This is a genomic window from Vibrio sp. CUB2 (assembly GCF_001557945.1).
GTDB lineage: Bacteria > Pseudomonadota > Gammaproteobacteria > Enterobacterales > Vibrionaceae > Vibrio > Vibrio owensii.
Window position 1 is genome coordinate 115,343 of sequence record NZ_LNRB01000001.1, and the last position, 112,692, is coordinate 228,034.

At 45.6% G+C, this 112,692-nt stretch carries 117 protein-coding genes and 1 riboswitch (2 of these 118 only partly in view); of the genes, 58 read left to right on the forward strand and 59 right to left on the reverse strand.

Going from position 1 to position 112,692, the window contains the following annotated elements; genetic code table 11:
• The 3 genes from blaCARB to ATB78_RS00500 form a co-directional block, all read left to right on the forward strand.
• A protein-coding gene (blaCARB, locus tag ATB78_RS00490) for a CARB/PSE/RTG family carbenicillin-hydrolyzing class A beta-lactamase (RefSeq protein WP_061007489.1) crosses the window boundary here: on the forward strand, positions 1-26 show its 3' portion. Its footprint begins 826 nt before the window's first position; only the last 26 of its 852 coding nucleotides appear in the window; the start codon falls outside the window, past its left edge; the stop codon is at positions 24-26.
• 129 nt (positions 27-155) lie between these two features.
• Positions 156-671 carry a TetR/AcrR family transcriptional regulator gene (locus ATB78_RS00495; protein WP_061007490.1) on the forward strand — a complete coding sequence of 172 codons (516 nt, stop codon included), beginning with the start codon at positions 156-158 and terminating at the stop codon, positions 669-671.
• Positions 671-1,723, forward strand: coding sequence for an alcohol dehydrogenase family protein (locus ATB78_RS00500; protein ID WP_179946988.1), 1,053 nt, complete (start codon positions 671-673; stop codon positions 1,721-1,723). Before ATB78_RS00495 ends, ATB78_RS00500 begins: the two co-directional genes overlap by 1 nt.
• Before the next feature lie 95 nt (positions 1,724-1,818).
• Here ATB78_RS00500 and ATB78_RS00505 read toward each other — a convergent pair whose 3' ends face one another.
• Both ATB78_RS00505 and ATB78_RS00510 read right to left on the reverse strand, forming a co-directional pair.
• Positions 1,819-2,391 (reverse strand): N-acetyltransferase, encoded by a 573-nt coding sequence (locus ATB78_RS00505; RefSeq protein ID WP_061007492.1) that lies wholly within the window; start codon positions 2,389-2,391, stop codon positions 1,819-1,821.
• A gap of 7 nt (positions 2,392-2,398) precedes the next feature.
• The gene (locus ATB78_RS00510) at positions 2,399-3,562 is read right to left on the reverse strand and encodes a MerR family transcriptional regulator (RefSeq protein WP_061007493.1); all 1,164 of its coding nucleotides are present in this window, start codon (positions 3,560-3,562) and stop codon (positions 2,399-2,401) included.
• A gap of 194 nt (positions 3,563-3,756) precedes the next feature.
• Here ATB78_RS00510 and ATB78_RS00515 point away from each other — a divergent pair, with 194 nt between their 5' ends.
• Positions 3,757-4,410, forward strand: coding sequence for a DsbA family oxidoreductase (locus ATB78_RS00515; protein ID WP_061007494.1), 654 nt, complete (start codon positions 3,757-3,759; stop codon positions 4,408-4,410).
• Positions 4,411-4,480: 70 nt separating this feature from the next.
• Here the strand turns inward: ATB78_RS00515 and ATB78_RS00520 are convergent, their stop codons facing one another.
• The 5 genes from ATB78_RS00520 to ATB78_RS29230 form a co-directional block, all read right to left on the reverse strand.
• Positions 4,481-4,879: an NUDIX domain-containing protein gene (locus ATB78_RS00520; protein WP_061007495.1), complete on the reverse strand. Its 399-nt coding sequence runs from the start codon at positions 4,877-4,879 to the stop codon at positions 4,481-4,483.
• 19 nt (positions 4,880-4,898) lie between these two features.
• Entirely contained in the window at positions 4,899-5,414 is a 516-nt protein-coding gene (locus tag ATB78_RS00525) for a GNAT family N-acetyltransferase (RefSeq protein ID WP_061007496.1), read from the reverse strand.
• 127 nt (positions 5,415-5,541) lie between these two features.
• Positions 5,542-5,904: a VOC family protein gene (locus tag ATB78_RS00530; protein WP_061007497.1), complete on the reverse strand. Its 363-nt coding sequence runs from the start codon at positions 5,902-5,904 to the stop codon at positions 5,542-5,544.
• 115 nt (positions 5,905-6,019) lie between these two features.
• Positions 6,020-7,426, reverse strand: a complete 1,407-nt coding sequence (locus ATB78_RS00535; RefSeq protein WP_061007498.1) for a cytochrome-c peroxidase — start codon at positions 7,424-7,426, stop codon at positions 6,020-6,022.
• A gap of 357 nt (positions 7,427-7,783) precedes the next feature.
• Complete coding sequence (locus tag ATB78_RS29230; protein WP_005452601.1) at positions 7,784-7,936, reverse strand: hypothetical protein; 153 nt, start codon at positions 7,934-7,936, stop codon at positions 7,784-7,786.
• A gap of 271 nt (positions 7,937-8,207) precedes the next feature.
• On the opposite strand from ATB78_RS29230, the gene speG reads away from it, so the two are divergent.
• A complete protein-coding gene (gene speG / locus ATB78_RS00540; protein WP_009706233.1) occupies positions 8,208-8,732 on the forward strand; it encodes a spermidine N1-acetyltransferase in 525 nt (174 codons plus the stop codon).
• A 59-nt stretch (positions 8,733-8,791) separates the two neighbouring features.
• Here speG and ATB78_RS00545 read toward each other — a convergent pair whose 3' ends face one another.
• The 7 genes from ATB78_RS00545 to ATB78_RS00575 form a co-directional block, all read right to left on the reverse strand.
• Positions 8,792-9,589, reverse strand: a complete 798-nt coding sequence (locus ATB78_RS00545; protein WP_061007499.1) for a hypothetical protein — start codon at positions 9,587-9,589, stop codon at positions 8,792-8,794.
• Between the two features lie 162 nt (positions 9,590-9,751).
• Positions 9,752-10,873, reverse strand: a complete 1,122-nt coding sequence (locus ATB78_RS00550; protein WP_061007500.1) for an outer membrane protein transport protein — start codon at positions 10,871-10,873, stop codon at positions 9,752-9,754.
• A gap of 286 nt (positions 10,874-11,159) precedes the next feature.
• Positions 11,160-11,951 carry a hypothetical protein gene (locus tag ATB78_RS00555; protein WP_061007501.1) on the reverse strand — a complete coding sequence of 264 codons (792 nt, stop codon included), beginning with the start codon at positions 11,949-11,951 and terminating at the stop codon, positions 11,160-11,162.
• Between the two features lie 630 nt (positions 11,952-12,581).
• Entirely contained in the window at positions 12,582-14,738 is a 2,157-nt protein-coding gene (locus ATB78_RS00560; protein ID WP_061007502.1) for a prolyl oligopeptidase family serine peptidase, read from the reverse strand.
• 162 nt (positions 14,739-14,900) lie between these two features.
• On the reverse strand, positions 14,901-16,472 hold the full coding sequence (locus tag ATB78_RS00565) for an ATP-binding cassette domain-containing protein (protein WP_061007503.1): 1,572 nt from the start codon (positions 16,470-16,472) through the stop codon (positions 14,901-14,903).
• 342 nt (positions 16,473-16,814) lie between these two features.
• Positions 16,815-17,210, reverse strand: coding sequence for an SAM-dependent methyltransferase (locus ATB78_RS00570; RefSeq protein WP_061007504.1), 396 nt, complete (start codon positions 17,208-17,210; stop codon positions 16,815-16,817).
• 8 nt (positions 17,211-17,218) lie between these two features.
• The gene (locus ATB78_RS00575) at positions 17,219-18,109 is read right to left on the reverse strand and encodes a DMT family transporter (protein WP_061007505.1); all 891 of its coding nucleotides are present in this window, start codon (positions 18,107-18,109) and stop codon (positions 17,219-17,221) included.
• A gap of 114 nt (positions 18,110-18,223) precedes the next feature.
• Here ATB78_RS00575 and ATB78_RS00580 point away from each other — a divergent pair, with 114 nt between their 5' ends.
• From ATB78_RS00580 to ATB78_RS00590, 3 genes are all read left to right on the forward strand, one after another.
• Complete coding sequence (locus ATB78_RS00580) at positions 18,224-18,817, forward strand: TetR/AcrR family transcriptional regulator (protein WP_061007506.1); 594 nt, start codon at positions 18,224-18,226, stop codon at positions 18,815-18,817.
• Positions 18,818-18,876: 59 nt separating this feature from the next.
• On the forward strand, positions 18,877-19,128 hold the full coding sequence (locus ATB78_RS00585) for a DUF6482 family protein (protein ID WP_033005935.1): 252 nt from the start codon (positions 18,877-18,879) through the stop codon (positions 19,126-19,128).
• Between the two features lie 154 nt (positions 19,129-19,282).
• Entirely contained in the window at positions 19,283-19,708 is a 426-nt protein-coding gene (locus ATB78_RS00590) for a universal stress protein (RefSeq protein WP_009706243.1), read from the forward strand.
• Positions 19,709-19,773: 65 nt separating this feature from the next.
• On the opposite strand, the gene ATB78_RS00595 is transcribed toward ATB78_RS00590, so the two are convergent.
• The 3 genes from ATB78_RS00595 to ATB78_RS00605 all read right to left on the reverse strand — a co-directional run bounded on the left by ATB78_RS00595 (position 19,774) and on the right by ATB78_RS00605 (position 21,608).
• A complete protein-coding gene (locus ATB78_RS00595; RefSeq protein WP_061007507.1) occupies positions 19,774-19,992 on the reverse strand; it encodes a hypothetical protein in 219 nt (72 codons plus the stop codon).
• Between the two features lie 118 nt (positions 19,993-20,110).
• Complete coding sequence (locus ATB78_RS00600; protein WP_061007508.1) at positions 20,111-20,863, reverse strand: DeoR/GlpR family DNA-binding transcription regulator; 753 nt, start codon at positions 20,861-20,863, stop codon at positions 20,111-20,113.
• On the reverse strand, positions 20,856-21,608 hold the full coding sequence (locus tag ATB78_RS00605) for a glycerophosphoryl diester phosphodiesterase (RefSeq protein WP_061007509.1): 753 nt from the start codon (positions 21,606-21,608) through the stop codon (positions 20,856-20,858). Before ATB78_RS00605 ends, ATB78_RS00600 begins: the two co-directional genes overlap by 8 nt.
• Before the next feature lie 230 nt (positions 21,609-21,838).
• Between ATB78_RS00605 and ugpB the strand changes: the two genes are divergently transcribed.
• The 5 genes from ugpB (at position 21,839) to ATB78_RS00630 (ending at position 26,963) form a co-directional block, all read left to right on the forward strand.
• A complete protein-coding gene (ugpB, locus tag ATB78_RS00610) occupies positions 21,839-23,146 on the forward strand; it encodes a sn-glycerol-3-phosphate ABC transporter substrate-binding protein UgpB (protein WP_061007510.1) in 1,308 nt (435 codons plus the stop codon).
• A 127-nt stretch (positions 23,147-23,273) separates the two neighbouring features.
• Positions 23,274-24,155 (forward strand): sn-glycerol-3-phosphate ABC transporter permease UgpA, encoded by an 882-nt coding sequence (ugpA, locus tag ATB78_RS00615; RefSeq protein WP_038865173.1) that lies wholly within the window; start codon positions 23,274-23,276, stop codon positions 24,153-24,155.
• Entirely contained in the window at positions 24,155-25,003 is an 849-nt protein-coding gene (ugpE, locus tag ATB78_RS00620; protein ID WP_005439065.1) for a sn-glycerol-3-phosphate ABC transporter permease UgpE, read from the forward strand. Before ugpA ends, ugpE begins: the two co-directional genes overlap by 1 nt.
• The gene (locus ATB78_RS00625) at positions 25,004-26,161 is read left to right on the forward strand and encodes a sn-glycerol-3-phosphate import ATP-binding protein UgpC (protein ID WP_061007511.1); all 1,158 of its coding nucleotides are present in this window, start codon (positions 25,004-25,006) and stop codon (positions 26,159-26,161) included.
• On the forward strand, positions 26,154-26,963 hold the full coding sequence (locus ATB78_RS00630) for an HAD-IIB family hydrolase (RefSeq protein ID WP_061007512.1): 810 nt from the start codon (positions 26,154-26,156) through the stop codon (positions 26,961-26,963). Before ATB78_RS00625 ends, ATB78_RS00630 begins: the two co-directional genes overlap by 8 nt.
• A 71-nt stretch (positions 26,964-27,034) precedes the next feature.
• On the opposite strand, the gene ATB78_RS00635 is transcribed toward ATB78_RS00630, so the two are convergent.
• Positions 27,035-27,223: a hypothetical protein gene (locus tag ATB78_RS00635; RefSeq protein WP_045414561.1), complete on the reverse strand. Its 189-nt coding sequence runs from the start codon at positions 27,221-27,223 to the stop codon at positions 27,035-27,037.
• Between the two features lie 588 nt (positions 27,224-27,811).
• Here ATB78_RS00635 and ATB78_RS00640 point away from each other — a divergent pair.
• The 3 genes from ATB78_RS00640 (at position 27,812) to ATB78_RS30250 (ending at position 28,492) form a co-directional block, all read left to right on the forward strand.
• On the forward strand, positions 27,812-28,147 hold the full coding sequence (locus ATB78_RS00640) for a hypothetical protein (RefSeq protein WP_005439068.1): 336 nt from the start codon (positions 27,812-27,814) through the stop codon (positions 28,145-28,147).
• Between the two features lie 88 nt (positions 28,148-28,235).
• Entirely contained in the window at positions 28,236-28,364 is a 129-nt protein-coding gene (locus tag ATB78_RS30245) for a hypothetical protein (protein WP_009706252.1), read from the forward strand.
• A complete protein-coding gene (locus ATB78_RS30250) occupies positions 28,364-28,492 on the forward strand; it encodes a hypothetical protein (protein WP_009706253.1) in 129 nt (42 codons plus the stop codon). The genes ATB78_RS30245 and ATB78_RS30250 overlap by 1 nt, the downstream gene beginning before the upstream one ends.
• A 59-nt stretch (positions 28,493-28,551) precedes the next feature.
• Here the strand turns inward: ATB78_RS30250 and ATB78_RS00645 are convergent, their stop codons facing one another.
• From ATB78_RS00645 to ATB78_RS00680, 8 genes are all read right to left on the reverse strand, one after another.
• Positions 28,552-28,968 carry a MarR family transcriptional regulator gene (locus ATB78_RS00645; RefSeq protein ID WP_005439069.1) on the reverse strand — a complete coding sequence of 139 codons (417 nt, stop codon included), beginning with the start codon at positions 28,966-28,968 and terminating at the stop codon, positions 28,552-28,554.
• Entirely contained in the window at positions 28,968-29,882 is a 915-nt protein-coding gene (gene dmeF, locus ATB78_RS00650; RefSeq protein ID WP_061007513.1) for a CDF family Co(II)/Ni(II) efflux transporter DmeF, read from the reverse strand. The genes ATB78_RS00645 and dmeF overlap by 1 nt, the downstream gene beginning before the upstream one ends.
• A 223-nt stretch (positions 29,883-30,105) precedes the next feature.
• Positions 30,106-30,669, reverse strand: coding sequence for an HD domain-containing protein (locus ATB78_RS00655; protein ID WP_061007514.1), 564 nt, complete (start codon positions 30,667-30,669; stop codon positions 30,106-30,108).
• Positions 30,670-30,816: 147 nt separating this feature from the next.
• Positions 30,817-31,704 carry a hypothetical protein gene (locus tag ATB78_RS00660; RefSeq protein WP_061007515.1) on the reverse strand — a complete coding sequence of 296 codons (888 nt, stop codon included), beginning with the start codon at positions 31,702-31,704 and terminating at the stop codon, positions 30,817-30,819.
• A gap of 157 nt (positions 31,705-31,861) precedes the next feature.
• Positions 31,862-32,866, reverse strand: coding sequence for a GTP-binding protein (locus tag ATB78_RS00665; protein ID WP_061007516.1), 1,005 nt, complete (start codon positions 32,864-32,866; stop codon positions 31,862-31,864).
• Positions 32,856-33,416 (reverse strand): carbonate dehydratase, encoded by a 561-nt coding sequence (locus ATB78_RS00670; protein ID WP_061007517.1) that lies wholly within the window; start codon positions 33,414-33,416, stop codon positions 32,856-32,858. The genes ATB78_RS00665 and ATB78_RS00670 overlap by 11 nt, the downstream gene beginning before the upstream one ends.
• 148 nt (positions 33,417-33,564) lie before the next feature.
• Positions 33,565-34,899: a dihydroorotase gene (locus tag ATB78_RS00675; RefSeq protein WP_061007518.1), complete on the reverse strand. Its 1,335-nt coding sequence runs from the start codon at positions 34,897-34,899 to the stop codon at positions 33,565-33,567.
• A gap of 104 nt (positions 34,900-35,003) precedes the next feature.
• Complete coding sequence (locus tag ATB78_RS00680) at positions 35,004-35,462, reverse strand: transcriptional repressor (RefSeq protein WP_061007726.1); 459 nt, start codon at positions 35,460-35,462, stop codon at positions 35,004-35,006.
• A 179-nt stretch (positions 35,463-35,641) separates the two neighbouring features.
• Between ATB78_RS00680 and ATB78_RS00685 the strand changes: the two genes are divergently transcribed.
• Entirely contained in the window at positions 35,642-36,490 is an 849-nt protein-coding gene (locus ATB78_RS00685; protein ID WP_009706261.1) for a patatin family protein, read from the forward strand.
• Between the two features lie 180 nt (positions 36,491-36,670).
• Here the strand turns inward: ATB78_RS00685 and ATB78_RS00690 are convergent, their stop codons facing one another.
• Positions 36,671-37,519, reverse strand: coding sequence for a pirin family protein (locus ATB78_RS00690; protein ID WP_061007519.1), 849 nt, complete (start codon positions 37,517-37,519; stop codon positions 36,671-36,673).
• Between the two features lie 322 nt (positions 37,520-37,841).
• Here ATB78_RS00690 and ATB78_RS00695 point away from each other — a divergent pair, with 322 nt between their 5' ends.
• The 4 genes from ATB78_RS00695 to ATB78_RS00710 all read left to right on the forward strand — a co-directional run bounded on the left by ATB78_RS00695 (position 37,842) and on the right by ATB78_RS00710 (position 40,289).
• Positions 37,842-38,054, forward strand: coding sequence for a cold-shock protein (locus ATB78_RS00695; protein ID WP_005439099.1), 213 nt, complete (start codon positions 37,842-37,844; stop codon positions 38,052-38,054).
• A gap of 297 nt (positions 38,055-38,351) precedes the next feature.
• Positions 38,352-38,561: a hypothetical protein gene (locus ATB78_RS30035; RefSeq protein WP_005452681.1), complete on the forward strand. Its 210-nt coding sequence runs from the start codon at positions 38,352-38,354 to the stop codon at positions 38,559-38,561.
• 62 nt (positions 38,562-38,623) lie between these two features.
• Complete coding sequence (locus tag ATB78_RS00705; protein ID WP_009706263.1) at positions 38,624-38,764, forward strand: hypothetical protein; 141 nt, start codon at positions 38,624-38,626, stop codon at positions 38,762-38,764.
• Positions 38,765-39,089: 325 nt separating this feature from the next.
• Positions 39,090-39,189: riboswitch (purine riboswitch) on the forward strand.
• Between the two features lie 95 nt (positions 39,190-39,284).
• Positions 39,285-40,289: an adenosine deaminase gene (locus ATB78_RS00710; RefSeq protein WP_061007520.1), complete on the forward strand. Its 1,005-nt coding sequence runs from the start codon at positions 39,285-39,287 to the stop codon at positions 40,287-40,289.
• Positions 40,290-40,365: 76 nt separating this feature from the next.
• Here the strand turns inward: ATB78_RS00710 and ATB78_RS00715 are convergent, their stop codons facing one another.
• Complete coding sequence (locus ATB78_RS00715; protein ID WP_061007521.1) at positions 40,366-42,000, reverse strand: diguanylate cyclase; 1,635 nt, start codon at positions 41,998-42,000, stop codon at positions 40,366-40,368.
• A 154-nt stretch (positions 42,001-42,154) separates the two neighbouring features.
• The gene (locus tag ATB78_RS00720) at positions 42,155-43,078 is read right to left on the reverse strand and encodes a LysR family transcriptional regulator (protein ID WP_061007522.1); all 924 of its coding nucleotides are present in this window, start codon (positions 43,076-43,078) and stop codon (positions 42,155-42,157) included.
• A 167-nt stretch (positions 43,079-43,245) separates the two neighbouring features.
• Between ATB78_RS00720 and ATB78_RS00725 the strand changes: the two genes are divergently transcribed.
• The 3 genes from ATB78_RS00725 (at position 43,246) to ATB78_RS00735 (ending at position 45,344) form a co-directional block, all read left to right on the forward strand.
• A complete protein-coding gene (locus tag ATB78_RS00725) occupies positions 43,246-43,740 on the forward strand; it encodes a hypothetical protein (protein WP_009706267.1) in 495 nt (164 codons plus the stop codon).
• Positions 43,741-43,743: 3 nt separating this feature from the next.
• Entirely contained in the window at positions 43,744-44,733 is a 990-nt protein-coding gene (locus tag ATB78_RS00730; protein WP_061007523.1) for an efflux RND transporter periplasmic adaptor subunit, read from the forward strand.
• A gap of 137 nt (positions 44,734-44,870) precedes the next feature.
• On the forward strand, positions 44,871-45,344 hold the full coding sequence (locus ATB78_RS00735) for a peroxiredoxin (RefSeq protein ID WP_005531886.1): 474 nt from the start codon (positions 44,871-44,873) through the stop codon (positions 45,342-45,344).
• A 67-nt stretch (positions 45,345-45,411) separates the two neighbouring features.
• On the opposite strand, the gene ATB78_RS00740 is transcribed toward ATB78_RS00735, so the two are convergent.
• The 4 genes from ATB78_RS00740 to ATB78_RS00755 form a co-directional block, all read right to left on the reverse strand.
• Positions 45,412-46,119 carry a class I SAM-dependent methyltransferase gene (locus ATB78_RS00740; RefSeq protein ID WP_061007524.1) on the reverse strand — a complete coding sequence of 236 codons (708 nt, stop codon included), beginning with the start codon at positions 46,117-46,119 and terminating at the stop codon, positions 45,412-45,414.
• A gap of 198 nt (positions 46,120-46,317) precedes the next feature.
• A complete protein-coding gene (locus ATB78_RS00745) occupies positions 46,318-46,725 on the reverse strand; it encodes an SPOR domain-containing protein (RefSeq protein ID WP_009706270.1) in 408 nt (135 codons plus the stop codon).
• Between the two features lie 169 nt (positions 46,726-46,894).
• Positions 46,895-48,841, reverse strand: a complete 1,947-nt coding sequence (locus tag ATB78_RS00750) for a tetratricopeptide repeat-containing diguanylate cyclase (protein ID WP_061007525.1) — start codon at positions 48,839-48,841, stop codon at positions 46,895-46,897.
• A 294-nt stretch (positions 48,842-49,135) separates the two neighbouring features.
• Complete coding sequence (locus tag ATB78_RS00755) at positions 49,136-50,305, reverse strand: D-alanyl-D-alanine carboxypeptidase family protein (RefSeq protein ID WP_005439123.1); 1,170 nt, start codon at positions 50,303-50,305, stop codon at positions 49,136-49,138.
• 499 nt (positions 50,306-50,804) lie between these two features.
• On the opposite strand from ATB78_RS00755, the gene ATB78_RS00760 reads away from it, so the two are divergent.
• Positions 50,805-52,412: a BCCT family transporter gene (locus tag ATB78_RS00760; RefSeq protein ID WP_005439125.1), complete on the forward strand. Its 1,608-nt coding sequence runs from the start codon at positions 50,805-50,807 to the stop codon at positions 52,410-52,412.
• A gap of 170 nt (positions 52,413-52,582) precedes the next feature.
• Here the strand turns inward: ATB78_RS00760 and ATB78_RS00765 are convergent, their stop codons facing one another.
• A complete protein-coding gene (locus tag ATB78_RS00765) occupies positions 52,583-53,545 on the reverse strand; it encodes an NAD(P)H-dependent oxidoreductase (RefSeq protein ID WP_061007526.1) in 963 nt (320 codons plus the stop codon).
• A 132-nt stretch (positions 53,546-53,677) separates the two neighbouring features.
• Here ATB78_RS00765 and ATB78_RS00770 point away from each other — a divergent pair, with 132 nt between their 5' ends.
• Positions 53,678-54,577, forward strand: coding sequence for a LysR family transcriptional regulator (locus ATB78_RS00770; protein ID WP_061007527.1), 900 nt, complete (start codon positions 53,678-53,680; stop codon positions 54,575-54,577).
• A 54-nt stretch (positions 54,578-54,631) separates the two neighbouring features.
• Here the strand turns inward: ATB78_RS00770 and yghU are convergent, their stop codons facing one another.
• Both yghU and ATB78_RS00780 read right to left on the reverse strand, forming a co-directional pair.
• Complete coding sequence (gene yghU, locus ATB78_RS00775; RefSeq protein WP_061007528.1) at positions 54,632-55,492, reverse strand: glutathione-dependent disulfide-bond oxidoreductase; 861 nt, start codon at positions 55,490-55,492, stop codon at positions 54,632-54,634.
• Between the two features lie 216 nt (positions 55,493-55,708).
• Positions 55,709-56,275: a TetR family transcriptional regulator gene (locus tag ATB78_RS00780; RefSeq protein WP_061007529.1), complete on the reverse strand. Its 567-nt coding sequence runs from the start codon at positions 56,273-56,275 to the stop codon at positions 55,709-55,711.
• Between the two features lie 99 nt (positions 56,276-56,374).
• On the opposite strand from ATB78_RS00780, the gene ATB78_RS00785 reads away from it, so the two are divergent.
• On the forward strand, positions 56,375-56,908 hold the full coding sequence (locus ATB78_RS00785; RefSeq protein WP_061007530.1) for a dihydrofolate reductase family protein: 534 nt from the start codon (positions 56,375-56,377) through the stop codon (positions 56,906-56,908).
• Positions 56,909-57,491: 583 nt separating this feature from the next.
• Here ATB78_RS00785 and ATB78_RS00795 read toward each other — a convergent pair.
• The 3 genes from ATB78_RS00795 to ATB78_RS00810 form a co-directional block, all read right to left on the reverse strand.
• Positions 57,492-57,932 (reverse strand): hypothetical protein, encoded by a 441-nt coding sequence (locus ATB78_RS00795; protein WP_061007532.1) that lies wholly within the window; start codon positions 57,930-57,932, stop codon positions 57,492-57,494.
• A 29-nt stretch (positions 57,933-57,961) separates the two neighbouring features.
• A complete protein-coding gene (locus tag ATB78_RS00800; RefSeq protein ID WP_061007533.1) occupies positions 57,962-58,180 on the reverse strand; it encodes a hypothetical protein in 219 nt (72 codons plus the stop codon).
• Positions 58,181-58,972: 792 nt separating this feature from the next.
• Positions 58,973-59,692 carry a beta-ketoacyl-ACP reductase gene (locus tag ATB78_RS00810; protein ID WP_061007535.1) on the reverse strand — a complete coding sequence of 240 codons (720 nt, stop codon included), beginning with the start codon at positions 59,690-59,692 and terminating at the stop codon, positions 58,973-58,975.
• 439 nt (positions 59,693-60,131) lie between these two features.
• On the opposite strand from ATB78_RS00810, the gene ATB78_RS00815 reads away from it, so the two are divergent.
• Together ATB78_RS00815 and ATB78_RS00820 are read left to right on the forward strand one after the other, a co-directional pair.
• Complete coding sequence (locus tag ATB78_RS00815; protein ID WP_061007536.1) at positions 60,132-61,616, forward strand: DUF1800 family protein; 1,485 nt, start codon at positions 60,132-60,134, stop codon at positions 61,614-61,616.
• Between the two features lie 5 nt (positions 61,617-61,621).
• A complete protein-coding gene (locus ATB78_RS00820) occupies positions 61,622-62,968 on the forward strand; it encodes a DUF1501 domain-containing protein (protein ID WP_005439141.1) in 1,347 nt (448 codons plus the stop codon).
• 156 nt (positions 62,969-63,124) lie between these two features.
• Here the strand turns inward: ATB78_RS00820 and ATB78_RS00825 are convergent, their stop codons facing one another.
• The 3 genes from ATB78_RS00825 to ATB78_RS00835 are packed head-to-tail and all read right to left on the reverse strand — an operon-like array spanning position 63,125 to position 65,981.
• Entirely contained in the window at positions 63,125-63,919 is a 795-nt protein-coding gene (locus ATB78_RS00825) for a metal ABC transporter permease (protein WP_061007537.1), read from the reverse strand.
• A 3-nt stretch (positions 63,920-63,922) separates the two neighbouring features.
• Positions 63,923-64,849 (reverse strand): zinc ABC transporter substrate-binding protein, encoded by a 927-nt coding sequence (locus tag ATB78_RS00830; protein WP_061007538.1) that lies wholly within the window; start codon positions 64,847-64,849, stop codon positions 63,923-63,925.
• Positions 64,839-65,981 carry a membrane protein gene (locus ATB78_RS00835; RefSeq protein ID WP_005439147.1) on the reverse strand — a complete coding sequence of 381 codons (1,143 nt, stop codon included), beginning with the start codon at positions 65,979-65,981 and terminating at the stop codon, positions 64,839-64,841. The genes ATB78_RS00830 and ATB78_RS00835 overlap by 11 nt, the downstream gene beginning before the upstream one ends.
• Before the next feature lie 313 nt (positions 65,982-66,294).
• On the opposite strand from ATB78_RS00835, the gene ATB78_RS00840 reads away from it, so the two are divergent.
• The gene (locus ATB78_RS00840) at positions 66,295-66,948 is read left to right on the forward strand and encodes a cupin domain-containing protein (RefSeq protein WP_005439149.1); all 654 of its coding nucleotides are present in this window, start codon (positions 66,295-66,297) and stop codon (positions 66,946-66,948) included.
• Between the two features lie 69 nt (positions 66,949-67,017).
• Here ATB78_RS00840 and ATB78_RS00845 read toward each other — a convergent pair whose 3' ends face one another.
• Complete coding sequence (locus ATB78_RS00845; protein WP_020194687.1) at positions 67,018-67,257, reverse strand: YdcH family protein; 240 nt, start codon at positions 67,255-67,257, stop codon at positions 67,018-67,020.
• A 233-nt stretch (positions 67,258-67,490) separates the two neighbouring features.
• Between ATB78_RS00845 and ATB78_RS00850 the strand changes: the two genes are divergently transcribed.
• Positions 67,491-68,294, forward strand: coding sequence for an SDR family NAD(P)-dependent oxidoreductase (locus ATB78_RS00850; RefSeq protein ID WP_038895599.1), 804 nt, complete (start codon positions 67,491-67,493; stop codon positions 68,292-68,294).
• Between the two features lie 326 nt (positions 68,295-68,620).
• A complete protein-coding gene (locus tag ATB78_RS00855) occupies positions 68,621-69,493 on the forward strand; it encodes a radical SAM protein (RefSeq protein ID WP_061007539.1) in 873 nt (290 codons plus the stop codon).
• A 63-nt stretch (positions 69,494-69,556) separates the two neighbouring features.
• On the opposite strand, the gene ATB78_RS00860 is transcribed toward ATB78_RS00855, so the two are convergent.
• The gene (locus tag ATB78_RS00860) at positions 69,557-70,471 is read right to left on the reverse strand and encodes a LysR family transcriptional regulator (protein WP_061007540.1); all 915 of its coding nucleotides are present in this window, start codon (positions 70,469-70,471) and stop codon (positions 69,557-69,559) included.
• Positions 70,472-70,576: 105 nt separating this feature from the next.
• On the reverse strand, positions 70,577-71,446 hold the full coding sequence (locus ATB78_RS00865; protein WP_061007541.1) for a GyrI-like domain-containing protein: 870 nt from the start codon (positions 71,444-71,446) through the stop codon (positions 70,577-70,579).
• A gap of 130 nt (positions 71,447-71,576) precedes the next feature.
• Between ATB78_RS00865 and ATB78_RS00870 the strand changes: the two genes are divergently transcribed.
• Both ATB78_RS00870 and ATB78_RS00875 read left to right on the forward strand, forming a co-directional pair.
• Positions 71,577-72,725 (forward strand): PLP-dependent aminotransferase family protein, encoded by a 1,149-nt coding sequence (locus ATB78_RS00870; protein ID WP_061007542.1) that lies wholly within the window; start codon positions 71,577-71,579, stop codon positions 72,723-72,725.
• 437 nt (positions 72,726-73,162) lie between these two features.
• A complete protein-coding gene (locus ATB78_RS00875) occupies positions 73,163-74,191 on the forward strand; it encodes a hypothetical protein (RefSeq protein ID WP_061007543.1) in 1,029 nt (342 codons plus the stop codon).
• A gap of 127 nt (positions 74,192-74,318) precedes the next feature.
• Here the strand turns inward: ATB78_RS00875 and ATB78_RS00880 are convergent, their stop codons facing one another.
• Both ATB78_RS00880 and ATB78_RS00885 read right to left on the reverse strand, forming a co-directional pair.
• Positions 74,319-74,645: a DUF4156 domain-containing protein gene (locus ATB78_RS00880; protein WP_009706294.1), complete on the reverse strand. Its 327-nt coding sequence runs from the start codon at positions 74,643-74,645 to the stop codon at positions 74,319-74,321.
• A gap of 79 nt (positions 74,646-74,724) precedes the next feature.
• Positions 74,725-75,189: a hypothetical protein gene (locus ATB78_RS00885; RefSeq protein WP_061007544.1), complete on the reverse strand. Its 465-nt coding sequence runs from the start codon at positions 75,187-75,189 to the stop codon at positions 74,725-74,727.
• A gap of 242 nt (positions 75,190-75,431) precedes the next feature.
• Between ATB78_RS00885 and ATB78_RS00890 the strand changes: the two genes are divergently transcribed.
• Complete coding sequence (locus ATB78_RS00890; protein WP_061007545.1) at positions 75,432-76,139, forward strand: hypothetical protein; 708 nt, start codon at positions 75,432-75,434, stop codon at positions 76,137-76,139.
• Positions 76,140-76,200: 61 nt separating this feature from the next.
• Here ATB78_RS00890 and ATB78_RS00895 read toward each other — a convergent pair whose 3' ends face one another.
• Positions 76,201-76,629, reverse strand: a complete 429-nt coding sequence (locus tag ATB78_RS00895) for a VOC family protein (protein WP_061007546.1) — start codon at positions 76,627-76,629, stop codon at positions 76,201-76,203.
• Between the two features lie 252 nt (positions 76,630-76,881).
• Between ATB78_RS00895 and ATB78_RS00900 the strand changes: the two genes are divergently transcribed.
• Together ATB78_RS00900 and ATB78_RS00905 are read left to right on the forward strand one after the other, a co-directional pair.
• A complete protein-coding gene (locus ATB78_RS00900) occupies positions 76,882-78,462 on the forward strand; it encodes a DEAD/DEAH box helicase (protein WP_061007547.1) in 1,581 nt (526 codons plus the stop codon).
• A gap of 212 nt (positions 78,463-78,674) precedes the next feature.
• Positions 78,675-79,061 carry a hypothetical protein gene (locus ATB78_RS00905; RefSeq protein WP_020194677.1) on the forward strand — a complete coding sequence of 129 codons (387 nt, stop codon included), beginning with the start codon at positions 78,675-78,677 and terminating at the stop codon, positions 79,059-79,061.
• A gap of 96 nt (positions 79,062-79,157) precedes the next feature.
• Here the strand turns inward: ATB78_RS00905 and ATB78_RS00910 are convergent, their stop codons facing one another.
• Entirely contained in the window at positions 79,158-80,051 is an 894-nt protein-coding gene (locus tag ATB78_RS00910) for a LysR substrate-binding domain-containing protein (protein WP_045384003.1), read from the reverse strand.
• Positions 80,052-80,482: 431 nt separating this feature from the next.
• On the opposite strand from ATB78_RS00910, the gene ATB78_RS00915 reads away from it, so the two are divergent.
• Positions 80,483-80,857, forward strand: coding sequence for an MmcQ/YjbR family DNA-binding protein (locus ATB78_RS00915; protein WP_039977147.1), 375 nt, complete (start codon positions 80,483-80,485; stop codon positions 80,855-80,857).
• 5 nt (positions 80,858-80,862) lie between these two features.
• Positions 80,863-81,405, forward strand: a complete 543-nt coding sequence (locus ATB78_RS00920; RefSeq protein ID WP_061007727.1) for a nucleotidyltransferase family protein — start codon at positions 80,863-80,865, stop codon at positions 81,403-81,405.
• 7 nt (positions 81,406-81,412) lie between these two features.
• Here the strand turns inward: ATB78_RS00920 and ATB78_RS00925 are convergent, their stop codons facing one another.
• Positions 81,413-82,336, reverse strand: a complete 924-nt coding sequence (locus ATB78_RS00925) for a LysR family transcriptional regulator (protein ID WP_009706305.1) — start codon at positions 82,334-82,336, stop codon at positions 81,413-81,415.
• 120 nt (positions 82,337-82,456) lie between these two features.
• On the opposite strand from ATB78_RS00925, the gene ATB78_RS00930 reads away from it, so the two are divergent.
• The 4 genes from ATB78_RS00930 (at position 82,457) to ATB78_RS00945 (ending at position 86,224) form a co-directional block, all read left to right on the forward strand.
• Positions 82,457-83,125 carry an SDR family oxidoreductase gene (locus ATB78_RS00930; RefSeq protein WP_061007548.1) on the forward strand — a complete coding sequence of 223 codons (669 nt, stop codon included), beginning with the start codon at positions 82,457-82,459 and terminating at the stop codon, positions 83,123-83,125.
• A gap of 100 nt (positions 83,126-83,225) precedes the next feature.
• Entirely contained in the window at positions 83,226-84,413 is a 1,188-nt protein-coding gene (locus tag ATB78_RS00935) for an MFS transporter (RefSeq protein ID WP_061007549.1), read from the forward strand.
• Positions 84,414-84,492: 79 nt separating this feature from the next.
• Complete coding sequence (locus tag ATB78_RS00940; protein ID WP_061007550.1) at positions 84,493-85,122, forward strand: GrxB family glutaredoxin; 630 nt, start codon at positions 84,493-84,495, stop codon at positions 85,120-85,122.
• 10 nt (positions 85,123-85,132) lie between these two features.
• A complete protein-coding gene (locus ATB78_RS00945; RefSeq protein WP_061007551.1) occupies positions 85,133-86,224 on the forward strand; it encodes an alkene reductase in 1,092 nt (363 codons plus the stop codon).
• A gap of 50 nt (positions 86,225-86,274) precedes the next feature.
• On the opposite strand, the gene ATB78_RS00950 is transcribed toward ATB78_RS00945, so the two are convergent.
• Both ATB78_RS00950 and ATB78_RS00955 read right to left on the reverse strand, forming a co-directional pair.
• On the reverse strand, positions 86,275-86,922 hold the full coding sequence (locus ATB78_RS00950) for a M15 family metallopeptidase (protein ID WP_005439236.1): 648 nt from the start codon (positions 86,920-86,922) through the stop codon (positions 86,275-86,277).
• Positions 86,923-87,047: 125 nt separating this feature from the next.
• Entirely contained in the window at positions 87,048-88,490 is a 1,443-nt protein-coding gene (locus ATB78_RS00955; protein WP_061007552.1) for a glutathione synthase, read from the reverse strand.
• 195 nt (positions 88,491-88,685) lie between these two features.
• Between ATB78_RS00955 and ATB78_RS00960 the strand changes: the two genes are divergently transcribed.
• On the forward strand, positions 88,686-89,207 hold the full coding sequence (locus tag ATB78_RS00960) for a DUF2058 domain-containing protein (RefSeq protein ID WP_005439241.1): 522 nt from the start codon (positions 88,686-88,688) through the stop codon (positions 89,205-89,207).
• Positions 89,208-89,278: 71 nt separating this feature from the next.
• Here the strand turns inward: ATB78_RS00960 and ATB78_RS00965 are convergent, their stop codons facing one another.
• Together ATB78_RS00965 and ATB78_RS00970 are read right to left on the reverse strand one after the other, a co-directional pair.
• Positions 89,279-89,728, reverse strand: a complete 450-nt coding sequence (locus ATB78_RS00965; protein WP_061007553.1) for a YHS domain-containing (seleno)protein — start codon at positions 89,726-89,728, stop codon at positions 89,279-89,281.
• An 84-nt stretch (positions 89,729-89,812) separates the two neighbouring features.
• Positions 89,813-90,205, reverse strand: a complete 393-nt coding sequence (locus tag ATB78_RS00970; RefSeq protein WP_061007554.1) for a ribosome recycling factor family protein — start codon at positions 90,203-90,205, stop codon at positions 89,813-89,815.
• A gap of 186 nt (positions 90,206-90,391) precedes the next feature.
• Between ATB78_RS00970 and ATB78_RS00975 the strand changes: the two genes are divergently transcribed.
• Positions 90,392-90,826, forward strand: a complete 435-nt coding sequence (locus tag ATB78_RS00975) for a DUF6795 domain-containing protein (RefSeq protein ID WP_020194661.1) — start codon at positions 90,392-90,394, stop codon at positions 90,824-90,826.
• Positions 90,827-90,829: 3 nt separating this feature from the next.
• On the opposite strand, the gene ATB78_RS00980 is transcribed toward ATB78_RS00975, so the two are convergent.
• A complete protein-coding gene (locus tag ATB78_RS00980; protein WP_009706318.1) occupies positions 90,830-91,696 on the reverse strand; it encodes a LysR family transcriptional regulator in 867 nt (288 codons plus the stop codon).
• Positions 91,697-91,803: 107 nt separating this feature from the next.
• Here ATB78_RS00980 and ATB78_RS00985 point away from each other — a divergent pair, with 107 nt between their 5' ends.
• The gene (locus ATB78_RS00985) at positions 91,804-93,060 is read left to right on the forward strand and encodes an adenylosuccinate synthase (protein WP_005439252.1); all 1,257 of its coding nucleotides are present in this window, start codon (positions 91,804-91,806) and stop codon (positions 93,058-93,060) included.
• A gap of 115 nt (positions 93,061-93,175) precedes the next feature.
• On the opposite strand, the gene ATB78_RS00990 is transcribed toward ATB78_RS00985, so the two are convergent.
• On the reverse strand, positions 93,176-93,391 hold the full coding sequence (locus tag ATB78_RS00990) for a hypothetical protein (RefSeq protein WP_061007555.1): 216 nt from the start codon (positions 93,389-93,391) through the stop codon (positions 93,176-93,178).
• Between the two features lie 461 nt (positions 93,392-93,852).
• Here ATB78_RS00990 and ATB78_RS00995 point away from each other — a divergent pair, with 461 nt between their 5' ends.
• Positions 93,853-95,340 carry an EAL domain-containing protein gene (locus ATB78_RS00995; RefSeq protein ID WP_050911020.1) on the forward strand — a complete coding sequence of 496 codons (1,488 nt, stop codon included), beginning with the start codon at positions 93,853-93,855 and terminating at the stop codon, positions 95,338-95,340.
• A gap of 315 nt (positions 95,341-95,655) precedes the next feature.
• Positions 95,656-96,720, forward strand: coding sequence for an L-asparaginase 2 (ansB, locus tag ATB78_RS01000; RefSeq protein ID WP_061007556.1), 1,065 nt, complete (start codon positions 95,656-95,658; stop codon positions 96,718-96,720).
• 117 nt (positions 96,721-96,837) lie between these two features.
• Here the strand turns inward: ansB and ATB78_RS01005 are convergent, their stop codons facing one another.
• Positions 96,838-97,674, reverse strand: coding sequence for a pyruvate, water dikinase regulatory protein (locus ATB78_RS01005; protein ID WP_045374514.1), 837 nt, complete (start codon positions 97,672-97,674; stop codon positions 96,838-96,840).
• Positions 97,675-98,023: 349 nt separating this feature from the next.
• On the opposite strand from ATB78_RS01005, the gene ppsA reads away from it, so the two are divergent.
• From ppsA to ATB78_RS01045, 8 genes are all read left to right on the forward strand, one after another.
• Complete coding sequence (gene ppsA / locus ATB78_RS01010) at positions 98,024-100,393, forward strand: phosphoenolpyruvate synthase (protein ID WP_061007557.1); 2,370 nt, start codon at positions 98,024-98,026, stop codon at positions 100,391-100,393.
• A 185-nt stretch (positions 100,394-100,578) separates the two neighbouring features.
• Positions 100,579-101,358: a hypothetical protein gene (locus ATB78_RS01015; RefSeq protein WP_061007558.1), complete on the forward strand. Its 780-nt coding sequence runs from the start codon at positions 100,579-100,581 to the stop codon at positions 101,356-101,358.
• A 298-nt stretch (positions 101,359-101,656) separates the two neighbouring features.
• Complete coding sequence (locus ATB78_RS01020) at positions 101,657-102,478, forward strand: LuxR family transcriptional regulator (RefSeq protein WP_061007559.1); 822 nt, start codon at positions 101,657-101,659, stop codon at positions 102,476-102,478.
• A gap of 81 nt (positions 102,479-102,559) precedes the next feature.
• The gene (gene tyrS, locus ATB78_RS01025) at positions 102,560-103,816 is read left to right on the forward strand and encodes a tyrosine--tRNA ligase (RefSeq protein WP_061007560.1); all 1,257 of its coding nucleotides are present in this window, start codon (positions 102,560-102,562) and stop codon (positions 103,814-103,816) included.
• 160 nt (positions 103,817-103,976) lie between these two features.
• Positions 103,977-104,273 carry a Dabb family protein gene (locus ATB78_RS01030; RefSeq protein ID WP_061007561.1) on the forward strand — a complete coding sequence of 99 codons (297 nt, stop codon included), beginning with the start codon at positions 103,977-103,979 and terminating at the stop codon, positions 104,271-104,273.
• Between the two features lie 133 nt (positions 104,274-104,406).
• The gene (locus ATB78_RS01035) at positions 104,407-105,360 is read left to right on the forward strand and encodes a LysR family transcriptional regulator (RefSeq protein ID WP_081096546.1); all 954 of its coding nucleotides are present in this window, start codon (positions 104,407-104,409) and stop codon (positions 105,358-105,360) included.
• 117 nt (positions 105,361-105,477) lie between these two features.
• Positions 105,478-107,526, forward strand: a complete 2,049-nt coding sequence (locus tag ATB78_RS01040; RefSeq protein WP_061007563.1) for a hypothetical protein — start codon at positions 105,478-105,480, stop codon at positions 107,524-107,526.
• 97 nt (positions 107,527-107,623) lie between these two features.
• Positions 107,624-108,415 carry a hypothetical protein gene (locus ATB78_RS01045; protein WP_061007564.1) on the forward strand — a complete coding sequence of 264 codons (792 nt, stop codon included), beginning with the start codon at positions 107,624-107,626 and terminating at the stop codon, positions 108,413-108,415.
• Positions 108,416-108,495: 80 nt separating this feature from the next.
• Here the strand turns inward: ATB78_RS01045 and ATB78_RS01050 are convergent, their stop codons facing one another.
• Entirely contained in the window at positions 108,496-109,971 is a 1,476-nt protein-coding gene (locus tag ATB78_RS01050) for a DUF1214 domain-containing protein (RefSeq protein ID WP_061007565.1), read from the reverse strand.
• Between the two features lie 201 nt (positions 109,972-110,172).
• On the opposite strand from ATB78_RS01050, the gene ATB78_RS01055 reads away from it, so the two are divergent.
• The gene (locus ATB78_RS01055; protein WP_240537351.1) at positions 110,173-111,129 is read left to right on the forward strand and encodes an AraC family transcriptional regulator; all 957 of its coding nucleotides are present in this window, start codon (positions 110,173-110,175) and stop codon (positions 111,127-111,129) included.
• A 125-nt stretch (positions 111,130-111,254) separates the two neighbouring features.
• Positions 111,255-112,259 (forward strand): DUF1214 domain-containing protein, encoded by a 1,005-nt coding sequence (locus ATB78_RS01060; protein ID WP_061007567.1) that lies wholly within the window; start codon positions 111,255-111,257, stop codon positions 112,257-112,259.
• Positions 112,260-112,335: 76 nt separating this feature from the next.
• Here the strand turns inward: ATB78_RS01060 and ATB78_RS01065 are convergent, their stop codons facing one another.
• On the reverse strand, positions 112,336-112,692 hold the 3' portion of the coding sequence (locus tag ATB78_RS01065) for a LysR family transcriptional regulator (RefSeq protein WP_039840430.1). Its footprint extends 558 nt past the window's final position; 357 of the gene's 915 nt are visible here — the last part of the coding sequence; its start codon lies beyond the right edge, outside the window — the gene reads right to left on this strand; the stop codon is at positions 112,336-112,338.

The following is a 112,692-nucleotide window of genomic DNA, read 5'->3' on the forward strand; positions in this document are numbered from 1 at the left end:
TGTTGGACGAATACAAAAATATTTAACGCTAACTTGATGATTTAAAACGGAGCTTTCGGGCTCCGTTTTTTTATGTCTGCGATCTTAGTTGACACAGGTAGAACGATCGCTCTACTCTAAAAGTAGAACATTCATTCTACCCATGAGAAGACGCTATGTTGAAAGAACAGATCGCCGCCAGTTTAGAACAAGCTTTTAGCGAGCTTGGATTTGCCGAGCCGAGTGTGGCACAGCTCAAGACGGCCTGTGGCGTTAGCCTACGCACCTTGTACAAGCACTACCCTTCTAAGGAAGACATGATCGTAGCTGCACTGGAGCACCGCCACCAGCGCTACTTAAACTTCCTGCTGGATAACTCGCCACAAGCCGGGCTAGAAGCGACTCAGCACGTATTCAACAAGCTCAAACAATGGATGGAAGACTACGCACCGCATGGTTGCATGTCGATGAACGCGATTGCGGCATTTCCCGAGCACGACATCATCAACCAAACCGTGAAAGCACACAAAGAAGACGTTCGACAATTTTTGGGTAAACAGAGCCTTCGCCAAGACCTTGCCACGCAGCTGTTCTTATTGCACGAAGGCGTGTCCAGCGCTTGGCCAGTACTGGGTAACGAGGCTCTGAGCTCTGCGCAACAAGCTGTTTTAAGATTGCTAAAGGAAGATTAATCATGACAACACTACCAACCACAATGAAAGGTGTTCTATTGACCGGTCACGGCGGACCAGAAATGTTGGAATACCGCCAAGATATTCCAGTCCCAACGCCAAAAGAGAACGAAGTGCTGATTCGTGTATCCGCAGCAGGCGTGAACAATACCGATATCAATACGCGTATTGGCTGGTACTCAAAAGGCGACAACGATAGCGAGGATGCAAGTTGGAGCGGCAATGCACTGGTTCTCCCACGTATTCAAGGCGCTGACGTCTGTGGCGAGATCGTTGCCGTGGGTAGCATGGTGGATGAAAGCCGCATAGGTGAACGCGTGCTGATTGAACCTTGCTTGAGCGATGTAAATGGCGAAACCATTAATCCACCTTGGTACTTTGGCTCAGAATGCGACGGTGGTTTTGCAGAATACACCGTGGTCTCAGCTAAGCACGCCTACCAACTAAAGACGGATTTAACTGACGTCGAACTTGCGTCTTTCCCATGTTCGTATTCAACGGCAGAAAACATGCTCACGCGATCTCGTGTTGCCAAAGGAGATCGTGTCCTGATTTCTGGTGCTTCCGGCGGTGTCGGCTCTGCGGCGATTCAACTTGCCAAAGCGCGCGGTGCTACTGTTATTGCCATCACAAGCCCAAGCAAAAATGAACAAGTGCTGGGTCTGGGCGCAGATGAAGTCGTGCCACGCAATGCAAATCTTGTGGAAGCGCTTGGCAACAACAGCGTTGACGTAGTGATTGATTTAGTTGCTGGCGACCAGTGGCCACAGTTTCTTGAAGTCTTGCGCCCGAAAGGTCGTTACGCAGTATCAGGTGCCATTGGCGGCGCGATGGTTGAGCTAGACGTTCGCACTTTGTATCTCAAAGATCTCAGCTTCTTTGGTTGTACCGTCCTTGAGCCTGAAGTGTTTGGAAACTTGGTTCATCATATTGAACAAGGCAACATCAAACCACTGGTCGCACATACGTTCCCACTCGAAAACATCAATCAAGCGCAAGCGGCATTCCAAGAGAAGGGACACGTAGGCAAGATGGTTCTTACCTTGAAGTAATACCTGGTAGAACGCATTAATAAGCCCCTCTGCAAGTTCATCGCAGAGGGGCTTTTTCGTTCAGGTTAGGCCACCCAATCACCGGGCTTCATGTGTTACCAGTAAGCAGGACTATCCAAACCTTGCACACAAGAGGATGAGCCTTGGATTGGCGTCAATTCACCTACAAGTGATTGTGCCAACCAACCATGTGGAAAGCTCAAAGTATTAGGCGCTTTGAATTGCGCTTCCGTCACTTGTTGGAAACCAACGCGCGAATAGAAGTTAGGATCGCCGTAGGTAAACACCAACTCGATGCCTTGTTGTTTCAAGTGTTCAAGGCCAAAGTTGATCAGGGCTTGTCCTACGCCTTTGCCTTGCCACTCTGTCAGTGTGGCCATTGGCGACAATAAGTAACCCACTTCACCATTCTCAAAGCTTAATGGCGTAAACAACACGCCTGCGATCAAGCGTTCACCTTGTTTTGCAACAAAGCCTTTCAATTTTTGCTCTGACGTTGTCGTTAACAAATCACCGACGAGTAAACCAATGGTTTTACCTTCTGCTTCACCTTCAGAATCAGAAAAGGTTTGAGTAAACAAAGCGATCATCTCGCTGCTCATGCCTCTCTCATATGGAGAAAGTGTGTAGTTAGATTTTTGAGTATTTTGATTTGTTGTTTCGTTCATTTTTCTATCAATCTTTTTGTAAGATATACATCTGATACGCCACTTCATTACCACGGCGTTTAACGATATCTAATTCAACTTGTATGTCTTTTAATGCTTGTGATGCTGGCATCTCAGCTTTCAAACTTTGCACACGCTCATCTAAAGGAACGTAGTAGTTATCCCATGCCTGTTGGCTAATAGAGAACGTCTCTAACACTCGGTAGCCTACTGCTTTCGCCTGCGCAATACGCTTCTCGACACGGCCCACATCTGGGTATTCTTTTTGCCAAAACGCCACCGTATCTTCGCTTGGTGTATCCGTGTTCCACACCAAATCGCTCACCACTAAGATACCGCCGTCTTTAAGCAATGGGCGCCATGCTTTGAATGCGTTCTCCACACCCATGATGTAAGCACTGCCTTCTGCCCAAATGACATCGGCCGAGCCTTCTGCAAATGGCAGTTCTGTCATGCTCGCACACACCGTGGTGATATTGTCACTTAAGCCAAGAGCCTCAGCTTTGCCTTGTAGGCGTTGCAAAGACGGCTCGTCGTTATCGACCGCAGTGATGTGTGCATGTTTTGCCAAAGTACGAGTCGCAATGCCCTGCCCGCACCCGATTTCCAATATTTCATCAGGTTGAGTTGGTAATAGGCTCAATGCTTTCAACGTATCTTGCTCTGAACCAGGCCCCCAAAACTCCAAGGCTTCAAATACACGGAAGAAGTCCGCCATGTAGTCGTCGTGAGTATTCATATCTTTTGATAACCAACGTAAGTGAAGGGCTTCTTTCTCGCTAAAACCCTGCGTCATCAGCCATTTCAAGTGCGCATCCGGCGCGACTTCATCCAACGATTCATGCCAATCGGTTAACGGTGTTTCACCAAGCAGCGCCGCCAACAACTGGCGCGACTTCTGCTTTTGCTCGATCTCTTCATCGAGCTGTTTGAGTCTTTCCAACATCAACTGTCGATCTACTTTAGCCTCCAAACAGGCTTTACACTCCTTAAGCGTCAGTCCGCCACTCTGCAATTGCTGGATCAAACGCAAGCGTTGTAGATCCGCATCGCTATACGCGCGGTAGCCGTTGCTTAACCGTTGCCCTTTGATGAGCTCAATCTTCTCGTAATAGAGCAATGTGGTGCGAGACAAACCCAGCATCTCTGCCAGTTCCGATATCCGATACATGTAATTTTCCTCAGCGCTGATGAAAGCATCTTAAACTGTAGAGTTATAGACAGGTCAACATGAATTGTAGAAAAAGATACGATGAAAGATAAAACTCGGAGAGAAAAGCATCAGGTTACTAAAAGGTAACTGGTTGAATTCATACTCTTGGTCTCCATATCCATTTTATAACTCGAAAAAGTAAGGTCTGTTTTATGGAATCAGTAATCAAAATCGACGTAGTGTCAGATGTGGTTTGCCCTTGGTGCATCATCGGCTACAAACGCTTAGAACAAGCAATTCAAGAACTAGGATTGGAAGACAAAATTGAGTTGGAATGGCAACCGTTCGAATTGAACCCAAACATGCCAGCAGAAGGTGAAAACCTACGCCAACACCTAGCGAATAAATACGGAACAACACCGGAAGACAGCGTTCGTGCACGCGATAACCTGACTAATCTGGGTAAAGAAGTGGGATTCGACTTTGACTACTTTGATGGCATGAAGATGGTTAACACGCGAGATGCACACGTACTGCTGCAGTGGGCAGAGCAATTTGGTAAGCAAACTGAACTGAAGTTAGCCCTGTTCGCGGCGTTCTTTGGTCAACGCAAAGATGTCTCTGACCGAAGCACACTGGCAGCGATTCTGACTGACATTGGTTTAGATGCAAATATGGGCATCGCCACCCTAGACGACGCAAGTAATGCTGACTCTATCGAGTATCAAGAAAGCCAATGGCATCAACTTGGCGTGAGCTCAGTACCAACAGTGGTGTTCAATATGGAAAGTGCAGTGACAGGCGCTCAACCAGTTGAAGTCTACAAACAGATCCTGAGCGAATACGCAGAAAAACTGGCTAAGTAACAAATCATAAGAAAACGCCCACAATACGTTCGCATTGTGGGCGTTTTTGTATTCTGCTCGAGGTTTAGTGTTATTTCACTAATCCTTGTTCAACCAAGCTCGGGAAAACCTCATTGCGGAAAATCGTGCTTATCGCGATGTCATCCACGTTTGAAGAATCTACCCATTGGCACTCTTCGATTTCGTTACTGGCAACCACCTCGCCCGAATAATCATTAACGAAGAACACATCCATGACCAAAGTAATGCCGTCTTTATCGTGTGCAGGCGCTTCAAAGCGACCAAACAGCGTCAAAGCATCTTCCGCCACGGCAATGCTCACTTCTTCTTGCAGTTCGCGACATAACGCTTGCTTTGACGTTTCGCCACTATCCAGTTTTCCGCCCGGCGCATAGAAGGTGTCTTTCCCTTTTGAGCGCAGCACTAACAGTGCGCCGTTTTTAATGATGATACCTGCTGACTTGTGCATCTTGCTTTCCTTCTAGGCGTTAGAGAAACTTCTCGATCATGACTTCATTGATGTACTGGCCGTTAACCTTGGCATGCTTCTTAGCGGTACCGACCACTTCAAAGCCATGTTTCAGATACGTTGCGAGCGCGTTGGGGTTATCCTCTCGGACATAAGCAAACAACTTTTCATAGCCTTTGGATTTAGCATCAGTAAAAGTGGCGGTAAACAAAGCTGAAGCGACACCTTGTCGGCGACATTTGGCATCGACGAACGTACCAATAATGCCAACGTGCGCGAATGCCTTGGTATAACTGGCGAAAGGCTCTACGTTTTGGAAACCCAGCACGGCGCTGTCTTCTTCATCCGCTTCTTTTACATTCAATGCCACATTGAACACACCCGTTTCAGGAAAGCTTTCAATGAAGCCTTCTTCCTCTTCTGGGGTGAAGGTGGTATCAAGGATGGTATATAAGCCCTCTTCTATGATGGGATTGAGAACTTCGGTGATGCCTTGAGCGTGCTGTTTTTGTGCCTTTGTGACGACAACTTTCATAGTATTTTTCGTTCTTTTTATAAGGATGAAATAGGAGCTCGATTATCTTCTATCTTGATCGTAAAACCAATGACCTAACGATCGTTCGATCAGTAAGTATCCACTGGAGCATCCCATAACTAACGCCCTATAAATAAGCCACTGCTTCGATGTTGTTACCATCGGGATCATAAAAAAACGCTGCGTAGTAATTTGGCGCATAGTGTTCACGCAAACCTGGCTCACCATGACAAGTAAAACCAGCCTCAATACCCGCTTTATGAAAGGCCTCGACGGACGCTTTGTCATTCGCTTTAAACGCAATGTGGCAAGGGGCACTTTGGCCACCCTTTTCTATCAGGAAGCGCGTATTGGCTTCACCAACTAATCCAAAGCCTGCCGCTGCTTCGTCCGACCATTTTAGTTCGATGCCCAGAGGGGTAAGCACCTTGGAGTAAAACGCGATACAGGCATCAAAATCCACAACCTTAATTTCAAAATGATCAATCATATCTATCCCTACTTGATTGAATTTGTTCCATAAAAAAGACCACCTTAATCAAAGGTGGTCTCGATTGCGAAGGCTATCGTTTTATCGGTGACAAACTTGTCGGTAATGCCTCAGCTTAACTTAAAGGGCGGCCTTCATAATCGCCCGTCAGTGTTTTCAAAAACGCTTTGATGGCATCCACTTCTTCATCCGACATTTCCACTCCGACTTGGTATTTACCCATGTCGTAGATGGCTTTTTCTAGCGTATCAGCATGTCCATCGTGGAAGTATGGCGGTGTCAGTTCAATGTTACGCAAGGTTGGCACTTTGAACTTGTGCTTGTCTTCTTTGTTGCCAGTGAAGTTGTAACGACCAAGGTCTGCGTCCGTCATGTCAGTACCACGCTCAGCAAAGTAATCCGCTTTCATACCCATCGTTTCAAACGTTTCACCACCCATCGCTTCACCTGCGTGACAGGTCTGACAATCGTACTTCTTGAACAACATCAAACCGTATTTCTCGTGCGAGTCCAACGCTTGGGTATCACCCATCATGTATTGGTCGAATCGGCTGTTTGGTGTGGTTAAGGTTTTCTCAAACTCGGCAATCGCATCCGTAATGTTGTTGCCATTAATCTCACCTGAGTAAACCTTTTTGAACATCGCAACCATTTCTGGATCTTGGCTTAACTTATCGACGATTTCATCCCAATCCATAGAGCCCATTTCAATCGGGTTAAACGGAGGGCCACCCGCTTGGTCTTGTAGATCCGCGGCACGACCATCCCAGAATTGCAGCTTGTTGTACACAGCATTAAACACGGTTGGCGCATTGATGCCACCCACTTGGCCATGAATACCAACAGACGTTACGAGTCGGTCCACGCCGCCTGTATCAAGGCTATGGCATGACGCACATGAGACACTATTGTCTCCTGATAGTCGCGTGTCGTGATAAAGCACCTTACCCAGTTCAGCCTTGTCTGCATCGGTTTCGAACGTGGTGTAAATTGGTTGTAGAACTTTGGTTTTACGTTCTTCAGATACCGGAGACTGTGCATGACGCTCTGCACGCTTCTCACGAATCCACTTCAATAAGGTGTGTTTTTCGTCTTTCGACATGCTCGCTGACCAGTGCATAGTCAGGTAGATCGCTGGCGGCATTGAGTCGTCGTAAAGCACCTTCTCAAGACGAGCAAGTGCCACTTCAGAAACAGGATCATTCTGCTTCACGTCGCCAAACAGATTGGTCATGTCAAAGTGACGCATGGCCACCTTAACATCCGCTTCCATGATCTGTTTCGCCACTGGCATTTCTGAGTAGAAAGGCATTTCGCTGTTTGGCGTATGACAATAGCCACAACCTTTATCCGCTAAAACCTTCATCGCTTGATAATCCAGCGTAGATTGGTCTAGCGAACTAAATTGCGCCAGATTTTGTTGAGCTACATTTTTATCGTCTTGGTTCACCATGTAAACGGTGCCGAAGTAAGCCACCAAGCCTGCTCCCACGATCCCTAGTGTTATTTTCTTTTTATTCATCACTGTTCCCCTAAATCAGTTGGGGCGAAAGTTATTGAAATGCCAATATTTTTAAAAATGGGAAAAAGGAATAGATATTAATCGAATATTTAGATGAGCAACGAATTTAACATCTAAAGTTTATAAAAACAGACACTTGCAGCGATAAGTGAAAAATACAACATAAAAACAACAACTTAAAACCGGAGGTTTTATTGATATGAGTCAATAATGACGGAGACGACAATATATTAACCAAACATATTAAATTTGATTAAAAATAATTCAGGTCGAAACAAAGTAGGAATTTAGGAAGGAATTGTAGGCACAAAAAAAGGCAGCTCGGGAGCTACCTTTTTAGCAAGTCAGCAAATGTAATTATGCTTTCTTAAGATCTTTAGCTGGGTAAGTTAGTGTCTTTTCGCCAGCTTTAACGTGTGCGTAAAAACCGCCGCTGCTTAGACCTGTAACAACCATTTCGCCTAGTTCGATACCTTTAGTAGCTACTACTACGTCACCGATTGAAAACATATTTAATACCTTGTTTCTGTAGATTATGACCTTAAGTCGTTGGCGGTATTTAATCTGAAATTGCACCCTTAACCTAATCAGGTTTTTTGTCGTCATGATTAAGTTTCATTATTGCCGTAGCCCTTATAGATAAAGGCGTTGCAAGGGTATGACGAAGATCGCTTTTACGACCCTAAACTCTTAGAAGTAAAGGGGAGATTTCCCTCTAATGGGCTAAGATGGCTTGGTTATAGTCGCATTTGATTATGCTTTTGCTCTCTGGAGATAGACGATGAAAAATGGTCTCACAATTCGTGCTTTAGAACGTTCAGACCTGCGCTTTATTCACGACCTCAACAACAACCGCAACATCATGACGTACTGGTTTGAAGAGCCTTACGAATCTCATGATGAATTAGAAGAACTGTATCGCAAGCACATTCACGACGATGCAGAGCGACGCTTTGTAGTGGAAGACGAACACGGTGTCTTAATTGGTCTGGTCGAGTTGATTGAGATTAACTACATCCACCGCAGCGCCGAATTCCAAATCATCATCGCCCCAGACCACCAAGGACGAGGCTATGCCGAAGAGGTGATCAATCGTGCTTTGGATTATTCATTCTCGATTCTTAACCTGCACAAAATCTACCTGTTGGTTGCCTTGGACAATGAAAAAGCGATCCACCTTTACCAGAAGTGCGGCTTTATTGAAGAAGGCCACCTCGTGCAAGAGTTCTTCATCAACGGTAGCTACCGCGATGTAAAACGCATGTACATCCTGCAAGACCAATACCGCGCAGAGCTAGAGAGCTGATCCGTTCTGATATGGGTTGGCACTTTTTAATTAAAACGCAGCCGATGGGCTGCGCTTCTTTAATCAAACTGATACTGGTATGAGACGATGACGCGCTTGTCTGGATCATCGAGATAAGTGTTGTTGTCCATCATAAACGTCATCAAGTTAAACGAGTGACGTTTTTGCACAAGATAACCTAAACCTAAGCCACCAAAAGCGCCTTTGTAGTTGTCGCCTTCACTGTTCTCCGAGCCATAAGAGCCACCCGCGAATCCCATTAAGGTCAATTGCTCTGTCAGGGGCTTCAATGTGAACGCTCCCAAATAGCCGCTACTGCCTGAAGAGTTCATCATGTTGAATCCATTCTCTGGGCTAGGTGTGCCAGTAAAACCAGGGTCCGAACATACACTGTCCACTGCGCCATCACAAACTGGCACATCACCGTCGTTATAGGTGTAGCCAGCCATAGGGAATATCTGAAAGCCTGCTGGTTCGATGCCAAAATAGCTCAATGGTACAAACGTTCCGACGCTGTAATTGGTTTGATCAGCGCCGTTGGTATATTCATTCTTACCAAAGTTGAAGTTCACGATACCTACCGGAAACAGCCAAGAGCCGCCCACGCGCCACTCACTCGCATCATCATTGATACGAACATTAATCTTGCGAGCTTCATCCAATGCTAAAGAGCCAGAGAAAGAGATGTTCTGGTCATCAAAATCATAGTTGTTAGAATAAGCCGTACCGAACTTGGTGATCACCTTTGTTGGGTCATCGGCTAATTTGTTTTTGTTCTCTTTGGGAACGCGTTCGCTAGCCAGAGCCGACGAGCTTAAAACTAACGCTGCACATGCCAGCCAAAACGTGTTGTTCATTTCAAATTTCCTCGACGAATTCGCTATCGTCTTTTTACTTTGTGCTTTTTGTTCAGTTGAATTGATACCGTCCCGCTATAAACAAAAACGGCGGTAAGCCTAGGACGTGCTTACCGCTGCTTTTCGTCGTATCGCTAATCTAGTGATTGCGTTAACGCCGGATTATTGGTTTTTCCAGCTGTAGCCAATGCTCAGGAAGTACAACGCGGGATCATCAAAGCTTGCAATCGTGTTGCCCGCTCGACCTTTCACTTCAGACGATTCAATCAAGGTCGCTTCGAAGGCAACTGAAACCGTGCTTGCTTCATCAATCTTGTAATCAATGCCAGTACCTAGACGGTATGCGTTGCCAGTTGGGATAGTCAGATCACCGTTGGATTGGTCTGTGTACATGCTTGAATCAAATGCGAAACCTGCGTTCCACATCACTTTGCTATTAACCTTATACTGTGTACCCAAAGCAATCTGGTAGGTGTCTTGTGTTTCTACATCCATCAGCGTTTGGTACGCGCTCCAGTCTTGCCAGTTCAGGTTACCCATCACCGCCAGTTTGTCGTTGAGCTCATGGTAAGCACTGAATACCAACTGCTGAGGTGCAACGGCACTGGTCGAGAAGTCTTTATCATCGAATTCAAACTCAGTTTCATTCGAATAAGACAGACCTAAGCGAGTACCTGAATTCAACTCATACAGCACACCAACGCGGCCATTCACTTGAGTGTCGGTATCTTCAATGCCACCAGCGAGAGTCGTATCATCAACTTTGACATCCATATCTAAGATGCCGTAATGGATGCCTAATGCAGCACCTACAGACCATTGATCGTTAATACGGTATGAAGCAGAAGGTTGAACCGTCACGGCCTGAGTAATTGCATTAGGAATATCAATACGGCTGAACAGCTTGTCGTATTCCAGACCCAAGCCGTAGTTGCCGTACATACCAATACCAAGCGTCCACTTGTCGTTCACTTGTTGGCTGTAAAACGCAGAACCAAGCGGTACGTAACCAATGATGTTTCCTGCATCACCGCCACCAAAGGTGTCCAGTGTTGTGTCGCCATACAAGCTGATCAAGTGACCCGAAAATGACTGACCCGACACGTTAGACAAACCCGCTGGGTTCGCCGCCATGACCGAGGCATCCTGTGCTCTTGCCGCCATACCCGCAGACGCTAAACCAATGTCTGTGGTGGAAGTCTCGTACAAGTACAGACCTCCTGCTTGCGCTGCTGCACACGAGATGAGGGACCCCACAGCAACGATTTTGGTAAGATTTTTCATACTAAAACCTATAAGCATGTTAAGAGAAAACCCGTACTGCAGCGTTGGTTGTATATCAGTGAAAGGACTGACCATCACACACAGCACAGGCAATTTGTGGATTGAATGAGAAATAAAACCGACTAAGCGGTTGGTCTTTCTTCTATTTTTGTTTTCATCTTGTCGTCTGAAATAAAACCAACGACGAACGCGCTTAAAATTTGATGCGCCTTGTTATTTCCACTTAATGTGTGACCAAACATCACACAGCAAAAATGCGTAAATTATTTTTATCTTATGAGTCGTATTAGAATTGGTAGTTGTATTCGATACGGTGGTCGCCATCGCCAAAGTCGACTTGCTCATTCCAGTTAGCGAAGTAACGAATATTTGAACGTGGTGTTATTTGGTAAGAAATCGCAAATTCATGCGTTAAGATATTATCCTCACCCACATAATACGTGTCTTTATAATCACTTGAGCCTGATAAGGTGTGCATATACATCGGGTTGTAGTTGATCCAAATTTTGTCGGTAATATCGATTTTCGAGTACATCCCAACCACAGTAAATGTACCTGGCATCTCGTAGCCGTTGTCTTCACCACTGAAGTCATTGGCAATCGTCACACCTGCACCAGCTAATGGGTAAAGCTGAACAACACCAAGCTTCGGTAAGGCCTTGATGAAGCTGTACGACGCGTCCAACTTGTCAGCATCTACGTCGTAGTTCACATCAAGCTGACGCCCTAGCCCTTTAGCAACTTCAACTTGGAAATTACGCAGGCGGAAGGAATCAATACTGTCATCTACTTTGCTGTACAACGGGTCATCTTCATCTCGAATGCCAAACAGTTCGCCACCAATACCTTTCACTTCGATAACGTTCATTGCCATCGTGCCCGGTTGAGACGCTTTATAGGTTTGGCCTATCTTAATGTTTGCCCCTTTGTCCGTAATGCCAAAGCCAGCTTGGGTATAAACCGCAAGAGGATCGGACATGTCTTGTAGTTCTTTGTCTGTATCTGTCTCAGCAAAAACGGGGGACGCAAACTGGATTGCTGCTGCCATCACGACAACAGACGGTTTCACCATATTCATAGGATTTTATCCATCTTTTATTCAATTAAACGCACGCGTCATCAAACCTGCATAAATCGCGGACGAGCTGAATCGAGCCTCGGAAAATTCAATTTCCAACGCGAATTTACAAATAACAGGTTGTTTAACGCTGCATTTAAATTAAATAGAGGATAACGGTAAGTTCAATCACCTATGGTTATATGAGTTATAACCTAAATTTTGGTTTAGATTTGAAATGAAATTTAGATTAACAATTATCTAAATAGTAGTCATCACAACAAACAATGAATACTCCGTTAATATAGATTGAACATGTGAAATCAAACCAAAGAGAACATAAACGGTCAATCGAAAGATGAAATCACTTAGACGTTTATCTATATACTTTTTCAGCGATTTCACCAATAAATAAGTCATGTGGGATTAAACATATATTCTACAACTGTAGAGTATTTTCATTAATAAAATGTTATTTCATCTTGACGTTCGATTCTTCCACTTATTGGAAATTCTTCAATATCATTTATGTGAACTACGTTGGCATCGCATATTTTTCTGTTCTACCTTAAACAAAAAACGCAGCCCGAAGACTGCGTTTTAATTCCAATGTGAATGAGCTTAAGCTCTACGGTTAATCCGCCCTCTCGCTTACAGCTTTTCAATGCCCATATTGAACAAAGTAAAACTGTAAACATCGGCGGTTTTCTCGATAACCTTGCTGGTCGGTGTGCCTGCACCGTGACCTGCGTTGGTTTCGATTCGAATCAAGGTTGGGTTTGTACCCGCTTGTTTCGACTGTAGCTCAGCCGCAAATTTGTAAGAGTGCGCTGGCACCACACGGTCATCGTGGTCACCCGTTGTTACCATAGTTGCAGGGTATTTAACGCCGGCTTTGACGTTATGTACTGGCGAGTAACCTTTGAGGTAATCGAACATCTCTTTACTTTGTTCTGCTGTACCGTAGTCATAAGCCCAGCCTGCTCCAGCCGTAAAGGTGTGGTAGCGAAGCATATCCAATACACCCACTGCTGGCAGTGCCACTTTGAACAGCTCTGGGCGCTGCGTCATCACTGCACCAACAAGCAAGCCGCCGTTCGAGCCACCGTTGATCGCAAGCTTGTCTGACGAGGTGTAGTCTTTATCGATAAGGAACTCAGCTCCGGAAATAAAGTCATCAAACGAGTTTTGCTTCTCTAACTTGGTGCCGGCATTGTGCCACTCTTTGCCGTACTCACCACCGCCACGAATGTTTGCAACAGCGTAGATACCGCCCATTTCCAGCCATGCTGCTCGACTCGGACTGAAGTAAGGCGTCAGGCTGATATTGAAACCACCATAACCATACAAAATCGTTGGCGCACTGCCGTCCATCGGCGTGCCTTTTTTGTAGGTGATGATCATTGGAATCTTGGTGCCATCTTTCGATTTGTAGAACACCTGACGAGATTCAAATTGTGCCGGATCGAATGGTGCGTTCGATTTGTGGTAAACCTCGCTGTCACCGTCTTTGATGTCTAGGCGATAGGTCGTGCTTGGCGTCTTGTAGTTGGTGAAAGAGTAGTAGACTTCAGCGTCTTCTTTCTTACCCCAAAAGCCGTAAGCACTGCCGATGTCTGGTAGCTTGATTTCACGAATGAACTTGCCGTCCATGTCGTACTGTTTGACCATAGAAAGGGCATCAACAATGTAGCTGGCGAATAGGTAACCGCCCGCGGTTGATGGGCTAAGCACGTTGTCAGTTTCAGGAATTAAATCTTTCCAATTCTTCGGTTCAGGGTTGCTCGCATCCACCGTCACCACTCGTTTGTTTGGCGCATCTAAGTTAGTGACCAAATACAGCTTGGTGCCTTTGCTATCAATCACCCAAGTATCAGAATTGGTGTCATCCAAAATAGTTTGCAGCGGACTGTCTGGCTTGGTCAAATCTTTGAAGAACAGCTTATTGCCAGACGTTGAAGTACTTGCCGAAATAAACAGGTAACGTTGGTCGTCGGAAGTGTAACCACGAACGTATCGGTGCTTCTCAGCCTCCGTACCACCGAAGATAAGCTTGTCTTCACTCTGCTTAGTGCCTAGCTCATGGTAGTAAAGCTTGTGTTGGTCGGTTTTGGCCGAAAGCTCGCTGCCTTCTGGCTTGTCGTAACTTGAGTAGTAGAAACCTTTGTTCCCCAGCCAGTTTACGCCGCTGAACTTAATATCCACTAACGTCTCACCGACAGGCTTTTTGGTTTCTGCATCAAGCACAATTACTTTGCGCCAATCGCTACCGCCTTCTGAAATGCTGTAAGCGACTAAAGAACCATCTTTGGTGAAGCTCACATTCGCCAATGAGGTCGTGCCATCTTCGCTAAAGGTATTTGGGTCGAGGAAAACTTCTGGCTTGCCATCATCAAGTTGGCGATAAAGCACATCTTGATTTTGCAAACCGTCGTTCTTGTAGAAATAGGTGTATTTACCTTCCTTGAATGGTCGCCCTAACTTCTCGTAATCCATCAACTGAGTTAAGCGTTCTTCAATCTGGTGACGATAAGGAATTTGAGCCAAGTAATCGAACGTCACTTGGTTCTGCGCTTTCACCCAATCTGCGGTTTCTTTACTGCGGTCGTCTTCTAACCAGCGGTATGGGTCGCTGACTTTGGTACCAAAATACTCATCCACCACATCGACTTTCTTTGTCGTTGGGTACTTCACCGCCATTTTGTGTACGTGTTCAACCAACTCCTTTGTTGAGTCTTCGGCATAAGCTCCCGGTAATACGCCCGTCATCGCGAACGCGGTCACCAGTGCTAAGGTTTTCTTTTTCATAGACTTCCTTTTCTGTTTTTGTTTTGTGTAATGCATCAAGCATCTTACCCATATCGAAGTAAGGATTCTAATTGCTTGGTAAAGGTTTTAAAGTCACCAAAGCCAAACTAGCTGCTTGGCTTCGGTGATCCCCCGCAATGTGGAGTTATAGACAAGAGCTTGTTAGCTCAGTTCAATGCTTCGAGACACACCCGACTCCGCGGCAAAATCTTGGTCGTGACTGATAAGAATAAAGCCGCCTCGATACGCGCTTAGTGCCTGAGCAAGCATGATTTTCGAATCCAAATCGAGGTGATTATCTGGCTCATCCAAGAGCAACAAAGGCTGCGTTGGTTGATGACTGACAATCAGCATCGCGAGCTTCATTTTCTCGCCGCCACTCAATACGCTGCCCAAACGAAATACACTGTCTCGGCGAAAACCAATGCCTGCGAGTAATGTTCTGGCATCGCTCTCTTTCATCCCCTCACAATGTTGCATCAGGTTTTCCAACATGGAGAGTTCAGGCTGTATCGCACCAAAGTGTTGGTCGAGATAATAAAGCGGCGTATTGATTTGAAGCTCACCACTTTGCAGTGAGAACTCCCCCAAGAGTGTTTTCAGTAAAGTCGATTTACCGCACCCGTTTTTGCCCAGCAAATGCAATTTATCATCCGCATGAACTTGCGCAGTGATGGGTTGAGCCGACCCAAATGGCAACACGCCTTCTAAAAGCGACACGACTTTTCGCGAGCGACTCTGACTGTCTGCCAAATACAGTTTTTGCCCTTTGATTTGCTCTTTGCGCACTCGCAAGCTTTGCTCTTTCTCTTGCAGGTGCGCTTGGCGAAGTTGCTCATTTTTATTACGAGTGGCGGCTCGGGCTGTGGCTTTGTCTTTCATACCATCCAATAAGATCTTCGGCTGGCTACCATCCTTTCTCAGCTTGTTCCCTTGAGCCGCCCTTTGTTCTGCTCTCTCCCGATTGCGCTGAGCTTGCTCTTCCAATTGCTTTTTTTGTTTATCGACAGCAGCTAATTGGCGTTCCACCGCTTGCAGTTCAGTGCGCTTTTGCTCAGCATACATGTCGTAATTACCGCCAAACACTTGCAAACCTAAACCGGATAGCTCCCAGATTTCCTCCATTTCGCGCAGTAACTCTCTGTCATGACTGATGAGCAGAATCGCGCCTGAGAAATTGCGCATCGAATCAATCAACCACTGCTTGGCATGTGTATCAAGATGGTTCGACGGTTCATCAAGGATCAGCAATTCCACTTCGCTTTCAAATAACTGCCACAGCTGCAAACGCGCTAACTGTCCGCCACTTAATTGCGAGCAAGGGAAGTCTGGCTGTGGCGGCAAACCCATGGTTTCTAACTGCTTAGCAAGTTGGATGGGCAAATCCCATTGCTCCCCCACCACCTCAAACAGATGCTCAGAGCAATCTCCCATTTCGATCTGCTTGAGCGCGCTTAGCACTTTGTCCTTTGCTAAAAACTGAGCAATCGACAGCTCTCCCGCCAACAAGTGAGATGGTTGCTGACGATACACCGCAAAGGACCTTGGTAAGGTTACTGTACCGCTAGTTGAGGTTTGCTCACCGCTGAGTATCGATGCAAACACCGATTTTCCGACACCGTTGCGCCCAACTAACCCAACACGACGTTTGGTCATTAAACATGAGATTTGCTGAAACAGCGTTTCGCCATTACCAAATTGGTGACTGATATTGTAAGCCTTTAAAACTTGCATAATTTGCCTCCTGTATGACAGGGACAACAGCCGTAGCTTGAGATAAATCTAGAGATGAAATCGATGCAAATACACGCGCCCATAGAAGCGCTTCAAACAGAAAAATGGTAATTGCAAAGAAATATCGGAAAGTGAGCTACGCCTACTAACCCTGTAAATCCAAAAAATAAAATGAGAGTTGGATGACAGGTTTAGTTGTTCATGTTGGCGTAATATCCTAAAGAAGTGATGCGCAAAGTCTAAAGGTTTTCTTGTATAAAAAGCAAGCGACTTCTGTCACAAGCCGCTTTCAGACCTAGAGCTCGTTTGGGTGCCCTCGCCTACATGGGCACAAACCTAGAACTATGCTTCAAAGTAAATTGCAGGTTTGATATCAACCAAAGGCGTGCTATCTAAGCAGTCCAAACCACGCACTTTAATAACTCCCTCGTCGATAGACTCAATCGGTATTACCGCCGCGCCAATAGGGTTTGGTCTGTGCGGAGAACGTAACGCAAATGTGCCCTTCTTTCCTTGCATCATTTCAGGTTGGCGGTTCGCACCAGAAAGCCAATACAGAACCAGTATTTTCTGTCCAACTTCAAGTCCTACAAGCCCTTGGTGATACCGAGATTTAAGTTGAATTTCACACACAGGCCCATCTTGTGGCTGAATGTTATTTGGGCACTGAGAAACCTCAGTATATGGCGTACGAATTTGCCCAATAAATTCAAGTTGTGGGGTTTGAATCGTGTTCATATCAACCTCTATTTTTGTTCTGACTTCATCGCTGAAAAAGCGTAAATGGAAATAGTGGCCAAGATTATTGAACCACCAAGAATGCTTGCCATTGCAGGAATTTCATCAAAGAAGAGTAATGCCCAAAATGGTGCTAGCACGGTTTCAATCATCAGAATCATGCCAACTTCAGGTGCCGTGATGTAACGGGTCGCAACTTGTGAAAGCACACGCCCAAACGGCGCAGTAAATAGCCCCATCAAGCCCATAATCAGCCAAGTGTTCGCGCTGTAAGTTGAAGGAGCAGCCCAAAACAGCATTGCCATCGCTAAGAACAGTCCACCAAAACCAACACTTGCCATGCGGCTTACGTGCTGATGCTTACGCAATTGCACCTGGTTGAGCGACAAACACACCACGGCAAACACTGCTAAACCATCGCCAACCCAATTACCCGATTTAAAAGAACCAGAGACCACAATCGCAATACCTACCATCACAGCAACAATCGCAATCCACGTCGAACGCTGGGTCACTTCACCCAAAAACCACCAGCTAAACAATGCAGCCAAAGCTGGTGCTGCGCTCAGAATCACAAAGGTATTCGCAACCGTGGTGAGCTTAATGCTCATCACCAAACCAGCAGCACTGCCGAGCATCAATAAGCCAGACAACAAGACATGCCAGCCGCTCTCTTTCACCGCTCGAACCAGACCGCGCTCATCGCGAAGCTGGATAAATATTGGCATCGAAATGGCGGTAAACAAGCCAAATAGAAATGCGGTATCCACACCACTCACGCCCGAAAAGCGAATAAAAATAGGATCGAGGCTCATCAGCAGTGCACCAACCAAGGTGATCATCACCCCGGCAAAGCGTGCGCCTTTGGCGTTTAGGTTATTCATTAATGCCGTCGTCATCGTCTTTCTCCCCAAAAAATAAATCATACTCGCAAGTATGATTTTATAATTTCGGAGTTGTGTCAACAAAAATCATACCGTATAGTATGATTATCAAATCAAGAGAATCTGAGCATGAGCAAGATCGAGCAAAACCGAGAGAAGAAACGCCGAGCTATTTTGGAAGCCGCGAAAGAGAACTTTTTGTCCGAGGGGTATGTGTTAGCAAATATGGATAAAATCTCCGCCCAAGCAGGCATGACAAAGCAAACCGTGTATCGCTACTTCCCATCTAAAGCAGCGCTATTTGAAGCAACATTGCGCCAGATAGGTGAAAACATGGATGGTGGCTTCATTACTCATCTACAAAAGGATGATCTGCGAGATGCGTTGAACTCATTTGGTGAACACTTCGTTTCTTTCCACCTTTCTGATGAGCACTTGGCGACCTTCCGCTTGTTGATTGCAGAAAGTGCTAAAGCGCCCGAGATCACGACGATCTTCCGCGAAGTCGGTCCAGACGATACCGATGCTAAGCTCACTCAGTTCTTCCAAGATCGTTTCGATATTAAGGAACCAGAAACACAGATTCGCCTCTGGACAGGCATGCTACTGTCGATTCGCTCTGGCGTTTTAATGGGAATGGAAAAGCCAACGCAAGCTGAGATAACGGAACACGTGCAAGAGGTGACTGAGTTTTTGTTGGCAGCAATCGAGCATCAGAAGTGAACTAAAATCCATCGCTCGCCGTAATAGCCAAAGAGTGAAAACACCAATGGGAAACGGCTATGAATCTTTTGATTGAATCGGTCGAGGGTGGTATCTACCTCGCTTACAATGTGGAAAACCATACAAAGTCACTAATATTGAACGAGCACAAAAGCCCGCTCAAATTTGCCAGCCTCTGCGAGGCAAGAGACCACTTTCGAGGAGAAGGATACTCCTCTGCAAAACTGGTTCACCTCAACGCATCCGATGAGATGTGTGGAGAAAGAATACGCTGTGACATGCCATTAGAGATTGAATTGAGCTGGTACTAGTACCGGCTCTTTTTTCGTCCTCCCCCTATATCCTCTCGCTCTTAGGCTGGTGATAATTTGCCAAAACTTTGAGCAATTTCGGGATCTTATCAACACATTTTTTGTTAAAGGCGTACTATGCTATTGGTAGTGTATTCCACAAGAGGGCGTGGTTATGAAATACAAACATATCCTAGTCGCACTGGAACTGTCTGATGAGAGTACTGTGTTGATTGACCGAGCGGTATCTATGGCGAGTTATCTCGGTGCCGAGATTTCTTTTATTCATATCGATGGTACTCATGGCGAAATTTATCGTGAGCTTGTCGATATCAAAGCAAACCCAGACCAAAGACCGTTGAATGAACATTCAATGGAGTGCTTGAAGTCCTTTAGCGATTACATGGAGCAGCCATTGAAGCACTTCTTCGTTGGCACGGGTGACTTGGCGGATAAATTGGAAGTGACCATCAAAGAGCAAGAAGTTGATCTGCTTATTTGTGGCCACCACCAAGACTTCTGGAGCAAGATCATTTCTTACTCAAGACATCTGATCAACAAGTCTCCGGTAGATATTCTGGTTGTGCCGATTCACGACTAGTTTGAATGAAGGATCTAAAAAGCCGCCAACGATGGGCGGCTTTTTTGTTGTTCTTGTTGGCTCAATTAGGGCTCAATTTCACCAATCGAATACAGCACCAACTCTTCTGGGTTGTTCCCTTCCCCTAACGAGTGAATGTCTTCCCCTTCTTGCTTCAGCTCATTAATCAGCTTGAGCGCTTTACCTTGCTTCACCCCAATAATGGTTGGCATTTCAGAGGCAGAGACGCCAAAACGTGTCGCAACAAGCAAGTTTCTTACTTTGGTTTTATCCGATTCAAACATGGCAGGACCTCTTTATTTTCAATCATCTAAGCATAGCGAATCGCGATGAAAAAGCATCATGCAGGTCGAATCGATAACGGGTTTTCCTACGAGTTAGACAAGCACGGTAAGTAAAAGCTTAGTTACTGAAAACGCGGTCGAAATAATTGAGTGGCGCCACCTTAGTGTTGGCTCTTCGCTGCCATTTACTCTTATTCGCCACCAGCCACTTTTGTTCGGAGTTGGCTAAAATTGCTTGGCTCACCTTGGCTTCTCTCAACTCATGTTCCATCGCGAACAACTGAGTATCAACTTCTGTGCGACCAAAATTGACCATCTCTGAATGAGGCTGCGCGATTTCGGTGATACCTGCACAGCCAATAATTCCGATGTCTGCGGAAAACTGGCCGTAAAACTGTTCTGCCGAACCATCCACCACGTCGCGATCGTTCGTACGAATACGACCACCCGGAATCCAAGTTTCGATGTGCTCAAAGTGAGAAAGAATATGCGCCGCTTCGAAGTTATTGGTCACCACACGTAACTCACTGTGATTGGCTAGACGTTCAGCAACCAAAGCAATCGTAGTACCAATGCCTAGAAACAAAGTCGTGCCGTTTGGGATAGCTTTGACCACTTCATCGGCGATGATCTGCTTTTCCTGCTGATTGGTGACTTGGCGAGAGGCATAGCTGCGATTGCTCAGAGTGGCAGGCAGCCCGACACCACCATGATGGCGTCGGGTAAGTCCGAGTCGACAAAGTTCATTGATATCGCGACGAATGGTTTGCGTCGTGACTTCGAAACGTTGGGCAAGTTCTTCTATGGAGCAATATTCTTGCTGATGAACCAGTTCAATGATGCTTTGTTGACGGACGTTTAAATTATTCATTCAATGCGGGTTCTCGTATGGCTGAAGGCACTTTTACTTTATAACGTTGAGGCGTATCTGTAATCATCATATCCACGCCCCAATGCCAATGTGCTTCAACTAATTGAGGAAAGTTTGGTGTATAGCAGAAGAGTTGATAACCATACTGCTTGATCTTCTGAGCTTGCAACTCAGTCAGGAAGCGGTAATCACAATGCACGCTGTATGCATCAATGTGTTGTAGCACGACAGCGGAATCATCCGGAATCTCTTGCCATAGCTGCCCTCTTCTCACTTCTGGCAGGTAGTTTTTCATCGCCATTAGGGCTTCTGTGTTAAAGCTAGAAAACAGAATCGCGTCCGCTTCTACACCCAAGTGCTCGATCACCTGCGCGACCTTTTCGCACAACAGATCGATTTGGTCACCAGAGTAAACCTTCAACTCAATATTGAGCTTCACATCCGCTCTTGAAGTCAACTCAAGCGTCTCTTCTAAGCTCGGGATAGGCTCGCCTGCAAAGTCGTCACCGAACCATAAGCCAGCGTCGAGTAACCTTAGCTCGTGCCAAGTCAGATCTTTGACTTTGCCTCGACCATTCGTGCAGCGGTTGACCGTTTTGTCATGGATGACGACAGGAATGTTGTCCGCACTAAGCTGAACGTCGATTTCAATCCATTCACAACCAAATTCAATGGCGCGTTGTATTGCCGATAAGGTGTTTTCTGGAGCCAAACTGGATAAGCCACGGTGTGCTGTTATTTTCATTTTTTATTCCGTCTTTTTCATTTGTTTTCAAATGAACTATCTCAACCCTCAATGACGCTTTGATTACAAAACAGTGACGAAAGTAATGTTCAAATAAGTTCATTTTTTTGTAACTAGAACGTCATTTGGCTCATTTAATGTTCATTTGAATTTTTTGGAGCGGATTCATAATCAAAATGAACATTCGCAAGGAAACACCTGTTCAAATCATCCAATGAAAAGGAATCATTATGGCTATTAAACACCTCGCCGGACTTGCAGTTGCAGCGGCGTTCATCAGCACGCAAGCACAAGCAAAAACAGAGGTTGAGTGGTGGCACGCGATGGGCGGCGCGCTAGGTAACAAGGTTAATGAAATTGCGGCAGACTTTAACGCAAGCCAATCAGAATACGAGATCAAACCGGTTTACAAAGGCAGCTACGCAGAAACAATGACCAGTGCTATCGCGGCGTTCCGAGCAAAAGAGCAGCCAGCGATTGTACAAGTATTCGAAGTGGGTACGGCGACCATGATGGGCGCAGACAAAGCGATTTATCCTGTTTACCAATTGATGGAAGACACCAAAGAGTCGTTCAACCCTGATGATTACCTTGCAGCCGTAACGGGTTACTACACCACCAATGAAGGCAACATGCTTTCCCTGCCATTTAATAGCTCTACGCCGGTGCTTTACTACAACAAAGACATGTTCGCAAAAGCTGGCGTAGCAAACCCACCAAAGACATGGAAAGAGATGGAAGAAGTTTCCCGTAAGCTGCTGGCATCTGGTGCGAAGTGTGGTTTCAGCACAACGTGGCAATCATGGACGCAAATCGAAAACTTCGGTGCGCGTAACAATGTTCCTGTTGCCAATAACAACAACGGCTTTGCTGGCTTAGACACTGAGTTTAAGTTCAATGATTCGGCGTTTGTTCGTCACATTGATCAAATGGGCAAATGGTCGAAAGAAGGCATCTTTAAGTACGGCGGTCGCCAATCTGATGGTATGCCACTGTTCTACACCCAAGAGTGTGCTATGACGATGGGTTCGTCAGCAGGTCTGGCTGGCATTAAAGAGAACATGAAAGACGTTGATATCGGCGTAGCGCAACTGCCTTATGATTCAGAGATCGTCGCGAAGCCACAAAACACCATCATCGGCGGTGCATCACTTTGGGTTCTTCGTGGCCATTCAAACGAGGAATACAAAGGCGTGGCGAAGTTCTTCTCTTACCTTTCTAGTGCAGAAGTTCAAGCAGATTGGCACCAGTTCACGGGTTACCTACCAATCACTAAAGCGGCTTACGAGCTAACCAAAGAGCAAGGCTTCTACGCTAAGAACTCAGGTACAGACACAGCCGTCCTGCAAATGACGTCAACCGAGCCCACAGAAAACTCGAAAGGGATTCGCTTTGGTAACTTCCTGCAAACACGCGACATCATCAATGAAGAGTTGGAAGCCGTCTGGGCAGGCAAAGCAACGGCGCAAGCTGCGCTAAACAATGCGGTTCGTCGCGGTGACGAGCAGCTTCGTCGCTTTGAACGCACACAGAAGTAACGAACATTTATAACGAACAATGGTGCGCTGAGTCTTATTCAAATAACCGCTCAGATACGCACTCTCCCCGCCCATCTTGGGTGGGGAATTCGTTCACACACCTTGCCTGTTTTACTTTGGTATTTGTATGTCCTCACCTGTTGTTTTTAAACACAAATGGCTTCCGGTTGCGCTGATCGCACCTCAGTTGGTGATCACCTTGGTGTTCTTCATCTGGCCGGCAGGACAAGCCATTTTCCAATCTTCTCAACTTGAAGATGCTTTCGGCATGAGCCGTGAGTTTGTGGGTTTGGAGAACTTTGAAAAGCTCATCCATGATCCCCTTTACCTAGATTCGTTAATGACCACGCTGCAATTTAGCATCAGCGTTGCGGTGCTCGCGTTGGTCAGCGCACTTGTTCTTTCCGCTTTTGCCGAACAAATCATCCGTGGCGCGACCATGTATCGCACCTTCTTGATTTGGCCTTATGCGGTCGCTCCGGTTGTCGCAGGTTCGTTATGGCTATTTTTATTCGACCCAACTATCGGTGTGATGACCGAACTGTTGAACTTGTTTGGCGTAGACTGGAACCCAACGCTCAATGGCACTCATGCAATGTGGATGGTGATCATCACCTCGACGTGGAAGCAAATCAGCTACAACTTCCTGTTCTTCTTAGCAGCACTTCAATCCGTGCCGAAGTCTTTGCACGAAGCCGCGGCCATTGATGGTAGCGGTCCTATCAAACGCTTTATCACCATTAGCTTCCCACTGATTTCACCAACCAGCTTTTTCTTGTTGGTCGTGAACTTTGTTTATGCGTTCTTTGATACGTTCGCCATCATCCACGCGATGACACAAGGCGGTCCGAGCAACAGCACCTCGACCTTGGTTTACAAAGTCTACAACGATGGCTTTATCGGGCTGGATTTAGGTTCATCGGCCGCACAGTCCGTGATCCTGATGATCTTGGTTGCTTCCCTGACTGTGATTCAATTTAAGTATGTTGAGAAGAAGGTGGCGTACTGATGGTAGAAAGAAGACCGTTTTTTAATCTGTTTTGCCATGTCATTTTGATTCTTGGCATCATTTCGATTGCGCTTCCGGTTTGGATTGCAATCGTAGCAACGACCCATGAGAACAGTGCATTCGCTACTGGCACTCCACTTTGGTTTGGAGATTTGGGTTTTAGTGTATTTACTGACTTGTTGAGTAACGACACTCAGTACAACAACAATACTTTGCCGATTGGCAGCATGCTGCTGAACTCTTTCATCATGGCGATGTGCATTACCATCGGTAAGTTGAGCATTTCCATCATGTCAGCGTATGCAGTGGTGTTCTTCCGTTTTCCGGGCAGAATGCTGGCGTTCTGGATGATTTTCTTCACGCTGATGTTACCCGTTGAAGTTCGCATCATGCCGACGTTTGAGGTGATTACGAACCTCAACATGCTCAACTCATTTTACGGCTTAACCATTCCGCTGATTGCCAGTGCAACCGCCACTTTCCTGTTCCGTCAGTTTTTCTTAACGGTACCGAATGAGTTGGTGGAAGCTGCACGAATTGATGGCGCAGGACCAATCAAGTTCTTCTTCGATATCTTGTTGCCCCTGTCGCGCACCAACATCGCAGCACTGTTCGTCATCACCTTCATTTACGGCTGGAACCAATATCTATGGCCACTGCTGATCACCACTGACGTGCAGTACTACACCATCGTAATGGGCATTAAACAGATGCTTGGAGTAGTTGATGGTGTTGTGGAATGGAACAAAATTATGGCCACCACCATTATCGCCATGTTGCCACCCGTGATTGTGGTAATTGCAATGCAAAAAGCCTTTGTTAAAGGTCTGGTAGATTCGGAGAAATAAATGTCCACGTTAACTCTTTCTAATATCGCTAAATGTTATCCGAACGGCTATCAGGCGATCCAAAAACTCAATCTTGATATCTGCGACGGTGAAATGGTCGTATTGGTTGGCCCAAGTGGCTGTGGTAAATCCACCCTACTTCGCATGATTGCGGGTCTAGAAGAAATCAGCTCTGGCGAGCTCAAGATCGACACCACAATCGTCAACGATCTCGAACCGGGGGAACGCGACATTGCCATGGTATTCCAGAACTACGCCCTGTACCCGCACATGACGGTGTACAACAACATGGCTTATGGGCTGCGCAACCGCAAAACACCGAAAGCGGAAATCGAGCGATTGGTTCACGAAGCAGCAAAGATGCTGGAGTTGGATCACCTTCTTGATCGTAAACCGGGACAGCTTTCTGGCGGACAACGTCAGCGTGTCGCGATGGGACGTGCAATTGTGCGTGAACCAAAGGTGTTTTTGTTTGATGAGCCTCTGTCTAACCTAGACGCCAAACTGCGTGTACAAATGCGTTTGGAAATAAAGAAGCTGCAACGTCGCCTCGGCACTACGTCAGTTTACGTGACCCATGACCAAGTGGAAGCAATGACGCTGGCGGACAAACTTGTCGTGCTGAACAAAGGCAACGTCGAACAAGTCGGCACACCGCTAGAGATATACGACAACCCTGCTTCTCTGTTCGTCGCGACCTTTATTGGTTCACCATCCATGAACATATTAGATGGCAATGTTAACGCTGACGGCATTACTGTTGGTAACGCACTGCTCCCTGCATCCACATCAAACTTGGATTTGGGTGAAGTTAAACTGGGGCTTCGTCCGGAGCATTTACAAATCAGCCAAGATAACCCATGGTTGCAGGTAGAGGTCGAATTGATTGAATCGCTCGGTGCTGACTTGCTGCTTTACTGCCGCACAGAAGGCGGTGATTCACAAAAGCTGGTTGTCCGCGTTGAGGGACATACGCCGATTCAAATTGGCGACAAGCTTGGTCTGGATATCAAACCAAAGCATGTTCATCTATTTGATGCCAACACAGAAAAGCGCATCGAGTGTACACTGGCTCCAGCGGTGTCACTACAAGACGTCAATGACAATACCCAAGCAATCAATCCTAAAGTAAACAAGCAAGGAGTGGTGAATGCCTAACCCGTTATCAGAGCTCAATGTGGAGAGTCTGAAACAGATCGAATGGCTGCTGACCGACGTGGACGACACGTTGACTTGGCAAGGCAAACTGCCGCCAGAGACATTAATTGCGCTAGCAGAGTTAGAGCGTGTGGGCGTAAAAGTGGTCGCAGTAACAGGCGCATGTGCTGGTTGGTGTGACCAAATGGCAAAGATGTGGTCACTGCATGGTGTGATTGGTGAAAATGGCGCGTTTTGGATGAGAAAAGACGCGACAGGATTCAACACCACCTTCGCTCGCCCAGCCGAAGCGATGCGCAAAGAACAACGCGCATTACAAGAAAGCATTGCGGGCATTTTGGCAGAGTACCCTGATGTCGAGTTCAGCCAAGATCAGAGTTTTCGTTACTGTGACGTTGCGGTGAACATAGCGCAAGATAGAGCGCCAGTTTCCCCTTCCACGACAATGGAAATTCTTAATCGCATCGTGAATTTGAATGCGGAGTCTCACCCCGTCAACGCAACATTGAGTTCGATTCACATCAATGCTTGGGTAGGTAATCACAGTAAGCGTACTAGCGGTGAAGCGTACATTAGGCAGTTCAATAATGGCGAACTACCGAGTTTGGAGCGCATCACTTATGTGGGAGATTCATTGAATGATGAAGGCATGTTTGAGTGGCTGCCAACGACCTTCGGCGTAAACAACATTCGCCCTTTATTGGCGAAACTGAATCACCAACCTAGCTTTTTGACCGAGGAAAATGGCGGCTTTGGGTTTGCACAATTGGCTAACCTTATCGTCAAAGCCAAAAGGCAGTAACGACTTTTAACAGGGCTGTTTGGTAAAAGAGCAGCCTTCGAAAGGGTTAGATACTTAGGTAAATGGATACCCTAAGAATAGGAGGACGCGGTTCTCTCTTCGGCGAACAGTCGATGGATGAATTGGCGTTCTTCTTCACTCAAACGCACTGGCACTTCTTGTTTGGTTGCATTCTGAACCAACTGATAAACCTCATTCAATTGCGATAACGTCAAAGAATTCAGTTTTTGCTTTATTGCACTAAATTGCTGCTGTTCCATATTTTTATGCTACTTATTCCTTATTCCACCCCTCATTGAGAAAAAAAGACACTCAATCCAAATATCACCATGGAGGGGGGAAATATATTCGGATTGAGTGAAAAGAAGGAGTAAAGACTGCGGCGGATTGCATGAGAAAATCAAACTCTCAATCTTTATTAAGCACTCCAACGAGAAAAAGAATATCGCTTTCTGATGTATTTATAATTAGCAGTTGTGAAGTTTATTTATCATAAGTGCTTAAAAATCTCTCATCGAGAAACACCGCTTAAGCCCTTGCTACACTTAGCATTTCTCCAATTCAGGCAGCCTACCATGCCCAGAATGGACAATCTCGCAACAAAGATTGCTTGTTGTTTTCACTAATTATTTTTGTTTGTCGCATCCAAAAGCAGCCCATATTATCCGCAGCACAAGGGATGACATTCCTTACGCTCTTTAACAATCAAATGCCGTACTTCCTCGTCTGCAACTTTCCTACTGATGTAAAAATTTCCTTTTGATTCCCATTTTCTAATTTTTACAACCACTGCGCAGAGCATTTAAAGCTGTGTTCTGCATTACAGTCTATTCATGTAGGAATTCATCGTGGATAAATATCAAGCTGCATACGCTAAGCGTCTAGAAAAACTGAAAGGCAATCGTTCGCCAAAAGCTATTGCACGTATTTCGGCGTGGGATGCGTTTTTTAACAAAGAATACGAGATGCAAGATCTAGAGTCTCAAATGACAGACTCAGCTCGCAAGCACTACGAGCAATCTGACGTTAAAAATGAAATCAGCTTTGGTTCATTCAAACGCGCGTTCTATAAAGAATCGATCGTGATTTATGACCTAACCGATGGTGCTTCAATTCAGAAGGTGTTCACACCACTACTCGTGCTAACAACAGCATGGGTACTGTTCGTGTGTTTTACCCAGTAATTGAATAACCGAATTTAATAAGCAATAGATAAACTATTGGCAGAGTGTTTATTACCTTTGTTCAATACAAACAGTTGAGAGTTTAAGGATGAAAGGAAGAAACATTGCGGCATTTGCCATTGTGATGGCAGCACTAACGTTTGGGTATGGCTTTAAAGCGTACCAAGAGGCTAATGGTGTCATTTACCCAACCTTTAAGAAGGAGTTTAATCTCTAATGCCTAAGATTACCCTTCTGCTACTCGCAACGACAGTCGCCATGGGCATTACCGGCGCTGCATTCTGTGTTGGCGTCACTTACGCGTTTACACAATTGCCAATAGAGCAAATTCTATCGAGCTTATAATAAAAAAGTAGAGCATTTCGGTGCTCTACTTTTTTGCTATTTAGGGTTTAAAAAACCAATCAAAATTCTCGATTCATCTTCTCTAAACAGGCGAACAAAATCGCTTGATGCTCAGGGTCGATATTGCGCGTTAAGTCTTGAACCAAATCTAAATGCAGTTGATTGTGATGACGGTGAATCTCTTCACCCGCTGGTGTGAGCTTCACAACAATTGCGCGACGATCTTCTGGGTGCGGGCAACGCTCAATAAGCTCTGCTTTCACCAGCTTCTCAATTTGAACCGTCAGCGTACCCGTGGTGATACCGAGTTTCTCGGCCAACTCTTTCATACGCATTGCACCGTGCCCACCCAACACTTCGATGGTGTGAGTTTGAGCCAGTGAATAACCCGTTTCTTTTACTACAGATTGCTCCCAAGAAGACATTTTGTCATAGAACTCGGTAAGCGTTTGATTCAGCTTTTCTAATTCGCGCATCAGTCAGTCGTTTGAACTTCCAAAGTCAGGTGGTGAATCTTATCAAATTTACTCAATAATTGCTTAAATTCATCCAGCGTTTTGTCGCTATGATTTTTGAGTGCGATTGCCGCAGAGTAATGGTGACCACTCACTTTCCAGATGTGTAAATCAACGATCTCGGCATAAGGCGTGAGTGTCTCTGTAATCTCATCTCGGTAAGACTTGTTGATGCTCTCGTCCAACAACACAGGCGCTGTTTGCTTCATTAAGCCCAAGGTCCATTTACCAATCACAATAGCACCAACAATACCCATCATGGCATCTAACCAAACCCAACCGTAAAACTTACCGACAATCAGCGCCACAATCGCCAACAAAGACGTCAATGTATCCGCCAGCACGTGGAAATACGCAGCGGTTAAGTTGTGGTCGTGATGATGTTCGTGCTCATGATCGTGAGAGTGGTGATTGTGATGGTCATGCCCATGATGATGGTGATCTTGCAGAAGTAGCATGCTTGCAAGGTTAACCACGAGACCAATTACCGCCACCATGATCGCCTCGTTAAATTGGATACTTTCTGGATTAAAGAGACGATGAATCGACTCGACCATCATCATCAGTGCCACAATCCCCAACGCAATCGCACTGGTAAAACCGCCAAGTACACTCACCTTGCCCGTACCAAATGAGAAGCGATCATTGTGCGCATTTTGTTTCGCGTAGCGGTAAGCAAAAAGAGTAATACAAAATGCCGCTGCGTGTGTGCCCATGTGCCAACCATCTGCGAGCAATGCCATTGAGCCAAACATGGTTCCGGCAGCAATCTCCACCACCATAGTGGTCACGGTTAGAATCAATACGTAGAGCGTGCGTTTTTCACCCTTTTGGTTGTGAGAAACGAAATCATGTGAATGTTGCGATACAGCCATTGCGACACTTACCTTCCAATTTTAGTTTGATTATCAAATTATTTGATTCTAATTTAGTTTGACTATCAAACAATGTCAACCTAGGAAAGCAATTTGATCAAAGAAGAGAGAGAAAAAGGATCTTGCTGAGCGCAGAAAACGCAAATGTAATAAAGCACTTAAGCTCGCTAGAGAAGCCTAAGTGCTTTTGAAGAAAGTGATGTTCTTGAGTTGAGAGTCGGGACTAACGCTCAGCTAATCGGCGGGTATCTTCATCGATGATTGCTCGAAGCGCTTTGGTCAGATCATCAAAGTCGGTGTGCTTTTTGCCGTATTCCAGATTAAACGCGTAATTGAAATCAACAGGGTTATCACCTTGCGTGTGCTGCAGAATGGTCTCTAACTTATCCAACGCTTTGGTGAGGCGAGCTTCTTCGGTAGTGGCACTGTCATATTCCAACCAAAGGTCCAACAACTCCTGTTGCATAGACGCGTCTAGTGGAGCGATAAGCTGTTTCAAATCCGCCAGTTCTAGCGCACTTTTATCCAGCCCATCGTGTTGCTCCAATGCCGAAATGTCGCCACTCACGGCTTCTGCTAAGTCATGCACAATGCAAAGCTTGAGCACTTTTAGCATGTCTAAATGCGGGTAATGTTCTCCCACCAGCATGGCAAGCAAACACAATCGCCATGTGTGCTCAGCCGTGCTCTCATGGCGACCAGATGATGTCCAAGCGGTACGTAAGGTGCTTTTGAGCTGCTCCGCCTCACGCAGAAAAGTAAGAATGCCGGGTAGCTTGTCGATCATGTTTACACTCATCTCTGTCTGTTTTGCAAAAGACTAGCGGATTGCCCGCCATGAAGGAAGCAAATCACTCGAACCTTTGTTTCAAATAGAGGCGTTAAACATCTGTCGTTAAACATCTGCCGTTAAACATCTATATCGAACACTTGGCTAGAGTACTTTTGCTCGCAACTGGGCAATCTTCAAACTGCCTGAATCCAAAATGATTTTTAGATCCTGATGCACGCGCATGTCGTAGTTATCGCCGTTCTTCGCTTTGGCTTTCCAAACCACATCGTAACTCACGGCCCAGCCAGAGTTTTGATCGCCCTTGATGGTCAAACCTTGAATATCGTGCGAGTTCCAGACGATGTTGTCCGTCACGCCTTTGTACCAACGAAGAAAGTCTTGGTATGACTGAATAGGGAAATCGGGGTACACCATATCAACGGGCTCTGCGATACGAGCAAGGAAGTAGCCTGATTCGCGTTGATGGTCAAAGCCTGCGAACCACTGGTAAACAAAACTTGCGATGTCGTTTTGGCTCAACTGCGAACGAGCCTCTGCATCGTACGTCTTACTCAAAACATTCATATCAATTTGTAGCAGCGCAATCTCGCCCGCGTCATTGAAAGTGAAATATTCCGTCCAGCGATGTCCATCTGGGTTGATGGTATCGCTTTGACCGTCTTGAGTTTGAATCAGTGTGCCGAACAGCTCAACTTTCACTCGTCCGTCTTTCGAAGCAGGAGCAATACGGTAGCTAAAATCATCTTGAGTTTGGTAAATTTCAAACCAGTCTTTAATAGATTCAAGATGCCCTGCTTTCCCTTTATATTCTGTCGCTGTTACGTCGTTGACAAGCGTTTTGCTGTCGTTAGAAAACAAGGTTTCACGCACTTTCGCAAATGCATCGAACCCTTGCTCTCCAAGCAGCTGATACTGAGCAAAAAATGCATTGATGGTGGCTTCGTTTTGCGCCTGTTTGTTTGGCTCACTCGCCAAAGAGAAAGCACTCACTAAAACCAATAGTGAAGCGAGAAATTGTTTTACGCGCATGGACTTTCCTCCCCCAAGGATATGCAGATCAAATTGTATGATAACGATTTGAATTACTGGGGATTAGAGGAATAAAGGCTTAAGAACTATTAGCGAATACCTAATAATCAGAAGAAAGAAAAGGCACCTCACGAAATGAGATGCCCAAATTCGCAGTTTATACTGATTCACACGAAAGCAGTTTGGCTTCAAATTGATCGTCAATGCTGTCTGCAATCAATTCGATGCGGCTTTCGGCACAATCATCCAACTCCACTTCGGTTAGTCCATCTGGCGTTAAGTTGTAGCCATAAATGCCATCGCTCGTAATAAACACGGCTTTCATGCGCTCGACTTCTAGCTCTACCAGCAAAGGAATCAGCTTCCGACGGTCAAACACTTTCTCCGGCGAGAAGCGCCAACCGACACTTTGGAAGCCTTCGCCTTCATTGGTCGCTTTAATAATGCCACTTTCAGGCATTGGCATGTCTGAAGCCAACGGCTTGTCACTCGCATGATGGTGGTGATGGTGCGGCGGATGCTCATGAATGGTGGTTTCGCCTTCAAATTCATGAAAAGGAATCACACCGTGCTCCGCGAAAATCACTTTTGTATTTGGACGACCAACTTCCACCACATAAGCTTCTAGCTTCTGGGTGTCGCCCCCTTGATAGAGATCGAGCTTGTTGCCCACAACCGTATCGGCAATGGCGATTTGCTGATTGAATGTATCGTGCTCGGTGTAACGAAGGTCTGCCAACTTACGAGCATCAACTAAAGTGATGTTCTTTTGCAGTGACAACACTTGTCGATAATGATCCGTCGATAAAACCTGTAACACCTCTTTTGGATGCCCAAGGCCAGTCGGCTCAATCAACAAGCGGTCGGGCTTCGCTTCATTCAGCAGTTGATTAAGTGCGATTTGCATTGGCAATCCCGCCGCACAGCACATACACCCGCCGGGTACTTCACGAATAAAGACTTGCTGCTCTTCGCTTTGTTGCCCTTGAACTAAGCTGCCATCCACACCGATTTCGCCAAACTCATTCACCAAAACAGCCCAGCGTTCGTTCTCTGGCTTATTCGCCATCAGGTTCAAAATCGCAGAGGTTTTACCGACGCCCAAAAAACCGGTAATAATGTTAGTTGGAACCCCAAGTATGGGCTGATTATCAGAGCTCATTGGCAATTCTCCTGTAGCCTTGAACCAGTTCGTGGTTTGCCGAAACCACAGACTCCGAAAACGCCGAGTATTCTGGCGGCACTTTCGAGATGCTGTTCAAATCAAAGTCGGCGCCGATATTGGTCATCGGCGGGACGTGGAAGTTCTCTGGCAAGCCTAGTCCATCCACCACACAGTTATGACGAATCACACAACCTGTACCAATCACAGCATTAAACACCACGGAGTTAAAACCGATAAACACGTCATCACTGACTTCACATGGACCATGAATAATAGAACGGTGCGCAATCGAAGAACGCTCTCCAATGGTCACGGCTGCACCTGCTTTTGAGTGGATAACGACGCCATCTTGAATGTTGGTATCGCGCTTGATCACGATGGCTTCCATGTCGCCTTGCTCGTTCACTTCATCGGCACGAATCACCGCGTAAGGACCAATAAAAACGTTATCTTCTATGATTACTTTGCCACAGATGATCGCCGTTGGATCAATGAACGCCGTTTCCGATACTTCCGGCATGTGACCAGTAGGGTTTCTTCTTAACATATTGATTTCTCTTTATTCGGTGCCTTAGAGACACTCAAGCTACGACAACTATACTTCTACAAATAAAGCCCAAAGAAAGCGGATAAATGTAAGCTTTCGAAAATAAACTGAGCTTTCAAATAATCTAAGTTTTTGAAAAACGTGAATCCTAGCGATCGAATACCAATCGCATGGCGTGTGCAGCCTGCTCGTTCACTTGTTGGTTGGCATACACTAAGCCGCCATTGACCCATGTATTCTTAATTTGAGCCGAGAACTGATGACCAGCAAACGGCGACCAACCACAATGGTACAAGCTGTTCTCGTTCGTCACTGACGTTGGTGCTGCGGCATCAACAAGAACCAAATCAGCAAAGTAGCCTTCACGAATAAAGCCACGATCCTGAACGCCATAACGAACCGCTGGGTTGTGGGCGGTTTTCTCTACCACTTGCTCCATCGTCATGTGTCCGCGACTCACTTGGTCGAACAGAGTCAGTAGTGCGTGTTGCACCAAAGGTAAGCCAGCAGGAGCTTGGTCGTAAGGCACTTGTTTTTCTTCCCAAGTGTGCGGAGCATGGTCCGTCGCAATAATATCAATCTGGCCTGTGCTTAATGCCTTTAGTAGCGCGTCACGATCGCTTGGGTATTTCACGGCTGGGTTGCATTTAATTTGGTTACCACGCTCTGCATAGTCTTCATTGCTAAACCAAAGATGGTGAACACAAGCTTCTGCGGTGATGCTCTTACCTTGAATCGGGCCCGCTTCAAACAACGCCAATTCTTTTGCAGTCGTGATATGCAGCACGTGCAGTTGGCTGTTGTGTTTCTTTGCTAACTCAACGGCGTAAGAAGAAGAGGCGTAGCAAGCTTCATCATCACGAAGTACTGGGTGGTCTTCAATGGTGAATTCCGACTTCTCTTTCAACAGACGCTCTTTGTTCTGAGCAATGACAGGGCCACTTTCACAGTGCGTTACGATCAATACTGGCGAATCACGGAAAATCTCATCCAAAGCTTGCTCGTCTTCTACCAATAGATCTCCGGTAGATGCACCCATAAAGACTTTCACACCACAGTGCTTCTTTGGATCGAGTAATTTGATTTGCTCAAGGTTGTCTTCTGTTGCGCCAAGGTAGAAAGAGTAGTTAGCCAGAGAGCTTTGTTCCGCGATGGCAAATTTGCGCTCCAATGCTTCAATCGTCGTGGTTGCTGGGCTTACGTTTGGCATTTCCATGAAGCTCGTGATGCCACCAGCGACGGCTGCGCGTGACTCGGTTGCAATAGAGCCTTTGTGAGTCAGTCCTGGTTCGCGGAAATGCACTTGGTCATCGATCATTCCAGGGAGCAAATAGCAACCTTTCGCATCGATAACGACATCACTTTCCCTTGCTGCTATGTCAGTTGCGATGGTTTCGATTCGTTGATCGACAATTCGCAAATCGGTTTCGGTGATAGTTCCTTCATTTACTACACGGGCGTTTTTAATGAGCGTTGCAGACATAGCGGTTCAGAATCTCCTTGCTGATGATGCTAATGGTTGGGATGTATTTGAGGAAAAGGCGACGAAGTCGTCATGGTGTGAGCCAAGCTCAATAAAAAGCACGGCTATTTAGTGTCAGCGCAGTCATCACATACACAATTGATTTCTAATTGAGGGCTAACGACGGTAAACCCCTCTTGTTTTGCATGAGATTTAAGACCATTAATCAATTTAGGATCGATGGCTTGTTCGCTGATCTTGTTGCACTTTGAACAGATGAGAAACTGGGGAATACCATGTTCGTCATCACACAGGATATGAGAACAGGCGATATATTTATTAGAAACCTTTAGTTTGTGGGCTAGATGCTCACCTTCAAGGAAATCCAAAATTCGATACACCGACATCGCTTGAATATTTTGCTCAAAGTGCGCTTTGCAGTAATCCACTAATTCATACGCTGAAAGCGCTTTATCGGCATGAACCAAAGCCCTCAAGACTAACTTCCGCTTAGTCGTAAGTTGCTTACCTTGAGCCTTAAAACTCGTTTCAACATGCTTAATAATGGCGTCAATATCGCTCACTCTCACCTCACACAAGACACACGCTACCTTTTAATAATTTTGATTATTGTTATGTTATAACATAAAAAATAGATTCATCAAGGTGAGACCAAAGCGAACGCGATTTGGGAATGCGCATTAGATCCGTTACTCTAATTAGCTCGTATCCCAAATCAGAATAATCAAAACGGATGGCTAGAATGGAACACGTTGGCTCTCGGGCACTGGTTGTTGAAGGCGGTGCCATGCGCGGGGTATTTTCCTGCGGCATACTCGATCATTTTATTAAGCAAGACTTCTCCCCGTTTGACAGTTTTTGGGGCGTTTCGGCAGGCGCGAGCAACTTAGCTGCATACCTTGCAAAAATGCCGGGAAGGAACCTAAAAATCTATCTTGATTACAGCTTACGTAAAGAGTTCATTTCTCCCACTCAGCTGCTGCGTGGCGGTGACATGATGGACTTGGATTGGATGTGGGATATCACCCTTAAAGAACTCGATATAGATAGAGATGTGCTTTCTGCAGATCCTCGTCCTTTCTTTTTAGGGGTCACACGACAAGACAACGGACAACCAGAATACCTCACTCCATCTATTCAAATGCTGGCAGAAACCATGAAAGCCAGTAGCGCCCTGCCCATCATGTACCGAAACGGCGTCGCTTTAGATGGCGTGAGATATGTTGATGGCGGCGTAGCGGATGCGATTCCCGTCGCCGAAGCCATTAAACGCGGCGCGACCAGAATCATGGTGCTAAGAAGTCGACCAGCCAGTTATCGCAAATCCAAACCTAAACTTGAAAAGCTCACTGCACGCCTGTTGAAAGATCACCCTGCTTTGGTCGAGCCGATGCTCACGCGTCATATTCGCTATAACCAGAGCTTGGAATTGATAGAGAATCCACCCGCTGGCGTTGAGATCATTCAAATCTGTCCGCCAGAAGGCTTTAAATTAAAACGCTTGAGCCGCTCGCCAGAACCATTGCGCAAAGCTTATGAATTAGGCTTGGAATTTGGCAAACATGCCATAACGCGTTGGGAGCAGAGCTAAACACAAAAACAACTTTCAAAGCGCCGCAGAATAAAAAAAACCACACCATGTTAGTGTGGCTGATGCAAATTCGATGGCAGTGGATATCGTCTTTGCTTGCGTATGAGCCCAATGCACGGACTCCAAATCACTTAGGGGTCACCAATCGTGCTAATTCAGTGCGCACGATTGTCGGTCAAACTAATACGTTTCAAACAATCCAGAGTTGTAATCTTGAATCGCTTGTTCAATCTCTTCGATGTTATTCATGACAAAGGGGCCGTAATGCACGACAGGTTCATCAATTGGCTCGCCGATAAAGAGTAGTACGCCACTGGTGTCATTGGATTGAAGCGTCATCAACTCACCTTTAGAAAGCAGTGCCATTTCTCCCTGCATGACAACGCGCTCTCCAATAGTAATGCTGCCTTTATAAGCATAGACCATCATATTGTGATCGTTAGGTGTCATCAGGTTTAACGACGCGCCTTGGTGCGCTTGCCAATCAGCGACCGTCACAGGTACACCAGTTTTACTCAATGGTCCTCGAATCACTTCATCATCAATGTTCAGCTCACCAGAAATAACGCGAACTAAGCCATGCGCCTCTGCCCAATGTTCGGTAATGGTTTCCGGTTGGAAGTCGTGATATTGCGCCGGAGCCATCTTGTCTCGCGCTGGTTGATTAATCCAAATTTGGAAACCGTGCAGCTCACCGCCTTCCATTATTGGCATTTCACTATGAATGACGCCTCGTCCAGCTGCCATCCATTGCGCACCTCCGGAGCGAAGTTCACCAACATTATCCATGTGGTCACGATGTTGGAAATGTCCCGTTAACATGTAAGTCAGCGTTTCAATGCCTCGATGTGGATGCGGAGGGAACCCGCCTACGTAATCGGCTCTTTGGTCTGATTTCAGTTCATCTACCATCAAGAATGGTGAAAAGCTCGCATTGTTAAAGCCTGCGACACGGCGAATTTTCACGCCGTCACCATCAGCAGTTGCATGTGATGGGATAATCTGACGAATCTCTCTCACTGTACTCATAATCTTGCCTCCCTTTAGGATATGAGTTGATTCTAGAGAGCAAGTACTGAGTTTATGAGGGGGAAAAATTGTTCTACTTCATCAACTTTTTCGAACGAAAAAAAATGAAAAATAAATGTAGCTATTTTTTAAACACCCTGTATAGTGGCGGCTGGCTCTAGAAAAGAGCTGTTAATGCTACATTTAGTTTAAGTTCCCTCTCAGTAACATCCTGAATCTTCGGTTCAGACTCCTGCGTAAAACTTCCTCTTGATTGCACATTCAATAGCTTAAAAAAGATCCATCACAACTCGTACATTATTGTTTAATTTCAGAGGTTTTTATGTCTGGTAAAGTAACTGGTTCAGTAAAATGGTTCAACGAAACTAAAGGTTTTGGTTTCCTAACTCAAGACAACGGCGGCCAAGATGTATTCGTACACTTCAACGCTATCGTTGCTGACGGTTTCAAAACTTTGGCTGAAGGTCAGAAAGTAAGCTTCAACGTAGAAGATGGTAAAAAAGGTCCTCAAGCGACTGAAGTTACTCCTCTATAAGATAGCTTTTCTTGGTGCAGCATTTCCTCGCTGCACCAAACTCTCTCCCCCTTCAAAAAATTCCTCAAACTTAATACTCAGCAATCAAATATTGCTCGGTTTTCTGCTGCCTAAAAGAAATTGGCTGCACCACTGTATCCATCGTTGGAACAAGGTATCTTTCGTTAGAGCACTGTCGCCATCGCTGGTATGTAAACTATTAAAATTAGGAAAAATTATGTCTAGAAGAACAGGTCGTCAAAGACACTGGTATCAATTATTGAATAAAGAAAAGATCACAAAGAAACAGGAGAATAAATGATAGAGATTGAATTCCGTTTAAAACAACCCGACATCTCTTGGAACGCCAAAATACATCAACTTAACAGTGATATTTTAAGGCGCCATATATTGCCAAAACTCCAATCTGCTTGCTATCTCATTGATTTTAAATACTGTGAGAAAACCTATTCCGGTGACATTCTGTGTGACTCAGGTTCAAAGCTAGGAAGTTTTATTATTAAATAAATCAGTTTCGTGCATTAATAATTAATGTGGAAATTTAGGAAGAAATTCCCAAGGTGAAAAACATGGCAAATAAAAGCAAAAAGCAAATTGAGCAAGAAAAGAAAGAGTCCGAACAAAACGCTGCTGCGATAAAACAACAAACTCGCCGCCGAATTGAGGACATCATGGAGCAAAGAGAATTTGATAAAATGTTCGAGCTATAAATACATTCCCTTTCATTTCCTTTTCTCTACTCTTCTCAATTTAAAGTATCGATGTGCAAGGTATCGCCACCCCCTCTCTCAGTTCACAATGAGAGCTCACAATGAGCAACGCACAATAAACTCGATATGACTCCCAATGTTTCTCGCATGATGTGATTCAGTCTTAGCCACTGAATATTCGACTCAGCTAGGTGTGTGCTGACAACGAAGCCATCATGCGATGAAGTCGCTCCCTTTTCCCTTATCCCTTATCCCTTATCCCTTATCCCTTATCCCAAAGAATTACAATTTACTTACTAGCTCTAGCCAAGCCCCAATTTTTGCGTATAATCGCAACCGTTTGCTTCGTATAACCCCAATGATATGGTTTGGGGGTCTCTACCAGCTCCCGCAAAGTGCTGATTACGAAGAGTCGAGATCACTGTGGATCTTACTCTTTGTAATGGCGTTCGATTTTTCTCAATCTATACCTATTCTTAGAGTAATTGCATCCACGTAAAAGCATAAGAAGAGGTGGAATATGAACGCATTTATTCAAGGTCTTCCAAAGGTAGAGTTACACTTACATATCGAAGGTTCGCTAGAGCCAGAACTGTTGTTTGAGCTTGCACAGCGCAACAACATCGACATCCCATACGAATCACCACAAGCACTGCGCAAGGCGTACGAGTTCGAAGATTTGCAGTCTTTCCTAGATATCTACTATCAAGGCGCTAACGCGCTTCGCACGGAACAAGACTTTTATGATTTGACTTGGGCATACCTGGAGCGCTGCAAAGCCGACAACGTTATCCATACTGAAATCTTCTTTGACCCACAAACCCACACCGACCGTGGCATTGAGTTTGAGACCGTCATCAACGGTATTCACCGAGCAATGCAAGATGGTAACGAGAAGTTAGGCATCACCTCGCAAATCATTGCGTGCTTCTTGCGTCACCTATCGGAAGAGAGCGCGATTGAAACACTGCAGTCCATCGTTAAGCACAAAGACAAAATCGTCGGTGTTGGTTTGGATTCTTCAGAGCTTGGGCATCCGCCAGAGAAGTTCAAACGTGCTTTCCAACAAGCAAAAGAAGCAGGTTTACTCACCGTGGCACACGCAGGCGAGGAAGGTCCGGCGCAAAACATCATCGATTCTGTCGAGATGCTGGGCGTTAGCCGCGTTGACCATGGTGTTCGCTGCGTTGAAGATGCATCGTTGGTCGAAGCGCTTATCGAAAGCAAAATGCCACTCACGGTGTGCCCGTTGTCGAACATTAAGCTTTGCGTGTTTGATGAAATGGAGCAACACAACATTGTCGATTTGCTGCGTAAAGGCGTCGCGGTAACTATTAACTCGGATGATCCGGCGTACTTTGGTGGTTACATGACGGATAACTTTATGGCGGTCAGTAATGCACACCCGATGACGAAGGCAGAGTTGGCTCAGTTTACGATCAATGCCATTAATGCGAGCTTCATCAGCGAAGCACTTAAAGCCAAATACCGTGCTCAAGTCGCTGATTACCTAGCGAATCACTGATTATAAATACAAACCAATAAGGGCTAGCGATCTAGCCCTTATTTTGTTGTTTGGTATACCTATTTTGCTACGCACCTCATGATGCATCTCGCTCGGTTTTAATACAGTTTCTTCCCGCATTTTTCGCAACATAGAGCGCCTTGTCTGCTCTCGCTACCAGTTCATCAAAACTGTCTTCTAACTCTAACGTGGCGATACCCGCGCTGAACGTCATTTTCGAAGCAGGACTAAAATCCTCATCCTTAAGTGCCTCCAAACGGCTTTGCACCCATTGTTGTGCATTTTCTAAAGATACCTTGGAAGCGACGATGACGAACTCCTCCCCGCCCCAGCGTGCCAACATTCCCTCTTCCAAAGGATCTTGAGCGAGAAAGTCAGCAATATGCTTTAGTACGTTATCTCCGACATCATGCCCAAAGGTATCGTTGACCTCTTTAAAGTGGTCGAGGTCGAGCAAAATCAAAGACACAGGCCAACTGTGCGCTCTTGCTTTCTGAAGCTGTTCGTTGACTTTGGTGATCAGTGCACGGCGGTTAAATAAGTTGGTGAGCGGATCATGCATCGCCAACCACGTAAGCTTGTGGTTGTTTGCATTGAGCAAATTGACCGAGTACGCCAACTCTTGATTCGCTGTGTTGAGCTCTTGCGTTCTGAGCGCGACCACTTCCTCTAGCTTTCTATTGTGCTGATGGATTTCATCAAAGGTGTTTTTAAAGGCATTGGAAAGCTGGCCAATTTCATCTTTCGAATCGTAGCCAGAAAACGTGGTGTAATGGTTGTTGACTGCGTTTTCTACATCGTATGTCAGCTCCAAAATCGGTCTTGTGATGGAGTTGGTTAGGTAAAAAACGATAGGCATAAAGACAACAATCACCACTGATGAAGTAATCGCAACGTCTTCCAGTAGCTCATTGATATCGAGGAAAATATCGGACTCTTCAGTGGTCACGAAGAGCGTCCAATTAGGCAAGGTGTCGATTTTAGCAAAGGTCACGATCTTGGCTTCATTAACCTTTCTGTCGTAGTAGTGGCCATGTCCGACATTTTCCCAATTGGTTTGTACTGCAATGTCCGCAAAGCCTTCAAAGCCAACTCGCTCACCTTCAAAAATATTGGCGTGTAAAATCAGAGAGCTATCAGGGTGAGAAACCACCGTTCCACTGCTATCAGAGATCCAAGCATAACTGCTGTTGCCTAATTTCACTTTCGACAAACGCTGCGCCAGATAATCAACCGAGATAGACACACCTACAACACCTTTCCAGTTATCCGCTTCGTCATACACGGGCACACCAAGGGCAACTACGGGCGTTTTGACCAGTAGACCGACGTGCGGCGCAGTAATATGGTAATCCGCGCTCTTCCATCGAGCGTCTTCAATAAATTCCGGCCAATCAATTTTTATGGTTCTATTTTTGTGGTCAATCAGGTTCCAATGCTCATCGACGAAAAGCGTATTAATCACAGACTTCTTAGACATGCTTTTGAGCCACTTAAGCTCTTCGACAATAAAGTCGATATCCCCTTCTTGAACGCGTTGATGACCACTGATGGTTTGCAGTGACGCCACATGTCGTTGCAGTTCTTGACTGATGACGTCTGAATGAAGGTTGGATAATTGGATAGAGTTTTCTAGGGCGACACTAAAAATCCGTTGCCGCTCTTTAAAGTACAACACGGCGAAAAGAATCAGGACGAAACAAATCGTCATTACTGAGTACGTAACGACAAACTTGGTTCTCACACTTCGGAAAGCAAACCCCGCGATATACACAAATGTCCTTATCAAGTGTATGGATATGCATATAGTCTAGTTTGTTAATAAAGAGTCTGCTATGTGGTTTAGTATGAAAAACGGCCGAAATTTAATAGTTTATCGAGAACTTCTTGGCTGCGAGTGCGCATTGCTCTCTTAGCCATTGGTGGCTTGGATCATTGGTACGAGACGAATGCCAGTACATGGCTACATCAATTGGCTCCCTCAGAAAATCAGCGTCCAATGCTTTTAATTGATGCATATCTTTATATTGTTCCAACAGAATCTGCGGCATAAGTGCGATATAGTCGCAGCGTTGTATAACCGGCAACACCTCTATGATGCTACTGCTCTGCCATGCAATATCTCGTTGGGCTAAGATTGCTTCATCCTTGATTCCTCGCCCAACCAAGTAACCACCCCGTTGGTCAAGTTGAGACAAAGTAACGTGCTTTTCTGCCAGATATTCATCAACACTAATGGTGTCGCCTTTTAACCTCGGATGGTCAGCTCTGCATGCTACGGTCAATTTATCAGACATCAGCACCTGAGAGCGAAGATGAGGGTGAAGGTTAGTTTGTGCCTCAATCACCAGATCACATTGTTGGGTGCGTAAAAGGTTCGTCAGATCCATCGTGTAAAGAGGTTCGATGCGTGTCGTTGCTTTTGGTGCCGTTTGGCTAATCAACGCAGACAACTCTGGCAGCACGGTAAAACCGAACACACTTAGGGAAGAGATCACAAAACGCTTATCGCACTGCGCAGGATCAAAGCGTGAATGTTCCGGCAACATAAAGGCAATGTTCTCAACAGCACTCGCTAAGGTTGGGTAAATATCGTTCGCGAAAGCAGTCGGTGAAACCCCATGACTTTCACGGACGAATAGTACATCTTTAAACACCTCCCGAAGCCTTACCACAGCTTGGCTTACCGCGGATTGGCTCACACCCAGTCGTTGTGCCGCTTTGGTGTAACTCTTCTCTTCGACAATCGCCACAAAGGTCGGAATAAGACTGTAGTCTGAGTGCTTCATAGATTATGTGTATTCAATATTAACCTTACAGAACGTAACTTTACTTATATCACATATAACTCAACTTATGGCGTTTTTTCATACAATCCCGCGATGTGATTAATAAAGACAAAACAACGATCACGCGCTCAACGGTTTACCCTCACACATCGACAAAAGGTATAACTATGAACGTCATAAAAGCCATAGGTCGCGTTATCTTTGCGATTTTTATGGTGCTATTAAAGTTCTCACTATTCATGGCTCTCATGCTTGGTGGGGCTTACTTGCTTGCACCCATGGGCACGATCAATTCAAAAGACATTGATATGAGCTTGTTCACCAACACGCCCAACGACACCATGATGGTGATTTTCAACTCCGAATACTTCAGTGGTTATCTGTTCTCTGTCACAATAGCCCTTGCCCTTTTTGTCATCTATTTGCTGTGGCAGATCCATGAAGTTGCGGTTCACCGAGCTCAAGAAAAGAAAAGTTCTCATATCCAATTAGTGTTTGCCCTCTCGTTGTGTGGTTTGTTCCTTCACAAAGCTTGGTGGGTTCTGGCGCTGATCATTGCCTTCGCGAACTGGGAGCACATTGGCAACTCACTGAGCAACATCATTCGCAATAGCCGTTTGTCGTCTCAACCACAAACACCCGCAAAAGTGACGGAGGAATAAACCATGAAAGAGGTAATGATTCCGTACATTCTGATCATGTGGATTTTGGTTTCAACGGGTGCGATTAAGTGGACATTTAAGAGCGCGTTTTGGATCATCTCCGGCGGAGCGTTCATTCTGGTGGTGTTAGGGATTCTCTCGCGCCTATGGGCTCCGGTTGATTTGACTTATTCATCGACGGTGAAAGCGCCCCACTCGGTGTTGTCCCCACTGTTTCGCGAGCAGATTGACCACATCTATGTCGACCACAACCAAGAAGTGAAGAAAGGCGATGTGATCTATACGCTCGTAGATACCACCTCTTTGGCAGACGTAGAAAAAATCAAAGCAGGCATTGTTCAACAAGAAGAAAACGTGGCTCAGCTAAAGCGCGATATTATTCGCGGTAAGACCTCACCAGAGATCTTCAAAGGGCGTGACATTGAATACTACGAATCTCAACTTCGCGTTGCAGAAGCGTCGTTGAAGTCTTTGCATGCCGATTTGCAAAAGACTGAGTTTGAGCAAAGCCGTAAAACCGTTCGAGCCCCATACGATGGCCAAGTTGCGGTAGTGAACGTAGCCGATGGTAGCCGTGTAGGTAACATGCACATCTACGACACGTCACGTAAGTTCTTGGAGATGCGCATACCAGACCAAACCTACCGCTATGTTGAACAGGGTCAGTTTGCTGAGTTCTACGTCGATGCGTATCCGGGTGAAGTGTTCCGAGCTCGCGTTCACAGCATCACGGCGGGTACTGGAGAATCATCAGTTTCGCCATTGCAAGGCCCACAGAGCGTTCGTCAACACGTAGGCGCAAACACCAGTAGCCACGGTCGTACAGTGATTCTGGAAATTTTCGAACCAGAGGGCAAATCCACCCCAATTGGTGCGACTGGCTCTGCGTGGATTGCTGCAAATAAACCACACAGCCTGTTTGGCTTCATTGATGTGATTGGCGCAGCAACGGTTCGACTTCACTCTTATAAGTCTTACCTGAACGCGATGTAGTTAACAAACAAACCGCCAACTTAGGCGGTTTGTTTTTATGAAGCCAATTAAGACCTTACATTTCTTCCGTGGTTAGCCTGCAGTTTTAGCGCTAGACTGAGTGAGCTAAATAAAGCATACACAAAAGGAAGAAAATCATGATTCAACAAGGTCAAGCACTGCCTGCTGCAACGCTAAGCGAACTGACTGCAGATGGTATGGTAAACCACCAAGTAACAGAGCTGTTTGCAGATAAGAAAGTGGTTCTATTTGCGGTTCCAGGTGCATTTACTCCTACTTGTTCTGAAGCGCACCTGCCAGGTTACGTCGTATTGGCTGACCAACTAAAGGCAAAAGGCGTGGACCTGATTGCTTGTGTATCTGTTAACGATGCATTCGTAATGCAAGCTTGGGGTGAAGCACAAAACGCATCTGAGTTGCTAATGCTGGGTGATGGTGACGCAAGCTTTACTAAAGCACTGGGCCTAGAAATGGACACTGGCGGTTTTGGTGGCGTTCGTTCACAGCGTTACGCGATGATCATCGACAATGGTGTGGTTACGACACTAAACGTTGAAGAACCGAAGACATTCGAAGCAAGTAAAGCGGAAACCATTCTCGCTGCACTTTAAGCTCAACGCTAAGATCACAAAACGGAAGCCTCTGCGCTTCCGTTTTTTCTATCTGAGCTCACTGATTTTACTCGCTCAGCGCCACACATTTAATGAAGATGAAGTTCGGGAACGTCGCCAAACGTTGGTAATGCTCCTGAGAGATTTCTCGAATCTTTTCATTCACCTTACCTTCTGAAATCGCCAGCATCGCCATGTTACTGCTCGTGATCGCATCGGTAATATCTTGCAATGAACGGCGGCAGAATGCCACAGGAACTGGTTCTCCTACTGTATTCCACATATCTTCAACCAACTCTTTATCGTAGTAATTTCCAGAGTCCGAACATTCGAAATCCGCAAATGGATGATGGGTTGAGAAGACAAACTGACCACCGGCTTTTAGTACTCGCTGAATATCGTTAAATAAGGGACGAAGATCTTCAATGTAATGAACCATAAGCGGGCAAATGACCAAGTCGTACTGTCCGTCCGCCTCTTCTGGTAAACCGAGCGCCAAGTTTTGCGCGTAAGCGGTGACCGAGCTACCAAGCTTTTCTTTTACGATATCTATCATCTCTTGTGCAGCGTCGATGCAGGTTACTGAGCTTGCGCCCAGCTCAAGAAGAAGCTGCGCGTAAATACCGGAACCACAACCTAAATCCAGCACCTTTTTACCTGTCACATCACCGACTAGTTCAAGGGTATTTGGACGCTCAAAATGCGCGTTGTACAGGTTATCTTGCGCGGCTAAATCGTATTGCTTTGCGTAGGTGGTGTACATTTCTTGCTTCATGGTGACTCCGACAGAAAAAGTGGGATGCGAAGACTAGAAAATACCCGATAACAAGTAAAGTCAAAAGCGCGTTAGGCGCGTGATCTTGCGCGTACATTGAAGAAGATTGACGACTGATGGTTAGGTTGAGCCTTTCCAACCGATTGCAAAGGCTCGATGTGTAACAATAAATCGCTTATTGGAATGACAAGAACAGCACTAGCGCATACGCACAACGCTGGTCTCTTGTTTGCGCTGCATCTCAGCAAACGTTAAGACAAACGGGGAAGATTGCTTAACTCGACTTGGTAATGAAGACAGTGCGTTGTAGGCATCTTGCTTGGTTTTGAAATCCCCTACCGTCACCGTGTACCAACGTGTGCCACGGCTGTTTTTCCAGTTTACCCACACCGGATGTTTAGGGTCGATGTAGCGAATGTACTCTTTGACATCCTTTTCTTTCTTTAGGGCCAGCACTTGCATGGTGTAGTGATTTGGGTTGAGGTAGCCATAAGCGTCTTGCGATGACATCACACCCACACACTGCCCTGTTTCCATTGGTTGATGCTGCGGCATCACACAGCCAGTAAGTGACATAGCCAAAGTCAAAGATAGAATCTTGCGCACGCGTAACTCCGTTTTTTTGTTCTGAATGGTTCTCTTGAAGAGTGCTCTACATTGAGTAGGCGACCACCGACTCCAAAACATGAAACACAAAATAAAAACGGCAGATTGACCGTATCAATCTGCCGTTTCGTTCTCTGTAATTTATCTATTTTCAGCGCAATTCTTAAAGCTACTGAGCCTCCGGTGGTTCTGGAAATACCACTTGGTTCTTACCATTGCGTTTAGCCTCGTAGAGACTTTTATCTGCTCGGCGGAAGTATTCATCGTTGTAGGTGAAGGTTTCGATTAACCCGCCGTGACTGACACCTATAGACGTAGTGACATTCAAACTCGCTTCTTCTGTCTCAAACGAAACATCACCAATATGTTGGCGCATTTCCTCAAGACGCTTGGCCAAATCGTCAGTGGTTTTCAACAACATTAAGAACTCTTCACCACCCCAACGAATCAGTAACTCTTGAGATTGAACATGAACTCTTAAACGTTCAGCAAAGCCTTCTAGAATACGATCTCCCGTTTCGTGTCCATGCACATCGTTTACTTGCTTAAAATTGTCGATATCAAACAACACCACTCGGTATTCCGCTTTGGCATCTAGGTGCTCAGGATGATCAATCTGCGCGTAGTAATAGCGTCGGTTGTGCAATTGAGTCAAAGGATCAAGCAATGAAAGCTGCTCCAATTCTTGGTTTTTGCGCTGCGTGGCTAAGACTTTAGATACCGTCAGTGCCAGTACCACGGCTGAAATCGCAATCCAAATAATCGCTATTTGAAAACGTAGCTTCTCTTGGTGCAGTTCTGATTCCGCCAAGCGTTTTTCGACTTCCAACATATCTCTTTCGCGCTGAATGTGCTCTGTCGCAAATGCCTGTTCTAAGTCATACACTTTGCCCAACAACTGCTTTTTACTTTCCACTGAAAAGTGTTTAAACGAGCCTAGCGCTTGTTCGTATTCACCCAGTTGTTCAAATATCTTCGCCTTTTGTTCTTCTACTCGAATCAACCAACGTTCATGCTCGATTGAGCGAAAAGCCGCAGCGCTCAATGCTGCACTCTGCATGGCTTTGTCTAAATCTCCCATCGCCAATTGGCATTTGGACATGATCAAATAACATTGGCCATATTCAATCGGATAATCCGCCGCTGAAGGCAACATCACACATTGTTGAGTCGTTTCCAACGCTTTCGGATATTGCTCTTCCAGCAGCAACATATCTGCTTTGCCTTTCAACTGAATAAGGTGATGGCGCAGATTGGTTGACGTAGGTTTATAGAACTCTTGCGACTTCTCATACGCTGTTCGAGCCAACTCGGCTTTACCTTGTCGATTGTAGATATGCGCCTCATTGAGATACATAATCTGCAACCCTCTGGCTTTGTGCCCTTTGGCATAGCGCTTGAGGTAAATTTGCTGCGCTTTTTGAATGAACTCTAATGCTCGATCCCAGCTTTCGATGTGCAGATAAAGCAGACCAAGGTTATTGTAAATCGTACCTTTGTAAGCCTCTTGCCCAACTTGTTCGGCGATATCAATGCCATCAAGGAAGTAACGTTGGGCATCCACCAGCTGGTTTGTCGCATTACTCAACGCGCCTGCGACGTTATAAAACTTGGGCAAAAGCGAGTTGAGGTGATCTTTCTCCGCTATCTCGATAGCGAGTTTTATTTCGCTCAAGCCCACATCATTTCGGCCGTGCAAGGTGTGCTCCTTCGCACTGTCTGCTAGCAACACGGCATCAAGCCATGGTTGATCGCTCTCTCGGGCAATGGCTTGAAGTTGTTGAAGGTAGTCTGCCGCCAATAAAGGCTCATCATTCACACGAGCCAATCGATATTGCTGATACAAGGCATAGGAAGTTTCGAGCTCAGACGAAAAGGCATTACCGACCGCCTCCAACGCTTGTTGCGCACTTTCAGGATCACTGTAAATAAGCGAACTCACATCAAGTAGCGCTTGTCCTTGAGCTGTTTTAGCAAGCAAAATTTGAGGATCTTGACTGGCAGTTTGTTTGATATGTTCACTTGGCGAATCCTTACGCCAGTAATCGTGCAAAGCGAAAGCGACCACTACCCAAAGCAGCGCCGCTAACAAGGTGACAACATAGCTTTTTCTCACGAAGTATTACGTTCCATCTCGATTGTATTTAGATTTTTCTTTTTAGAAGCATCTGATTTATAAGAAAACCATAGCATTAATCAAATGCATTCCCAAGCATGCATAAGAATCGATATTTATATGAATGTCACGTTTCTGCCCATGGTTAGGCAAATACTCTAATGGCAAGTTTTATTGCCATTTGTGTATGTTCTTCTTTGGAGTCAGGAGGAGAAAGGGCTGAGCTGGAGAGGAAAATAAAAAAGCCGCACCTGAAACTCAGGTGCGGCTTAAATAGAATTGGATTAAGAGAAGTTAGAACCAGCTCGCAACCAAACGTTTGAACCAATCCATTAGGCGCTTAAAGATGCCGCCTTCTTCAACAGGTTCCAGCGCAACCAATTCCGCTTCTTTGACTACGTCACCATCGACTTTGTACAACACTTTGCCGACAACTTGATCTTGCTGAATTGGAGCCATTAGGTCGCCATTGTATTCCACTTCGGCTTCCAGCTTGTTCACGTCACCTTTTGGCAACGTTAGGTAGATATCACGATCAACACCGACTTTCAGCTCATCTTGGTTACCCATCCAAACGCGCGCCGTTGCTACTTCTTTACCTGCTTGCGTTGGTACAACGGTATCGAAGAAACGGAAACCGTAGCTCAGAAGCTGTTTACTCTCTGACTCACGCACGCTAGGGCTTTTCGCACCCATCACAACCGCGACTAAACGCATGTCACCGTTGGTTGCTGAAGTCGCGAGACTGTAACCCGCGCCACTGGTGTAACCCGTCTTCATGCCGTCAACGCTCATGCTTCGGTCACGTAGCAAGCCGTTACGGTTGTATTGAGTGATGCCGTTGTAGGTAAACGAAGTCTCACTGTACAACGGGTAGATATCAGGAAGATCACGGATAATCGCACGGCCTAACGTTGCAATGTCACGCGGCGTTGAATACAGACCATCGCTATCCAAACCATGTGGGTTGGTAAATGCAGAGTTTGATAGACCAAGTTGGTTCGCCCAACTGTTCATCAAACCAACGAAGCCCGCTTCACTACCTGCAACGTGTTCTGCGATAGCGACACTGGCATCGTTACCTGATTGAACAATCAATCCACGGTAAAGATCCGACAGTGAAACCGACGTACCAACTTCGATAAACATCTTGGAAGAATCAGGGAAGTTTTTCGCCCACGCGTTGCGGCTAATCACCACTTCATCGTCTAGGCTAATGTTGCCAGACTTCACCTCTTGACCCGCAACATAAGCGGTCATTAGCTTAGTCAAACTTGCCGGGTTTAGGCGTTTATCGGCATCACGTTCCACTAGCACGGTGCCAGTGTGGTAATCCATTAATACATAGCCACGAGAGCTGAGCTCTGGGGCATTTGGAACAACGGTAGGAGCAGCAAAACTAAACGCGGAAACAGCAGTCAAGGTGGTCGCTAACGTAGCATTGAATAAAGTGTTTTTTCTCATAGCAGCATTCTGTGGCTTACAACTTACAAACTAAGTCGAGTATATGGAAACGCTGTTCAGTTACAGCACCTCTGTTACGATTGGTTACGTTTACTCGATATTTGTCGAAAAGAATGCGAAGTTCGTTGGAATTTGTGCTTATTCGTTAACCAATTCCTTGAAATCATGATTTTTGATTAGCCCTAGTTCAGCGCTCGCGTTCTTTGGAGCCTTGCCAACCTTTACTCGCGCGTCACGCTGCTACTTTTGGTCAAACAATCTTCTCCAACATCAAACGAATATTTACACATCAAAACATTACACCTCATTGTATTTTTCACTAAAAACCTGACTTACAACCAGTTTAAAAGCCTTAAAAATCTATCAATTTGCAATGTTTTACACAAAACATTATGATCACGTCGCATTTTTTAATTAGAACTCAAAACAATCGGAGGGCGGTTTTAGTGTTTTTCTTGTTCAGGAAAGGCACATTTAAAAAAGCGTACATGTTGTATTTATGGATAATGCACTAAAAAAATATAGTATCGACACTACCGACTATCAGGTTGGTCAAGATAACGTTCAAAAATGGGGATTTGATATCCACAATCCAGTATTTGGGATTAGTGCTGGTCTTGTTCTTCTCTGTCTTGCTTCTCTTTTAATTGTTGATCCTTCAACAGCCCGTGATGCCTTAAACGGCGTTAAGAACAGCATCATTTCTGACTTCGATGTGTTCTTCATGTGGTCTACTAACTTCTTCATCGTATTTGCTATCGCAGTCTTACTTTCACCACTGGGTAAAATCCGCATTGGTGGTAAAGACGCGCAAGCAGAACACTCAACGGCTTCTTGGTTATCTATGCTGTTCGCAGCGGGTATGGGTATCGGCCTGCTATTTTGGAGTGTTTCGGAACCAACGGCTTATTTCACTGATTGGTACGGCACACCACTGAACGTAGAACCTTACACCGAGGAAGCAAAATCACTCGCTATGGGTGCAACCATGTTCCACTGGGGCATTCACGGTTGGGCGATTTACGCCATCGTTGCACTTTCACTGGCTTTCTTTGCCTTCAATAAAGGCTTACCACTTTCTTTGCGCTCTGCGTTCTACCCACTATTTGGTGATAGAGCTTGGGGCTGGTTAGGTCACGTCATCGACATTCTTGCGGTACTTTCAACCCTGTTTGGTCTAGCAACTTCGCTTGGCTTGGGCGCACAGCAAGCCACCAGCGGCATCAACCATGTATTTGGTTTGGATGGCGGCATTGGCATGCAAATGATCGTAATCGCGTTCGTGACCTTTATTGCGGTTCTTTCTGTTGTTCGAGGCATCGACGGCGGCGTTAAGCTATTAAGTAACATCAACATGGCAGTGGCATTTGCCCTACTGGCTTTCGTGTTGTTCATTAGCTTTGATGTAGCGACAACTTCTATCTGGGATACTACCGTCGCTTACGCAAAAGACATCTTCGCGCTAAGTAACCCACATGGTCGTGATGATACGGAATGGATGCACGGCTGGACTGTGTTCTACTGGGCATGGTGGGTATCTTGGTCACCATTCGTTGGTATGTTTATCGCACGTGTTTCAAAAGGTCGTACCGTTCGTGAATTCCTATTTGCCGTTATCGTTATTCCTACCACAGTGACACTGATTTGGATGGCAGTATTTGGCGGTATCGCGCTTGATCAAGTCGTCAATAAAGTGGGCGAACTGGGTGCGAATGGCTTGACAGATATCTCGCTAACGCTATTCCACGTATACGATGCAATGCCGTTTAGCTCTGTTATTTCTGTTCTGTCTATCGTTCTGATTTTGGTGTTCTTTATCACTTCATCAGACTCAGGTTCATTGGTTATCGATAGCATCACGGCTGGCGGTAAAATTGATGCACCTGTACCACAACGTATTTTCTGGGCATGTATTGAAGGCTCTATCGCCGCGGTCATGCTTTGGATCGGTGGTAAAGAAGCACTGCAAGCGCTTCAATCCGGCGTGGTGGCGACCGGCTTGCCATTCACCTTTGTTCTATTGCTGATGTGTGTCAGTTTGATCAAAGGTTTGAGATCAGAATTGCCTGCTTATCAAAACACCGCACAGAAACAATCTGTCGCTTAGTAAAAGCTGTAGAGCATCAAGATGAGAAACGAGCGTCCATTTGGCGCTCGTTTTTTTATCCGCGTCATTGCCTGTATTGTTGAGTCAGTAAGTTAAGTTCTTACACATAAAAAAGCCCCAAGCACAAAGGCCTGGGGCAAGTAAAGCAATGAGTTATTGGTCAAGGGTAGCTAACTCACCACTGGAACAACGTTGTATTCATGAATGGTGATGGAGCCTGCTTCCTCAATCGAAACTTGCCACGTCTCGTTAACGGTTAGGTTAACGACTTCACCTTTCATCATCGAATCTTCATAACTGTCTGCTGTTAATCGAATACGCAGTTCGACTTGGAAACGATCACCATTTGGTTTCACTTCGATCTGCTGAACGTCGTGATCACAGTTTGGTTTGAAGGTCGCACGAGCAATCGCGTACCAATCACGGAAGCCGTCATGCCCTAAGAATTCACCTTCTGGCATCGACCACTTCACGTCTTGTGCTAGCTTGTCGGTAAAGAACTCTGTGTCTTCTTCCAGCACATCGAACTTGGCAAACCATTCGGCTACAAACTTCTCCATACGACTTTCTGGTGAAGCCGTGATCTCTTCAATCTGCGCCAACAAACGGCTCGCATGATCTTTTGCTCGTGCTTGCACCTCTTCCAATTTGTTGTACACATTTGGAATGTAAACCATGCGGTGCGTGTAAATTGGCTTGCGGTAGTTCATGCCAGCCAAGTAAGCAGTTTGTTGGAATGGGTAAACAAACTGCTCGATAGTAAAGTGGTTGTAGCCAAGTGGATCGTAAGATTCTTCTGGGCCACCAATCGTAAAGGAAAGAATGAAATCTTTGCCTTTTAACTTGTCGCCTTCTGGGCCGTAAGCGAAGTTGAAATTGAATACATCATCGACCCACTTTTTCAACAAGGCTGGTGACGAGTACCAGTAGAATGGAAATTGAAGCACAACCACATCCGCACTCACGAGCGCCGCTTGCTCTGCTTCAACATCAATTTGATAGTTCGGGTACAGAGTATCTAGGCGGCGAACTTCAACATCATTCAGTCCCGCTTTTAGCTCGTCTATGATAACGGTGTTTGTGTATGACTCATCTAGGTTTGGGTGACCTGAAATTACCAGTACTTTGCTCATCGTGATTCCTCTGTTTCGAAGCGTTAACCGATGAGTAGAGAATACGTCGAAGTGACCTTTAGTTTTAGACGCTCTTTACTTAAATCATTATTAGGTAGAAACTAAAGATAAATACATCTTTCGGGAAAAGGCATGAACGGCACGACCTACAACCAACTAATGATGTTCCATCCCATTGCGCAAGAAGGCAGCATCACCGCCGCAGCACGTAAGTTAGAGATAGCCCCACCCTCGGTGAGTCAGGCGTTAAAGATGTTAGAAGAGCAACTCGGCTTGCCCCTGTTTACGCGTACCACTCGTCGCATTGAGTTAACAGAAGCGGGACAGTTGCTCTATGAACGCACGTTAGCGTCGATGTCAGAGTTAAACCTTGCCGTCGAAAGCGTCAGTGACTTGAGCCGAGTTCCTTCGGGTAAAGTCCGTATTACCGTGCCTCGATTCGTGTATCAATCGCTACTCAAACCCATCTATATTGAGTTCTGCCAACGTTACCCAAGCATTCAATTGGAGATTTCTGTTTCTGACAAAGCCATCGACATCATTCGTGATGGCTTTGATATGGGTATCCGCTTTGGTGACCGAGTAGAAGAAGGCATGATTGCACGTCAGCTAACACTCCCAGTGAAAGAAGCATTATTCGCCTCACCGGGCTATGTTGAGCAATATGGTTTACCCAAAACACCCGATGATTTGAAGCAACACAAGCTGATTCAGTACCGGTTTATCTCGTCTAACCAAGTAGCTCCGCTGAATCTAAACAACCAAGGCGAGACCCTTACCGTCAATATGCCAACTGCTCTCATTGTGAATGATACCGATGTGATGATAGACGCGGCGCACAACGGTTTGGGGATTGGGCGTATCGTGACGCCAATGGTCGAAGAAGGCTTTAAGAAAGGTGAAATAGTGCCTGTGCTTGAAGAATACTGGCAGCCCTACTCGGGTTTGTATGTCTACTTTCACAAGAACACTCAAAAGGCGAAGCGCGTACGCGTACTCATCGACTTCTTACTTGAGAAAGCTGAGCTTTAATACAACAAAAAAGGAATGCCGAAGCATTCCTTTTTACTGATTCAGAAAGGGCAATTATTCAGGCTTCTTCGCCAGAGCCGCATCAATATCTGCTGCGCTGTGACGCTCTGCCACTTGCTCCCACTCTTCACCCCATGCGCGGTTAACAATGCGACCACGTTTTACCGCTTCACGCTCATCAATCGCTTTCGCCCAACGCACAACGTTTTTGTAGCTTGCTACGTCTAAGAATTCAGCCGCATCGTAAGCACGACCCAATACAAGGTTGCCGTACCAAGGCCAAGTTGCGATATCAGCAATGCTGTACTCATCGCCACCTAGGAATTCATTGCTCGCAAGACGCTTGTCGAGTACGTCTAGCTGACGTTTTGTTTCCATGGTGAAGCGGTTGATTGGGTATTCGAACTTCTCTGGTGCGTACGCGTAGAAGTGACCAAAGCCACCACCTAGGTATGGCGCAGAACCTTGAAGCCAGAACAACCAGTTCATTACCTCGGCACGCTTCGCGCCTTCTTTTGGTAGGAAGTGACCAAACTTCTCCGCTAGGTAAAACAAGATGTTACCAGATTCGAACACATTCACTGGCTCGGCACCTGAACGGTCTACCAACGCAGGAATCTTCGAGTTCGGGTTAACTGATACAAAGCCAGAGCCAAACTGGTCGCCATCGCCAATCTTAATTAGGTACGCATCGTACTCTGCTGCTGTTACGCCTGCCGCCAAAAGCTCTTCAAACATGATCGTCACTTTTTGACCATTTGGTGTACCCATTGAGTAAAGTTGGAATGGGTGCTCACCAATTGGAAGCTCTTGCTCATGACGTGCGCCAGAATCCGGACGGTTGATGCTCGCCCACTGACCGCCGTTTTCATTATCGTTTGTCCAAACTTTTGGTGGAATGTATTCGTTAGTCATTGTTATCCCTTATTGTGTTTGAATGCATCTTCAAACTGACGGCTTTTGCGCGCCAGCAAGCATTATTAAAATCACCACTTCGCCAACTGCGATTGGGCATACTCAAGATATTAGGTCGAATTCGCCAAATAAAAGTCCTTCAATCTCTTTTAGTTAGAACCTTTGGTTATGGGAATTTCTTTCACGCTATAAGTAAAAAGTACACGTTAATGTGAACTAGGTTCGAGATGCTAGTAACGAAGAACAGATCAGATTCAACGGTCCATCCATCATCTCCGTCTTAATCAAGCTCGCATCGTGGCAACAACTGATCGAGAACGCGAACCCGTGTAGGTAATCTGCCAATAGATCCAAACTGTCTTTCTCCACTTGCGGAGACAATGCCAAAGGTTGAACAATGATTTGATAGCGCTCAGTAAACACTTGAGCAGGGCCATGAGATGTCATGCTCAGCATGGTTTGCAATAACCCGTTGTACTCACGCAGCAGTTCAATGTAGCTAACACACAAGTTTTTGAGTTCGCCTTGCCAATCTTCATTCACTTGAGGTTGATAAATTTCCTCTACCAGCGATGTGGTTAGTGCTTCAAGCAAGGCATTCTTGTTTTTGAAGTAGTAATAGATCGCCATAGGATCCACATTTAATTGCGTCGCTAACGAGCGAATGCTTGGTACCTTGCCATCCTTTTTCATCAATGACTTAGCCGAATCTAGGATGCTTTCTGCGCTTAACTGCGACTGCTTAGCGGCTGGTCTCCCGCGTTTCTTTTCGTTGACAGACATTTGATCTTCCCGATAAACTCAGATTTATTCTACATTGTAGAATTAATTTTAAACCATACTTTAGCTTGGCTCAAGCATCACCATTCTGATGAGGTACTCATGGCAAATATCGTATTTATTGCAACCAGTCTGGACGGTTACATCGCAGATAAGCAGGGCAAACTCGACTGGCTACACTCAGTACCAAATCCAGACAACATTGATACTGGCTTCTTCTCACTGATGGAGCGTATTGATGGCTTGGTGATGGGACGCAACACACTAGATGTCGTACTGAGCTTTGATTGCGATTGGCCATACAGCAAACCTGTGTTCGTACTCAGCAACACCATGACGGAAGTGCCACAAGGCTACGAAGACAAAGTCTTTCTAGTAAAAGGCGAGCTAAAAGATGTACTTGCGGATCTAAACGCAAAAGGCTTTGACGATCTTTACATCGACGGCGGAGTGACGATTCAGAACTTCTTGAAAGAAGATCTTATCGATGAAATGGTGATCACGCGCTTCCCTATCCTACTTGGCGGCGGCGCACCTCTATTTGGGGATTTGGAACAACCGCTGAACTTCAAAGTCACCAAGAGTGAAGTTGTTTTGGATACCTTAGTTCAAACCACTTACGTGCGTGAAAGGTAATCTACCTAGGTAATTTGAACAAAGGAAAAACGCCCTTCATGGAGATATGAAAGGCGTTATTATTCAAATCCTTCTAGCTTTGTGAAGCTCGTTTTTGGACAGAAACGTTTAGCGACTTTAATAATAGAGCGCAGATTATTGTTGAAAATAGTGGTCAGCTAGTTTGGCATTAAAGGGCCATCTGCTCTTGGCTCAGGTAATCACAAACTCTGCTAAAACGATTAATCCCTCCACGCGTGTGCATGGTCGACTTTTAGGGGCATCGCATCAGCATGACCAAAGTTAACTTCAAATACCTTTACTTTGCATGTTGTACATAAGATCACAGGCCCAACGTTAGATTCTCTATATCTCGTCATGATGCCATATGACTGTCCACATACAGTACAGCTGACGTTCCCCTTTGCTGTGACCCCTTTACGGACATGCAGTTGAATTTTACATGCTGACATTGAATTGGGGTTAGGAAGTTTTGATCGACCCAGCTTTTCCGCTTGTGAAATAGCCTTAAGTACTTTCTTACTTACACCATGTCTTCTCATCGAATGCACTCTATTATCATTAACGCTTATTGAAACCTAAACTATCTAGCAGCTGATACCTGCCCTACACTCCTAAAGACTTCCTGCTGTCTATGCGCTCTTGCAATCTTTTCAAAATATTCGGTTAACTCTTCTTTTAGAATATCATCAGCGTATTCAAGCTCTGCTAGAAAACAGCTACTAAATTCCTTTTCAATCAACGCCAATGCTGATTTCGTTAGGTCGCTTGTCTCTTTAAATGACTGTTCAATGAGTTTAATTAGCCCCTGCCTTTCATGTTCATCTGCTATTAAATCATTGATTTCATAGGCTGTCGAAGCACAAAACATTAAAGATTCAGTGGCATTTTTGTAGTAACAATAGCGGTGCTCAGTACCTTTGACTTCTTCAATAAGTTTTACCGCTGCAAATTGAAACAATAGTTCCTCTGAACGATTATTATCATCTTCATAGCAACGTTCTAAAAATTCTGAATAAGACATTAATACATTTTCCTTTATTAGTAAGAAAGTTAATCAAATAGGCCGCCAAAGTCTTCGGCTCGCTTCTTTGCTGCATTTCGAGCCTTTCTAACCTCGATTGGGTTACGGTTATAATCACCGGCGGTGTGAAGCAATAGTTTACCCGCCTTTAATTCGCCGTAAGCAGAGCCTTTATTAATACTGTTCTCGTTTTTTCCAGCGAACTTTTTTCGAGTTTTCTTAGGAAATGAGCGTTTTTTCTTTGCCATATTTAACCTCGCTTAACTGACTACTTCGTAACTCCACTTGTAGCTACTATATAAGAATGGTCGACTGCCTTCTTTTTTGGTTTCTACACATGAAAGTCGTACATGAGTGCCCAAAGCGAGTTTTCGAATCTCTTTTGCACACTCTACTTTCATCGTTTGAGGGAAAACCTCACCAGCTATAGGTCTAACGCCGTTTTTACGTCTTGAATAGTCATAGAACACCTCACAAACCACATCAACGTATTCACTTGGATCACGTCTACCAACCGAGCCCATAAAAACTCCAATATTCCACCATGTTTACTGGAATCTAGCATACAGGTTGGTACTACATTTACCATTTTGCGCCAGGTGCAAATTTCCAGAACGATTATCCTCACTATACCCAACTTTATTTGGCTATATAGGAATATCAGCTATTACTGATGCACTTCTAATAGTCAAGTGGCTATTTGCGTACTATTGAACAAGGCGTTTCTATTCTTTAAGAGATAATGAAGTGCACGTGCGATATATCTCCACAAGCACCGGTTCGTTTCCATTTTTGACACCACGTCAGCAGTTCGCTTTTTACATAATTTTCGAACGCTGGTCGGTCCTAAGCCTTCATACCTATTGCTGTGGATTAGTAAATTTGGTCACATAGTTAGATGAGAAAAAGTAAGTCAGATATGGCTTTGGTGAAGTGTGTGTTGAATCGGTCGAAACAAGGAAAGGGGCAAAAGTGTGCCAAACAAAAACGCCCTTCACTCAGATGAAAGGCGTTTGTTATTTGAAGTTTTAGTTCTTGGGTTAAAGCACTAAGCCACCGTCAATCTTGAGCACTTGTCCTGTGATGTAGGCGCTCTTGTCAGAGGTGAGGAAAGAGACGCCATTGGCGATGTCTTGTACTGAGCCCATTCGGCCTAAAGGGGTTTTGCCTTCCATCATTTGAATCACTTTCTCTGGTAGGTTCTTGGTCATGCCGGTGGCGATAAAGCCTGGCGCAACGCAATTGACGCGGATTTGCGCGCCCTTTCTTGATAGCTCTTTCGCCCAGCCTTTGCTCATAGAAATAACGCCGCCTTTACTCGCACCGTAGTTGCTCTGGCCGATATTGCCGTCCGTCCCCACGATAGAAGAAATGCTGACAATGCTGCCTGCACCTTGTTCTAGCATGACAGGAGCAACGCGCTGGGTGAGTAAGAACACCGCTTTTAGGTTCACGTCGATAACGCTATCCCAATCTTGCTCTAACATGTCTGGCAACAGTGCATCGCGAGTGATGCCCGCGTTGTTAACCAACGCATCGATTCTTCCGTGATGCTCTACAATACTTTCTACCACTTCGCTGACGGCTGCTGCATCACACAAATTCACTTGATAACTGCTTAGCTGCGCCGACTGGCTCCATTCCACAGGCGATATATCTAGCCCGACAACGTGGAATCCATCCTCCAGTAATTGCTCACAAATCGCTTGGCCAATACCACGAGCCGCACCAGTGACTACTGCTACTTTTTCCGGTTTCATCTTGGTCTTCCTTAAATGTTGAGATTACAAATTCGCTTTTATCCCTAGCGTTTTTGTTTTTATGCCTAGCCGCGTTACAGCTGCGCTTCTCATACGCAGGGTCTTTCATATCTTATAAAAACTATAGAAACAGTCTGGGAGTCGGATGTGAACTAATCAAGACAACTTGATGATGGTTTGCCAAATAGTTCGTTTCCGTCACCGTTCTGCCGATCAACCTGTGCAACAAATGCGCTTTTTGTTGAATAACTTGTCTTTCATTTAAAGCTCAGACGAATAATTTTTAGATTAGGCAGCAAAGTCACATTAAACCTGTGGGTATTACATTCTTGATATCAAAAATCTGGATTACGATTTTAAAGATACAGCGTGTTTTTAAATATGGACGTGAAAAGAGACGCCTTACCTGACAAAGATAAGAATACCTACGGGAGATAAAATGAATCAGGCTTACATAGACGCAGCAAGAACGCTGCAACAATGCACGTTTGGGGGTTCCCAGCGTGACATTAATGACCTTGTTCAATCAGGAAGCATAGAAAACTGGGTCGCTCAACAAACACTTATTCCCTCTTCTTCTTGGCTGACGCACTTTGAACAAGATGAGCTTAACGTACCCGACTTAGGGCAAGGCTTGTATTACGCCAGCAGTTGGACTCGCATGACAGTAGAAGGGCAAGACATTCTGCGCCAACGCATCGCATATACCCTCTCCCAACTCTTTGTGGTGAGCGTGAAAGATCCGGCGTTCAGTGCCGCCTCTAAGCGTCGCTACATGTGCCAATACTTTGATGGGTTGCTCGATAACGCTTTTGCTAACTTTCGAGATGTGATTCGTTTTGTGTCGACATCCCCAATCATGGGTGAATATCTGACCTTCGTAAACAACGTTTCTAATGAGCTCACTGCCCCAGATGAAAACTACGCACGAGAGCTGTTGCAGCTGTTCACGCTTGGCCCAGTCAAACTGCGTAATAACGGTGAAGTACGTTTGGATGCCGAAGGTAACGAAGTTGCATCGTACACTCAAGAAGACATTGAAGAACTGGCTCGTGTGTTTACCGGTTGGAAATTCATCGACATTCGCGGTAACGACAAATACAGCCAGCCGATGGAACCGCGTGGTGAGCACGACATGGGTGAAAAACGCATTCTTGGTAAGAAGTTCCCTGCCGGCGTAAGCGCAGTAGATGAACTGGAAGCCGTGATTGAACTCTTGATGAACCAAAACACGCTCTACACCTTTGTGACCAAATTCTTCATCAATAAGCTTGTGACCAGTAACCCTAGAGCAGGCTACATTCGCCGTGTGCGCCGTGCATTCAAGCGCTCCGATGGCGATATGCAAACGCTAGTGATCGCGATTTTAACCGACAAAGACGCTCTGCGTTCTGGCAACACTGTAGGAAAACTGCGTGACCCACTGTCTGTATTTACGCATGCGATGCGCGCGCTACAAGTGAAGCGACGTGACGGTGTGATGATGTGGCCAAAGCAGTTCAACTGGTACAACAGAACGCTGCCTCTCTCTGCCCCTTCTGTGTTCTATTACTACCAACCGGATGATGCGCCTAACCACCCTGATTTTAATGGTCTGGTTGCACCCGAGTTCAATGTTTACCAGTGGCATGACATCTATCAATACGGCATTCAATTCCGCGAGTTAATTGCTCGATTTGAAGAAGAAGCCAAAGATTGGTACATGGATGAAGCGCTATTCACCCGTTACCTTGCTTTTGATGACGAAGGCGTTGTGGATTACCTCAACGAGCATTTGTTTGCTTACCAAATGAGTGAACAAGCACGTCAATGCTATCTCGATTACCTTGCTCAGTGCCCAAGTCGCCAATCTAAATGGCGTAAAGAGATCAAGAATCTCGTTATGAACGCACTGCTTTCACCAGAATTCATCACACAGAGGTAATCACCATGAACTTAACTCGACGTCGATTTTTACAAGCAGGTTCGGCTGGTGTGGGGATTTCTGCGCTTAACCTTGCTGCATTCCCAGCCTTCGCGGATTCGTTTAACCAATGCAAGAATGGCTATCGCGCTGTGGTTGGTATCGACCTTGCGGGCGGTAACGATGGCTACAACATGCTTATCCCAACCGCCGCTAACGCCAACAGCCAATACCGCGCGCTACGTGGCAACTTGGCTTTGGATGAGACAACCTGTATCTACTTAGACGCAGTGAACGACGAGGCCAAATTGGCACTTAACCCAGCGATGGCAGCACTCAAACCCTATTGGGACAGTGCCAACCTTGTGCCTGTGGTGAACCTCGGCCCGTTGACTCAGCGCGTCAACAATGTGATTTACGATGAAAGCACTCGTCCGGCGCACCTGTTCAGTCACTCGCATCAGTCTACTATGGTGCAGTCTCATGCCACCAAATCACTATCGAAAGAAGGCTTTGGCGCGAAGACATCCACAGAGCTTGGCTCTATGCTGCGCAGCTTGAACGAGTTGTCACCGATGTTTGATATTGGCGGCACACAAGTATGGACGAACTGTATTGAAGCCCAATCCAACTCGGTCGGTTCTCAGCCACCAAGTGATATTTTCAACGATCAACGCTCACGCGATCTGTTCGATCAACTGCAGAGTACGGGCAGTTACGGCAATGTCTTCCAGTCTCATTATGCGGGCGTTGCTGTGGACTCAACCAGAATGTATGAGCAGTTCAGTGCGATTCTAAATGCCGAGATCCCAGACGTATTCCCAGAAACTCGAATCGGTAAGCAATTGAAAGCGGTCTTTAAACTGTTGCTGCACAAAGATCAGTTCCAACATCCTGCGCAGTACTTTAGTTGTAAGTTGGGCGGGTTCGATACTCACTCAGCTCAAATCAGCCGCCAAACCGGTTTGCTGCAAGAACTGGCAGAAGCCATGGCCGCTTTCCAATTGGCACTAGAGAACAACGGCTTGTTTGAGCAAGTGACCACGTTCACGCATTCTGAATTTGGTCGAACTCTGATTCCAAACGGTACAGATGGGACTGACCACGGCTGGGCAAGCCATGCATTAGTCATGGGCGGCGGTGTAGCCGGAAAAGCGATTGTGGGTGAATATCCAGACTTATCTGAGACGAGCCCGTACTTGCTTTCGCGTGGCCGTGTGATTCCAACTATCTCTTCTGATCAGCTTCATGCGAGCTTAATGGCGTGGTTAGGACTGTCTGAAACGGGAATTAATCAATTATTCCCTGCGCTGGATAACACTTTGACAGATTCAATCCAACCTCAGACTCTACCTCTGTTCAAATCTTGCTAATATAGTAGGAGATAAGTAACTAAGTAATCAGTTAATAACTAGCAAGGTTACTAATAAGAAAAAGCAGTGCTAAACAAAAGGCTCCGTTCACGCGGAGCCTTTTTATCATTAAGGCCAAAGCACTAGATCAACGTTCGAGTAGATTCCTCAACGTTTTCATACCGTCTCTTCATAAACGGATTGCGCTTTTGACAGCCAAGGCTGAAGCAAAAGATTGAACAACATACCTGCAATGAACAAGGAGATCACGATACTTGCCCCACTTGGCAAGTCATAATGCGCTGACGCCGCGATACCCGACAATATCCCTACGATGCCAATACTGATGCTCGCAACGAAGAATCTTGTTCCTTTCAGTGCTGCCGCACATAAAGCCGGAATCACCAACAAAGCAAATTCCAAATAGATGCCCGTTAGCTTGACCGTGATCGGCATTAGTATCGCGAAGATGAGATAGAAGCCACTGCCCTGCATGAACTCTGGCTTCACCCACACCAATAACAACATCGCTGCGGTGATTAATGCCAAAGGCCAAACATCATCCCACGTTGACCACAGCAACTGCCCGTTGAGAATCCCTTGAATAAAGTCTGCGCCGTGCGGATCTTTGCTCACCAGTAATATCGCCAGTGATGCCGACACCACAAACAAGCTGCCAATCATTGGCTCTAAATGCTGTTGGTAGCGCTTTTCCATTAGGGCGATCAGACCACAAAGCAATAACGACATCACCCAAGGGCCAACCATCTCACCAAAGAAAGAACCAGAGAAGAGATCGTATTGGTTCAACCAATAGTGACTCAGCGCTGCCCCCAAGGCCGCAACTTGTGCCACCGCCAAATCAATAAAGATAATTTGGCGTTTTAACACTTGCTGCCCGAGCACCACGTTACCGACCAGAGCAATCAAGCCACACAGCACCGCTGGTAATAGCCATGCATAATCTGCCATGGTTTAGATCTTCACCGGAACAGGTTGCACGAGCACATCCAACAAATCATCGATAACTTGGTCATACATTTCATCCAGACTTTCGCCATCAGAAACCGTCAAAGGCAACTGAATCAGCGGCTTATTGGTTTGTTTCTGTAGCCAGTTTGCTGGACGCTGGTCTTGATGCGACGAGTAGACAATCGCTTCAAAAGAATCCGAGTCCAACTTAGTTAAAGATTGAAGGTGAGAAGTGGTAGGAGAAATGCCTGGTTTCGGTTCTAGGTCAGCAATTTGCTCCATGCCAAGCCAATCGTATAGATAACGGTAGGTTTCGTGATAACCCACCACTTGTTTACCCTTTAATGGCGCGGCTTTCTCATTCCATTCATTAAGCTTTTTACGCCAGTGAGCACGGAACTTCATACCATTCACTTGATAGCTTTGCGCGTTATCAGGATCGATGCTCTTCAAACGTTCCGTCACAGCGCGCGAAATCGCAACCATGTCATTCGCCGCAAACTGCACATGTGGGTTTCCGTGCGCATGAATGTCCCCCATGCTGCGGTCGACATGATCATGAGTGTCTAACATGCGCACGAAATCGGTGGCATAGATCATGCTTTGTGAACCGTTTTGTACCGCACCATTGCTACTGCGAACTTGCAACATAGGCAACCATCCTACTTCTAACTCCGCACCAGAACACATTGCCATGTCGGCTTGGCGCATCTTTGCAATCAAAGAAGGGCGAGCTTGTACATAATGAGGATCTTGCTTGGCGGTGGTCGCGGAATAGATGGTCGCGTCTGGAGCGTGACTTTCGAGAAGGGCTTTCCATTCTGGCTCACAAACAAAGATATTAAGAGCCAAAGCAGGTGAAGAGATGATGGCAGCCCCCGCCGCCATCATCGCTAAACTGCATTTATCTAATGTCAGCTTAGAACGCATGTGCACCGTGCGCTCCAAATGTCATCACGTATTGCAGAGTGAATACGTTGTCTGTCTCGCTATCTTGGTTATCAATGCGAGTGTATTGCGCACGGATAGTACCAAAGTGAGAAGAATCCCATGCGATCATCGCATCCATTTCTTTATCATTCAGTGCTGTGAAGTGCATGTGGTCGCCGTGCGCGTGACCATCGTAGCTTTCTGCTTCACCGTAACGTAGACCTGCTGACCAGCTTGGGTTAAAGCGATAAACACCCGATACGTAGTATGCGCTTAGGTTGTCTGGCGATTCAGCATCGTTCTTGTATTTGCTGTCCACCACACCGTCTAGCAGCATGTATTCCGCAGATAGCGTGAAGTTGCTGTACTTGTAGTTACCATCTGGCGCCCACTTCCATACAAAGTCTGCACCGTATAAGTTTTCACCCGTTACCGCAGCTGCGTGGCTGTGGTCATGATCATGCTCATCTGCGTGGCCGTGATCATGGTCTTCGAACTCTGTTACCTTACCGTTTTCGTTACGTAGGTAGCTCAGGCCAAACTGCCAGCTTGAAGACTCAGAAAAGTCGCTGCCAAGCTTAAGTGTTGTCGTGTAAACGCCAACTTCAGAACCATCTTCAACAGAAGACATCTTGCTGCCGCTTAACGCTTCTACACCCAACTTCACATATAGGTCTGTTGGAAGAACGATGTTTGCGCGCACACCGTCATCGTAGTAATGCGAGCCAAGGAAAGTACGGTAAGCAATTGGACGCTCAACAAAGCTGTCCGTGTGCATGTGTTGGTTGTTCAAGTAACCAAAGTCAGATAGGAAACGACCCGCACGTACATTTAAGCCGTATGGTAGTGCTAGTGTCTCGATAAACGCCTCTTCAAGCATTAGCTCGGTTTCATCACCGTGGCTTTCTAGAACCGCCGTTAATGCGCCGTGGAATTTATCATCGATGTTTGCAGACATGTTCAGCTCAGTATGACCTAGGCCAAAACCTTCTTCACGCTCTGAGTTATGACGCTGGCCATCTTGATAGTAACCGTCTAGTACCACGCCAATCTGAGGGTTCGAAAGCGTATCGGCAAAAACTGGGGAAACAAACAAGCTACCAACCGCTAAAGAGACCAATTTCTTATTCACTACGTTTTTCCTTATTTTGTTATGTTATAACACCATTTAATATTTCGCGGATGTTATAACATAACAAACACTAAAAAAAGTGTAGCTTGTAACATTTTGTAAATTTAGTTTTTATGAAAATTATCAATAACAATCATAAGGTTAATTAGAAGAATCTTGCTCCATCGTCGTATTTATTCCTATACGTCCTGCTCTGTTGTGATCTTTCCAATACAAGTGAGTAAGTGAAAATCTCGCGCTCCAAGGGTTGAAAACCGACCTGTGTGAAACTACGTATACTTAAACAATGCAAAGCAAACACTGGAAATATGCAATGATAAACATGGACTTTTCACAACGTTTGGTGATTAAAACTGGCGAACAAGATTGGGTAGCCAGCCCAGCCGCTGGTGTATGGCGCAAACCGTTGGAACGAGAAGCGAAAGAGTCTGGGCATACCACCAGCGTGGTGAAGTACGAGCCGAACTCACAGTTCTCGACGCACCCTCATCCATACGGAGAAGAGATACTGGTGCTCGAAGGGGTGTTTTCTGACGAACATGGCGATTACCCAGCGGGGACTTATCTCCGTAATCCTCCGGGAAGCCAACATGCCCCATTCAGCAAAGACGGTTGCGTGATCTTAGTAAAACTCAATCAATTTGATCCTAACGATCTAGAAACGGTGCGCATCAATACCAATCAAACCGAGTGGTTGCCGGGTATTGGTGGTTTGGAAGTGATGCCATTGCACAACTTCGAACACGAGCATGTTGCGTTGGTTAAATGGCCTAAAGGTGAAAAATTTCAGCCACACCGCCACTTTGGAGGTGAAGAGATCTTTGTCCTATCTGGAGAGTTTAAAGACGAACTGGGCGAATACCCTACCCACACTTGGCTACGCAGCCCTCACATGAGTGAACATTTTCCTTTCGTCGAGGAAGAAACGGTAATCTGGGTCAAGACTGGCCATTTGCCTGTCGATTAATCTAGCCCCTTTACAAAAGCAAAACGGCTCGAACATTCGAGCCGCCATCAAAGACACTTAACGGGTCAATTAAGCGTTCATAATTTTTGAGTAAAGCCAGTCTTTTAGCTCTGCACGGTTATGTTTCATCGTGTTCATTTCGTGGTCGTCGATTGGGCTTCCTCGCAATTCTAGTTGGCGTATTTCCTTGTCGAGCGTGTTGTAGTTTTTAGCGTTTTCAGCAAACGTGGCGTCATCTGCCGTAAGTTGAGTAATGGTATCCAAATGTTCTGGGAATTCATGAGTTAATGAGTGATTTTCACCTAACATAGAGACCTCTTTGGCTGAGTACATTTCAAGTTAAATAAGCTGCTCAAATCTTAAGCAACACTTAAAATAACCATAGCATTTCATGAGCGGTTAATTCGTCGTATCGCCCACAAAAAGACTAACAAATTCATTTTCAATATTTTCTATAAAGTGTTTCCCTCACTCTCCTAATAGTCGAACGCCAAAGATGCCACTATGATTGTTGCATATCGAATTTAAAAGGAATCTCAATTATGCAAAAAATCATCCTGATTACTGGTTCTACAGACGGCATTGGTTTAGAAACTGCAAAGATGTTAGTGGCAGATGGTCACCACGTAATTGTTCATGGCCGTAACGAAGCAAAGGTTCAAAACGTAGAGCAAAGCTTGATTGAGATGAACGCTGGCAAAGTGGAAAGCATCGTTGCTGACCTATCTTCAGTCAAAGCCGTGAAACAGATGGTTGCGGAAGTGGCAGAGCGCTTTGGCAAACTGGATGTGATCATCAACAACGCTGGCGTGTTCGCGACACCTAACTCAAGAACTCAAGAAGGTCTTGATGTGCGCTTTGCCGTTAACACCATCGCGCCATACATGCTGACAAAAGAGTTACTTCCACTACTTGGCAACACAGGTCGTGTTGTAAACCTATCTTCTGCAGCACAAGCACCAGTGAGCATCGAAGCCTTGATGGGCGATAAACCATTGTCAGACGGTGAAGCTTATGCTCAAAGTAAACTGGCTCTGACCATGTGGTCACGCGTTATGGGATTGCAGTTGAAAAACGTCGGCCCGATGGTGGTTTCCGTCAATCCAAAATCATTCCTTGGCAGCAAAATGGTGAAAGACGCTTACGGTATCGCGGGTAATGACATCAGTTTGGGCGCAGACATTCTAATTCGTGCTGCACTATCGGATGAATTTGCTCAAGCACATGGTTCGTACTTCGATAACGACATTGAAGCTTTTGCCGCTCCTCATCGTGATGCATTGAATGACACCAAATCACAACAAGTGGTAGACGCGATTGAAGCAGTGATTGCCAAACTCGCTTAATTCCACACGGTTGATTTCTATTAAACACCTAGCTTCGGCTGGGTGTTGTTGTTTTTAGGTACTGATTTCTGTGTATTGGTTTCTGTGTACCAGTTTCTAGCGTTTCTGTTTCTCACGTTTCTGTCTCTGCGCTTATAAAACTGCCACCATTGCTCATTTTCAATAAAATCTAAAAACTCATTCGATATAAAGGCTAATTATCAACAAACCTATCTCTTGTTAATCTTCAGCCATCGGGAAAAGCGCCAGACTCAAACGCGTTCGTTCCCATTATCTTTCGCGAGTGATGACATCGAATCATCCCGCTTTTAACTGGAGATCCAACTATGAACTATGAGGGCAAAGTTTACCGACCATGGCCGGAATACCGCAGCATCTTAATCCAAACCACATTGGGTTGTAGCATCAACACCTGCACGTTTTGCAGCATGTTTGATGACAAACGCTTTAAGGTACGCCCTATTGAAGACGTGTTTAAAGACATTGAAGAAGCACGCTTGAACTACCCACAGGTAGAGTCGATCTTTTTGATTGATGGTAACGTTATGGCGGCACGTACGGATTACTTGCTTAAGATCTTCGACAAACTGCGTTCAACCTTTCCTGAATGCAAAAAGATATCTCTTTACAGTGGATTGAACGATTTCCGCCGTAAAACCATTGCTGAATTGAAAGAGCTAAAAGATGCGGGTTTAGACATGGCCTATTCTGGCCTTGAATCTGGCGACCGCGTTGTTCTTGAGCGCATTAAAAAACGCATGTCACCAGAGCAAGCGATCGAGGGCATGGCAATGGCAAAAGAAGCTGGCATTGAAGTGTTGCTGTCTTTCATCTTTGGCCTTGGCGGACGCGAACGTTCAAAAGAACACATTATTGCGACAACAGACATCTTGAACCAAATCAATCCTGAGCAAATCGCTCCGATGGCACTTGCGATTCAACCAGGTACGGTAATGGAACAAGAAGTAAAGAATGGCGAGTTCATTATGCCAACTCAACTTCAAGTGCTTGAGGAAGAGAAATACCTACTCGAAAACTTGAACATTGATACCTTCTACTGGGGCGACCATGGTAACAACATCGTTCCACAAAAAGGTTGGTTGTTGGATTCACGCGAGGATTTTCTGAGAAACATCAATCACGCGATTGCATCTAACCCAATGGCAAAAGACAACGTTATCCAGACTTTCTCTTGGTAGTCGTTCTCTCTCCCGCTAGATAAGCACAATAAAAAACGCTTTCCGATTGGAAAGCGTTTTTGTTTATTTCTGATGGGTAGCCAGTTCGGTTTCCCAGTATGGTGGCTGCCCGTAATACTCGGCAAAGTAATCAATAAAGGCACGAACCTTAGGTGCGATCAAACGTGAGCTAGGGTAAACCGCCCAAATGCTGGCGTTCATCACCAATGGATAGTCTTCCAAGATTTCAACCAATTCACCGGCTTGAAGCTGTTTGTAGACACTCCAAATCGAGTTAATCGACACACCAAGCCCATCGATACAAGCATCACGCATCGCATCGCCGTTATCGGTTCTAAAACTGCCCGAAGCGCGCATCGCATAATGACCATCTGGGGTTTCAAACACCCAATTCTCCAATCCCATTAGCGTCACGCATTCATGCTCAGCAAGTTCTTGCGGTGTTTTCGGCGTTCCGTGCTTTTCTAAATACTCTGGTGAAGCGACAATGATGCGACGATCCGGTGCTAATTTGCGTGCCACCAGCGTTGAGTCTTTCAGCTCCGCAAGACGAATCGCGACATCGAACCCGCCTTCAACCATATCAATAATGGAATCGGAGAAACGAAAATCTACCGTTAGCTCCGGATAAGCCGCCATAAAGCCTTTGAGAGCAGGCACAAGATGCAAACGCCCAAACGACGCTGGCGCTGTAACTCGAAGCGTGCCAGTTGGCGCACTATGACCTACTCCGACCGCACCTCGCGCCGCTTCTACCGTTGCAAGCACTTCTTCTGCGTGTGGCAAAAATGCCTGACCTTCTTCCGTTAATGAGACCTTACGTGTGGTTCGGTGCACAAGGCGAACGCCTAGCCCTTCTTCCAACTTATTGATGTGGGCACTGGCAACGGCTGGCGATAATCCAAGCTCTTGTCCTGCCATGCTGATGTTGTGCGTTGATGCCAAACGAACGAAAAGCTTGAGATGTTCTATATTCATTTCATTTTCAACTTATTCTATAAAGTCCGACGTCAATGTCGGGCATTTTCATCTGACACAATAGTAAAGCATTGAACGTGAAGCAAAGCTTTTTAAGAGAAATTGTTAGAAGAAACTGATAGGCAAGTAGAAATCTAATTCAAACGCTTCTTCATGATTTAAAAAGTGGTTTTGATAATAATGCACATATGCAGGAGTCGAGCGTTGCTTAAAGCCCGAGTTTGGCAGCCATTTCTCCAACACCATACTGATTTGAGGAAGCAACTCACCATACACACCAGTCAACCTGAACACCGCATGTAAGCCACCCGGAATGGTCATCTGATTCACTACGCCGCGATACTTAAGCGGTTTATCAATGGCCATGCACGCCACATAACGACATTTGTCCAACTCAACCCAAGCCGGGTTGGAATGATGCAAACCATATTGCGTAGAGAAGTCTCGGTTCTCTGAATTAGCCCATGCTTTTAACACCAACCAAGCATTGCGAATAGAACGGTTGTAGCCTTCATGACGAACATAAGCAGCAAAACGCTGTGGCACTTCAACAATCTTTGGCTCAGGTAAGGTACGCTCCGCGACTCGATGGTACCCCGCCGCTACTTCTGGATCTTTGAGATACGGCTTTTCCGCGACGTGCAAATCATGCTTACGCCAAGCACCAGGGGACATATCAAACGTGGATTTAAAGGCACGGCTGAATGACGATACAGAACTGAAACCACACTTGTTAGCAATCTCTAATACCGACGATTTGGTATCGAACATCAACTGGTTTGCTGCGTATTCCATTCGTGTGCGACGGATGTATTGATGAATCGACTCCCCCACCACATCTTTAAAAATACGGTGGAAATGCTGCTCAGAATACGCTGCTACATCGGCTAGCTCTTTAGCGGATAATTCTCTGCTAATGTCTTGGTGAATGTAGAACAGTACGTCATTGATTCTGGAAACTTGTTGCTGACTCATAATTTAGCGTTTGATTTAAATAGCATAAATGGACATGTTTAACAGCATAGATGGACACACTTAAGTTAGCAAATCCCATGTACTATCTTCTGAATAAAACCAAAATTAAAAAATACGAGAAACACAACACATGGAAATCGCACAGTCACTACAACAAGTAAAGTCATCGTACATTCGAGAGATCCTCGCTGCCGCTAGCGATAAAAACGTCATCTCGCTTGCTGGCGGTTTGCCAGACGAGAAGACCTTCCCAATCGACTTAATGAAGCCGACGCTTGAAAACTTGGCCAACATGCCAGAGGTGTTCCAATATGGTTCAACCGCAGGCTATGGACCGCTGCTGAACTTCCTAAACGGTTACTTCAAGCTGCCTGAAACACACACCGCGATGATCACCACTGGCTCTCAGCAAGGTTTGGATTTGATTGCTCGTGCTTATGTGAATCCGGGTGACAAAGTGGTAATGGAAGCCCCAAGCTACCTTGGTGCGATGCAGGTGTTTGGTTTGGTTCAAGCAAACATCGTTACTGTTTCTCAAACTGAGTTCGGTCCAAACCTTGGAGAGCTAGAGCAGTGCTTCGCAGAGCAAAAGCCGAAGATGTTCTATGCGGTGCCAGATTTCCATAACCCAACAGGCGTATGCTGGGCACTAGAAACGCGTCAAAAGGTTGCAGAACTTTGTATTCAATACAACGTGGCTTTCATCGAAGATGCTCCGTACCGCGAGCTGCGTTTCTCTGGTGAAGCTTTGCCTTTGGTTTCTGATTTCTGTCCACAGAATTCTATCGTACTGCGTTCATTCTCTAAGATTGCATCACCAGGTCTTCGTATCGGTGTGGTTACGGGTAAAACTAGCTACCTAGAACCGCTGATTAAAATCAAACAAGGTGCCGATCTGCACTCAAGCGTACCGATGCAAGCCCTACTGCACGGCTTGCTTCAACATGACAACTTCGAAACCCACATCAGCACCATTTGTGAACTGTACAAGTCTCGCTACGATGTGATGTATGCAGAGCTAGAAAAACAGCTTCCATCAAGCTGCGTCCTCAAGCCTGTTGATGGTGGTATGTTCGTGTGGGTAGAGATCCCAGAGTGCGATACCTTTGAGCTGGCAAAATCACTGCTTGCGAACGGCGTGGCTGTTGTACCGAGCCCTGTCTTCTACCCAGAAGGTTCTGAAGTGAAAGCGGCACTGCGTCTTAACTTCACCAATGCAACACCAGAAGAATTAAAAGTGGCGGTAACACGCTTAGCAGACGTACTCAACGCGCTGTAATAAAAATTACACCTTAAAATCCAAATACCTGCCTTTGAGATGCGAATTAAGTCTCAAAGGCAGCGTTTCAAAAAGTTCCCAAAAAAATTTATTTTTTTCTCTCAAAATCAACTCTCTACGTTAAGTGTCTGTTTTCGCTTGATCCTCGCACTGTCGCAAAAAATAGATCTCGATCACGGATTTGAAGCCTTGAAAAGTTACGTCTATCTTTCAGAAAAAAGACATCGACCTTGCAGCATCATCTGCGAATTCAAACACTTTTGATCGTGACGGCTTATCACTATCGAAAGTCGAGCTGAAACCATCAGCAATGCAGTCTTGTGAAGATGAACGTGGCGAGGACGCAATTACAACCATTCTGAATGTCGCTATACCAATCCGCGATTGGACTTATACACGTCGGCTTAGCGCATCATATTACAGAGGGGTTTATCAGGATGAACAATCGACCATCGAAAGGACTCGTCGTAACTGGCTTGTCCGCCATGCTTTCTCTCGCTGCGATTCAAACCGCACAAGCGAGCAACTCACCAAACTGTAGCGACGTATTAGCCGGCAACAAAACTGCCGCGTCGCAGAAAATGACTGTCTTACTGGGTGAAGACATCACCCAATCTAACCTCGTCACGACGGTTGTTCCGGCAAAAAACAATCCGTTTGTGACCGAAGAGTTAGTATCAGTTTCAAACGACGTATCACCCAACGGTTTACTGCCGAAGAAATCATTGGAAGAGATCAAGCAAGTTCGTGACAACATTGAGAAAGCGGGCATTGAAGTCAGCAAACTCCAAGGTACGTTTGAAGTGGCGTTTGTCAGCCTAATCGACGGTCATTGCCAGTTCTCTACCAATAAGCTTACCACTAACGCGAAGATCGACTTCGACCACTTAGAAGGGTTGTCTGCTTATTCTATCCCTGCGCTACTCGCTATGGTTGATAAATCTTATGCGATGGCAGAAGCTCGAATTGAAGAAGAAAAAGCGCGTGTTGCGGAAGTTGAGCGCGAGAAAGAACGACGAAGAGAAATGGCAGCTGCAGCGGCGGCCGCTCGTTACCAAGACGCGAACGTACTTGTTCGAGTTGAGAAGTTTGATGGTTCTAACGTCACCTTCTCAGTGACTAACTTAGCCTCTGACGGCGAGTTACAACCGAACTTTAATACCTTCAGAGCGTATCAAACCGACAAGGGCGAGTTGATTTACAAATCCGAATCTTTGTTGAGCTTGGTCGATCAGGAGGGTAATGGCCTAACGACGATTGGTATCGCTGAGCTTGGCCCACAAGCGGGCAAAGATTTGACCATTTCTCCAGGAGAAACTCGTCAGTTCATTACCAGTATCGAATCAGAAGTCGCACCAGAGGCTAAGCTAAGCCTAGAGTTCCCGGCAAAAGTTCTGAACACGGATGACGCTTTCTCTTTGTCCTTTACGGATTCAGTTGCGATGGCGACTGCAGGGCTGAACTAAATAGCTGAGCTGAACAAGTCGTAGGGCAGAACTAACTAGCAACCACGGGTGTCCCTTGTCGTTCCTTGCTATGCCTTGAAGGCAAATACTAAAACGAAAAAAGCAGACATTAACGTCTGCTTTTCTTTTAGTTCTGACACTGATACGCGTTAGCGAACATGGTCACTGAGCTTGAGAAACCAAGTGGTTGATACAAGTAAAGCGTATCTGCCCCTAGCTCTGCTGCTTTAATGCGCATTTGGTTTAGTGTGCCCCAAACCATGTCTTTGTCTGCATGAAGCCAGTAATCATAAAAGTGGCCTTCTGAGCCCATTACTGTGCCTAGGTGCTGGCAGTTTGCGATTGCGTTTACATCATCCCAAATCACTTTCACTTGCTCAGACTCTTGCGTTGGGAAGGTCACGCAGCCAGTTAACAACGTTGCTAATGCTGCAGCAGTCATTAACTTTTTCATAATTTCTTCGCCTTAGAATTAAATAGTCTGCGGATTCTATTTATCACCCAGACGATGACCAACAAATTATTTTTATGCTTTACATAACAGCCTGTTTAGGTGCTTTTGTTGGTCGTTTTAATGCCCTTGCATCTCGAATATTCAACGTCATCAAAGTCAAATTGATGAAGCCAGCAAGTAACTCCGCGATTTGAACCACATAGAAAGTGGTATCAAACCGCCCAAGTTCCGCTAAGTGATGAAGGTAAATGGCTGATGGAACAAGAATCAAGACGCCGTTCAACGCAATGAAAGGCATGCGCTTTTTCTTTGCAGCTAATGGGCCTTTCTTTACATTCGGAGCCATCTTAGACCCAGTAATACCAGCTGCCGCCATTAAAGGTACTACTGCCCAAATCGCATAAGAAATATAGGTTTTGACGAACAAGATAGCTTGGTGATCACCAAATAATTCAACCAACACGGTGCTAATAAAAAAGCTCATGATGAGCAGATAGGCACTGATAGAGCTGAGTCGATGAGCTAGGCTGAGTGACTTTTTCATAGCGATATTCTCTTTTTTGATTTGATGTAAGTAGCGGTACAAAATAAAGATTACACAACAATCATTGCATGCGCAACATTTGCATTTAAAACAAATTGTAGACCTGACTCGATATTTGCGCCTGAAAGTTTTAACTTAATGTTTTTAATGAACATTCACTTTCAAACAAAAACAGAGTTGTGATTGGATTTTGTGAAGGAATTGGAGTAAAACTGAAGGGTAGATGAAAAAAGGAACTGAATTTGGCTTCCAAAAATAAACTGATCCGCTATCAATCCACTGAAGTCGCAGATGTTTTCAGTAAAGAAGATGAGCTGATCAAACTCGTGCGGACGGATCAACTCTCTCAAGTCTTATTGTTGTGGCAAGTGAAAAGCCCAACGCTCGTCCTTCCTGCGGGAAAGAAGTGGCCTATTTCAGACGAGCTTGAACAAGGCCTTGAAGAGACGAACTGGAAGCTATTCTCTAGAAAAACTGGCGGCGCACCCGTACCTCAAGTTCCTGGAATCATTAATCTATCCCACATCTATCATTGGCCAGAAGGTCAGCCATACGATATCAAAAAAGCGTATCTCGACTTATGTTCTGTCCTAGAGGTTTTCTTTGAACAACTTGGTGTGAAGGTTGATGTGCACGCAACACCCAACTCCTATTGTGACGGGGACTACAACCTAAACATCAATGGACAAAAAGTGGTGGGAACCGCACAACGAGTTTTACTGAAGAAAGGCGGCGGGCAAGTGGTGCTCTCTCAGGCCTGCATTCTTATTGATGCGGATGTAGAAAAGATCGTTGAACCTGTGCAGTTATGTAATCGCCTTTGCAGGCATAACGATGATATTCGCGGCGACGTGCACACTCCCCTATTCAATCACATAGATGAAAGGCCAGATACTGACGCGCTGTTCCAACTGCTAACTCAAGCCTTTTTGGATCACGCCAAGCACTAGCCTCACTCTTAAGAGCAAGGTATACGCTCTATGCCTTGCTCCATCCTTGATTCAATAAATGCTATTGAGTGTAATCATTTCGCTCGCTGTCTTTGTCTGATAGATACTCGACAAACTCAAACTGCATCCCATGATCTTCCAAGTAATAGACGTTTTTACGAAATGGGTGTTCCGCGCCCCAGTGGTCAAGCTCATAACCCACTTCTTTTAATCGAGCGACGAGCGCATCAACATCAGGAACGACGATGCCGAGGTGCTTCATGCCAGTAAAATGTGTCGTCCAATGCCTAGCATCGCCATCTCCACCATCGGAGATCGCAATGTAAGAATGCTCATCTCCGACATGAAACCATTCGATGGGACGTCCAAACCAGTCATCAAGCTTACCGCTGCCACGGATTGTCCACTCTGGAATAGCAGTCGTTAAAAATTCAATGGTTTTGCGCGCATTTACGACGGAGATATTGGCGTGTTCAACATAGCTTTTCATAACGTTGTTCCTTGTTAATTTGGGTTATCGTTTTAGTTTTCCTTTTGCTTGTTAAACACTCTAAGACCTCAAGCAAACTTGAGGTAAAGACTGCATTTTAACGCTGTCGTGAGAAATGAGATCTGCTTCAAAAAATTATCCATGACAGAAATAGTTGAAGCTAACGCTTAAAAGCCTCAGAATGTCGCACTTTTCGCGTCGTACATAAATTCGACGCCTTGTTATCTAACTCGACAATTGAGAATCATACATATGGGTTTTACCTCGTTAGGTCTATCTGCTCCAATCCTTAAAGCTATTCAGGAAAAAGGCTACGACACCCCTTCGCCAATTCAGGCACAAGCAATTCCAGCTGTTTTGGAAGGGAAAGACGTGATGGCAGCAGCACAGACTGGTACAGGTAAAACGGCAGGCTTTACGCTTCCGATTCTTGAACGTCTGTCGAACGGTCCACGTGTACGCAGCAACCAAGTCCGCGCATTGGTGCTCACACCAACTCGTGAGCTTGCTGCTCAGGTGCAAGAAAACGTGTTCATGTACAGCCGCCACCTACCTCTAACGAGTGCAGTGGTATTTGGTGGTGTGAAGATCAACCCGCAAATGCTTCGCCTTCGTAAAGGTGCGGACGTATTGGTTGCAACACCAGGTCGCCTATTGGACCTATACAACCAAAACGCAGTGAAGTTCGACCAACTAGAAATGCTGGTTCTGGACGAAGCAGATCGCATGCTAGACATGGGCTTCATTCGCGACATTCGCAAGATTCTTGATTTACTGCCTAAGCAGCGTCAGAACCTTCTGTTCTCTGCGACTTTCTCTGATGAAATCCGCGATCTTGCAAAAGGTTTGGTAAACAATCCTGTTGAAATTTCAGTTAACCCTGCAAACTCAACAGCACGCACTGTAGAACAATGCATCTACCCAGCAGACGTGAAGAAGAAAGCGCCAATGCTGGTCAAACTGATCAAAGACGGTGATTGGAAACAAGTATTGGTATTTACCAAAACAAAGCATGGCGCAAACCGCTTAGCGAAGTTCCTAATCGACCAAAAGATTACAGCTGCAGCAATTCACGGTAACAAGAGCCAAGGCGCACGTACTAAAGCACTGGCTGACTTTAAGTCTGGCGAAGTTCGAGTGCTGGTTGCAACCGACATCGCTGCACGCGGTATCGATATTCCTCAGCTTCCTCAGGTGGTTAACTTTGAGTTGCCAAAAGTAGCTGAAGATTACGTTCACCGTATCGGCCGTACTGGTCGTGCTGGTGAAGTGGGTAAAGCGATTTCTCTAGTGTGCGCACTTGAAGCATCAGAGCTGTTTGCGATTGAACGTTTGATTCAACAGCTGCTTCCTCGTAAAGAACTGGAAGGCTACGCACCAACGAACGTATTGCCTGAGTCGAAGCTAGATACTCGCCCGATCAAGCCAAAGAAACCGAAAAAACCTAAGAAGCCAAAGGCAGAAGGTGAAAACGGTCAAACTGCTGAGAAGAAAAACAGCGGCGGAAACAACAAACCAAAGCGTCGTTTCAACAGTGACAACAAAAACGGTAAAGGCGAAAACAAATCAGGCAAAGGCGGCGCTGGTAAGCCAAAAGGCAACCGTGACGGTCAAGCTCGCTCAAACGGCAAGCCAAGTGGTAACAAGCCGAATAACAACCAGTCTGGTGCGAACAAACCGGGCGCAAATAAAAACGGTAACGGTGGCAAACCATCAGGTAACCGCAAGCCTAACAACGGCAAGCCCGCAGGCGCAAAGCCTTCAAACGGTAAACCGTCAGGCAACAAGCCATCAGGACAACGTCGCAAGCCACGTCCGCAAGTAGCTAAGTAATTTGATACCGAATTAAAACGACAAAGCCGCTGACAATCTCAGCGGCTTTGTTTTATCTGCCATCTAGAGAAAACCGCGACCTTTTTCGCTTTCTTTCCTCAAATCATAAAAACCTGTGACTTTCCCCTCTATATTATTCACAAGACAATTGATTATCAGACTTTAGAAGTGATATTCATATGTATGCATTTAACTGATGAGAGGTGTTGTCAATGATTTCTGCACAAGATTTTCAAATTAAGCAATCCCAGTTTTCCTTTAAACAAGATCATTATCTTTTGGAAAAGATAAAAGGAATACGTGTAAAAACGAACACATTTAAAGACCATGCCTTACGTATCCTTTGCATCGGAACAATAGTCTCAAGCGTCGTTTGGATGGTTTGCCCTGAATCACTTGGAGCTTTTACCGCCCCTTTTGCCTTCGTTGTGGGCATAATTGCTGCCCTCAATTCAACAAAAAAATACGAGCTACAAATTGAATTCCAACATGTTGATGGAACTGGCTTACAGTGGGTATCCGTAGCTAAGAGCAGCAATCAAAAAGTCAAAGACGTCTTTAAAGAACAAGTCATTAAAGTAACAAGCCAGCTCAGTTAATCAAATAACTAGCACCCAAAGGCATGTTGGGTTATCTCAAACAGCCCGTCGTTTGACCTTATCATTCCCAATGAAAATAAACTTAAAACTAGCAAGTTACTTAAAAGAAAGCTCTTTCATTAACCAAGCTTTAAAAGCACTGATACGCAAAGAGCGCGAAGACGAAGGGTCATCAATTACCGAGTAACGAACACCTGGCTTTAAACCAATATCAAAAGGTTTCACTAGCATCCCTCTTTCAATAAAGTCGGCACAAACACTATCTGTTGCTAAGCACGCCCCGTGACCAGCTACCACAGCATTGATTCCCATATCAAAGGTGCCAACCTCCATCCACTGAAGTCTGTCTTTTTGAGTATCAACGTTGGCAGCTTTAAACCACTGCTCCCAATTGAATGCCTCTGAGTGAAAGTCAATCAGCCAACAACGTTGTAACTGCTCAGGGTGGGTAAACTTAATTGATTCAGCAAGTTGTGGAGAACAGTAAGGATAGATTTCTTCTTCAAATAACGTCTTTTGCTCCAACCCTAAATCGGTTGCATCTCCATCGCCTTGCCAAATTAGTACATCGGTCTCAGTGTGTCTGATATCCATGGTGTGGAGGTTTTGCATTCTGATAGGAATATGTGGGTACTCCATTGTAAATTTCCATAGCCTTGGCATTAGCCAACGAGTAGAAAAAGAACGCGGAGCACTAACATTCAACACGCCTTCTAGCGGTTCATTTTGAATTCGATTTAGGCCTGTAATGATGTTTTTGAAACCATCATTAACGTGTCGATGAAGAATTTGCCCTTTATCCGTCAGATGCATTTCACGTCCACGTCGAATGAACAGCTTGCAACTCAAACGTTGTTCTAACTGCCTCAACTTTTGGCTTATCGCTGCCTGAGTGATGCAAAGTTCCTCAGCCGCTTTACTGTAGCTTTTTAGTCGAGCTGCAGATTCAAAGTAATGAAGCGCTGAAAGATAGCGAAGTCTATTGTCCATAATCTCTACTTATAATACTTGTAATAAATCGTTGTTCGTAATGGAGCTTTGTTGGTTCGATAATACTGACATCAAATGGTCGAACAAGGAAATTCAATTGAAGAACATATTGTTAAAAGCTCAAAAAATAGCATCTACACTATTGAATAAATTGAATTTAATTAAAAAACCAATATTGAGAGGTATTACATTAACGACCTCAGCAATCACGTAAGAAAGGATATAGGAGTCCAATCCTACGAGGAGAAAAGTTCACATTACTCAAATTATCTATAATGTAAAATTATTTAAATTTCACTCTACCTGAGTTAAAGCAAAAAGTTCAGACAGAATCCAACCTTTAAAGCTTTACAATGAATCGTGATACATCAAGACCAATCAACCTGTGCTAACCTAGCCAACACCGTAATTCTCATAAGTTAAGGTTGACCATGACATACGATGAATTTAATCAATTCTGCGGCTCATTCGCTGCCACTTCCCATGTAGTTCAATGGGGTGATGCGCATGTTTGGAAAGTCGGTGGAAAGGTGTTTGCTATTGGTGGCTGGAGTAAAGACAAGCAGCCTGCATTTACGTTTAAGACTTCCCCTTTAAACTTCGATTTTTTAAGTGATTATGAAGGCTATATTCCTGCCCCTTATTTCGCAAACCGTGGCATGAAGTGGATTCAACAAACAGAAACCTCCGGACGCCTAGACGAAGAGCTAAAGTACTATTTATCAGAATCTTATCGATTGGTTGCACTTGGCTTGAGTAAGCGAAAACGCGATGAACTAGGCATTGAACTGCCACCAGCAAAGTAATGCCGATGCTTGAAGATAAACTTGCTCAGTTGTTGGCAGAAGATCCACTTCGCATTCAAGCATTGGAGTGTGTTCGAGCACTGGCTTTACCAGATTGCTACATTGCTGCGGGCTTTGTACGAAACCTAGTTTGGGATCACCTTCACCAAAAGCACAATCCAACACCATTAAATGATCTTGATGTGGTTTATTTCGATCCGAATGAGTTGGACGAACAAACCTACCTCAAATACGAAGCTCAACTAAACGCCTTAATGCCAGAGCTCAACTGGCAAGTGCGCAATCAAGCAAACATGCACATAAGGAATGGTGATAATCCTTACCAAAGCACCTTAGATGCAATGAGTTACTGGCCAGAAAAAGAGACGGCGGTTGCGGCCAGATTGAACGAAAAGAACCAGATAGAATGCTTTTCAGCGTTCGGATTTGAGTCTTTGTTTGAAGGCCAGATTACTTACAATCCCAAGCGAACATTAGTGCTGTTTCAATCTCGGGTAGAATCCAAAAACTGGCTAATCACATGGCCTCAATTACGGGTTGCCGTCTAAGTCTTGCTTATTCCGGAAACTGGCTATGAAAACGCTCAATCAAGAAGTCCAAAAACAAACGAAGTCGCTTGGGTTGATATTGGCGACTCAGGTAAATCACATTCAAATCTGCGCCTGCAGAAGAGGTCGATGCGTTGAAGTTCTTCATATAGCCATTTAACACCGTCACTAAACGCTGCTGTTTGATGTCCTCTTGTACATCGAGAATCGATTTCAACGCAATCCCCGCCCCATCTAATGCCCATTGACGAATCACTTCACCATCATCAGAAAAACGCTTCGGTACGACAGTAACTACATTGTGCTGCTCTTCATCTTGAAAGTGCCATGTTTTCAACTCTTCATTGCTGCGAACCATGGCTAAACAATCGTGCTGTGCTAAATCTTGTGGCGTGATCGGCGTGCCTTTCTTTGCCAAATACTGAGGAGAAGCACAAAGCACTCGGCGACTGGACGCCAGTTTGCGAGAGATAAGGTTGCTGTCGGCTAGCTCTCCATATCGGATAACAATATCCAAACCGGACTCCGCCAAGTTGGATAAGTTATCGTTCAAATACAGATAAGGGATCACATCAGGATAGAGCTGACTAAATTCCGACAGTATTGGCGAAATGTATTGCTTACCAATATCACGAGGAGCCGAGATTTTAAGTGTGCCGCGCACTTCTTTGGTGCCAGTTTGGAGTAAGTTCTCCGTCTCTTTGACGCTGTCGATGATTTCCAAGCATGCCTGATGGTACATAGCGCCAGAGTCCGTCAGTGAAATATGCCTTGTACTTCGATTAAGTAATTTCACCCCATAGCGATCTTCCAGCGACTGCAATCTTGCCGTTACTGTTGCTGGCGATAAGCCGAGCTCTCTACCAGCCGCTGCCAGCCCTTGGTTCTTCACTATGCTGACAAACAGCGTCATATCCGAAAACTTGTCCACATTCCCTCCAAAACCTCATTATTCGACTGGGCTGAATAATCAATTCAAATATTACCCAATTATCAAATTTCTTCCAATCAATATACTGGCTCCAACGAAACAAGATTGGAGAAACAAATCATGAAAACAGAAAAAACTGTCTACGTCGTACTCGGTGGCACATCAGGTATTGGTGCTGAACTTAGCCAACAACTTGCAAGCGACAATGCGGTTGTCCACGTAGCAAGCCGCAAAACAGGGTTAGACATCAGCGATGAACAGTCGGTTTACCACTACTTCGAAACCATTGGTGCTTTTGACCACCTGATCGTCACAGCAGGTTCTTATGCTCCGGCAGGTAAAGTGATGGACGTGGAGGTTTCCCAAGCAAAATACGCTTTTGATACCAAGTTTTGGGGCGCAATCAACGCGGCGAAACATGGCGCACGCTACATCAAGAAAGGCGGCTCAATCACGCTAACGTCTGGCATGTTGTCGCGCAAAGTTGTTGCTAACACCTACGTCAAAACCGCCATCAACGCGGCTATTGAAGCAACCACGAAAGTACTGGCGCAAGAATTGGCTCCTATCCGAGTGAATGCGGTCAGCCCTGGTTTGACTAAAACTGAGGCGTATCAAGGCATGAACGAAGACGACAGAAATGCCATGTTCAAACGCTCACAAAATAGCTTGCCCGTAGGCAAAGTTGGTGAAGCCAGTGACGTTGCAAAAGCTTACTTACTTCTGATTGAAAACAGCTACATGACTGGCGCCGTGATTGATGTTGATGGTGGCGCACTGCTTGGCTAACAACACACGCTTAGCTAACCGCAAATAAAAACAAGGTGCCAGAGCAATAAAAAAGCATGGCACCAATGGGTTCAAACGAAATAAAAAAAGAGACTCCCCCATGAATAAAGAAAAAATGCCGCTGCAGGTATGGATCTTAACGCTTGCAGCTTTTGCTATCGGTACCGCGGAATTTGTTATTGCAGGAATCCTTCCTCAAGTCGCCAACTCTTTGTCCATCACGGAAGGGCAAGCGGGTTATCTAATCAGTGCCTACGCGCTTGCCATTGTGTTTGGCGGCCCGCTACTTACGATTTACTTGGCACGCTTTAACAAGAAAGCCGTACTGGCTGGGCTAATGGTGCTGTTTATTCTCGGCAACGTATTGTCCGCTTTCGCACCTAACTACTTTGTGTTGATGGTCAGCCGAGTGATCACAGGTTTGGTTCAAGGTCCTTTCTACGGCATCGGAGCCGTGGTCGCGACCAACTTGGTTTCAGAAAAGATGGCAGGCCGTGCGGTCGGACAGATGTTCGCAGGCCTAACACTGGCCAACGTTTTAGGTGTGCCTGGCGGTACTTGGATTGGCTTGCAATTCGGCTGGCACACCACTTTCTTAACCGTTGCCGCTTTTGGTTTAGTGGCTCTGTTCTTCATCACTTCAGTGATCAAATCGACTGGTCATGGCGAAGCAAAAGATGTCAAAGCGCAATTGGCTGCGTTCAAAAACCCAATGCTACTTATCAGCCTTGCGATCACCGTATTTGCTTGGTCGGGGTTTATGACTTTGTATGGCTACATCGCCCCTATCGCCATGCACATCACTGGCTTTGGTGAAAGTGCCGTGACTTGGATTCTAGTTATCGTTGGTGTCGGTCTGATTGTCGGCAACACCATGGGTGGTCGTTCATCAGATAAAAACCTACAAAAAGCGTCCATGTTCTGGGCTATCGCGATGATTGTGTCACTGGTACTGGTCGGCCTAGCTGTCGACAGCAAAGTTCTGTTTATTGCCACTGCCTTTGTATTTGGTATTGCGTCATTCGCTAACGTGCCAGCAATGCAGCTTCGAGTAATGAACCACGGTGGTGAAGGTCAAGAGTTAGCAGCGACGGCAAACATCTCTGCGTTCAACTTAGCCAATGCCTTTGGTGGTTTCTTAGGCGGCATGGTGCTCGATAGCCAAATGGGCGCAGGCATGATCCCTTACGCAGCCATCATTGTTCCACTGATTGGTTTGTTATTCATCGCCAAGGCGAACCGCAAAGAAAGCAAACAAACCGACTTAGCGCCAAGCTTCAACAACTAATTTCATCCCTACTGGTAGCCCTGACTTAACGTCTCCCGAACAAGCGGGGCTACCCAATACAAATCATCAGGAAAACACTATGAAACTTTACATTTACGAACATTGCCCATTCAGTGCTCGCGTCCGCTATGTTGCTGGCATGCTGAATATCCAACTCGATGTCATCAATATTGCTTATGACGACGACAAAATCACAACAGACCTGATTGGAACCAAACAAGTACCACTTCTTATCAAAGACAATGGTGAAGCGATGGCAGAAAGCCTAGATATCATTGCTTACTTCCTTGAACTGGCTACATCAAGTGAAACAAGTCACCCATCTCAACAAGCGCTAGATTGGCAAAAAATCGCGTTTCTTCCACTGCAGAAGGTGGGTTACCCACGTTGGTCAAACATGGATTTACCAGAGTTTGCCACTCAGTCTGCACAGCTCGCTTGGCGCGCGAAAAAGGAAACGGAAGCACTCAATTTTGACGCACTTCTGCAAGACACACCAAACATTGCCAAAGAGGTAGAAGCGCTCATCGAACGTGCGAAAAGTGTGTTGAATCTCGATTCCTACCAGCATGTGACGTTGGTAGACGAAGCGATCTTATTTTCTATTTTGCGCGGTTTCTTCAGTGCCGCAGAAATCCAATGGGACAACATCGTGAAAGATTGGATGGAATCGGTAAGCAACAAAACCCAAGTACCACTACTTAAGTAAGGAGTCGATCATGAGCAAGCTATTTGAACCAGCACAGCTAAAACAACTGGATCTACAAAACCGTGTAGTCATGGCACCAATGACCCGAGCGCGCACCAGCCAACCGGGAAATATTCCAAACCAAATGATGGCGACTTACTACAAGCAGCGCGCTAGCGCAGGCTTAATCATCTCTGAAGCCACCCAGATTTCAGACGATTCGCAAGGTTACTCGTTCACACCAGGCGTCTACACTGATGAACAAGTGGCTGGCTGGAAAACCGTCACTCAAGCAGCAAAAGAGCAAGGCGCAGCGATGTTTTGTCAGTTATGGCATGTTGGCCGCGTATCACACCCTACATTCCAAAAAGGCGAACAGCCTATTGCCCCATCAGTACTAAAACCGGTAGAAACCCAAGTGTGGATTGCCGACGAACAAGGCAATGGCAATATGGTCGACTGTGTAGAGCCACGAGCGATGACTCAAGCCGATATTGACCGTGTAGTGAGTGATTTCGCCCATGCCGCGAAACGTGCGATTGAAGCAGGCTTCGATGGTGTCGAAATCCACGGCGGTAATGGTTACCTGATTGACCAGTTCCTACGTACCAATTCAAACCACAGAACTGATAACTACGGCGGAACTCGCGAAAACCGACTTCGCTTTCTGTTAGAGGGGGGCGATGCGGTGAGCGAAGCCATTGGTGCCAACAAAGTGGGAGTACGACTCGCGCCATTCATCACTTTCAAGGACATGAACTGCCCAGACATTGTGCCAACCATCCTTGATGCATCGAAACAACTTCAAGCTCGTGATATTGCGTACTTGCACCTATCTGAAGCGGATTGGGACGACGCACCAGTGATTCCAGAAAGCTTCCGCATCGAACTGCGCGAATACTTCACCAACACGATTATCGTCGCTGGCAGTTACACCCAAGAGCGTGCTGACGAGGTACTTGAGAAAGGGTATGCGGATTTAGTCGCGTTTGGACGCCCGTTTGTTTCTAACCCAGACTTGGTGGCACGCTTACAGCACCAACAACCTCTGGCAGAACTGGATGGCTCCACACTCTTTGGTGGTCATGAACAAGGCTATACGGATTATCCGGCACTTGGTTGAGAGTGAGAGGAATCAAGGTGCGAGTATTTTCAGCTCGCATCTTGTAACAACTAATCTATTGGTGAATATAGCGCATGGGGCATTTCTTTTACTGCTGCCCAGTACTTATCACCATAAGACCAATGCCACCATTCAAACGGGTAGTTAACGAATCCCGCTTTTTCCATGCAGCCGAATAAAAGAGCACGATTACGAGTTACTTCTGCTGAGATTTCTTTGCAGAATGAATAACATTTCCCCTCGGAAACAACGGGGTCATCATCGTAAGCACAGCCTAAATCTAGCTCTTTGCCAAATGCATCGACCAAAGAAACATCCACAGCGCCACCTGTAGGGTGACCGGCAACTTCCGGTGGAGCAATATACTGTGCTGCTAGCTCTCTAATTGAATCAGAGGATTGATGTACATTTTCTTCTAGGCAAAATAGCTTTATTAACCGACGGTTGAAGATAAAACGCTGAAACACAGCTGGACGAAACGTTTCTTTAATACTTAAGAACACACCTTCTGGTAGATATTCTGCAGCCTCTATCAAACGTTCAACAACACTTTCTCTAGCTCGAAACTCATTGTTGTACCCAAGCTCAACCTCGTGATCGAGTAATAACTTAGAAGGAGGTAAATGCGTCATCGCTTCACCGTTTTCCAAAACTAAAATATCGGTGACGCGCTTATCTACCAAACTTAAGTATTCCACTCTCGGTACTCCTTACCTATTGGAATGGTTATGCCTCAATTGTTGGATTGCATTGTAGCCATGGGGAGAAGCGTATCAACACAGTTTTATAAGGTTTGTGTCAACTCATCCAGTTATGTGATACATCAATCCACCAGCACTAAAGAATCTAAGATGCCTTTGCCGCTGTGGATGCCACCTTCGTTTTCACTGGCTGGTTTACTGCGAATCAAATAGCCCGCGTAACCATCCAATTGCGTTACAGGTTCACCTTGATAGTGCGCCGTGAATAAACCAATTTCACTCACAAGGTCCGTCACCACGCTCTGCTTTGCATCACGCACTGCAATCGTCGGTATTTCTCTTTCATGCGGATACAAACGCTGCATCAAAGCCCAAGCACTGTATTGCTCTTGTGGCAGTCGACTCAGTTGTTTCGCTATATCTTCACCAAAGATACAGTGACCACCGCCCTCGCCTTGGTTTTTCAATACCCATGCGTCTTTGTTACCAGAAGCAGCAAACCATTTAATCGTGTCAGTGTTAATTGGCTTCATCTCTGCCAATACGCTTTTGACCAACTCGGCTTCTTCAAGATTGAGTCCCCAGCGCTGATACTCACTTGCCGGCATCATAGTTAACAGCATTTGCATTGATTTACTGGTCGCTAACTGTTGACTAATGGTCGCATTCATCGCTACGTAGTGCTTTTCCATGAACAAACGAGTCTGGCTCAAGGTGTGGCAACAGATTGGTTCATTCAGCTCCGGTGAGAAGTAGTCCATATATTGATAGCCCGCACGTAAGTACACAACATCAAGACCGCCGATATTATCTAGCAAGAGGCGTTGTTCGTCACCGCTCGATAACTGTGAACTTAACTGCTCAAAGGTACGTCTTACTGTGCGAACGCCAAGCTTCTGCAATTCCACTTCGAGTAAGTGTTGGTCATACACATTGTCTTCGTTTTTCTGCACCACCATCAAAAACGTCGGTGCGCCCTCTTCATTAAAATGCGCTTTGACTTTTCTCGCGGCAGTGGCAATACCAAGCGCAAGTTGCTGCATGCCTTGGTTATCGGCTGGCGTTGCCGTTTTATCTTCTAACCATTGTTGGTAAACGCTGCCCCACTGAGAGCTCAAAAATTGATGCAGCTCTGTGGCACGCTGACCAAACGGCGCCATCCCAGCCGCGATGCCATTGAACTCGATCACTTTCGCACCGTGTTGACGATCATCCATAAAGTCGGTTCGCATTAACAACAACGGTTGGCGCGCAGCTTCATGGTGAACCTCTTTATGCAGCTCCAATAAACGCTCAAAGAAAGTATCGGCTTTGCCTAGCTCGGCTAAGGAGGTTTGCAGGAATTCATAATCTTCAGACACATGACTGATCAGCTTGGCGATTAACGGCGTCACTCTCTTCAAATGTGCGAACACATCACGCTCTATCGTCATTGGCGCAAAGCTAAAAGGACAGTGTCTTGCGGTGTTATCTGCTTGACGAAATGCCACACCGTGCATGATTGCCCACTCACAAGCTTCTTCAATCACTTGTTGCGGGATGATTTGTTTGTCTGAGGTACTCATGGTTTTGCTTCAAAATTTTTCGCCTAATGTACTTAAGACGCTGGAAGTTGCAATAAGACGCACACTTTCTCGATTTATTTTTCGTTTTTTTGCTCAACAAAGCGCCGAGTCATATCCCGCCATATGTTTAACCCTCTTTCTTTGCGGCGGATGACTGGTTAAAATGCACAAAATTGCGCACTAACTGGATAGATCATGGCAAAACTTACCCTTCAAGAGCAGATGCTAAAAGCAGGCTTGGTTAACGAGAAAAAACTGAAGAAAGCGAAAAAAGGCTCTAAAAAATCACGCGTTCAAGCTCGCGAAGTAAAAGCGGCAGTTGAAGAGAACAAACGTCAGCAGTTAGAGCGTGACAAGCAATTGAGCGAGCAACAAAACGCAGAACGCTTGAACAAAGAAATCAAAGCACAAATCAACCAACTGATTGAAATGAACAAGGTTGATTTGAAAGATGGCGACATCAAGTACAACTTCACACACGGCACTTTAGTGAAATCTTTGTACGTTGAGTCAGAGATTCGCGAACAGCTGATCAAAGGCATCTTGGCCATCGCGATTGTTGGTGAAAGCTACGTTGTCATCCCACGTGGTGTAGCAAACAAGATTGCTCAACGCGATGAATCAGTGATCATCGAACAGAAAGAACCAGAAGCGGATATCCCGGCAGAAGATGACCCGTACGCAGATTTCGTCGTACCAGACGATTTGATGTGGTAATGCTCCACTTTGTGAAATCCACAATCAAAAAAGGTCGCTGTAATCGCGACCTTTTATCTTATCGGACTTCGTTATTCTGCAAGTAACTTCGGCCAGTTTTTATCCCCGCTCGCAATGTTACCCGGAATGTCCTGTTGCCAAGAGGCTTGAACGGATTGGCTGTAGTTTAGGTAGAGCTTTCCATCGTGAATATTCCACGCATTAGGATCTATCTTGGCGGTGTAGCCTTTGCTCACTGCCCAAGCACAATAGCCGCCATATTGCGGTGCAAATTTCTCCGGATTTTTCACGAATGCATCTCGATTTTCAGCCGATGAAAAGTACCATTTGGCATCATTCCAACGATAAGTGAAATCGCTGTCACCTTTGACTGGTTTTGATTGAGTGAAGTAGGCGACAGGGTCGTAACCACGAATCGCTTTACCGAGAAAGTCGCTATAAACAGGATCAAGAGCGAAAGCTGGAAGCGTCAAACTCCCCCAAATGAAGAACACACTCAACAGTTTCAATATCAGCTTCATAACCTTCCCTCTCTACGTTATCCGATGTTTGATAATCAATCGCTTACCAGTATAGACAGGGAATAAGAGAAGAAACTTTCAGGCTTATAGCATCTCTGCGTCGAAACGTGCCGTTCGAGCTTGGGCGATGGTACAGTTGGTTTCCGACATTAGCTCCGCCAAGGTAATGTTTGGGTTCTCCAAGACCAATCGAATCAGCTTGGCTTCCAAAGGTTCAAGCTTATCGCTGTGCTTAGCCAGGCCAACTTCCATTTTGTTTATCACAAATCGCATCGGCTCAGACTCTTCTGCTTTGATATGATCGAGAAATGCTTTCAAATCCAAAGCCTCACCAGCAATTTGCCAATTACGCGAGCGTCGTATGCGCTTCATTTCGCACTTCTTCTCAGCCGCTATTGCTTTAGCTCGCTTAGCGTGATCGCCACCAATTCGGTGAATCAAAGATGGTAGAGGGATGGAGATAATGTTGTCAGTCATCACAATAGTGGCATGGTTAATTTCGTCACCTATGATAAACAGCTCGCCTCATTTTTTCATCGAGAAAACCTAATCGTTTTCAAAGCGTGGTGATTTTGGTCGAAAATACGAGGTTTATGCTTGCTCACTCAATAGACTTTAAAGATTCTGACACCTTTTATATTTCAGCGAGAGGTGACATGAGAAATGAAAGGTGTCTTAAGCCCTTATATATCTGGCTATCTGCGTTTAAATGGCAAGCCCGTCGAGGGCATCAACATAGAAAGAACGATTGTTTTCAACGGTGTTGTATCCGACTTGACGCAATCTGATGCCGAAGGACACTTTGTTTTTGAAGCTGTACTATTAGATTCCAAACACCAACAACATTCTTTGCAAGATATTCGAGTGAAGCTGGATCTGAGTACCGAGTTTCAAGGTGATGAAGTGACGATATGGCAATCAAAGGTACACTCATTTCACCCTTCTCCCCTTCTGTTCATTTCTCTTGAAAGCTTGACCTGTAAATTGGACGCCCCACTCAAAGTCTTCACTTATCCGACAACACAAACGGAACCAGTCACCAATGAAATCTATAGTGTTTGCGACCTAAATGCGCTTACTTTCGAAGAGCTTTATTAGGGATTACCCCACTACAGACACATTCTCAGCTACCCATTTTAGGAGTTGTTTTGCGGCTTTAGACAGCACTTGGTTTTGGCGAACAATATAGCCAAAATCGGTGTTGGGGAAGCTGGGTAACGGCGTCACTTTTCGTGAGAGTTTCAATCTTGGATCGAGTGAGAAGTCCGGCACAATTGCGGTTCCGAATCCGGCTTCTGCCCAATCAATTTGTGCCTCTACACTGCCCACTTCCATGACTCTATGTTTTGGCAGGTTTAGCTCTGGCAGAGACGCGTCAATCAGCTCACGCGTTCGGGTATCATGACCGAGCAAGATAAGTGTTTGGTTCTCTTCGCTATTATCTCGCCAATCGAAAATGTTATCGCCAAAAGCACACCAATGAATCTGGGTCAGCGACGTAAAGTGCAGTGGTTGACTCTCTTTCTGCGCAATAACAAAACCGATGTCAGCACGAGCACTTTTTACCAAATCCACCGCTTGCGATGAAGTGGTGTTGAACAGCGCTAAGTCGATACCGGGATATTCGTTTTTGAACTGCTGGAATGGTTTGATAAGTAACAGGCGCGAGACAATATCACTCGCCGCAATCGAGAGCGTTCCTTGCGTTAAGTCATTAATGGCATTGAGATCGGATTGGCAGATTTGCAGCTCATTCAACATGTGCTCGGCAGTGTCTAATAATCGCTTACCGGCCTGAGTCAGCTGTACTGGGTTGCGTTCAATCAACTTGGTACGAGTGGCTTGTTCTAGTTGCTTGATGTGAAGGCTGACATTTGGCTGCGTCATGTGCAGTTCAATCGCTGTTTTTCCGAAATGTTTCACTTCTGCCAAGGTGACAAAGGTACGTAACCAGTTCAAATCCAACATAGAAAATTACCCGATATGACTTTCTTATCAAGTTAATGAGTATAATTAATTTCTCTTATTCATGCGAGCATCCTAAGATTTTCCGGTCTGTTTTTGGAGAATGAATTATGTCGTCTATCGTTGTTGTGGGTGCAAACTGGGGTGATGAAGGCAAAGGCCGCATCGTTGACTTTTTGGCAGAGCAAGCTTCTGCAAGCATTCGTTTCCAAGGTGGTAACAACGCGGGTCATACCGTAGTTAACGACCTAGGTACGTTCAAGCTGCACCAGCTACCAAGTGGCGTTTTCAACCCTGACTGTTTGGCAGTTTTAGGTCCGGGTATGGTTATCAGCCCTGCGTCGCTGTCTGAGGAGATTGCGGAAGTCGCGGAAGCGGGTGTTAAAGTGAACATGTGCATCTCTGATCGCGCAACACTGTGTCTACCTCTACACGCACTAGAAGATACGCTAGAAGAACAACGCTTAGGCGACAAAGCATACGGTTCAACTCGTCAAGGTATTGCACCTGCATACGGCGACCGTGTGATGAAAAAAGGCATCCTAGTTGGTTGGTTGAAACAACCAGAAGTTCTAGTAGAACGCATCAAGTTCTGGATGGACTGGAAACTTCCACAACTACGTGCACTTTACCCAACGTTCGAATTCGAGCAAACCGCTGAAGAAATGGCGAACTGGTTGCTAGAAGTGTCTGCACCTTGGCGTGATGCTATCTGCAACGTAACGCTGCCGCTAAAAGAGCTGCAAGCAAAAGACCAAACTCTACTGTTCGAAGCACAGCTAGGTGCGGGCCGTGACCTTGTTTACGGTGAGTACCCATGGACAACATCTTCAAACGTTGTGTCTATGTACGCAGGTATCGGTAGTGGTCTTCCTGCTCTGCGTCCAGAGCGCGTTATTGCAGTAGCAAAAGCGTTCAGCTCATCGGTAGGTACTGGTACGCTAATCACGGCAATGGAAGAGCAAGATGCATTCCGTGAACTTGCGGGTGAATTCGGCGCAACAACAGGTCGCCCACGTGACATGGGTTACTTTGATGCAGTAGCGACTAAGAACGGCGTTGAGCTTCAAGCAGCGACTGAAATCGCACTGACCAAAGTAGACTGTCTGACTGGTCTTAAAGATCTAAAAATCTGTGTTGGCTACGAGGGCGAGCACAGCGAAAACCCAATTTGGCCTCAAACGGCGGCACTAGCGCCAATCTACGAGAAGATGGAAAGCTGGAGCGAAGACATTACTGGTTGTCGTAAATTCGAAGAGCTACCAGTTGCGGCACAAAAATACGTTCTACGTATTGAAGAACTAATGGGTGTACCAGTGAAAATGGTATCGGTTGGTCCTGGTCGTGAACAAATGATTATGCGCTAAGACGTAAGTAGTACGTCTATTGGCAAGCGGCTTTTATCTTTTCCGGGGTAAAGCCGCTTTTTTTATGCACTTTACACTTTGTTAAAACAAGTACTGTTCTATGTTTTAACGAGCGTCAGAACGCTAATTCTTCCATCGGCCTCACCACAGAGCCATGTTGCTGAGACAACAAGGAGAACTCAACTTCTTGCCCACAAGCGCAGTAAAAGTCATATCCTTCCCCCGCTAAAAACGGCGTACTTTTATCGATAAACCAGTCCCTAGACTTTTTAGTATGAAGCTCACCACAACTTGGACAAGTCACTTCTACAGAGAAAACCTTGGCAATCATATCCCTAACCTCTTGTTAATTGCAGACGTACAACGAAATCGTTTGCTGTAGATAAACTAAACCAAGTTTTGAAACACTTCGTTAAGAAAATGTCAGAGTAAACGATGGAAAATGCGTGTTTCAACGACACTTTGAACAACTTTTTTCAGACAAAACTACGAAGAAAAATTGAACTGCAAACCATTACATAACAAATATTACCGAAAGGGGCATTTACCAAACTTATGAGAAAGAGAATCTTAATTTTTATTAAAAAATAGTAACTTGCGTAAATTTTATAAGACTCACATCACACTTTACATTGAACAATTCCTAAAATTGACATGCTTATTATAGTTTTATGTCATTACTTACCTGCTGTACTTATATCTGTGGCAAATCGATTCTTCTCCAATCCATCTAAAAAGTGGAGTAACAACCTCACACTGTGTGTTGTCGGCCTACTCTCTTTTTCGATCACTATGGTGGCATTTATCCCTTTTGCCCATCAATATCATAAAAAGCTCACACAACAGGCAGTAGAGGCAATTGAATCTGAGTTTCACAGCAATGTTCAACAGTTAGTTCATTTACTCGATGATGAGTTTTATCTCAAACCGTGTAACGAACTGATCCACGACTTACGCACCAACATCTTTGGTTTAGGGATGGCAAAAGACATCGCTACATTTGATCAAAATGGCAAGGTACAGTGCACCAGTAGCGAACGTCATCCGTCATTTCGGATTTACTCGACAATACTAAAACGCTTGGGTGATAGCGATGTACACGCCACGCTGTCTTACACGCAGCGAGCGTTGACCAATAACCAAGCATTGATCCTATTTTTCAGTTCGGATAAAGGGCGAGGCATCAGTGTGGTATTTCCAAAACAAGTACTGGAAATGCTGGTGAAGGATATTTTTAGCTTCGGTGACATGAAGTATCGAGTCGATATTATTAATCGAACCGCTGTTGATCTGACTAATGGCAACGCACTGCGCAGCGAACAAATCACTTCAGAAATCCTCCCTTTCACGGTCTACTCGACAATTAGTTATGCATTCTATTGGCAATTCTTAGCAAGCAAGTTATGGATTGGACTGCTAGGAATGGCCTGTGCTCTAGTCGTCCATCTATTTTTTAATTCAAAAAAGGTGGCCCGAAACAGTTTGGAGTTCTCTCTGGCTCAAGCTATCAAAGGGCGCAACTTGAGTGTGCATTATCAGCCTATCGTTGACCAACGTGATGGCAGTGTCATCGGTGGCGAGTCTTTAGTGCGCTGGAACGACCCGGTTCAAGGGTTCATTTCTCCTGGTATCTTTATCCCTCTTGCCGAGAAAGTTGGGATGATCGATCAGATCACTTATCTAGTGTTGGATAAAGCGATCAAGATGATCTCAACAAATAAGAAAGCCTTTCATGATCGCTACATTAGCGTTAACGTCAGTCGCTCTTTGATTCTCAGAGATGACTTCATTAAAGAAGTCGAGTCTCGCTTGATGTTCAGTTATTTCATTAGTGAACGTTTGGTATTTGAAATTACCGAAGAAGCGATTTTTAACAAAGATGAGTTTTCAATATTGCGTCAACACTTGGACCGACTGGCCTCACTAGGCATTCGTATTGCCGTTGATGATTTTGGTACGGGCTATTCTGGTCTGGATTTTATTGGGCAATACCCATTCGACATCATCAAGATTGATCGCGTCTTCGTAACCAGTTTAGGTAACGGAAAAACAACGCAACCTTTACTCGAGGCGATACACACTCTTTCCCAGACACTGAATATGTCTGTCATTGTGGAAGGTGTCGAAGAGGAGGCGCAATTGTGGGCTCTACATGACCTCGGCTTCTACAACATACAGGGCTTCTACTTTTCAAAACCTATTCCAAAGCCTGAGTTTCTAGACTATTTGGCATTGCACCAACCAGCCGATCTTCAAACTCTCGCGCCTGCGCTTAGCTAAGATTAATCAACCCAATTTTTGGCTGAGCAAGCGGTGCTCAGCCAAAGCTTTCTCCCTCAATACATCGTCAAATTCAGTCGTTAATTACAAATGCATGAATAGCAATTAACCAATTGTTAAACAGACTGCTGAAAGATCTCACTTGTTAATGAAGCACATAAACTAAGTTAAATGGTTGATTTAATGTTCTTTAACTGATTGGTTGATCACGATTTTCATCTGTAAATTGGTGAAGTTGTGCTCAAAAAATCTACCGCACTGTTTTTAGGATAGATAACGCTTCCCCCAACATCTAACCCAAAACAGGTGATTCCTATGACCAAAAAGTTTCTCCGCCTCAGTTCGATAACACTCGGTTTATGCATGAGCTCATTGGCTTTTGCAAATGCTGATTTACCTAACATCAAGATCTTAGCAACCGGCGGCACTATCGCTGGTGCAGGGCAATCCGCCACTGAATCCAACTACACCGCTGGTAAGGTTGGAGTCGATTCACTGATCAACGCAGTGCCTAGCATGACCAAAATTGCCGACATTTCCGGTGAACAGGTGGTCAGCATCGGCTCTCAGGACATGAACGATGAAGTCTGGCTAACGTTAGCCAAGCGTGTGAATGAACTGCTCGCTCAGGACGACGTAGATGGCATTGTGATTACTCATGGTACCGACACCTTAGAAGAGACCGCCTACTTCCTAGATTTAACGGTGAAGAGTGACAAGCCTGTTGTGATCGTAGGTGCAATGCGCCCTTCTACGGCAATGAGTGCTGACGGCCCAGTTAACCTCTACAACGCAGTGGTGACCGCAACGGATGAAGATTCTCAAGGTCGAGGCGTGCTAGTCGCAATGAACGACACCATTTTTGATGCGCGTGACGTAACGAAAACCAACACAACATCAGTCAGCACCTTCCAATCACCGAACTTTGGTCCACTCGGTTACATTCACAACAGCGATGCGAAGTACCAACGCAGCCCAGAGCGCAAACACACCACTGAAACAACCTTCGATGTTTCCAAGCTCGATAAGCTGCCACAAGTCGGAATCGTTTATAACTACGCCAATGCGTCGAGCTTACCGGTTAAAGCGTTCGTTGATGCGAAATTTGAAGGCATCGTCAGTGCGGGGGTCGGCAATGGGAACTTGTATCACACCGTATTTGATGAGTTAGAAAAGGCAAGTAAAGATGGCATCATGGTTGTTCGCAGCTCTCGCACGCCTACCGGCTCTACTACCCTAGATGCTGAGATTGACGACGATAAATACGGTTTCGTGGCATCTGGTACGTTGAACCCTCAGAAAGCTCGTATTTTGTTGATGCTATCGCTAACACAGACCAAAAATTACCAAGACATCCAGAAGATGTTCCAACATTACTAATCGAACAGTTTACAAGCTTTTCGATGAGTGAAAGCTAACCGCTAATAACAAAAGAGGAGGTTCGGATGCCTCCTCTTTTGTTATTTTTCACTAGCAACTTAGCGAAACAAGGGCAACCTAGCCAAACAAGCGACGCTTCATTCCTGCTCTTTCGAGAATGCGCGTGGTGATCTCTTCCACCGACAAAGACGAAGTGTTGATGTAAGGGATTGCCTCCCGTCTAAACAGCGCTTCTACCGTATCAAGCTCCAACTTACATTGTTCAGTGCTCGCGTATTCGCTGCCTGACAATCGGTTCTCGCGGATCTCATTCAAACGCTCTGGATTGATGGTTAAGCCAAATAACTTGTGGCGATGAATCTCAAACTCCGGCAATAAACGCATCATCTTGACGTCTTCGGCGATAAACGGGTAGTTCACCACACGTAAGCCAAATTGCATCGCCATGTATAGGCTGGTCGGTGTTTTGCCACTGCGTGACACGCCAAGGAGGATAATATCGGCCTCATCTAAGCCTTTAAGTGTGATGCCATCATCGTGAGCAAGCGTGTATTCAATCGCAGCGATACGGTCGAAATAGGTATCCGAATCTTTGCTTACGCTGCGTGAACGCTGCATTTTCGGCTGTGGCTCCATCTGAATGTCGTCTTGTACCTTCTGCACAATGCTCTCTAGCACGTCATAACCGTGAGCTGGCGCTTTGAGTAACATTTCACGAATTTCTGGCACAACAATCGAGAAGAATACCAAGGGCTTAACCCCATCGCGTTGGTAGGAAATCTCGATTTCCTTGATGACATCGGCAACTTTGTCTTCACTTTCGACAAAAGGGAAGGTTTTTTCATTAGGAATGAAGGAAAACTGCCCCAAAACAACATGGCCTAATGTCTCACATGTTATGGCCGTTCCATCAGAAACATAGAATACATCACGACTTTGGCTATTTATTTGCATTTTTGTTTATTTTTTCAAATTCATTTGAGTAGGATGGTTTACATAATATTAATAAATGAGTTTGGCTTGCAATTGCGTGCCCCACAGCTTTGAAAATTCTTCGGAGTTTTTTTAAGTAAACACGTAATCGTTTGCCTTTCATATCAACCAAGAAAAGTGTTGATACATGTTTGCGTCGGAAAATTCGTTTAAGCCCTAGTTGGGAAGTTGTAGTTAACGCCCCTTAGCTGCAATGGCTGTTGTCAGCCCGAAACTGTGTCTTCGATGACATTGACCTGCAAGGATGAACCACCGCTGTTCGAGGTTGGTATTAATCCCCTACAAAGCTGCAATGTTTCTGGAGAAAGACATGCAAAAGAACACCCTCTGGTTCAATGGACTATCCATGGATGATGTCGACAAGGTCGGCGGTAAAAATGCTTCACTTGGCGAAATGGTTTCTAACCTAGCCAATGTTGGTGTATCAGTACCAAACGGTTTTGCGACAACCTCGTATGCGTTTAACCAATTCCTTGACCACGAAGGTTTGGATGAGCGTATTCACCAACTACTTGATGAACTAGACGTTAAGGATGTAGAAGCTCTGCGTAAGACAGGTGCCACCATTCGTCAATGGGTATTAGAAGCCCCGTTCCCTACGGATCTTGAACAAGACATCCGTGATAACTACAAAGAACTGACAGACAATCATCCTGAGATTTCTGTTGCCGTTCGCTCTTCTGCAACTGCAGAGGATCTACCGGATGCGTCATTTGCAGGTCAGCAAGAGACGTTCCTAAACGTAAAAGGCATTGATGCAGTACTAGAAGCGACCAAGCACGTTTACGCTTCTCTGTTCAATGACCGCGCAATTTCATATCGTGTACACCAAGGCTTTAACCACCGCGGCATTTCGCTGTCGGCAGGTATTCAACGCATGGTGCGCTCGGACAAAGCCTCTTCTGGCGTTATGTTTACCCTAGATACGGAATCTGGCTTCGACCAAGTCGTGTTCATCACCTCTTCTTGGGGCTTGGGTGAAATGGTGGTTCAGGGTGCAGTTAACCCTGATGAATTCTACGTTCACAAGCCAATGCTAGAAGCGGGTCAACACCCAATTGTTAAGAAGACCTTTGGCTCTAAGCAGATCAAAATGATCTACTCAGACCGTCAAGAGATCGGTAAGCAAGTTGAGATCATCGATACGTCAGTAGAAGAGCGCAACGCCTTCTCTCTGAATGATGAAGAGATCAAAGAGCTAGCAAAACAAGCGATGATCATCGAAAAGCACTACAAACGTCCTATGGATATTGAGTGGGCAAAAGATGGCATCGACGGCAAACTTTACATCGTACAGGCACGCCCAGAGACAGTATGCTCTCAAAGCGAGCAAAACGTGATTGAGCGTTACGAGCTAAGCAACAAAGCAGATGTGTTGGTTGAAGGCCGTGCAATTGGTCAACGTATCGGTAAAGGCCCAGTGCGTTTGGTGGACTCTCTAGACCAAATGTCATTGGTACAAGAAGGCGATGTGCTAGTTACTGACATGACTGACCCAGACTGGGAACCAGTAATGAAGAAGGCGTCTGCGATTGTCACCAACCGTGGCGGCCGTACTTGTCACGCAGCGATCATCGCACGTGAGCTTGGTATTCCGGCTATCGTTGGTTGTGGTGATGCCACCAGCAAACTGACGGACGGCGAGACCGTGACTGTGTCTTGTGCAGAAGGTGAAACGGGATATGTTTACCAAGGCGAGCTGGAGTTTGAAATCAAACGCTCAGCGGTCGATGAGCTCCCACTGCTGCCAACCAAAGTGATGATGAACGTTGGCAACCCAGATCGTGCATTCGACTTTGCTCAGATTCCAAACGAAGGTGTGGGCCTTGCGCGTCTTGAATTCATCATCAACAAGATGATTGGTATTCACCCGAAAGCGTTGCTGAACTTCGATGCTCAAAGCGATGAGCTAAAAGCCGAAATCACTGAACGTATTCGTGGCTACAAAGATCCAATCGATTTCTACGTTAGCAAGCTAACCGAAGGCATCGCGACTATCGCGTCGGCATTCTGGCCAAAACGCGTGATCGTTCGTATGTCTGATTTCAAATCGAACGAGTACAGCAACTTGGTGGGCGGCAAAGGTTACGAACCACATGAAGAAAACCCAATGCTGGGCTTCCGTGGTGCATCTCGTTACATTTCTCCAGTGTTTGAAGACTGCTTCGAGCTAGAAACTCAAGCAATCAAACGCGTTCGTAACGAGATGGGTCTGAAGAACGTTGAAATTATGATCCCATTCGTTCGTACACCGAGTGAAGCAGCTTCGGTTATCGACCTACTGGCTAAGTTCGACCTACGTCGTGGCGACCAAGGTTTGAAAGTCATCATGATGTGTGAGCTACCGTCAAACGCAGTACTTGCTGAAGAGTTCTTGAAGTACTTCGATGGTTTCTCTATCGGTTCAAACGACATGACTCAGCTTACGCTTGGTCTTGACCGTGACTCTGGCGATGTTGCCCACCTATTCGATGAACGTAACCCAGCAGTGAAAGCCATGCTGCAAATGGCCATCGATGCGGCAACCAAAGCAGGCAAATACGTCGGTATCTGTGGCCAAGGTCCATCCGACCATGATGACCTAGCGGAATGGTTAATGGAACAAGGCATTAGCTCTGTTTCACTCAACCCAGATACGGTTATCGATACTTGGTTGAAACTAGGTAAAGTGAGCAAGTAAAACGAGCCTTCCTAACTTGTAATACTAAGCCCTCAAGCTCCTGAGTTTGAGGGCTTTTTCTTTACCCAGCATGTCAAAGCGATGTAAGTTCGTGACAACAATCCCAACCTAAACGGCGTGCTAATTTTCCCTCTGAGATTTTTCACCTAGAATGAAAGAATCTGATTTCATAAAAGAATGGACCTATGAAAAAGCCTCTTGCCCTTATCACTGCCTTAACCTTGCTCGCTTCTCCAGCTTATGCCGACTGGGACGACATTTCTAACAGCCTTTCAGACTTAGGGGATGCTGTTTCCGATACGGCCAAAGAGACATGGGACAGCACCAAAGAATTCTCAAAACAAGCATGGGAAGATTTCACTAATTGGTCAGAAGATGCGATCAACACCGCTGGTGAATGGACGGATGCAAGTATTGAAACCAGTAAAGAGTGGATAGACGAAGCCGACAAGAAAATTGATGAGCTGATGGAAGGTGATACACCGGAAGAAGCTCGCCAAGCGATTGACTTGATGGCGGATAGCACCCTGCTCAAACTGTTTAATGAGAAGCCAGAAGCGAAAGATCTTTACGATAAAGCTTACGGTTATGCGGTGTTTGATTCACGTAAACTGTCGTTGTTGTTCCACACAAACTCCGGTTCTGGTGTTGCAGTCAACAAATCGACAGACAAGCGCACTTACATGAACATGTTTGGTGCTGGCGTTGCCCTTGGTGTTGGCGGTAAGTTCTACCAACAAGTCGTGCTGTTTGAGAAAGAAAAAGACTTCAACACCTTTGTTGAAGAAGGCTGGGAAGCATCGAGCGAAGCCTCTTTAGTTGCTGGTGAGGACGGCGAAGAAATGACAGCACAGTTCAACAGCGGCGTAGCGGTATATCAGTTAAACACCACAGGCTTGTTGGTTGATGCGAACGTTTCTGGCTCGAAATACTGGGTCAACAAAGAGCTGACCGATTCGCAGTAATCTCAAGAACGCATCGATTTATTTAAGGGGAGCACAGGGCTCCCTTTTTGTTTATCTAAACACTCTCCCCATCACTGGCATTCCAGCATATTTCGATGAGAACATGAACCTAGTGTGCTTATGAAGCACACAACAATCCTTATACCGTCACTCCAGCGAGCCGAAGCGAGACTAGGAGTCTCATGCAGCACGTTTCTAAACCCACAACGTCGCATGAACAACAAAATAGCAGATAACTTTGGAATGCCAGCCCATTGCGTTATGCTTATCTCAACCTTTATCGCACGCTCGAATTCCCATGCCTAACGACGCATTCAACACTCAACTTGCAGAAACAATTTCTGCCCTAAATTCACCAAGCTTTACGCCTAAACTGATGCGCGTTATTGCTTCGTTATTGAGTTTTGATTGCGCGGTGATCCTCGGCTACCGCGAAGGTAAACACCCTATCTATCTGTATGATTCGATTGAAAATGAACGCGAGCTTCTGTTTCAGCGTTATCTCACCACCTCTTTTCAAAACGACCCGTTTTACCAGAACCTTAACGCCAACAAAGAGCAAGGCATCTTTACGCTCAAAGATGTGGTAGGCAAAGACGTCGCCCGTAACGATCTCGATTACCAAGCCTACTGTGAGCAGTTTTACCATCAAACCGGCTGGAAAGATGAACTCAGCATGCTGATCGAAATCGAGCCGACACGTTGGGTGATGCTCTACTTCGGTTTTATGCAAGACGATAAACGCTTCACCAAGCCTCAAGTCACCAAGCTCAAATCTTACTTCGCGATTATTCAGTCTTTGTGTCAACAGCACTGGAAACAGACTGAGTTTACACTCGCCGAGCCAGTGTTCAGCCCTAACGTTTATTCAGGACAAATGCGTGCCGCGATTGAATCCTCACTGGCATCGTTTGGCCAAAGCGTCCTCACTAATCGAGAACAAGAAATCGCGGCATTGATCGCGCAAGGTTATGACAGCAAAGAGATTGCAACGCAGCTAGATGTTGCAGAAGGCACAGTCAAGAACCACCGTAAACGCATCTACGCGCAGTTGAATGTCGCATCGTTAAGTGAGTTCTTTCAGTTGTTTCTCAACCACCTGATCACTCAATCAAGATAACAAACTGTCCCTTTAGGGATATATCTCGATTCCGCATAGCCTTTTAATCTGAATACAACCAAACCAGATAAAGATAAGACGATGACACTGATAGAAGATTTACAAGCTCGCGGTTTGATTGCCCAAGCGAGCGATTTAGACCAAGTTCAACAACTGCTATCTGAGCCACAAACCTTGTACTGTGGTTTCGATCCAACCGCAGGTAGCTTACACATCGGTCACCTTGTGCCACTGATTATGCTCAAACGTTTTCAAGATGCAGGACACCAAGCCATCGCCCTGATTGGTGGTGCAACGGGTATGATCGGCGACCCGAGCTTTAAAGCCACAGAGCGAAGCTTAAACTCAGAAGATACTGTGATGGGCTGGGTGCAAGATCTGTCGAACCAAATTCAACAGTTGATGAATAACCAAGTCAGCAAGCCAATGATCATGGTAAACAATGCGGATTGGGTGAAGCAGATTAACGTTATCGACTTCTTCCGTGATGTAGGTAAGCATTTCTCCGTGAATACCATGATCAGCCGAGAGTCCGTTAAACAACGCTTACAACGTCCAGATCAAGGTATCTCATTCACCGAGTTCAGTTACGCACTGTTGCAATCTTACGACTTCGCAGAATTAAACCGTCAGTACGGCTGCCGTCTTCAAATCGGTGGTAATGACCAATGGGGCAACATTGTTAGTGGTATTGACCTTACTCGCCGTCAAAATGGTGAGCAAGTGTTTGGCCTAACCTTACCTTTGATCACCAAATCCGATGGCACTAAGTTTGGTAAAACCGAAGGTGGTGCAGTGTGGTTGGATCCAAGTAAGACCTCGCCTTACGCTTTCTACCAATTCTGGTTATCCGCAGAAGATGCCGATGTTTACCACTTCCTGCGCTACTACACCTTCTTGAGTTGCGATAAGATTGCCGCGATTGAAGCACAAGACAAGGAAAGCAAAGGCAAACCGCAAGCACAGCGTATCTTAGCAGAGCAAATGACGCGCTTTGTCCACGGTGAAGAAGGCTTAGCAAGTGCAGAGCGAATCACTCAAGCGCTATTTATCGGCAATGTGCAGCAGCTAAGTTTGAGCGAGTTAAAACAGTTAGAACTCGATGGCTTGCCAAGCATGCAAAGTGCTGAGCAAGACTTGGTCGAGCTTCTGGTTGAATCGGGCTTAGCCAACTCAAAGCGCATTGCTCGTGAGCTGATTGGCAACAACGCCATCAGTGTGAACGGAGAGAAAGTGGATGCACAAAACCCAAGTTTGAACTTCCCGTTGTTCGATCAGTACTGGTTGCTTCAACGCGGTAAAAAGCATTTCTACTTGGTGAAACGCGTCGAAGGTTAACAGTTCCCATCTAACGACCTAGCTAGAACAACTAAAACGCGAGCCAAAGTGCTCGTGTTTTTGTTTCCCTATTTTGTGAAGCTAAGAGCTAACTTTAGAGTGGATGCCCGTTATAGTGTTGTTCTTCAAACACAACAAAATATAACAACAGCACAAAATCATGATCAGACACATTCTACTCATCAAATTTAAAGCTTCTGCCACCAGCGACAAAATCCAACAACTTCGAGCGCTATTCGAAGCCATGCCAACGAAAGTGGAAGGTGTAACCGACGTTGAATGGGGCTTAAACAACAGCCCAGAAGGAAAGAACAAAGACTACACACACGCCGTGATGATGACGTTTGCCGATGAAGCGGGTCGTCAGAACTACCTACCTCATCCAGAACACGATGCATTGAAAGAGGTATTTAGACCACTACTTGAAGACATCATCGTGTTTGATTACGAAATCTAATTGATGTGTTCAGCCAATCGATTCAAGCCATCAACTCGCGAGCCAAAGGTCCTACCTTTTGTTGCAGCTTTGACTCTCAGTACTAAATTAAGGATATTGAAGTAAGCGACATCAACAACAAAGGGCGTGAATATTGAAAGATTTATACTCCAACTTAGACTTAAATCTTCTGAGAACTTTTTTGGTGATCTATCAGGAGCAAAATCTTCAAAAAGCGTCCAATCGATTGTTCGTCACCGCGCCCGCACTCAGTAAGTCCTTAACTAAGTTGAGAAACCATTTCGATGATCCTCTGTTTGTCAAAGTGCCAACGGGGTTATCTCCGACTCACTTTGCTACAGAACTTTACGGTGTCATTGAGCCAACGTTCGATAAGCTCTCGAAAAAGCTGAACTCCCTCAACCAATTCGATCCTACGGAGCTTGAAGGTAAAATCACCGTCGCGATTTCCCCGATATTATTGCAAGCTTTAGGCAAAGACCTTTTCAGTGAGATTAGCCGACAAGCGCCCAACGTGGAACTTCACTTGCCTTGCTGGAACAATAACTCACTCGATGATCTTGCCAATGGAACCTGTAAAGTCGGCATTAACTACGAGTTACCTTTCTCACGCAAAGACATTCTTAGCGAAGTGGTGGGGCAAGACTTGTTGGGCATTTACGTTCGCAAAGACCATCCTCTGGCAGCAAAAACCATTTCGTTGGCCGACACCATTTCTTACCCTCTGGCGCTTTTGCTCGTCACGGATTGGAACATCGATGAACCATACGCGATTAAAGTGCTTCGAGAATACTATCCTGATGTTCCGCCAAAGATTGCGTTTCGCTCCGAATTACCATCCCCTATTCTGGAAATATTGGCAGAGACAGACCTGCTGTTTCCCTATACCGCCTTTTTCCACATTGAGCGTTATCCCAATCTCACCGCTTTGGATATCAAGAAAGATCAGTTGGACAAACTGCTTAAGCGGATTCATGTCTATTACCCCAACAAGGATCGATTCGACCCTGTTCAGCAATGGCTAATGGCAATTATTTCTAACTTATTGAATCAATTACCTCAGGCACACAACCCTATTAACTCTTAGTTAATACCCATTTTCCTTCTGCTCAATATTCGTCCAGATGTATTAAAAGTAAGATTTTCTCATCGGTCGGGCATGCATCGCTCTGCCTTTCTTCCAAGCGATTATGAGAAATCACCAATGAGAAAATCACTTCTAGCTACCATCGTTTTTAGTTCTCTTTCTGTTAATGCTTACGCTGTGCAAGTCGACACTCGTGAAGCTAATCGTCAAACCTCAATCTTAATTGATCAACAACTTTCCACTTCACAGGCGATGTATGTCGCTAGCTTGAATGCACGTAATCAACAAATGGAATTGAGTGAGTTTGCAACGGAAGACGCTACCGATGAAAGCAGTTGGGACAGCGCAGGCGCGATTGCTGGCGGCCTTCTTGTTGGTGCGGTAGGCAGTATCAGCACGGGTGGTTCAAGTTCCGATCCTGCTTCACCAATGAAGCCAATCTCAGTGACGCCAAATAACCCAATCGAGACAGAGATTGTTAACCCGAATATGGAATACGATTACGTATGGCACGACCAAACTCTTGTCATCACTGAGAAAGGCACTGATGTTTGGGTAGCGACAGGTACGCTCGAGAAGACGAATACTGGCGTCGAGCTTGTTATCAAACACAGCACGGGCGAAGTGGTTCGTATCCCGCTAGAAAACGGCAAGCCTGTAATCAAGCCGGGCACGCCATCAAACCCAATTGAAGGCGAAGTTGGTAACCCGAACATGGAATACAACTACGCATGGCACGACCAAACTCTCGTTATCACTGAGAAAGACACCGATGTTTGGGTAGCAACAGGTACGCTTGAGAAGACGAATACTGGCGTCGAGCTTGTTATCAAACACAGCACAGGTGAAGTGGTTCGCATCCCGCTAGAGAACGGCAAACCAGTGATCAAACCGGGCACACCATCTAACCCAATCGAAGGCGAAGTTGGTAATCCAAACATGGAATACGACTATACATGGAATGACCAAACGCTAATCATCACAGAGAAAGGCACTGATGTTTGGGTAGCAACAGGTACGCTTGAGAAGACGAATACTGGCGTCGAACTTGTTATCAAACACAGCACAGGCGAAGTGGTTCGTATCCCGCTAGAGAACGGCAAGCCTGTTATCAAGCCGGGCACACCATCTAACCCGATTGAAGGTGAAGTTGGTAATCCGAACATGGAATACGACTACGCATGGCACGACCAAACTCTTGTCATTACTGAGAAAGGCACCGACGTTTGGGTAGCAACAGGTACGATCGAGAAAACCAACTCTGGCGTCGAGCTGGTTATCAAACACAGCACGGGTGAAGTAGTTCGTATCCCGCTAGAGAACGGCAAGCCTGTTATCAAACCGGGCACGCCATCTAACCCAATCGAAGGCGAAGTTGGTAATCCGAACATGGAATACAACTACGCATGGCACGACCAAACTCTTGTCATCACAGAGAAAGGCACTGATGTTTGGGTAGCGACTGGTACAATCGAAGAAACAACCGCTGGCTTTGAATTAGTAATCAAACACAGCACGGGCGAAGTGGTTCGCATCCCGCTAGAGAACGGCAAGCCTGTTATCAAACCGGGTACACCATCTAACCCGATTGAAGGCGAAGTTGCTAATCCAAACATGGAATACAACTACGCATGGCACGACAAAACTCTAGTTATCACTGAGAAAGGCACTGATGTTTGGGTAGCAACAGGAACAATCGAAGAAACAACCGCTGGCTTTGAATTAGTAATCAAACACAGCACAGGCGAAGTGGTTCGTATCCCACTAGAGAACGGCAAACCTGTTATCAAACCGGGCAAACCATCTAACCCAATCGAGGGTGAAGTGGGTAATCCAAACATGGAATATGACTACGCTTGGAATGACCAAACACTCGTCATCACAGAAAAAGACACTAATGTTTGGGTTGCGACAGGTACTATCGAAGAAACAACCGCTGGCTTTGAATTAGTAATCAAGCACAGCACAGGCGAAGAAGTTCGTATTCCACTTGAAAATGGCAAGCCAGTATTCAAGCCAACTGGAAACAATGAGTTTGATGCTTACCAAATCGCAGCGAAGGTGAGTGCTTCAGACTTCGATATTCAAAACGTTAAAGATCGCTTTAATGCTTTGTCTGCGGAGCAACGCAAGAAAATCCGTCAATTTGTAAATACTAGAAAATAACGTCAGTCGGTAATTCAAGCCCCCTTCCCTTGGGGGCTTTTTTATCTTAATTCTGTCCCGTATTCACAGCATGGAAGCCCATTAAAGAGAGCCGCTCGTGAGATTTCCATTTACAACCTTTATCGTTTCTTTGCTACTTCTGCCACTCCAAACCAACGCAAGTACCGAACCTGAGCATGTACATACTAAACTCCAAGAACTAGAATCACCGGAAGAATCCCAGCTAGATTGGGGAACCTTGCTTGTCGAAACGTTCGATGTCTCTGTCAGTAAGAGTGATTTTCTTGGAGACTATTCGAACGACTATGTTTTCACTCTAAATGGTTCTTATAACTTGAACGATAAGTGGCGCCTATTTGGTTCGGTAGACAGCGACAAATTTGGTGACATTGGGCTTGGTTACTCTTTCCTTCTCTTCGACCAAATTTACAATGAAGTAAGCGCTTCTGTTGGTGGAAACACAGATAAAACGGGCGTTTACACCACAGGGTTGTTTTCAGCCGCGCAATTAGGTGACGCGATAGTGTTCACCAATTTCGATGTTCAATACATCGATAGCCGATTTGAGGGAGAGGGTTGGGACATTCGTGATGAATCGTTCAATCTGAACAAGTTGGTTGGTGTGCTTTACCCTGTGAATGATGTATTAGAGCTGTCTGCCTCGTACGGACACGACAGTAATCTTTACGGAAAAGCGCAGCTCAATCTTGATGAATTGCCATGTTCCAGACCGATTTGCACCAACAGAAATACAACTGATGCCGACAGCTATATTAATCTCGGCTTTACGTTGAATCTTTGGGGAGTAAAACCGTATCTATCTCATCGATTTGACCTCAATGATTCAAGCCGAAACTACTGGGATTTCAGTTTGTCATTTGATTACTAATTCAAATTAGCAGCACAACATCAAACGCAACGAGTCTTTAAAAAGCCACCACGACAGTTTTATCATGGTGGCTTTTGGGCTTACTTCACGTGTTTAAAGTTTGGCAGAATCGTTTCTGGCTTCTGCTCAACAAACGCCTTGCTTGGTGAGTAAGCACGGAAGTACACAAACCAGTTTTCATCTGGTCGAGTTTGTACCCAGTTTGCTTCATTCACACCTTCTGGCTTGGTTGGTGAGAAGTGGAACGTGTAGTTACCGTCTGCGTCTTTAACTGTGCCCGGAACGTTTGAGCCCACATCGGCACGTTGAATATCATTGTCGATGATGGCGCGGTTTTCCACGTTGTACACCGTAATGGTCCAGAACAAATCGGCGTAGTTCACATCGCCATCTAAAGTTAGCGTGTAGTGATTGCTACCATTTAGGCCATAGCCTTCGCCGTCACGATAGTTATCAAGGTATATCTGACCCCAGCCACCATTTTCAAAACCATGCATCGCAATGTCGTTCGTTACCGCTTCATAAAACCATGCCGCGCGACCATCGAGATCCATGCCATAAGCGCGATCTTGGTTTGGTGTTGATGCTGTTGCAACTTCCCAACGGTTCCCTTCAGGCCCATATTCTGATTGATGTAAACGACCCGTTTTGTTGAAGTCGATATTCTTAGTCATGGCCTCACCAAGCACTACCGCTTCTTTCATGATCTTCACTTGCTCAGCATTTGGTTCGAACGGTTTACCCTTCTCAATACCCAATGGACGCAACATGTCATGCATCATGCGATCGCGCTCTGCAACAGGTTCTGTTTGAATGGCTTCGTTGAGCACTTGCCAAAACTCCATACCACGTGGGTGTTTCGCATCGAGACCTTTTTTCGGGAAGTTAACACCTCGATCGCTAAGGGGTTTGCCATCCAGATGCGTGATAGACATCGACTCCAAGTCCGTCATGCGTTGTTTCTCGGTTTTCGCCATTAAGCGCACACCAAAGAAGACATAGTTAGTATCCGATTCAAGTACCACCGCATCTTTTGGTAGGTTCTTCGGTGTTTCGCAGCCCTTAGCTTTTATCACGTACGTGCCTGGTTTGGTCATTTGTGCAATGCCAATCTGCCACATGGTATGCACCGCACCACGCAGTTCATCGGTCGGGATGTTCACCACAACGGGCTCTTTCTCTACGTTAAACCATGTAATCGCGTAGGGTGTTGAGGTGTTGTAAGTTAAGCCACCCAATTTAGATTGATGGGATGCCACATAAGTGATTTGGCCATCTTCTGAGCCCATTTTTTCATACGCCGCCTTCCACGCGTAGTTAGACGTCAGCGGAATAGACCAAATGTAAGCTTGTGTCGCGCGCTGAAAATCCATCAGATTAAACAGTTTCTTTGAGCTTTCCTCTGTTGGAATGCCATTGAGCACACTGGTTTCAAAAGCAAAATCACCAGAGCGGGTGTGCATGTTCTCAATCTTGATGTTGTTGTCTGCGTATGCACCACTGGTTAAAGCGGCAAATATCAAACCAGAGATAAGGGTTTTCGTTACTTTTTTCATGTCTATTCTCTACTCGTCGTTTCAGGCGGTATCGGGAGGATGAAGTTGAAATCAGTCATTTCTTGACCAACTCAATGTGGCGCAGTATAAAAACAAGCCAAGACTGAAAATTGACATTTTGAGAATATTTGAGTGAAAAACGAATATCGATTGAGTGCGTTATACCTCTCTGCTTTTCCTAGATTGTGCAGACGATATGGTGTGAAGCCTCAAACCTTAACCTCAAAGCTCAATATTCAAATCTCAACCTTACACGATGAAAACCAAGAACTTAGCCATCAGCAATTTGCAGAACTGCTGAACTTGGCCGCCAAAGAGACTAAAGACCCGCTGTTCGCCCTAGAGCTCAGTACCTTGATTGACTACCAGTCTTTGGACATCGCTATGTTGCTGATTGCCAGTCAGGAATCTCTCGCAAACATCTATCCGGTTTTGTTTGGTCTATACAGCTATCAACAGCGCGCTTCTCGCCATCAACTTGATATTCGTGAAGACATTGCTCGCCACTTTACCCAGTTCTTATTCGAACCCAATGTCGATACAAGCCAACACGCTTTGCTTTCCATCGGAGGCATTATTACAACGTTCAAGATGGTATTGGGCGAACGGTTGAAGTTGCATCAAGTCCATTTTAAAGCGCGCTACCAAGGTGAATCAGGAGCACAGCTGCAAATACAGATAGAACGTCTTGAACGTTTCTTTGGATGCAAAGTGATATTGGGTAGTCAGTTCGATGGCTTTGAGTTCCCCAAAGCCCTACTCGCAGAAAAGCCCGATTTGGAGATGACCATCACCAATCAAATGCGACGCAAAGTCTCTCATGGTCTTCAACATCACAACACGCTATTGGAAATCACCACCAACTCTATTCTGCTATTGCTTCCTCTCGGCGATATCAGCAAAACCTTGGTCAGCAAAATGCTCGGCATCCACCCGAGAACGTTACAGAACTTGTTGAACAAAAATACCCTCACCTACCGAGATATCGTGAATTCAGTTCGCGACACCGAGAGCAAGAAACTGCTCACCAACAGCGAATATCCAATCCGCACTATTGCTGACATGCTTTGCTACGCTTCTGCCGATTCTTTTATTCGCCAGTTCAAACGCACCAATGGCACCACTCCTTTGCAATATAGAAAACAGCATCGCGTGTGACGGCTAGCAGTCCAAGCTTGCAATTCTTTTTAGTTATTATCTGAATTACATCAATTCATTTCTGTCATCACTGGCATATCGATAAAGTGAGGTCATCTCTTAATGACGACCTCAAGGTAAGCGACATGAAAAAGACCATCTTAGCGACTCTTATTGCCATCACCTCTATGCAGACCATGGCAGCCGTTAAAGTGACCGACGAAAACTTCGCCCGTGCAGAAACCGACCTGTACTTCACTCAACAACTAGAGCTCCAACCAATCAATGTGTTTGACCACAACCGAGACAGCGTCACCGTTGATAATCAGATGATCATTCGCTCAAACACCGACTTACTTTACTCAACAGCCGTGGTCGATGTGTCAAAAGGTGCCACTTTCCGCTTGGCGAAAGGTGATGCTTACCAAATCATGCATTTTTTCAACAACAATCACGACAACCACATGGCGATTTATGGTGGTGACGAGATCTACATTGATTCAAAAATTGCAGGCTCGGATTACATTTACATCTTAATGCGTACCGCTACGACGGCAGGCATGGAAGAAGCACATCGCTTACAAGATGCCGCCGTGATTGATGCAAAATCCGCAAAACCATTTAAGCCAGCGCAAGATTGGGACAGCGCCTCTCGCGACGCGGTACGTGCGAAATGGGAGAAGCAAGTCAACACGATTAAGACAGAAGAAGCCTTCACTACTGGCATTACTGCAACACCAAATAACAAGCAATTTATGATTGGTACCGCTGTGGGCTGGGCTGGCTTACCAGCAGAATACGCGGTGTACTCTTCACGAGCGGGTACTGGCAAAGTTGAGTGTGCTGATATCACCTTCGATAAACCGTCACTGAGCTACGAAAAAGGCGGTTACTGGTCCATCACGGCATACTCAGGCAAAGGCTGGTTGATGACGGATAACAACAGCGCAGACTCAACCTCCGCTGTACCAAACAAAGATGGCTCTTACACCATTCACTTCGCACCGAAAGGCGAGACCTGTGGTGCCGCGAATAACGTAATTGAAGTGAACGATGCGGGCTGGAACTTCGCGCTGCGCGCTTACCGTCCAAGTGACAAAGCCAAAGCGATTGAAGAAATGCACAACTTCCCGAACGTGACGGCAAAGTAACGCAGAACAAGCGGAATCTCCTCAGGCCAAGACTCTGAGAACAAACCTCTAAGAACAAGCCTCTCGATGGAGAGGCTTATTGTTTTTCTTGGATGATGGCTTGAGAAGTGGTGATGATTTTTCGTTTTAGCCACTGATGCATCGGATGCATGCGTTTATTGTGCGATTCCACCAGCACAATATTTTTTAGCTCATCTGGGGTGTGATTAGGAAAAGAGACATACTCAAACTCACCGCGCAGATAATGAGCAAGCTGTCGAGAACAAGGCAAGATGATCTCACTCTGCTTAACCACATCGAGCAAGGTATGCAGGTAGGAGCTTCGCGCTTTTACTTTCAACACTTCACTTGAAAGGTGCTTAGCAATAAAGGGCTGAGTATCATTCCAACCCGGCACCACCAAACTGGCGTATTCTGCTTGATTGATTTCAGC

Excerpts from the sequence above, each read along its gene's own strand:
- ATB78_RS00495 (WP_061007490.1), top strand. The coding sequence starts at position 156 with ATGTTGAAAGAACAGATCGCCGCCAGTTTAGAACAAGCTTTTAGCGAG.
- ATB78_RS00505 (WP_061007492.1), bottom strand. The coding sequence starts at position 2,391 with ATGAACGAAACAACAAATCAAAATACTCAAAAATCTAACTACACACTT.
- ATB78_RS00510 (WP_061007493.1), bottom strand. The coding sequence starts at position 3,562 with ATGTATCGGATATCGGAACTGGCAGAGATGCTGGGTTTGTCTCGCACC.
- ATB78_RS00515 (WP_061007494.1), top strand. The coding sequence starts at position 3,757 with ATGGAATCAGTAATCAAAATCGACGTAGTGTCAGATGTGGTTTGCCCT.
- ATB78_RS00520 (WP_061007495.1), bottom strand. The coding sequence starts at position 4,879 with ATGCACAAGTCAGCAGGTATCATCATTAAAAACGGCGCACTGTTAGTG.
- ATB78_RS00525 (WP_061007496.1), bottom strand. The coding sequence starts at position 5,414 with ATGAAAGTTGTCGTCACAAAGGCACAAAAACAGCACGCTCAAGGCATC.
- ATB78_RS00530 (WP_061007497.1), bottom strand. The coding sequence starts at position 5,904 with ATGATTGATCATTTTGAAATTAAGGTTGTGGATTTTGATGCCTGTATC.
- ATB78_RS00535 (WP_061007498.1), bottom strand. The coding sequence starts at position 7,426 with ATGAATAAAAAGAAAATAACACTAGGGATCGTGGGAGCAGGCTTGGTG.
- ATB78_RS29230 (WP_005452601.1), bottom strand. The coding sequence starts at position 7,936 with ATGTTTTCAATCGGTGACGTAGTAGTAGCTACTAAAGGTATCGAACTA.
- speG (WP_009706233.1), top strand. The coding sequence starts at position 8,208 with ATGAAAAATGGTCTCACAATTCGTGCTTTAGAACGTTCAGACCTGCGC.
- ATB78_RS00545 (WP_061007499.1), bottom strand. The coding sequence starts at position 9,589 with ATGAACAACACGTTTTGGCTGGCATGTGCAGCGTTAGTTTTAAGCTCG.
- ATB78_RS00550 (WP_061007500.1), bottom strand. The coding sequence starts at position 10,873 with ATGAAAAATCTTACCAAAATCGTTGCTGTGGGGTCCCTCATCTCGTGT.
- ATB78_RS00555 (WP_061007501.1), bottom strand. The coding sequence starts at position 11,951 with ATGAATATGGTGAAACCGTCTGTTGTCGTGATGGCAGCAGCAATCCAG.
- ATB78_RS00560 (WP_061007502.1), bottom strand. The coding sequence starts at position 14,738 with ATGAAAAAGAAAACCTTAGCACTGGTGACCGCGTTCGCGATGACGGGC.
- ATB78_RS00565 (WP_061007503.1), bottom strand. The coding sequence starts at position 16,472 with ATGCAAGTTTTAAAGGCTTACAATATCAGTCACCAATTTGGTAATGGC.
- ATB78_RS00570 (WP_061007504.1), bottom strand. The coding sequence starts at position 17,210 with ATGAACACGATTCAAACCCCACAACTTGAATTTATTGGGCAAATTCGT.
- ATB78_RS00575 (WP_061007505.1), bottom strand. The coding sequence starts at position 18,109 with ATGACGACGGCATTAATGAATAACCTAAACGCCAAAGGCGCACGCTTT.
- ATB78_RS00580 (WP_061007506.1), top strand. The coding sequence starts at position 18,224 with ATGAGCAAGATCGAGCAAAACCGAGAGAAGAAACGCCGAGCTATTTTG.
- ATB78_RS00585 (WP_033005935.1), top strand. The coding sequence starts at position 18,877 with ATGAATCTTTTGATTGAATCGGTCGAGGGTGGTATCTACCTCGCTTAC.
- ATB78_RS00590 (WP_009706243.1), top strand. The coding sequence starts at position 19,283 with ATGAAATACAAACATATCCTAGTCGCACTGGAACTGTCTGATGAGAGT.
- ATB78_RS00595 (WP_061007507.1), bottom strand. The coding sequence starts at position 19,992 with ATGTTTGAATCGGATAAAACCAAAGTAAGAAACTTGCTTGTTGCGACA.
- ATB78_RS00600 (WP_061007508.1), bottom strand. The coding sequence starts at position 20,863 with ATGAATAATTTAAACGTCCGTCAACAAAGCATCATTGAACTGGTTCAT.
- ATB78_RS00605 (WP_061007509.1), bottom strand. The coding sequence starts at position 21,608 with ATGAAAATAACAGCACACCGTGGCTTATCCAGTTTGGCTCCAGAAAAC.
- ugpB (WP_061007510.1), top strand. The coding sequence starts at position 21,839 with ATGGCTATTAAACACCTCGCCGGACTTGCAGTTGCAGCGGCGTTCATC.
- ugpA (WP_038865173.1), top strand. The coding sequence starts at position 23,274 with ATGTCCTCACCTGTTGTTTTTAAACACAAATGGCTTCCGGTTGCGCTG.
- ugpE (WP_005439065.1), top strand. The coding sequence starts at position 24,155 with ATGGTAGAAAGAAGACCGTTTTTTAATCTGTTTTGCCATGTCATTTTG.
- ATB78_RS00625 (WP_061007511.1), top strand. The coding sequence starts at position 25,004 with ATGTCCACGTTAACTCTTTCTAATATCGCTAAATGTTATCCGAACGGC.
- ATB78_RS00630 (WP_061007512.1), top strand. The coding sequence starts at position 26,154 with ATGCCTAACCCGTTATCAGAGCTCAATGTGGAGAGTCTGAAACAGATC.
- ATB78_RS00635 (WP_045414561.1), bottom strand. The coding sequence starts at position 27,223 with ATGGAACAGCAGCAATTTAGTGCAATAAAGCAAAAACTGAATTCTTTG.
- ATB78_RS30245 (WP_009706252.1), top strand. The coding sequence starts at position 28,236 with ATGAAAGGAAGAAACATTGCGGCATTTGCCATTGTGATGGCAGCACTA.
- ATB78_RS30250 (WP_009706253.1), top strand. The coding sequence starts at position 28,364 with ATGCCTAAGATTACCCTTCTGCTACTCGCAACGACAGTCGCCATGGGC.
- ATB78_RS00645 (WP_005439069.1), bottom strand. The coding sequence starts at position 28,968 with ATGCGCGAATTAGAAAAGCTGAATCAAACGCTTACCGAGTTCTATGAC.
- dmeF (WP_061007513.1), bottom strand. The coding sequence starts at position 29,882 with ATGGCTGTATCGCAACATTCACATGATTTCGTTTCTCACAACCAAAAG.
- ATB78_RS00655 (WP_061007514.1), bottom strand. The coding sequence starts at position 30,669 with ATGATCGACAAGCTACCCGGCATTCTTACTTTTCTGCGTGAGGCGGAG.
- ATB78_RS00660 (WP_061007515.1), bottom strand. The coding sequence starts at position 31,704 with ATGCGCGTAAAACAATTTCTCGCTTCACTATTGGTTTTAGTGAGTGCT.
- ATB78_RS00665 (WP_061007516.1), bottom strand. The coding sequence starts at position 32,866 with ATGAGCTCTGATAATCAGCCCATACTTGGGGTTCCAACTAACATTATT.
- ATB78_RS00670 (WP_061007517.1), bottom strand. The coding sequence starts at position 33,416 with ATGTTAAGAAGAAACCCTACTGGTCACATGCCGGAAGTATCGGAAACG.
- ATB78_RS00675 (WP_061007518.1), bottom strand. The coding sequence starts at position 34,899 with ATGTCTGCAACGCTCATTAAAAACGCCCGTGTAGTAAATGAAGGAACT.
- ATB78_RS00685 (WP_009706261.1), top strand. The coding sequence starts at position 35,642 with ATGGAACACGTTGGCTCTCGGGCACTGGTTGTTGAAGGCGGTGCCATG.
- ATB78_RS00690 (WP_061007519.1), bottom strand. The coding sequence starts at position 37,519 with ATGAGTACAGTGAGAGAGATTCGTCAGATTATCCCATCACATGCAACT.
- ATB78_RS00695 (WP_005439099.1), top strand. The coding sequence starts at position 37,842 with ATGTCTGGTAAAGTAACTGGTTCAGTAAAATGGTTCAACGAAACTAAA.
- ATB78_RS30035 (WP_005452681.1), top strand. The coding sequence starts at position 38,352 with ATGATAGAGATTGAATTCCGTTTAAAACAACCCGACATCTCTTGGAAC.
- ATB78_RS00705 (WP_009706263.1), top strand. The coding sequence starts at position 38,624 with ATGGCAAATAAAAGCAAAAAGCAAATTGAGCAAGAAAAGAAAGAGTCC.
- ATB78_RS00710 (WP_061007520.1), top strand. The coding sequence starts at position 39,285 with ATGAACGCATTTATTCAAGGTCTTCCAAAGGTAGAGTTACACTTACAT.
- ATB78_RS00715 (WP_061007521.1), bottom strand. The coding sequence starts at position 42,000 with ATGACGATTTGTTTCGTCCTGATTCTTTTCGCCGTGTTGTACTTTAAA.
- ATB78_RS00720 (WP_061007522.1), bottom strand. The coding sequence starts at position 43,078 with ATGAAGCACTCAGACTACAGTCTTATTCCGACCTTTGTGGCGATTGTC.
- ATB78_RS00725 (WP_009706267.1), top strand. The coding sequence starts at position 43,246 with ATGAACGTCATAAAAGCCATAGGTCGCGTTATCTTTGCGATTTTTATG.
- ATB78_RS00730 (WP_061007523.1), top strand. The coding sequence starts at position 43,744 with ATGAAAGAGGTAATGATTCCGTACATTCTGATCATGTGGATTTTGGTT.
- ATB78_RS00735 (WP_005531886.1), top strand. The coding sequence starts at position 44,871 with ATGATTCAACAAGGTCAAGCACTGCCTGCTGCAACGCTAAGCGAACTG.
- ATB78_RS00740 (WP_061007524.1), bottom strand. The coding sequence starts at position 46,119 with ATGAAGCAAGAAATGTACACCACCTACGCAAAGCAATACGATTTAGCC.
- ATB78_RS00755 (WP_005439123.1), bottom strand. The coding sequence starts at position 50,305 with ATGAGAAAAAACACTTTATTCAATGCTACGTTAGCGACCACCTTGACT.
- ATB78_RS00760 (WP_005439125.1), top strand. The coding sequence starts at position 50,805 with ATGGATAATGCACTAAAAAAATATAGTATCGACACTACCGACTATCAG.
- ATB78_RS00765 (WP_061007526.1), bottom strand. The coding sequence starts at position 53,545 with ATGAGCAAAGTACTGGTAATTTCAGGTCACCCAAACCTAGATGAGTCA.
- ATB78_RS00770 (WP_061007527.1), top strand. The coding sequence starts at position 53,678 with ATGAACGGCACGACCTACAACCAACTAATGATGTTCCATCCCATTGCG.
- yghU (WP_061007528.1), bottom strand. The coding sequence starts at position 55,492 with ATGACTAACGAATACATTCCACCAAAAGTTTGGACAAACGATAATGAA.
- ATB78_RS00780 (WP_061007529.1), bottom strand. The coding sequence starts at position 56,275 with ATGTCTGTCAACGAAAAGAAACGCGGGAGACCAGCCGCTAAGCAGTCG.
- ATB78_RS00785 (WP_061007530.1), top strand. The coding sequence starts at position 56,375 with ATGGCAAATATCGTATTTATTGCAACCAGTCTGGACGGTTACATCGCA.
- ATB78_RS00795 (WP_061007532.1), bottom strand. The coding sequence starts at position 57,932 with ATGTCTTATTCAGAATTTTTAGAACGTTGCTATGAAGATGATAATAAT.
- ATB78_RS00800 (WP_061007533.1), bottom strand. The coding sequence starts at position 58,180 with ATGGCAAAGAAAAAACGCTCATTTCCTAAGAAAACTCGAAAAAAGTTC.
- ATB78_RS00810 (WP_061007535.1), bottom strand. The coding sequence starts at position 59,692 with ATGAAACCGGAAAAAGTAGCAGTAGTCACTGGTGCGGCTCGTGGTATT.
- ATB78_RS00815 (WP_061007536.1), top strand. The coding sequence starts at position 60,132 with ATGAATCAGGCTTACATAGACGCAGCAAGAACGCTGCAACAATGCACG.
- ATB78_RS00820 (WP_005439141.1), top strand. The coding sequence starts at position 61,622 with ATGAACTTAACTCGACGTCGATTTTTACAAGCAGGTTCGGCTGGTGTG.
- ATB78_RS00825 (WP_061007537.1), bottom strand. The coding sequence starts at position 63,919 with ATGGCAGATTATGCATGGCTATTACCAGCGGTGCTGTGTGGCTTGATT.
- ATB78_RS00830 (WP_061007538.1), bottom strand. The coding sequence starts at position 64,849 with ATGCGTTCTAAGCTGACATTAGATAAATGCAGTTTAGCGATGATGGCG.
- ATB78_RS00840 (WP_005439149.1), top strand. The coding sequence starts at position 66,295 with ATGATAAACATGGACTTTTCACAACGTTTGGTGATTAAAACTGGCGAA.
- ATB78_RS00845 (WP_020194687.1), bottom strand. The coding sequence starts at position 67,257 with ATGTTAGGTGAAAATCACTCATTAACTCATGAATTCCCAGAACATTTG.
- ATB78_RS00850 (WP_038895599.1), top strand. The coding sequence starts at position 67,491 with ATGCAAAAAATCATCCTGATTACTGGTTCTACAGACGGCATTGGTTTA.
- ATB78_RS00855 (WP_061007539.1), top strand. The coding sequence starts at position 68,621 with ATGAACTATGAGGGCAAAGTTTACCGACCATGGCCGGAATACCGCAGC.
- ATB78_RS00860 (WP_061007540.1), bottom strand. The coding sequence starts at position 70,471 with ATGAATATAGAACATCTCAAGCTTTTCGTTCGTTTGGCATCAACGCAC.
- ATB78_RS00865 (WP_061007541.1), bottom strand. The coding sequence starts at position 71,446 with ATGAGTCAGCAACAAGTTTCCAGAATCAATGACGTACTGTTCTACATT.
- ATB78_RS00870 (WP_061007542.1), top strand. The coding sequence starts at position 71,577 with ATGGAAATCGCACAGTCACTACAACAAGTAAAGTCATCGTACATTCGA.
- ATB78_RS00875 (WP_061007543.1), top strand. The coding sequence starts at position 73,163 with ATGAACAATCGACCATCGAAAGGACTCGTCGTAACTGGCTTGTCCGCC.
- ATB78_RS00880 (WP_009706294.1), bottom strand. The coding sequence starts at position 74,645 with ATGAAAAAGTTAATGACTGCTGCAGCATTAGCAACGTTGTTAACTGGC.
- ATB78_RS00885 (WP_061007544.1), bottom strand. The coding sequence starts at position 75,189 with ATGAAAAAGTCACTCAGCCTAGCTCATCGACTCAGCTCTATCAGTGCC.
- ATB78_RS00895 (WP_061007546.1), bottom strand. The coding sequence starts at position 76,629 with ATGAAAAGCTATGTTGAACACGCCAATATCTCCGTCGTAAATGCGCGC.
- ATB78_RS00900 (WP_061007547.1), top strand. The coding sequence starts at position 76,882 with ATGGGTTTTACCTCGTTAGGTCTATCTGCTCCAATCCTTAAAGCTATT.
- ATB78_RS00905 (WP_020194677.1), top strand. The coding sequence starts at position 78,675 with ATGATTTCTGCACAAGATTTTCAAATTAAGCAATCCCAGTTTTCCTTT.
- ATB78_RS00910 (WP_045384003.1), bottom strand. The coding sequence starts at position 80,051 with ATGGACAATAGACTTCGCTATCTTTCAGCGCTTCATTACTTTGAATCT.
- ATB78_RS00915 (WP_039977147.1), top strand. The coding sequence starts at position 80,483 with ATGACATACGATGAATTTAATCAATTCTGCGGCTCATTCGCTGCCACT.
- ATB78_RS00920 (WP_061007727.1), top strand. The coding sequence starts at position 80,863 with ATGCTTGAAGATAAACTTGCTCAGTTGTTGGCAGAAGATCCACTTCGC.
- ATB78_RS00930 (WP_061007548.1), top strand. The coding sequence starts at position 82,457 with ATGAAAACAGAAAAAACTGTCTACGTCGTACTCGGTGGCACATCAGGT.
- ATB78_RS00935 (WP_061007549.1), top strand. The coding sequence starts at position 83,226 with ATGAATAAAGAAAAAATGCCGCTGCAGGTATGGATCTTAACGCTTGCA.
- ATB78_RS00940 (WP_061007550.1), top strand. The coding sequence starts at position 84,493 with ATGAAACTTTACATTTACGAACATTGCCCATTCAGTGCTCGCGTCCGC.
- ATB78_RS00945 (WP_061007551.1), top strand. The coding sequence starts at position 85,133 with ATGAGCAAGCTATTTGAACCAGCACAGCTAAAACAACTGGATCTACAA.
- ATB78_RS00955 (WP_061007552.1), bottom strand. The coding sequence starts at position 88,490 with ATGAGTACCTCAGACAAACAAATCATCCCGCAACAAGTGATTGAAGAA.
- ATB78_RS00960 (WP_005439241.1), top strand. The coding sequence starts at position 88,686 with ATGGCAAAACTTACCCTTCAAGAGCAGATGCTAAAAGCAGGCTTGGTT.
- ATB78_RS00965 (WP_061007553.1), bottom strand. The coding sequence starts at position 89,728 with ATGAAGCTGATATTGAAACTGTTGAGTGTGTTCTTCATTTGGGGGAGT.
- ATB78_RS00970 (WP_061007554.1), bottom strand. The coding sequence starts at position 90,205 with ATGACTGACAACATTATCTCCATCCCTCTACCATCTTTGATTCACCGA.
- ATB78_RS00975 (WP_020194661.1), top strand. The coding sequence starts at position 90,392 with ATGAAAGGTGTCTTAAGCCCTTATATATCTGGCTATCTGCGTTTAAAT.
- ATB78_RS00980 (WP_009706318.1), bottom strand. The coding sequence starts at position 91,696 with ATGTTGGATTTGAACTGGTTACGTACCTTTGTCACCTTGGCAGAAGTG.
- ATB78_RS00985 (WP_005439252.1), top strand. The coding sequence starts at position 91,804 with ATGTCGTCTATCGTTGTTGTGGGTGCAAACTGGGGTGATGAAGGCAAA.
- ATB78_RS00990 (WP_061007555.1), bottom strand. The coding sequence starts at position 93,391 with ATGATTGCCAAGGTTTTCTCTGTAGAAGTGACTTGTCCAAGTTGTGGT.
- ATB78_RS00995 (WP_050911020.1), top strand. The coding sequence starts at position 93,853 with ATGGTGGCATTTATCCCTTTTGCCCATCAATATCATAAAAAGCTCACA.
- ansB (WP_061007556.1), top strand. The coding sequence starts at position 95,656 with ATGACCAAAAAGTTTCTCCGCCTCAGTTCGATAACACTCGGTTTATGC.
- ATB78_RS01005 (WP_045374514.1), bottom strand. The coding sequence starts at position 97,674 with ATGCAAATAAATAGCCAAAGTCGTGATGTATTCTATGTTTCTGATGGA.
- ppsA (WP_061007557.1), top strand. The coding sequence starts at position 98,024 with ATGCAAAAGAACACCCTCTGGTTCAATGGACTATCCATGGATGATGTC.
- ATB78_RS01015 (WP_061007558.1), top strand. The coding sequence starts at position 100,579 with ATGAAAAAGCCTCTTGCCCTTATCACTGCCTTAACCTTGCTCGCTTCT.
- ATB78_RS01020 (WP_061007559.1), top strand. The coding sequence starts at position 101,657 with ATGCCTAACGACGCATTCAACACTCAACTTGCAGAAACAATTTCTGCC.
- tyrS (WP_061007560.1), top strand. The coding sequence starts at position 102,560 with ATGACACTGATAGAAGATTTACAAGCTCGCGGTTTGATTGCCCAAGCG.
- ATB78_RS01030 (WP_061007561.1), top strand. The coding sequence starts at position 103,977 with ATGATCAGACACATTCTACTCATCAAATTTAAAGCTTCTGCCACCAGC.
- ATB78_RS01040 (WP_061007563.1), top strand. The coding sequence starts at position 105,478 with ATGAGAAAATCACTTCTAGCTACCATCGTTTTTAGTTCTCTTTCTGTT.
- ATB78_RS01050 (WP_061007565.1), bottom strand. The coding sequence starts at position 109,971 with ATGAAAAAAGTAACGAAAACCCTTATCTCTGGTTTGATATTTGCCGCT.
- ATB78_RS01060 (WP_061007567.1), top strand. The coding sequence starts at position 111,255 with ATGAAAAAGACCATCTTAGCGACTCTTATTGCCATCACCTCTATGCAG.